The organism is Kitasatospora sp. NPDC040550, assembly GCF_055594965.1.
Genome location: NZ_JBVIWC010000008.1, coordinates 208,214 through 302,988 on the forward strand (window position 1 = coordinate 208,214; position 94,775 = coordinate 302,988).

Annotated in this window: 73 protein-coding genes, 3 tRNA genes, 2 pseudogenes and 1 riboswitch; of the genes and pseudogenes, 57 read left to right on the forward strand and 21 right to left on the reverse strand. The window is 73.5% G+C overall.

What is annotated here, in order from left to right; all coding sequences use genetic code 11:
• Nucleotides 1-194: 194 nt before the first annotated feature.
• Nucleotides 195-494, forward strand: a complete 300-nt coding sequence (locus ACZ58X_RS14855; RefSeq protein ID WP_470334044.1) for a hypothetical protein — start codon at nt 195-197, stop codon at nt 492-494.
• Nucleotides 495-502: 8 nt separating this feature from the next.
• Here the strand turns inward: ACZ58X_RS14855 and mscL are convergent, their stop codons facing one another.
• From mscL to ACZ58X_RS14875, 4 genes are all read right to left on the reverse strand, one after another.
• Nucleotides 503-919 (reverse strand): large conductance mechanosensitive channel protein MscL, encoded by a 417-nt coding sequence (gene mscL / locus ACZ58X_RS14860; protein WP_470334045.1) that lies wholly within the window; start codon nt 917-919, stop codon nt 503-505.
• Nucleotides 920-1,491: 572 nt separating this feature from the next.
• Nucleotides 1,492-1,815 (reverse strand): FmdB family zinc ribbon protein, encoded by a 324-nt coding sequence (locus ACZ58X_RS14865; protein ID WP_470334046.1) that lies wholly within the window; start codon nt 1,813-1,815, stop codon nt 1,492-1,494.
• Between the two features lie 126 nt (nt 1,816-1,941).
• Nucleotides 1,942-3,318, reverse strand: coding sequence for an MFS transporter (locus ACZ58X_RS14870; protein ID WP_470334047.1), 1,377 nt, complete (start codon nt 3,316-3,318; stop codon nt 1,942-1,944).
• Nucleotides 3,319-3,679: 361 nt separating this feature from the next.
• Nucleotides 3,680-5,164, reverse strand: a complete 1,485-nt coding sequence (locus ACZ58X_RS14875) for a potassium/proton antiporter (RefSeq protein ID WP_470334048.1) — start codon at nt 5,162-5,164, stop codon at nt 3,680-3,682.
• 358 nt (nt 5,165-5,522) lie between these two features.
• Between ACZ58X_RS14875 and ACZ58X_RS14880 the strand changes: the two genes are divergently transcribed.
• Nucleotides 5,523-8,243, forward strand: coding sequence for a penicillin acylase family protein (locus ACZ58X_RS14880; protein ID WP_470334049.1), 2,721 nt, complete (start codon nt 5,523-5,525; stop codon nt 8,241-8,243).
• A gap of 105 nt (nt 8,244-8,348) precedes the next feature.
• Here the strand turns inward: ACZ58X_RS14880 and ACZ58X_RS14885 are convergent, their stop codons facing one another.
• Nucleotides 8,349-8,936 carry a 5-formyltetrahydrofolate cyclo-ligase gene (locus tag ACZ58X_RS14885; RefSeq protein ID WP_470334050.1) on the reverse strand — a complete coding sequence of 196 codons (588 nt, stop codon included), beginning with the start codon at nt 8,934-8,936 and terminating at the stop codon, nt 8,349-8,351.
• 61 nt (nt 8,937-8,997) lie between these two features.
• Here ACZ58X_RS14885 and ACZ58X_RS14890 point away from each other — a divergent pair, with 61 nt between their 5' ends.
• The 10 genes from ACZ58X_RS14890 to ACZ58X_RS14935 all read left to right on the forward strand — a co-directional run bounded on the left by ACZ58X_RS14890 (nt 8,998) and on the right by ACZ58X_RS14935 (nt 18,539).
• Nucleotides 8,998-9,903 carry a GGDEF domain-containing protein gene (locus tag ACZ58X_RS14890; protein ID WP_470334051.1) on the forward strand — a complete coding sequence of 302 codons (906 nt, stop codon included), beginning with the start codon at nt 8,998-9,000 and terminating at the stop codon, nt 9,901-9,903.
• A 51-nt stretch (nt 9,904-9,954) separates the two neighbouring features.
• Complete coding sequence (galU, locus tag ACZ58X_RS14895) at nt 9,955-10,875, forward strand: UTP--glucose-1-phosphate uridylyltransferase GalU (protein ID WP_270144670.1); 921 nt, start codon at nt 9,955-9,957, stop codon at nt 10,873-10,875.
• A 27-nt stretch (nt 10,876-10,902) separates the two neighbouring features.
• Nucleotides 10,903-12,237 carry a molybdotransferase-like divisome protein Glp gene (gene glp / locus ACZ58X_RS14900; RefSeq protein WP_470334052.1) on the forward strand — a complete coding sequence of 445 codons (1,335 nt, stop codon included), beginning with the start codon at nt 10,903-10,905 and terminating at the stop codon, nt 12,235-12,237.
• Nucleotides 12,238-12,338: 101 nt separating this feature from the next.
• Nucleotides 12,339-12,839, forward strand: a complete 501-nt coding sequence (gene moaC, locus ACZ58X_RS14905; RefSeq protein ID WP_470334053.1) for a cyclic pyranopterin monophosphate synthase MoaC — start codon at nt 12,339-12,341, stop codon at nt 12,837-12,839.
• Nucleotides 12,836-13,354 carry a MogA/MoaB family molybdenum cofactor biosynthesis protein gene (locus ACZ58X_RS14910; RefSeq protein ID WP_470334054.1) on the forward strand — a complete coding sequence of 173 codons (519 nt, stop codon included), beginning with the start codon at nt 12,836-12,838 and terminating at the stop codon, nt 13,352-13,354. Before moaC ends, ACZ58X_RS14910 begins: the two co-directional genes overlap by 4 nt.
• A gap of 38 nt (nt 13,355-13,392) precedes the next feature.
• On the forward strand, nt 13,393-13,977 hold the full coding sequence (locus tag ACZ58X_RS14915; RefSeq protein ID WP_470334055.1) for a GNAT family N-acetyltransferase: 585 nt from the start codon (nt 13,393-13,395) through the stop codon (nt 13,975-13,977).
• 150 nt (nt 13,978-14,127) lie between these two features.
• Nucleotides 14,128-15,132, forward strand: a complete 1,005-nt coding sequence (gene sepX / locus ACZ58X_RS14920) for a divisome protein SepX/GlpR (protein WP_470334056.1) — start codon at nt 14,128-14,130, stop codon at nt 15,130-15,132.
• Between the two features lie 71 nt (nt 15,133-15,203).
• Nucleotides 15,204-15,277 (forward strand) — tRNA-Ala (locus ACZ58X_RS14925).
• Between the two features lie 354 nt (nt 15,278-15,631).
• A complete protein-coding gene (locus ACZ58X_RS14930; RefSeq protein ID WP_470334057.1) occupies nt 15,632-16,876 on the forward strand; it encodes a glycosyltransferase 87 family protein in 1,245 nt (414 codons plus the stop codon).
• A gap of 40 nt (nt 16,877-16,916) precedes the next feature.
• Nucleotides 16,917-18,539 carry a DUF2079 domain-containing protein gene (locus ACZ58X_RS14935; protein ID WP_470334058.1) on the forward strand — a complete coding sequence of 541 codons (1,623 nt, stop codon included), beginning with the start codon at nt 16,917-16,919 and terminating at the stop codon, nt 18,537-18,539.
• Here ACZ58X_RS14935 and ACZ58X_RS14940 read toward each other — a convergent pair.
• The 3 genes from ACZ58X_RS14940 to ACZ58X_RS14950 all read right to left on the reverse strand — a co-directional run bounded on the left by ACZ58X_RS14940 (nt 18,529) and on the right by ACZ58X_RS14950 (nt 21,253).
• Entirely contained in the window at nt 18,529-18,993 is a 465-nt protein-coding gene (locus tag ACZ58X_RS14940; RefSeq protein ID WP_470334059.1) for a universal stress protein, read from the reverse strand. The two genes, ACZ58X_RS14935 and ACZ58X_RS14940, sit on opposite strands and share 11 nt — an antisense overlap.
• A 65-nt stretch (nt 18,994-19,058) precedes the next feature.
• Nucleotides 19,059-19,928 carry a peptidase gene (locus ACZ58X_RS14945; RefSeq protein WP_470334060.1) on the reverse strand — a complete coding sequence of 290 codons (870 nt, stop codon included), beginning with the start codon at nt 19,926-19,928 and terminating at the stop codon, nt 19,059-19,061.
• A gap of 2 nt (nt 19,929-19,930) precedes the next feature.
• Complete coding sequence (locus tag ACZ58X_RS14950) at nt 19,931-21,253, reverse strand: VWA domain-containing protein (protein ID WP_470334061.1); 1,323 nt, start codon at nt 21,251-21,253, stop codon at nt 19,931-19,933.
• 174 nt (nt 21,254-21,427) lie between these two features.
• Between ACZ58X_RS14950 and ACZ58X_RS14955 the strand changes: the two genes are divergently transcribed.
• From ACZ58X_RS14955 to ACZ58X_RS14980, 6 genes are all read left to right on the forward strand, one after another.
• Nucleotides 21,428-22,270, forward strand: coding sequence for an ATP-binding cassette domain-containing protein (locus ACZ58X_RS14955; RefSeq protein ID WP_470334062.1), 843 nt, complete (start codon nt 21,428-21,430; stop codon nt 22,268-22,270).
• Nucleotides 22,270-22,953: an ABC transporter gene (locus tag ACZ58X_RS14960; RefSeq protein ID WP_470334063.1), complete on the forward strand. Its 684-nt coding sequence runs from the start codon at nt 22,270-22,272 to the stop codon at nt 22,951-22,953. Before ACZ58X_RS14955 ends, ACZ58X_RS14960 begins: the two co-directional genes overlap by 1 nt.
• A gap of 165 nt (nt 22,954-23,118) precedes the next feature.
• Nucleotides 23,119-24,498, forward strand: coding sequence for an FtsW/RodA/SpoVE family cell cycle protein (locus tag ACZ58X_RS14965; RefSeq protein WP_470334064.1), 1,380 nt, complete (start codon nt 23,119-23,121; stop codon nt 24,496-24,498).
• Nucleotides 24,498-26,006, forward strand: coding sequence for a penicillin-binding transpeptidase domain-containing protein (locus tag ACZ58X_RS14970; RefSeq protein WP_470334065.1), 1,509 nt, complete (start codon nt 24,498-24,500; stop codon nt 26,004-26,006). Before ACZ58X_RS14965 ends, ACZ58X_RS14970 begins: the two co-directional genes overlap by 1 nt.
• Nucleotides 26,007-26,254: 248 nt before the next feature.
• Nucleotides 26,255-27,742: an amino acid permease gene (locus tag ACZ58X_RS14975; protein ID WP_470334066.1), complete on the forward strand. Its 1,488-nt coding sequence runs from the start codon at nt 26,255-26,257 to the stop codon at nt 27,740-27,742.
• 143 nt (nt 27,743-27,885) lie between these two features.
• A complete protein-coding gene (locus tag ACZ58X_RS14980; protein ID WP_470334067.1) occupies nt 27,886-29,310 on the forward strand; it encodes a glycosyltransferase 87 family protein in 1,425 nt (474 codons plus the stop codon).
• A 77-nt stretch (nt 29,311-29,387) separates the two neighbouring features.
• Here the strand turns inward: ACZ58X_RS14980 and ACZ58X_RS14985 are convergent, their stop codons facing one another.
• Both ACZ58X_RS14985 and ACZ58X_RS14990 read right to left on the reverse strand, forming a co-directional pair.
• Nucleotides 29,388-31,148 carry a penicillin-binding transpeptidase domain-containing protein gene (locus tag ACZ58X_RS14985; protein WP_470334068.1) on the reverse strand — a complete coding sequence of 587 codons (1,761 nt, stop codon included), beginning with the start codon at nt 31,146-31,148 and terminating at the stop codon, nt 29,388-29,390.
• 213 nt (nt 31,149-31,361) lie between these two features.
• Nucleotides 31,362-33,149 (reverse strand): dolichyl-phosphate-mannose--protein mannosyltransferase, encoded by a 1,788-nt coding sequence (locus tag ACZ58X_RS14990; protein ID WP_470334069.1) that lies wholly within the window; start codon nt 33,147-33,149, stop codon nt 31,362-31,364.
• Between the two features lie 105 nt (nt 33,150-33,254).
• Between ACZ58X_RS14990 and rsmI the strand changes: the two genes are divergently transcribed.
• The 7 genes from rsmI (at nt 33,255) to ACZ58X_RS15025 (ending at nt 41,464) form a co-directional block, all read left to right on the forward strand.
• Nucleotides 33,255-34,124: a 16S rRNA (cytidine(1402)-2'-O)-methyltransferase gene (rsmI, locus tag ACZ58X_RS14995; RefSeq protein WP_470334070.1), complete on the forward strand. Its 870-nt coding sequence runs from the start codon at nt 33,255-33,257 to the stop codon at nt 34,122-34,124.
• A gap of 235 nt (nt 34,125-34,359) precedes the next feature.
• Nucleotides 34,360-34,785: a hypothetical protein gene (locus ACZ58X_RS15000; RefSeq protein ID WP_470334071.1), complete on the forward strand. Its 426-nt coding sequence runs from the start codon at nt 34,360-34,362 to the stop codon at nt 34,783-34,785.
• Between the two features lie 162 nt (nt 34,786-34,947).
• Nucleotides 34,948-36,567: a methionine--tRNA ligase gene (metG, locus tag ACZ58X_RS15005; protein ID WP_470334072.1), complete on the forward strand. Its 1,620-nt coding sequence runs from the start codon at nt 34,948-34,950 to the stop codon at nt 36,565-36,567.
• The gene (locus tag ACZ58X_RS15010) at nt 36,567-37,445 is read left to right on the forward strand and encodes a TatD family hydrolase (protein WP_470334073.1); all 879 of its coding nucleotides are present in this window, start codon (nt 36,567-36,569) and stop codon (nt 37,443-37,445) included. Before metG ends, ACZ58X_RS15010 begins: the two co-directional genes overlap by 1 nt.
• Before the next feature lie 82 nt (nt 37,446-37,527).
• Nucleotides 37,528-38,514 (forward strand): 16S rRNA (adenine(1518)-N(6)/adenine(1519)-N(6))-dimethyltransferase RsmA, encoded by a 987-nt coding sequence (gene rsmA / locus ACZ58X_RS15015; RefSeq protein WP_470334074.1) that lies wholly within the window; start codon nt 37,528-37,530, stop codon nt 38,512-38,514.
• On the forward strand, nt 38,511-39,425 hold the full coding sequence (locus ACZ58X_RS15020) for a 4-(cytidine 5'-diphospho)-2-C-methyl-D-erythritol kinase (RefSeq protein WP_470334075.1): 915 nt from the start codon (nt 38,511-38,513) through the stop codon (nt 39,423-39,425). Before rsmA ends, ACZ58X_RS15020 begins: the two co-directional genes overlap by 4 nt.
• A 224-nt stretch (nt 39,426-39,649) precedes the next feature.
• Nucleotides 39,650-41,464, forward strand: a complete 1,815-nt coding sequence (locus ACZ58X_RS15025; RefSeq protein WP_470334076.1) for an ABC-F family ATP-binding cassette domain-containing protein — start codon at nt 39,650-39,652, stop codon at nt 41,462-41,464.
• Between the two features lie 101 nt (nt 41,465-41,565).
• Here the strand turns inward: ACZ58X_RS15025 and ACZ58X_RS15030 are convergent, their stop codons facing one another.
• Complete coding sequence (locus ACZ58X_RS15030) at nt 41,566-43,419, reverse strand: FUSC family protein (RefSeq protein WP_470334077.1); 1,854 nt, start codon at nt 43,417-43,419, stop codon at nt 41,566-41,568.
• A gap of 321 nt (nt 43,420-43,740) precedes the next feature.
• Here ACZ58X_RS15030 and ACZ58X_RS15035 point away from each other — a divergent pair, with 321 nt between their 5' ends.
• The 5 genes from ACZ58X_RS15035 to ACZ58X_RS15055 all read left to right on the forward strand — a co-directional run bounded on the left by ACZ58X_RS15035 (nt 43,741) and on the right by ACZ58X_RS15055 (nt 50,152).
• The gene (locus tag ACZ58X_RS15035; RefSeq protein ID WP_470334078.1) at nt 43,741-44,304 is read left to right on the forward strand and encodes a hypothetical protein; all 564 of its coding nucleotides are present in this window, start codon (nt 43,741-43,743) and stop codon (nt 44,302-44,304) included.
• A 94-nt stretch (nt 44,305-44,398) separates the two neighbouring features.
• Entirely contained in the window at nt 44,399-45,973 is a 1,575-nt protein-coding gene (locus ACZ58X_RS15040) for a WXG100 family type VII secretion target (RefSeq protein ID WP_470334079.1), read from the forward strand.
• Between the two features lie 156 nt (nt 45,974-46,129).
• Complete coding sequence (locus ACZ58X_RS15045) at nt 46,130-47,374, forward strand: S8 family serine peptidase (RefSeq protein ID WP_470334080.1); 1,245 nt, start codon at nt 46,130-46,132, stop codon at nt 47,372-47,374.
• Nucleotides 47,375-47,536: 162 nt separating this feature from the next.
• Nucleotides 47,537-48,679: a S8 family serine peptidase gene (locus ACZ58X_RS15050; protein ID WP_470334116.1), complete on the forward strand. Its 1,143-nt coding sequence runs from the start codon at nt 47,537-47,539 to the stop codon at nt 48,677-48,679.
• 138 nt (nt 48,680-48,817) lie between these two features.
• The gene (locus ACZ58X_RS15055; RefSeq protein WP_470334081.1) at nt 48,818-50,152 is read left to right on the forward strand and encodes an MFS transporter; all 1,335 of its coding nucleotides are present in this window, start codon (nt 48,818-48,820) and stop codon (nt 50,150-50,152) included.
• A 19-nt stretch (nt 50,153-50,171) separates the two neighbouring features.
• On the opposite strand, the gene ACZ58X_RS15060 is transcribed toward ACZ58X_RS15055, so the two are convergent.
• Nucleotides 50,172-50,768 (reverse strand): flavodoxin family protein, encoded by a 597-nt coding sequence (locus tag ACZ58X_RS15060; protein ID WP_470334082.1) that lies wholly within the window; start codon nt 50,766-50,768, stop codon nt 50,172-50,174.
• Nucleotides 50,769-50,918: 150 nt separating this feature from the next.
• Between ACZ58X_RS15060 and ACZ58X_RS15065 the strand changes: the two genes are divergently transcribed.
• From ACZ58X_RS15065 to ACZ58X_RS15085, 5 genes are all read left to right on the forward strand, one after another.
• Nucleotides 50,919-51,344, forward strand: a complete 426-nt coding sequence (locus ACZ58X_RS15065; RefSeq protein ID WP_470334083.1) for a winged helix-turn-helix transcriptional regulator — start codon at nt 50,919-50,921, stop codon at nt 51,342-51,344.
• Nucleotides 51,345-51,441: 97 nt separating this feature from the next.
• Nucleotides 51,442-51,517: transfer RNA gene (locus ACZ58X_RS15070), tRNA-Thr, on the forward strand.
• A 188-nt stretch (nt 51,518-51,705) separates the two neighbouring features.
• Nucleotides 51,706-52,374, forward strand: coding sequence for a helix-turn-helix domain-containing protein (locus ACZ58X_RS15075; protein ID WP_470334084.1), 669 nt, complete (start codon nt 51,706-51,708; stop codon nt 52,372-52,374).
• A gap of 209 nt (nt 52,375-52,583) precedes the next feature.
• A complete protein-coding gene (gene galE / locus ACZ58X_RS15080; protein WP_470334085.1) occupies nt 52,584-53,546 on the forward strand; it encodes a UDP-glucose 4-epimerase GalE in 963 nt (320 codons plus the stop codon).
• A gap of 343 nt (nt 53,547-53,889) precedes the next feature.
• Nucleotides 53,890-54,789, forward strand: coding sequence for a LuxR C-terminal-related transcriptional regulator (locus ACZ58X_RS15085; protein WP_470334086.1), 900 nt, complete (start codon nt 53,890-53,892; stop codon nt 54,787-54,789).
• 34 nt (nt 54,790-54,823) lie between these two features.
• On the opposite strand, the gene ACZ58X_RS15090 is transcribed toward ACZ58X_RS15085, so the two are convergent.
• Entirely contained in the window at nt 54,824-55,321 is a 498-nt protein-coding gene (locus tag ACZ58X_RS15090; RefSeq protein ID WP_470334087.1) for a MarR family winged helix-turn-helix transcriptional regulator, read from the reverse strand.
• Nucleotides 55,322-55,431: 110 nt separating this feature from the next.
• Here ACZ58X_RS15090 and ACZ58X_RS15095 point away from each other — a divergent pair, with 110 nt between their 5' ends.
• On the forward strand, nt 55,432-56,223 hold the full coding sequence (locus ACZ58X_RS15095) for a methyltransferase domain-containing protein (RefSeq protein WP_470334088.1): 792 nt from the start codon (nt 55,432-55,434) through the stop codon (nt 56,221-56,223).
• A gap of 49 nt (nt 56,224-56,272) precedes the next feature.
• On the opposite strand, the gene ACZ58X_RS15100 is transcribed toward ACZ58X_RS15095, so the two are convergent.
• Nucleotides 56,273-56,875, reverse strand: a complete 603-nt coding sequence (locus tag ACZ58X_RS15100; RefSeq protein WP_223886267.1) for a TetR/AcrR family transcriptional regulator — start codon at nt 56,873-56,875, stop codon at nt 56,273-56,275.
• A 227-nt stretch (nt 56,876-57,102) separates the two neighbouring features.
• The gene (locus ACZ58X_RS15105; RefSeq protein ID WP_470334089.1) at nt 57,103-58,095 is read right to left on the reverse strand and encodes an acyl-CoA desaturase; all 993 of its coding nucleotides are present in this window, start codon (nt 58,093-58,095) and stop codon (nt 57,103-57,105) included.
• Nucleotides 58,096-58,363: 268 nt separating this feature from the next.
• Between ACZ58X_RS15105 and ACZ58X_RS15110 the strand changes: the two genes are divergently transcribed.
• The 6 genes from ACZ58X_RS15110 to ACZ58X_RS15135 all read left to right on the forward strand — a co-directional run bounded on the left by ACZ58X_RS15110 (nt 58,364) and on the right by ACZ58X_RS15135 (nt 63,295).
• Nucleotides 58,364-58,434, forward strand: a tRNA-Gln gene (locus ACZ58X_RS15110).
• A gap of 153 nt (nt 58,435-58,587) precedes the next feature.
• Nucleotides 58,588-60,042: a bifunctional UDP-N-acetylglucosamine diphosphorylase/glucosamine-1-phosphate N-acetyltransferase GlmU gene (gene glmU / locus ACZ58X_RS15115; RefSeq protein WP_470334090.1), complete on the forward strand. Its 1,455-nt coding sequence runs from the start codon at nt 58,588-58,590 to the stop codon at nt 60,040-60,042.
• Nucleotides 60,043-60,245: 203 nt separating this feature from the next.
• On the forward strand, nt 60,246-61,223 hold the full coding sequence (locus ACZ58X_RS15120; RefSeq protein ID WP_360231153.1) for a ribose-phosphate diphosphokinase: 978 nt from the start codon (nt 60,246-60,248) through the stop codon (nt 61,221-61,223).
• Nucleotides 61,224-61,535: 312 nt separating this feature from the next.
• Entirely contained in the window at nt 61,536-62,126 is a 591-nt protein-coding gene (locus ACZ58X_RS15125) for a 50S ribosomal protein L25/general stress protein Ctc (RefSeq protein ID WP_470334091.1), read from the forward strand.
• Between the two features lie 112 nt (nt 62,127-62,238).
• The gene (pth, locus tag ACZ58X_RS15130; protein ID WP_355670028.1) at nt 62,239-62,817 is read left to right on the forward strand and encodes an aminoacyl-tRNA hydrolase; all 579 of its coding nucleotides are present in this window, start codon (nt 62,239-62,241) and stop codon (nt 62,815-62,817) included.
• Between the two features lie 154 nt (nt 62,818-62,971).
• Nucleotides 62,972-63,295 (forward strand): hypothetical protein, encoded by a 324-nt coding sequence (locus ACZ58X_RS15135; protein ID WP_470334092.1) that lies wholly within the window; start codon nt 62,972-62,974, stop codon nt 63,293-63,295.
• Nucleotides 63,296-63,443: 148 nt separating this feature from the next.
• Here the strand turns inward: ACZ58X_RS15135 and ppc are convergent, their stop codons facing one another.
• Nucleotides 63,444-66,179 (reverse strand): phosphoenolpyruvate carboxylase, encoded by a 2,736-nt coding sequence (gene ppc / locus ACZ58X_RS15140; RefSeq protein WP_470334117.1) that lies wholly within the window; start codon nt 66,177-66,179, stop codon nt 63,444-63,446.
• 354 nt (nt 66,180-66,533) lie between these two features.
• On the opposite strand from ppc, the gene ACZ58X_RS15145 reads away from it, so the two are divergent.
• Nucleotides 66,534-67,841, forward strand: coding sequence for a sensor histidine kinase (locus tag ACZ58X_RS15145; protein ID WP_470334093.1), 1,308 nt, complete (start codon nt 66,534-66,536; stop codon nt 67,839-67,841).
• Between the two features lie 82 nt (nt 67,842-67,923).
• Here the strand turns inward: ACZ58X_RS15145 and ACZ58X_RS15150 are convergent, their stop codons facing one another.
• Nucleotides 67,924-68,505, reverse strand: a complete 582-nt coding sequence (locus ACZ58X_RS15150) for an SUKH-3 domain-containing protein (RefSeq protein ID WP_470334118.1) — start codon at nt 68,503-68,505, stop codon at nt 67,924-67,926.
• A gap of 83 nt (nt 68,506-68,588) precedes the next feature.
• Complete coding sequence (locus ACZ58X_RS15155) at nt 68,589-69,050, reverse strand: YwqJ-related putative deaminase (protein WP_470334094.1); 462 nt, start codon at nt 69,048-69,050, stop codon at nt 68,589-68,591.
• A gap of 427 nt (nt 69,051-69,477) precedes the next feature.
• Between ACZ58X_RS15155 and ACZ58X_RS15160 the strand changes: the two genes are divergently transcribed.
• The 7 genes from ACZ58X_RS15160 to ACZ58X_RS15190 all read left to right on the forward strand — a co-directional run bounded on the left by ACZ58X_RS15160 (nt 69,478) and on the right by ACZ58X_RS15190 (nt 82,845).
• Nucleotides 69,478-70,626 carry a Gfo/Idh/MocA family protein gene (locus ACZ58X_RS15160; protein ID WP_470334095.1) on the forward strand — a complete coding sequence of 383 codons (1,149 nt, stop codon included), beginning with the start codon at nt 69,478-69,480 and terminating at the stop codon, nt 70,624-70,626.
• Nucleotides 70,623-71,768 (forward strand): DegT/DnrJ/EryC1/StrS family aminotransferase, encoded by a 1,146-nt coding sequence (locus tag ACZ58X_RS15165; protein ID WP_470334096.1) that lies wholly within the window; start codon nt 70,623-70,625, stop codon nt 71,766-71,768. The genes ACZ58X_RS15160 and ACZ58X_RS15165 overlap by 4 nt, the downstream gene beginning before the upstream one ends.
• Nucleotides 71,769-71,831: 63 nt before the next feature.
• Entirely contained in the window at nt 71,832-72,833 is a 1,002-nt protein-coding gene (locus tag ACZ58X_RS15170) for an HNH endonuclease (RefSeq protein ID WP_470334097.1), read from the forward strand.
• 63 nt (nt 72,834-72,896) lie between these two features.
• Nucleotides 72,897-75,515, forward strand: a complete 2,619-nt coding sequence (locus ACZ58X_RS15175) for an SUKH-4 family immunity protein (RefSeq protein WP_470334098.1) — start codon at nt 72,897-72,899, stop codon at nt 75,513-75,515.
• Nucleotides 75,516-75,780: 265 nt separating this feature from the next.
• Nucleotides 75,781-77,241: a hypothetical protein gene (locus tag ACZ58X_RS15180; RefSeq protein ID WP_470334099.1), complete on the forward strand. Its 1,461-nt coding sequence runs from the start codon at nt 75,781-75,783 to the stop codon at nt 77,239-77,241.
• Between the two features lie 810 nt (nt 77,242-78,051).
• Entirely contained in the window at nt 78,052-81,681 is a 3,630-nt protein-coding gene (gene mfd, locus ACZ58X_RS15185; RefSeq protein WP_470334100.1) for a transcription-repair coupling factor, read from the forward strand.
• Between the two features lie 126 nt (nt 81,682-81,807).
• A complete protein-coding gene (locus ACZ58X_RS15190) occupies nt 81,808-82,845 on the forward strand; it encodes a nucleoside triphosphate pyrophosphohydrolase (protein ID WP_470334101.1) in 1,038 nt (345 codons plus the stop codon).
• A gap of 10 nt (nt 82,846-82,855) precedes the next feature.
• Here ACZ58X_RS15190 and ACZ58X_RS15195 read toward each other — a convergent pair whose 3' ends face one another.
• Nucleotides 82,856-83,281: an SDR family NAD(P)-dependent oxidoreductase gene (locus ACZ58X_RS15195; protein WP_470334102.1), complete on the reverse strand. Its 426-nt coding sequence runs from the start codon at nt 83,279-83,281 to the stop codon at nt 82,856-82,858.
• Between the two features lie 302 nt (nt 83,282-83,583).
• Here ACZ58X_RS15195 and ACZ58X_RS15200 point away from each other — a divergent pair, with 302 nt between their 5' ends.
• From ACZ58X_RS15200 to ACZ58X_RS15230, 7 genes and pseudogenes are all read left to right on the forward strand, one after another.
• On the forward strand, nt 83,584-84,900 hold the full coding sequence (locus tag ACZ58X_RS15200; RefSeq protein WP_470334103.1) for a cytochrome P450 family protein: 1,317 nt from the start codon (nt 83,584-83,586) through the stop codon (nt 84,898-84,900).
• A 210-nt stretch (nt 84,901-85,110) separates the two neighbouring features.
• A riboswitch (cyclic di-AMP (ydaO/yuaA leader) is annotated at nt 85,111-85,281 on the forward strand.
• 1 nt (nt 85,282) lies between these two features.
• Nucleotides 85,283-86,065 (forward strand): transglycosylase family protein, encoded by a 783-nt coding sequence (locus ACZ58X_RS15205; RefSeq protein ID WP_470334104.1) that lies wholly within the window; start codon nt 85,283-85,285, stop codon nt 86,063-86,065.
• 268 nt (nt 86,066-86,333) lie between these two features.
• Complete coding sequence (eno, locus tag ACZ58X_RS15210) at nt 86,334-87,620, forward strand: phosphopyruvate hydratase (protein WP_375884514.1); 1,287 nt, start codon at nt 86,334-86,336, stop codon at nt 87,618-87,620.
• A 163-nt stretch (nt 87,621-87,783) separates the two neighbouring features.
• Complete coding sequence (locus ACZ58X_RS15215) at nt 87,784-88,257, forward strand: FtsB family cell division protein (protein WP_470334105.1); 474 nt, start codon at nt 87,784-87,786, stop codon at nt 88,255-88,257.
• Nucleotides 88,229-88,756 (forward strand): annotated as a pseudogene (locus tag ACZ58X_RS15220) (DUF501 domain-containing protein); the annotation flags it as partial. The gene ACZ58X_RS15215 and the pseudogene ACZ58X_RS15220, both read left to right, overlap by 29 nt.
• A gap of 158 nt (nt 88,757-88,914) precedes the next feature.
• On the forward strand, nt 88,915-89,856 hold the full coding sequence (locus ACZ58X_RS15225; RefSeq protein ID WP_470334106.1) for a Ppx/GppA phosphatase family protein: 942 nt from the start codon (nt 88,915-88,917) through the stop codon (nt 89,854-89,856).
• A gap of 428 nt (nt 89,857-90,284) precedes the next feature.
• Nucleotides 90,285-91,655, forward strand: a complete 1,371-nt coding sequence (locus ACZ58X_RS15230; protein WP_470334107.1) for an NAD(P)/FAD-dependent oxidoreductase — start codon at nt 90,285-90,287, stop codon at nt 91,653-91,655.
• Between the two features lie 250 nt (nt 91,656-91,905).
• On the opposite strand, the gene ACZ58X_RS15235 is transcribed toward ACZ58X_RS15230, so the two are convergent.
• Together ACZ58X_RS15235 and ACZ58X_RS15240 are read right to left on the reverse strand one after the other, a co-directional pair.
• Nucleotides 91,906-94,461, reverse strand: a complete 2,556-nt coding sequence (locus tag ACZ58X_RS15235; RefSeq protein WP_470334108.1) for an ABC transporter permease — start codon at nt 94,459-94,461, stop codon at nt 91,906-91,908.
• A gap of 44 nt (nt 94,462-94,505) precedes the next feature.
• Nucleotides 94,506-94,775, reverse strand: a pseudogene (locus ACZ58X_RS15240) (ABC transporter ATP-binding protein); the annotation flags it as partial.

The following is a 94,775-nucleotide window of genomic DNA, read 5'->3' on the forward strand; positions in this document are numbered from 1 at the left end:
TCTCTTTCCCCCCCCCCCAAACCCCCCCCCCCCCGCCCCCCCCACCCACCCCCCCCCCCCCACCCACCACCCCCCCCCCCCCCCCCCCCGTCCCCCCCCCCCCCCCCCCCCGGCCCCGGCGCATGTCGTCGGGAGCCTCACGAGGCTTCTACGCTGAAAGGACAGGTCGGACCGCGAGCAGGGGAGTGGACAGGATGAGCGAGCAGGAACAAGGGCAGGCGCAGGAACCGGGGCGCGAACCGGGTCAGGGCCGGGCGCGGGGGGCCACCCCCGCCCCTCCCTCCCCCTCCCCCTCCCTCCCACCCACCTCCTCCACCCCGCCCTCCACCACCTCCGCCCCCGCCAAGGCCCGCCTGGTCTTCCGCGACCCGCTGGACCAGCAGTCCCGGGACGACACCGACGCCGGCTGGGGCGATCGCCCCGGGGCGGGTGCCGGCGGTGGGCGGGGGCTGGACTGGTACCTGAGCCAGCGCCCGCCGCACCACGGCGACTGAGGGGCTTCCTAGCGCGCCACGACCAGCGCGTCGCGGATCTCGGTCAGCAGTTGGACCTCCTTGGCCTCGGCCTCGGCCGCCACCTCGGCGACACTCTTGCGCTTGGCCGCCATCCGGTTCATCGGCACGATCAGCACGAAGTAGACGACGGCGGCGGTGATCAGGAACTGCAGGACGGCGCTGAGCACCGACCCCCACAGGATGAGGATCCCGGACGTGACCTCACCGGTGCCGCTCACCTCGCAGGGCCCCTTGAGGCAGGAACTGTAGGACGCCAGGTCCTTCGTCCCGAACACGCCGACGATCGGATTGATCACGCCCTTGACGAAGGCGTTGACGATGTTGGTGAAGGCCGCGCCGATGACCACGGCGACGGCGAGTTCGACGACATTTCCACGCAGCAGGAATTCCTTGAAGCCTTTCATGCCGCCTCGAACGACGAAGTCGTCGCCGGGTTACGGGTGATCTTCCGGAAGCCCGGATTGACAACCCGTACGGCCCACGGCGCCGCCCGGGGGCGGTGGCAGGCCGGCCCGCGCGGGCCCGGAGGCGAGCGCCGCGGCCACCGCGAGCAGCACCAGCGCGGGCACTCCGCCCCGCCGTCGGACGGCCCGGCGCCAGCGGTGCCACCCGCCGCAGCCGCGCCGGATCGGTGGGAAGCTCGGCACCTCCCGCCGGGGCGGTACGGAGGGGGCGGGCAGCGGGAGGGACAGGCTCGTGGTCGTCATCGGGACACCTCCGGACTCGGTCGGGTCTTGCTCGGTGTCCCACACCTTGCGCGCTTTCGCCGAGCCCCGGAAGTCGATTCCCACAGCCTGTGGAAAACCCCGCCCCTGTGGACAACTTCGTACACCCGCACGAGCTATTCCGGTTCCGGAAGTTGACGGCGGGCCGCGAAAGGCCCACCGCAACGCGCGAAAAGGCCCGCTGCGGCGCGCGAAAAGGCCCGCCGTCCCCGCGCGAAGCGGGGCCGACGGGCCTTCCCGGGAAACCGAGGTCAGCCGGCGGCCGGAGCCGGGCTGCTGGACGAGCTCGACGTGCTCGAAGAACCGGACGACGAGCCGGTCGAGCCCGAGCCCGACGACGTGGACGAGCCGGTCGACGAGCCGGAGGACGAACCCGCGCCCACCGAGCTGGTGGAGGACGAACGGCTGTCGGTCCGGTAGAAGCCCGAGCCCTTGAACACGACGCCCACGGCCGAGAAGACCTTGCGGAGCCGTCCCTGGCAGTCGGGGCACGTGGTCAGCGCCTCGTCGGTGAACTTCTGCACCGCCTCCAGGCCGTTGCCGCACTCGGTGCACTGGTACTGGTACGTGGGCACTTGTCTTCCTCCTGGCACTCTCGCCTGATGAGTGCTAACGATGGTCAATGATGCGGTATTCCGTTGGATCAGTCCAGCGAATCCGGTGTGAGATGAGCCGGTACCGAGTCACCGACGACCGCGCGTTCAGCCCTTCGCGGCGCCGACCAGCTGTGCCGCGCCGCCGAGGTCGGCCGAGGAGGCCACCACGCGGCCCGCCCCGCTGGGGGCCGCCAGCAGGTGCCGCAGCGACACCAGCGCGATCAGCCCGAGCCCGGCGCCGACCAGCGGCACCAGGAACCCGGCGGACGGCCCGTGGCCGTCGATCAGCCGCCCGGCCACCATCGAGCCGACCGCCAGGCCCAGGCCGATGGCGCCGGTCAGCCAGGTGAAGGCCTCGGTCTTGGCCCCGTCCTCGACCAGGGTCTCGACGAGGGTGTAGCCGCTGATCAGGGTCGGCGCGATGGCCAGGCCGCAGACCAGCGCGGCGATCGAGAGCGTGACCAGGTTGGGCATCGCCCACAGCGTGGAGCAGCCCGCCACCAGCAGCGCGTAGCTGATCACCATCCGCTGCTGGACGGCCCGCCGCCAGGCGATGACGCCGTAGAGCACGCCCGCGACCATTGAGCCGCCGGCGAAGATCCCGTACACGGTGCCGGCCGCGTCGTGCTGGCCGACCGAGTCGGCGAAGGCGTTGACCGAGACCTGCATGCCGCCGAACACGGCCCCGACCCCGAGGATCACCCCGGCCAGCAGCCGGACGCCGGGGGAGGAGAGCGCGGAGGCGCGCCGGACACCGGGCTCCGGGGTGATCCGGGCGGGTGCGGTGCGGCGCTGGGCGGCGAAGACCAGGCCGCCGACGAAGGTCAGTGCGGCCTCGACGACCAGGGCGGTGGCCGGGTTCACCGAGGTGGCGATGTTGGCGGCCAGGATCGGGCCGATCACGAAGGTGAACTCGTCCGTCACGGACTCGAAGGCGAACGCGGTGCTGACCTTGGCCGACGCGGAGGCGGAGGCGCCCTCGGCGCCGATGGTGGCGATCCAGCGGGCCCGGACCATCGCACCGATCTGCGGAACGCTCGCGCCGGCCGGGACGGCGGCCAGGAACAGGCTCCAGGCGGGCGCGTGGCCGAGCGCCAGCGCGATCAGCAGGCCGACCGAGGCCGCGTGCACCACGACGGTCGGGACGAGGACGGCGGCCTGCCCGTACCGGTCGGCGAGCCGTCCGGTCTGCGGGCCGATCAGGGCCTGGGCGACGGCGGCGATGGCCGTGACGGTGCCCGCGGTGCCGTAGGAGCCGTGGGTGTCCTTGACCAGGAGCAGGATGCCCATGCTGAGCATCGCGTAGGGCAGTCGCGCGATGAAGGCGGGGGCCAGGAAGGTCCAGGCTCCGGGCGTGCGCAGCAGCGCGCCGTAACCGACCTTGGCCGGTGTCCCGGCGTCGGTGGTCGCGCTGTTCGGGGTGCTGTCCGCGGTGTCCGGAGCGCTGTCCGCGGTGGTCTCGACCGTTCGGCGGGCCGTCACGGTCGGTCCTTCCTGCTGCCTGGTAGCGCGGCAGGGCATGGGGTGGCCCCGACGGCGCCGAGAGTCGTCCTCTCGCGCGTCGACCGGGGTAGATACCGGGCCGGCCGGGCCTGGTGGGCCGGGGCCGGACCGCGGCCGCCGAGCGGTCGCGCCAACTCTGCGTCAGGCAGATGCTGGGGGTGGTCTAACGGTAGTCATACGGCGTGGTCGTACCAGCATACAGTTACGCGCGTAGATCCCGCCAGACCACCCAGACCACCCAGACCACCCAGACCGACCAGACCGACCAGGCCACTCGAGTCGCCCAGGCCAGCCAGGCCACTCGAGTCACCTCGGCCACCTCGGCCACCCCACCGGCGCCTCAGCGCCCGTTCAGCCACCCCGCGAGCTTGCCGCCCTTGTCCACGGCCCGCAGCCGCCGCTCGGCCGCCTCGCCGACCTCGTCCGTGGTGACCACCAGCAGTTCGTCCCCGCCGCGCAGCATCGTCGCCTTGTCCGGCACGAAGGAGCTGCCGTCCCGCACGACCAGGGTGACCGCCGCGCCCTTGGGCAGTCGCAGCTCGCTGATCTCCACACCGGACATCCGCGAGGTCGGCGAGAGCGTGACCGAGAGCAGGTGCCCGTGCAGCTTCTCCAGCGGCGCGGACTCGATGTCGAGGTCCTGGCCCATGGCGCCCTCGCCGATCCGCAGCCGCTTGGCCATCCAGGGCAGGGTCGGGCCCTGGAGCAGGGTGAAGACGACGACCAGGATGAAGACGATGTTGAACACGTCGTCGGCCTTGTGCGCCCCGGAGACCACCGGGATGGTGGCGAGGACGATGGGCACCGCCCCGCGCAGTCCGGCCCAGCTCAGCAGCGCCTGCTCGCGGACGGGCACCTTGAACGGGGTGAGCGTGAGCACCACGGACAGGGGCCGGGCGAGGAAGACCAGCACCCCGCCGATCACCAGCGCTGGGACCACCGCGTCGCCCATGGTCTCGGGCGAGGCGAGCAGCCCGAGCAGCACGAACATCCCGATCTGCCCGATCCAGGCGAGCCCGTCGGCGAAGCCGCGGACGGCCGGGCCGTGCGGCAGTTTGGAGTTCCCGAGGATCACCGCGCTGATGTAGACGGCGAGGAAGCCGGAGCCGTGCAGCAGCGCGCCGCCGGCGTAGGCGAGCACGGTCAGGGCGACCACGGCGATCGGGTACAGGCCGGAGGACGGCAGGGCGACGTGCTTGACCGCGAACGCGCCGAGCTTGCCGACGGCCAGGCCGACCGCGGCGCCGATCGCCAGTTCGGCGGCGATCGTGGCGAGCAGCACGTACCAGGAGTCCAGTTCGCCGGTCGAGGCGAAGGCGACGACCAGGATGACCACGGGCGCGTCGTTGAAGCCGGACTCGGCCTCCAGCAGGCCGGTGAGCCGGTGGGGCAGCGGGACCATCCGCAGCACCGAGAAGACGGCGGCGGCGTCGGTGGAGGAGACGATCGCGCCGAGCAGCAGCGAGGTGCGCCAGTCCAGGCCGACCAGCCAGTGCGCGCCGGCCGCGGTGACGAAGACGCTGACGCCGACGCCGACGGTGGCCAGCACGGTGGCCGCCGGCATGGCCGGCCTGACCTCGCGCCAGCTGGTCTTGAGGCCGCCCTCGGCGAGGATCACCACGAGTGCGGCGTAGCCGAGCACCTGGGTCAGTTCGGCGTTGTTGAAGGTGACGCCGATCCCGTTCTGGCCCAGTGCCACGCCGATCCCGAGGTAGATCAGCAGACTGGGCAGTCCTGATCGGGTCGAGAACCGGACGGCGACCACCGCGAAGAGCAGGATCACGGAGGCTTCGAGCAGGAGCTGGTTCAGGTGGGCGACGTTCACGCAGTGGCACCTCGGGCAGGCATGGGCGGGCGGGGTGTCAGGTGGTGCCGGGCCGGGGCAGTGCCGGACCGTCGACCCGTTAAGAAGTCGTCAATGCTCCTCTTGCGGATCGTTACTCAGTCTAACATTTTGCCATATCTTTAGTTTCATTGCCTACTTCCCTCCTCGTCGCGCCCGTCACGACCGCCCGCAGGGCGCCCACCAGCCCCTTCCGGGCCGCTCGTTGACCTCCCCCGATCCCGCCGGGAGCGTCCCCCGTGCACGCCGGTCGTCCGACTCGGCCTAATGTGGTGCCCTGTCACGGCCCCAGGCCCGGGACACGCCCGCCCGCCCCGAAGTCAGGACCGCAAGGACCCAGATGCCCCGCTCGAAGAAGTTCCGGCGCGCCCGTCTGATCGTGATCGTGCTGGTCGTGCTGCTGGTGGCCGGCGTCGGCTACGGCGGCTACCGCGGGGTCACCGCGGTCCGCGCCTCCTTCCCGGAGGTGGACGGCACGGTCAAGGTGGCGGGCCTGAGCGCGCCGGTCGACGTCAAGCGCGACGCCAACGGCATCCCGCAGCTGTACGCGGACACCAGCGAGGACATGTTCCGCGCCCAGGGCTACGTCCAGGCCCAGGACCGCTTCTGGGAGATGGACGTCCGGCGGCACATCACCGCGGGCCGGCTGTCCGAGATGTTCGGCGACAGCCAGGTCGACACCGACTCCTTCATCCGCACCATGGGCTGGCGGCAGGTGGCGCAGAAGGAGTACGACACCAAGCTCTCGCCGGAGACCAAGAAGTACCTCCAGGCCTACGCGGACGGCGTGAACGCCTGGCTCGCCGAGCACCCCGGCGGGGAGAAGGCCTCGCTGGAGTACGCCATGCTCGGCGCGGTCAACAGCGGCTACAAGCCGGAGCAGTGGAGCCCGGTCGACTCGGTGGCCTGGCTCAAGGCGATGGCCTGGAACCTCTCCGGGAACCTCCAGGAGGAGATCGACCGCTCGCTGCTGGCCCAGGACTTCGGCCCGGACAAGATCGCCGAGCTGTACCCGGACTACCCGTACGCCCGCAACGGCACGATCGTGAAGACCGGCACCGTCAACGGCGACACCTACCGTCCGGCCGACGGCTCGACCCCGCCCGGTGCCGCCCCCGGCGCCGGCACCGCCCAGGGCGCGGCCACCACCAAGGCGCTGCTGCAGGGCCTCACCGACCGGATCGACGCGATGCCGCAGCTGCTCGGCCGCCCCGGCCAGGGCATCGGTTCCAACTCCTGGGTGGTCGCCGGCTCGCACACCACCACCGGAAAGCCGCTGCTGGCCAACGACCCGCACCTCGGCCCCGGCCTGCCCTCGGTCTGGTACCAGATGGGCCTGCACTGCCGGACCGCCTCGCCGGCCTGCCAGTTCGACGTCTCCGGCTTCACCTTCGCCGGCATGCCCGGCGTGGTGATCGGCCACAACAAGGACGTCGCCTGGGGCTTCACCAACCTCGGCGCCGACGTGACCGACCTCTACCTGGAGAAGGTCACCGGCCCGGACACCTACCAGGTGGACGGCAAGGACGAGAAGTTCGACCTCCGCAAGGAGACCATCAAGGTCGCCGGCGGCGAGGACCGCACCATCACCGTCCGGACCACCCGCACCGGCGCCCCGCTCATCTCCGACGTGAGCACCGAGCAGCAGAACGTCGGCAAGTACGCCCCCAACGGCAGCTCCGCCCCCGACCGCGGCACCGGCGGCTACGGCGTCGCCCTGCAGTGGACGGCGCTCAGCCCCGGCAAGACCATGGACGCCGTCTTCGAGCTCGACAGGGCGAAGAACTGGGACGAGTTCCGCGCCGCCGCCAAGGACTTCGCCGTCCCCGCGCAGAACCTGATCTACGCCGACAGTAAGAACATCGGCTACCAGGCCCCCGGAGTCATCCCGGTGCGCGGCAAGGGCGACGGCTCGATGCCCGCCCCGGGCTGGGACTCCTCGTACCAGTGGAAGCCGGACCCGGTCCCCTTCACCGCCCTGCCGTACAGCCTCAACCCGGCGTCCGGCTACATCGTCACCGCCAACCAGGCCGTGGTGGACCCGAGCTACAAGTACAACCTCACCAAGGACTGGGAGTACGGCAGCCGGGCCAAGGAGATCACCGACCAGATCGAGGGCCTGCTCAAGAACAACGGCAAGATCTCGCCGGACGACATGCAGACCCTCCAGCTGGACAACACCAGCATCATGGCCAAGACGCTGGTCCCGCTGCTGCTCAAGCAGCAGATCGACGACCCCTACGTGCGCGAGGCCCAGGACCTGCTCAAGGACTGGAACTTCCACCAGGACGCCGACTCGGCCGCCGCCGCCTACTACAACGGCGTCTGGCGCAACCTGCTCAGCCTGGCCTTCGGGCAGAAGTTCCCGGCCGACATCCGGGCCAAGGACAACTGCCTGCTGGTGCGCCAGCAGGACGACCCGACCAAGCCGGACAGCTCCAGCAAGATCGTCACCCAGTGCGGCACCCGCGACCCGGGCAAGGCCCAGCCGGACGGCGGCGACCGCTGGACCGAGGTCGTGCGCACCCAGCTCGACAAGCCGGACAGCTCCTGGTGGACGTACATCGACTCCGACCACAAGGAGCAGAAGGGCCTGGACAACCTGCTCAAGGAGGCGATGAAGAACGCCCGGCAGGACCTGACCTCGCTGCTCGGCAAGGACATCTCCACCTGGAGCTGGGGCCGGCTGCACAAGCTGGAGCTGCGCGAGCAGACCCTCGGCACCGACAACTCCTCGATCGCCTCCGGCCTCGTCCACAAGCTGCTCAACCGCGGCCCGTACCGCCTCTCCGGCGGCTCGGCGGCGGTCGACGCGGCCGGCTGGAACGCGGCGGCGGGCTACCAGGTGGACTGGATCCCGTCGATGCGGATGGTGGTGGACCTGAACGACCTGGACTCCTCGCGCTGGGTCAACGTCGGCGGCGCCTCCGGCCACGCCTTCCACCAGAACTACAACGACCAGACCGACCTCTGGCTCAAGGGCAAGCTGCTGACCTGGGCCTACACCCCGGACGCGGTCGAGAAGGCCACCAAGCACAAGCTGGTGCTCACCACGGGCTGAGGCCCGTCCCGAGCCCGAGCGGCCCCGCCCTCCTCCCGGGAGCGCGGGGCCGCCGCCGTCTCATCCGTGGCCGTCCCGGCCGCCGCGGTCCCGGCCGCCGCCGTCTCAGCCGCCGTCCCGGCCGAGCGCCCGCACCCCCGAGGGCGTGACCGCCAGGTCCACCGGCAGGTCGTGCGGCTCGGCCGGCACCCGCTCCAGCAGCTCGTGCTCGTACAGCAGCACCGCCAGGACCGGCCGCGCCCCGGCCCGCTCCAGCCGGGCCAGCACCCGGTCGTAGCTGCCCCCGCCGCGGCCCAGCCGCAGCCCGGCCGCGTCCGCCGCCAGGCCCGGCAGCAGCACCACCGACGCCCCCGTGACGGCCTCCGGCCCCAGCCGCGGTCCGACCGGCTCCAGCAGCCCGCGCCCGGCCGCGGCCAGCGCCGCCGGCCCCGCGTACTCGGCCCAGTCCAGGTCGTTGTCGGGCAGCAGCACCGGCAGCAGCACCCGGACGCCGCTCTCCCGCAGCGCGTCCAGCAGCGGCCGCGTCCCGGGCTCCGCGCCCACCGACACGTACGCGGCCACCGTGCTGCCCGGAGCGGCCAGTTCCCACGCGTGGCCGGCCAGCGCGAGCGCCGCCTCCGCGCGCCCCTCGGCGGTGAGTGCGCGGCGCCGCGTCAACAGCCGTGTCCTCAGGTCGCTCTTCTCGTTGTGCACCGGATCCTCCACGTCCGAAAACCGTGACGCGCAGAGCCTGACACGCGAAAGGGCGCCCCGATTGTCCACCCCGTTGCTGGTCCAGGCCCTGGCCGCGCTGAGCGCCCCCGCGCTGGCCGGCGCCACCGTGCTCGGTGTGCGCGCGCGCCGGGAGCGGGCCGGGGCCGCCGCCGAACGGGAGCGGCTGACCGGCCGGATCGCCGAACTGGAGGAGCGCTGCGCCGAGCTGGAGCGGACCGCCTCCTGCGACCCGCTCACCGGCGTCTGGAACTACCGCCACCTGCAGCTCACCCTGGACCGGGAGATCGAACGGGCCCGCCGCGCCGAGCACACCGACCAGGCCGAGGGCCCGCGCCCGCTGGCCGTCCTGCTGCTGGAGATCGCCGGCTTCGACGCGGTGCTCGCCGAGCACGGCCGGGCCCGCGGCAACGCGATACTGCGCGACCTCGCCCAGCGGCTCGCGATGGAGATCCGCCGCGCCGACACCCTGGGCCGCTACAGCGGCGAGGAGTTCCTGGTGGTGCTCCCGGACACCGGCGCCGAGGGCGCCGCGCAGGTCGCCGAGCGGCTGGTCTGGTCGGTCCGCCGGCACCTGCTGCTCGACTGGTCCTCCGGCACCAGGGCGCCCCGCCCGGCCGGGGGCAACGGCCTGACCGCCGCCGTCGGCGTCGCCGTGCTCCCCGAGGACGGCACCCACGCGGCCGTCCTGCTGCGCTCCGCCGACGGCGCCCTGGCCGCCGCCCGGGCGTCCGGCGGCGACTGCTGGCGGCTCGCACCGGGCCCGGGCCGCCCCGCAGGGGCACGTGAGCAGCCCCCTCGCGCACCGGAGCGGGCGCCGACTCCCGAACGTGACCGTTCGGAAAAGCCGGGTAGTCTGTCCGCCTGTACCGGAGGGGACCCCCTGGCCCAGCCGGTCGCTTCCCATACGCCTGCCACCGTGGCCGTGCCCCGGGACGTGCTGTCCTAGCCGCCCGACCGCGCTCGGCCGGGCGAAAACGTGCCTGAGTAAGGTAAACGCATGACGACGACCACCTCCCGAATTCCGGTAACCAAGGCCGTGGTACCCGCGGCCGGACTGGGCACCCGCTTCCTCCCGGCGACCAAGGCCACCCCGAAGGAGATGCTGCCCGTCGTCGACAAGCCGGCCATCCAGTACGTCGTCGAGGAGGCCTCCGCCGCCGGCCTCTCCGACATACTGATGGTCACCGGCCGCAACAAGCGCGCGCTGGAGGACCACTTCGACCGCGCCTACGAGCTGGAGGAGCTGCTCGTCCGCAAGGGCGACGAGGACCGCCTGCGCCGGGTCCGCGAGTCCGTCGAGCTGGCCAACATGCACTACGTCCGCCAGGGCGACCCGAAGGGCCTCGGCCACGCCGTCTCCGTCGCGGAGCAGCACGTCGCCGGCCAGCCCTTCGCCGTCCTGCTCGGCGACGACCTGATCGACCCGCGCGACCCGCTGCTCGCCCGCATGATCGAGGTGCAGCAGGAGCTCGGCGGCTCGGTTGTCGCCCTCATGGAGGTCGACCCCTCCCAGATCCACCTGTACGGCTGCGCGGCCGTCAAGGCCAACGGCTTCGGCGAGGACGTCTTCCAGGTGACCGACCTGGTCGAGAAGCCCGAGCCGGGCGAGGCGCCGTCCAACTACGCCGTCATCGGCCGCTACGTCCTCGACCCGCTGGTCTTCGACGTGCTGCGCGAGACCCCGCCCGGCCGCGGCGGCGAGATCCAGCTCACCGACGCCCTGCGCGAGCTGACCACCCGCGACGCGGAGGCCGGCGGCCAGGTGCACGGCGTGCTCTTCAAGGGCCGCCGCTACGACACCGGCGACCGCGCCGACTACCTGCGCGCTATCGTCCGACTGGCCGCCGAACGCGAGGACCTGGGCCCGGAGTTCCGCTCCTGGCTGCGGGAGTTCGTCGGTTCCGAGCTGCAGGACTGACCGCACGACACAGAGAGCGAGCCGCCGATGACCGGGTCCACGGAGCACACCACCACCCCCGCAGCCTTCTGCGACGGGTCCGCGGACCGGGCACCGGCGGCTCCTCGCTTCTGGACGGTGGACGAGCACCGCGCCGACGTGCTGGCCGCGGTCGGCCCGCTGCCCGCGATCGAGCTCCAGCTGCTCGACGCCCAGGGCTGCCGGCTGGAGGAGGACGTGGTCGCCGAGGGCGACCTGCCGCCCTTCGACAACAGCTCGATGGACGGCTACGCCGTCCGCACCGCCGACACCCAGGGCGCCACCGAGGACTACCCCTCGGTGCTCGCCGTGGTCGGCGACATCGCCGCCGGCGCGGGTGAACTGCCCAGGGTCGGCCCCGGCCGGGCCGCCCGGATCATGACCGGCGCCCCGGTGCCGCCCGGCGCCCAGGCGGTCGCCCCGGTCGAGTGGACCGACGGCGGCACCGGCACCGGGACCGCCGCCGTGGCGATGACCGCGCCGGTGCCGGACGAGGAGGTCCGGGTGCTGCGCCCGGTCGCCGAGGGCGCCCACATCCGCCGCCGCGGCAGCGACGTCGCCGCCGGCACCACCGTCCTGGAGGCCGGCACCCGGCTCGGCCCCACCCAGCTCGGCCTGCTCGCCGCGATCGGCCGGGCCACCGTGAAGGTCCGCCCGCGCCCCCGGGTCGTGGTGCTCTCCACCGGCAGCGAGCTGGTCCAGCCCGGCGAGCCGGTCGGGCCCGGGCAGATCTCCGACTCCAACAGCTTCACCCTCACCGCGGCCGCCCAGGAGGCCGGCGCCATCGCCTACCGGGTCGGCGCCGTCCCCGACGACGCCGACCGGCTGCGCGCCGTGCTGGAGGAGCAGCTCGGCCGGGCCGACCTGATCGTCACCAGCGGCGGGGTCAGCGTCGGCGCGTACGACGTGGTCAAGGAGGTCTTCGAGTCCTACGGGGGCGTCGACTTCCGCAAGCTGCGGATGCAGCCCGGCAAGCCGCAGGGCTTCGGCCGGATCGGCGGCGCGGCCGGGGTGCCGCTGCTCGCCCTGCCGGGCAACCCGGTGAGCGCCTACATCTCCTTCGAACTCTTCGTCCGCCCGGTGATCCGCACCATGCTGGGTGCGGGCGACGTTCACCGCCCGGTGGTGCGCGCGCTCTGCCCGTCCGCGCTGCGCTCCCCGGCCGGGCGCCGGCAGTTCCTGCGCGGCCGCTACACGGCGGACGGCACCGTACGGCCGGTGGGCGCCGCCGACTCGCACCTGGTCGGGGCGCTGGCCCGGGCGAACTGCCTGATCACCGTTCCCGAGGAGGTCACCGAGCTGCCCGCCGGCAGCGAGGTCGACGTGGTGCTGCTGGAGTCCTGAGCGGCGCGGAGGCGGCGGGTCAACAGCGCCCGGAGGCGAGCGGGGAGCGGCAGAGCGGTACGGTAGCGCGGTATTCGACCTGCGCGCCCCTGGAGTTACCCGTGACGACACCGAACCCCGGCGACCGCCTCACCCACGTCGACGACCGGGGCGCCGCCCGGATGGTCGACGTCTCGGCGAAGGCCACCACCGCGCGCACCGCCGTCGCGGCCGGGCGGGTCAGGGTCTCCCCGCGGGTGGTGGCGCTGCTGCGCGGCGAGGGCGTGCCCAAGGGCGACGCCCTCGCGGTGGCCCGGATCGCCGGGATCATGGGCGCCAAGCGGACCCCGGACCTGATCCCGCTCTGCCATCCGATCGCGGTCTCCGGCGTCGAGGTCGACCTCACCGTCGGGGACGACGCGGTCGAGATCACCGCCACCGTGCGGACCGCCGACCGCACCGGTGTCGAGATGGAGGCGCTGACCTCGGTGACGGTCGCCGCGCTGACCGTGATCGACATGGTCAAGGCGGTCGACAAGGGCGCGAGCATCGAGTCCGTCCGGGTGCTGAGCAAGACCGGCGGCAAGAGCGGCGACTGGTTCGCGCCGGAGGCCGGCGCATGAGGACGCGGAGCACGAGGGCGCTCGCCGTGACGGTCTCCAACCGGGCCTCGGCCGGGGTGTACGAGGACAAGGGCGGCCCGCTGCTGGTGGCGGGCCTGACCGCGATGGGCTTCACCGTCGACGGCCCGCGGGTCGTCCCGGACGGCGAGCCGGTCGAGGCCGTCCTGCGCGAGGCCGTCGCCGCCGGCTACGACGTGGTGCTGACCACTGGCGGCACCGGCATCTCGCCGATGGACCTCACCCCCGAGATGACCGCCCGGGTGATCGACCGGCAGGTCCCCGGCATCGCCGAGGCCGTCCGCGCGTACGGCCGCGACAAGGTGCCGACCGCGGCGCTCTCCCGCGGGCTGGCCGGGCTCGCCGGACGTACCCTGATCGTCAACCTGCCGGGCTCGACCGGCGGCGTCAAGGACGGTCTGGCCGTCCTGGAGCCGCTGCTCGCGCACGCCGTCGACCAGCTCGGCGGCGGGGACCACCCCCGGCCCGACGCACCAGCTTCCGGGAGAGCGCACTGAACGCCGGCTGGCCGGTAGAACTCCACGAGGGGGAGGTCGTGCTGCGCCCGATCCGGGCCCGCGACCAGCGCGAGTGGCAGGAGGTGAGCCGCCGCAACCGGGACTGGCTGCGGCGCTGGGAGGCCACCGTGCCGCCCGGTCCGGCGGGCCAGGCCGCCGGACCCCGCCCGACCTACCGGCAGATGGTCCGCTTCCTGCGCGGCGAGGCCTCGGCGGGCCGGATGCTGCCCTTCGTGGTGCTCCACAAGGGCCAGCTGGTCGGCCAGTTGACCGTCGGCGGGATCACCTGGGGCTCGATGTGCTCGGCCAACGTCGGCTACTGGATCGACGAGGCGGTGGCCGGCCGGGGCATCATGCCGACGGCCGTGGCGCTTTCGGTGGACCACTGCTTCCACACCCTCGGACTGCACCGGATCGAGGTCTGCATCCGCCCGGAGAACGGCCCGAGCCGGCGGGTGGTGGAAAAGCTCGGCTTCCGTCCGGAGGGAATGCGTCCGCGCTATCTCCACATCGACGGGGACTGGCGGGACCACCTGGTCTACGCCCTGACCGCCGAGGAGGTTCCGGAAGGGATGCTGGAGCGCTGGCGGGCGCTCAGTTCCGGCCGCGAACCACGTAATTGAATATTTGTTCGAAAGAAATATCGATATGGCATCGGCGCGGTGGCGGACCGTCACAAACACCGGCAAAATAGTCGGAGAATCAGCTTGATCACACGACACGCCGCGCCAAATTGCTGCCGGGCCTTCCCCGTCGCCCGTACGGTGTGAATCGTGAGCAGTAGCGGCCTTATCTACGCCGTCATCGTAGGGGCCTGGGCCGCCTATCTGGTGCCGATGTGGCTCCGCAGGCAGGACGAACTCAACGAGGCGCGCCCGACGGAACGCTTCAGCACCGCCATCCGCCTGCTGGCCGGGCGTTCGGCGCTGGAGCGACGGGCAGCCCGGGCCCTGGGTGACGAACCGCGTGACGACGAGCACAGCAGCGACGGCCCCCCCGAACGGGACGCGGCCGACTCCGGCGACCCCGCCGTGCGGGAGCCCGAACCACCGGTGGAGCGACCGGCCGAACGGCCGGCCCCGGCGCGGCAGGTCGGATCCGAGCGCCGGGCGCTGCTGTTGGCCCGTCGGCGCCGGATGGTCACCGCCCTCTTCCTGGCCTTCGCGCTCGGCGCGGTGGTCGCCGCGGTGGCGGGCCTGGCCTTCCTCTGGGTCCCGGCCGTGCCGGCGGTCCTCCTCACCCTCTACATCGGCCACCTGCGCAAGCTGGAGCGCCAGCGGTACGAGGTGAAGCTGGACCGCAACCGGGCCGCCCAGGCGGCCGAGCGGCTGCGCCAGCGCGAACGCCGGCGCGCCGAGGTCCCGGCGGACGACCGGCCGACGGTCGAGGCGCCCGCCCCGGACGACGCCGCCCCGGCCGCGCCCGCCGAGCACCGCTCCGGCCGCCGGCCGCACCTGCGGCTGGCCGCCGATCCGGAGCAGGCCACCGTCGCGGTGCCCTCCGCCTCCGCGGTGGCCGAGGCGACCGAGCACGAGGAGTGGGTCGACGGCATGCGCGAGCGCGGTGCGGCCGGCCCCGACTCCTGGGAGCCGGTGCCCGTCCCGCTGCCGACCTACGTCACCGCACCGGTCGCCCCCCGGGTCTCCCGCGGCCTGGACCTCTCGGCCCCCGGCACCTGGACCGCCGGGCGGCCCACCGAGTCCCGCAGCACCCCGCTGTTCGACCAGTACGCCGAGGCCCCGGCCCCGGAGTCCCGCCCCCGCGCGGCCAACGAATGACCGCCGTGACCACCCCCGACCAGGGGGTGGTCACGGACCCCCTCCGAAAGGTGCTAAAGTTTCTTCTCGTTGGGGCTGTGGCGCAGTCCGGTAGCGCACCTCGTTCGCATCGAGGGGGTCAGGGGTTCGAATCCCCTCAGCTCCACCCAACGGACCGGTTCCGACCGGCCCAGCAGATCCCGCCGGGAGTTCGACTCCCGGCGGGATTTCGCGTTTTGACGCCCCGGAAGTTCCGGGCCGCCCGCTCCGTGACCGAGCTCACAGCGCCCTCGCCGGGCGGAATCCGTTGTGCTCCGAGGCCCGGGGGACTCTCAGAGGGGTCGGTTATGGTGGGTGGGCCCAGACGGTGACGAGGGAACGATCTGGTCTATCTCAACGGGGTGCCATCGCGGTGCGCGAGTTCGGTCTGACACGGTGGACGCGACAGGCGGACCCGGAGGGGCCCGACGGCGGCCCGGCGAGCGGAAGACCGAATTCCTGGACCATCGCGGCGGCCTGCGTGGCCGTGGTGTCGGTGGCGGCCTTCGTCCTCCAGCGGCACCTGCACGGGGCGAACATGGTCGACATGCTCGTCTACCGGGCCGAGGGCCAGGCCGTGGTCAACGGCGACGACCTGTACGCGATGCGGCTGCCCGGCTGGGACCTCCCGGCCACCTACCCGCCGTTCGCCGCGATGCTGTTCGTGCCGAGCACCTGGTTCGACGTGAGCCCGCTGCGGATCCTGGTGACGCTCGGCAACTACGCGCTGCTCGGCCTGGCCGTGCACCTGTCGCTCAAGCTGGCCGGCTGGCCCGCCCGGCGGTACCGGACGGCGGCCACGGTCCTCGCCGCCGGCCTCGCGGTCTGGCTGGAGCCGGTCTACACCACCTTCCAGTACGGCCAGGTCAACCTGGGCATCCTCTGCCTGGTGCTGTGGGACCTCACCCGCCCGGACCGCAGCCGGTCCAAGGGCGTGGGCATCGGCCTCGCCACCGCGATCAAGATCACCCCCGGGCTGTTCACCGTCTACCTGTTCCTGACCGGCCGGACCAGGGCCGCCCTGGTCTCCATCGCCACCTTCCTGGCGGCCGGCCTGGTCGGCTGGGCGGTGCTGCCGGACGCCTCGTACGGGTTCTGGACCAGGTACCTGTGGGACCCGAGCCGGGTCGGCGTCACCGTGCTGGTCGACAACCAGTCGCTGCGCGGGGCCGTCTGCCGGCTGCTCGACGTCAACGACCCCGGCACGGTCGGGCTGATCGCCTCCGGGCTGGTCGCCACGCTCGGGCTCGGGGTGGCCGTGCTCGCCGGGCGCTCCGCCCGGGTGCTGCGCCGGGCCGACGCCTGGGGCGGTGTCTGCGCCGCCCTCACCGCGCTGCTGGTCTCGCCGATCAGCTGGACCCACCACTGGGTCTGGTGCCTGCCGCTGATCGCCCTGCTGGCCGCGGAGGCCCGGAGCACCGGCCGCCGGGTGCTGCTCGGCGTGACGCTGGCGGTGTTCCTCTCCCACGTGATGTGGGCCGTGCCGCACCGCTGGGGCCGCGGCGTCGCCTGGTACTGGCAGCTGCCCGGCTCGATCTACCCGCCGCTGGCGGTCGCCGTCCTGGTCGCGATCGGCCTGCGGCTGTACCGGGCCCGGCGGCAGGCCGTGGACGCCTCGGCCGGTGCCTGGGCGCTGCTCGGCGCCAGGCTCGACCACGACCACGGCCACGACCGAAGCCACGACCACGACGACGACCGCGACCCCGCCCTGAGCAACCGGACCTGACGGACCGGACCTCACGGACCAGAGACGGACCAGAGCCGACGTGACCACGCAGACCGCGACCCCGCCGACGACCCGGGCCGCCGTACCCGCCGCCGCCCGCCGGGCCGCGGCGGTCCTGGGCCCGCCCGCCCGCCGCACCGTGCTGCTCAGCCTGCTGTGCTTCGCGGTGATGTGCGCCATCGGGATGCAGGGCTGGCTCTCCGTCTCGCTCGGCGGCTTCGACCTCGGCATCTTCGACCAGGGCGTGCGCGGCTACGCCCACTTCGGGCTGCCGGTCTCGACGTTGAAGTACTACCACCACGAGTTCCCGCCCGGGTTCTCGCTGCTCGGCGACCACTTCTCCCCGGTCCTGGCGCTGCTCGCGCCGCTGTACTGGATCTGGGACGACCCGCGCTCGCTGATCATCGGGCAGGCGCTGCTGTTCGCGCTCGGGGTGCCGCTGATCCGCCGGATCGCCGCGCACTCCTTCGCCGCCGCCGAGCCGCGCACCGCCCGTCGGGCCGCCGACCTGGCCGGGCTGGCCTACGCGCTCGGCTGGCCGCTGCTGGTCGCCTCCCGGGTCGGCTTCCACGAGGTGGCCTTCGCCGTCCCGCTGATCCTGCTGATGCTGGAGCGGGGCCTGGCCCGCCGCTACGGCACGGTGGTGCTCGCCGCGGTGCTGCTGTGCTGCACCAAGGAGGACCTGGGCCTGCTGGTCGGCGCGTACGGGCTGGTGCTGCTGCTGCGCACCCGCCGCACCGGGGACCGCGCGGGGCGCCTCACCGGGCTGGGACTGCTGCTCGGCGGGCCCATCGCCTCGGCGGTGGCGATCAAGTGGCTGATCCCGGCGATGGGCGGCGAGCCGGGCTACTACTGGAACTACAAGGCGCTCGGCGACGACGGCGGCCAGGCGGTCACCCACCTGCTGCACAACCCCTTCCTGCTGGTGCAGACCGCCTTCGACGAGCCGTTGAAGCCGCTGCTGCTGCTCTGGCTGTTCGGCACGATGTTCCTGCTGCCGCTGCGCTCGGCCACCGTGCTGTGCATGCTGCCGCTGCTGGCCGAACGGATCCTCTCCAGCAACCCCAACCACTGGTCGATCGCCCGGCACTACGACTCGATGCTCTGGCCGGTCCTGCTGACCGCGAGCATCGAGGTGCTGGGCCGGCTGAGCGGCGCCGAGCGGCCCGAGCGGACCCGGCGCCGGGCCCGGCTGCTGGGTCTCGGCACGGTCGGGGTGGCGCTGGTGGCGGCGGTGCCGATCGGGCTGCTGCAACTGGCGGTGCCGTCCTCCTGGGAGCCCAGGGCGAGCGAGGCCGCGCTGGTCCGGGCGGCCGCGCTGATCCCGGACGGCGCCTCGGTGGAGGCCGACAACCAGATCGCGCCGCGGCTGACCGCCCGGACGGACGTGGTGCTGGTGGACGGGACGCCGCGCGGGCGCGAGTACGTGCTGACCCGCGCCGACAAGCGGTCCTTCCCCTTCAAGACCGACAAGGAGCAGGCCGACCGGATCCAGCTGCTGCTGGCGCACGGGTACCGGCAGCTCTGGGCCGAGGACGGGGTGGTGCTGCTGCACCGCGAGGGCGACCAGCCGATCCCGGGCGAGCACGTGCCGGGGCCGGGCAGCAAGCCGGTCCAGGACGAGGTGCCGTCCGACGTGGGGCACAACCTGTTCAAGGGCTGATCCGGGCACCGGCCGCCCGGGTGGCGCGTTCGCCGTCCGCCCGGACGACGGCCACCGGGCAGGGCGCGTGGTGCAGGCAGTACTGGGCGACGGTGCCCAGCGGGGCGTCCGGCGGGGTGGAGTGGCCGCGGTTGCCGAGGACGAGCAGGGCGGCGCCGGCCGCGGCGGCGACCAGGGCGGGGCCGGGCGGCCCGGCCTTGAGCCGGCGGCTCAGCCGGAGCCCGCAGTCGGCGGCCGCCTCGTCGAGGATCTCCGCGGCGCGGCGCTCCGGTTCGAAGCCGTCCAGGGCGGGCGGCACCAGGCCGTGCTCGCCGAACAGGCAGGGGAAGTCCCAGACCGCCACCGCCTCCAGCGGGCCGCCGGTGCGCCGGGCCAGGCGGGCGGCCCAGCGGATCGCGGCGCGGGCGGGGGCGGAGCCGTCCACGCCGACCACGATCCGGCCGCGCGGCTGCACGCTTCGATCGTAGACGCGTTCGAGGGCCGGCCGGAAGGTGTCCGGCCGGCCCTCGACAGGGGGCGTTACGGGCGCTCGGCGTAGGTGCCGTGCTGGTGGTGCGAGCCCTGGTGCGGGACGGGGCCGTGGTGGCCGGGGCGGTGGCCGCGCGGGTGCCGGGTCAGGTGGTAGCCGAGGACGCCGGCCAGGGCGGCCAGGAAGCCGCCGCCGATGGTCCAGTACCAGCGGCTGTTCCAGCCGGAGAACCAGCCGGTGTACCAGTGCTCCTGCTCCGCGACCGGGGCCGCGGCCCGGGCCGTGCTCGCGCCGCCGCCGACCGGCGGGACCAGCGGGGCCTTGAGCTCGCCGCCCTCGGGCTGGGCGTTGTCGGCGTTGCCCTTGGCGGCGACGTGCAGCTGGGTCGTGGCGGCCAGGCCGAGGTCGGGCTGCGGGGCGTCGGTGACCGAGAGCCGGACGTAGTAGGTGCCGGGCAGCGGGTCGCCGGACCACGGCTCGGCCCAGGTGCGGACCTCGCGCAGGGTGCAGTTCAACGCCAGCGAGGCGGTGTTCTGGTCGCCGGTGGCGTTCTGGGTGCCGGCGGTGCAGGCCTGGCGGCGGCGCAGCCCGTCGAAGACCTCGACGCTCCAGGTCTGCGGGCCGTGCCGGTCGGCGGCCGGGGCCAGGTTGACGGTCAGGCTGACCGTCGGGGTCTGGCCCTCGGAGGCGCCGAACGCCCAGTAGAGGTAGTCACCGGTGGAGACGGCGACGTCGGCGTCCTGGCCGGGGGAGAGGTTGACCGCGGTCAGGAAGGAGGTGCCGGCCTTGGTGGCCGGGGCCGGGGTGCCGCTCGCGCTCGCCGTCGGGGACGGCGAGGCGGCGGAGGCGGCCGGGGCGCCCAGCGCGAGGGCGGGCAGCAGGGCGAGGGCGGCGAGGGCGCCGCGGATCGTCGTACGCATGATCAGTTCTCCCGCCAGACGGCGATCCGCCAGCGGGCGATCCAGCCGGCGACCACGCCGAAGAGGAGGCCGGCCAGGGTGAGGGTGAGCAGCAGGATCCAGCCGCGGCCGAGGCCCATCGCGGCGCCCTCGGGGGCGGGCGAGGCGGACGCGAGGTCCACGGTCAGTTCCAGCGGCATGCCGGGGTCGGCCTGGACGCCGCCCTGCGGGGCCAGCGAGTTGCTGACCACCAGGCAGACGGTGGTGTCCGGCTTGTCCTTGGCGGAGGTGGTCGGGCTCGCGGTGACGTAGCCCTTGGAGTCGTCGGTGGACCAGCGCAGGCCGGTGGAGATCACGTCGGCGCGGGCGCTGCCGGCGTCGGTGCCGCGGACCAGTTCCTGGCCGGTGGCGCTGGTGGCCTGGAGCAGGACGCCGTAGTCCCGGGCCACCGCGCGGTCGAGGCCCACGCTGACCGAGGCGCGCAGTTCCTGGCCGGACTTGACCGGGACCTTGTAGACGCGGTGCTCGGAGAACTTCTCCCGGTCGCTGTAGACGCCGGGGGTGAGCACCGGGGCGCTCTCGCACTTGTCGGTGCCGGCGGTCTTGGACGGGGTCACCGTGTAGGTGTCGTTGGAGCGGTCGACCAGCTGCTTCACCTTGTCGGTGAGCTGCTGCGGGGTGCGGACGTCGGTGTAGGTGCCGCCGGTGGCGTTGGCGATGCAGAGCAGCTGCTGGCGGGTCTTGTCGTCGTGCGCCAGGCCGAGGGTGTCGACCACCAGGTGGATGCCCTGGGAGGCGAGTTCGCGGGCGACGTCGCACGGGTCGGGCGGGGTGCAGGTGTCCTCGCCGTCGGTGATCAGGACGATCCGGCGGGTGGCGTCGCCCTTGCCGAGGTCCTGGGCCGCGCCGCGCAGGGCGAGGCCCATCGGGGTCCAGCCGGTGGGGCGCAGGGTGGCGACCGCGGTCTTGGCCTCGACCTTGTTGGTCTTCCCGACCGGGAAGAGCTGCTTGGTGTCCTGGCAGCCGATGTTCTTGTCGTTGCCGGGGTAGGTGGCGCCGAGGGTGCGGATGCCGAACTCGGTCTCCGCGGGCAGGGCGTCGATCACCTCGTTCAGCGAGTTCTGGGCCACCGAGATGCGGCTCTTGCCCTGGATGTCGGCGGTGTTCATGGAGCCGCTGACGTCCAGGATCAGGTCGACCTTGGGGGCCTCCTTCGGGGCGGGGGAGGCGCCGGCTGATGGTTCGTCGGCGTGGGCGGGCAGGCCGAGGAGCAGCGAGGCGCCCGTTATCGCCAGGGCGGCCAGCAGGCTGCCGAGCCTGGTCTTCGGTCGTCGTCCGGTATTCACCCGGCCGATCCTAGGGATCATCAGTTCGTCAAGGCCAAACGGGACCGGACGGTGCACCCGCCCGCCCCGGCGTGAACTCCGGCGTGCGGGGAGGGGTTTGCCGGACGCGGTGTTCACGGCGGCCTTATCCGCGCCGGATAGCCTTCGAAGGGACCGGATGGGGGCGGGGTGCGGATGGAGCTGACCGCGGTCGGCAAGCGGTACGGGCGGGGCGGGCGGTGGATCCTGCGGGACGTCGGACTGGCCGTCGGTCCGGGGGAGTTGGTGCGGATCGCCGGGGCGAACGGGAGCGGCAAGTCGACCCTGCTGCGGCTGGTGGCCGGGATCGAGCGGCCGAGCACCGGCCGGGTGGTGCGGCCCGGGGCGGCGGCGTACGTGCCGGAGCGCTTCCCGCCGGCGTTGCCGTTCGACGCCGCCTCGTACCTGCTGCGGGTGGGCCGGGTGCACGGGCTGTCGGCGGGGGAGGCGCGGCGGCGGTCGGGGGAGTGGCTGGACCGGTTCGGGATCGCGGACCGGGCGGGCACCCCGTTGAGCCGGCTGTCCAAGGGCACCTGTCAGAAGGTGGCGGTGGCGCAGGCGCTGATCGCCGAGGCCCGGGTGCTGCTGCTGGACGAGGCGTGGACCGGGCTGGACCCGCGGGCGCGGGCGGTGCTGGACGACGCGGCCGCCGAGCGGGCGGCGGCGGGCGGCACGGTGCTGTTCGTGGACCACGACCCGGCCCGGCTGGCCGGGCGGACCAGCGCCGCCTACCGGGTGGGCGCGGACGGTGGGCTGCGGCCGGCCGAGGAGGCGGCGCCGGTGGTGGACGGCGGGCCGGTGGTGGAGGTCGAGGTGGACCTCCCGGACGGCGCCCCGCTGCCGGAGCGGCTGCCGGGCGCGCCGGTGGTGACCGCGCTGGGCGGCACGGCGGTGCGGCTGGAGGTGTCGGCCGGGCACTCGGACGCCCTGCTGCGCGGGCTGCTGCTGGGCCGCCCGGCGCTGCGGGTGCTGGCGGTGCGCCGGCGGGAGGAGGGGTGATGCGGCAGGTCGGGGCGCTGACCCGGTACCACCTGGAGCTGCTGGTGCGCTCGCACGCCTGGCTGCCGCCGTTCCTGGCGTTCGCGCTGGTGCTGGTGGTCGGGGTGACGCCGGGCGATCCGCTGCTGGGCGGGCTCGGGTTCGGGGCGGGGCTGCTGGTGCCGGTGAGCGCCTGGTACGTGCGGGCGGTGCTGGCCGTCGAGCCGCCGGCCTCGCGGGCCTGCCTGGTCGCGGTGGCGGGGCCGGTGCGGGTGCACCTGGGGGCGCTGCTGGCGGCGGTGACGGCGGGGCTGGTGCTGGCGGTGGGCGAGGTGGCGGCGCTGTGGTGGGCGGGTGGCGCGGTGGCGGACCCGGGGGCGGGGCGGGAGCCGGGCGTGGGCGGGGCGCTGCTGGCCGGGTCGGCGACCTCGGTGGTCTGCGTGGTGTCGGGGGCGCTGGCCGGGGTGCTGGGCAACCGTCCGGTGCTGGTCCGCTCGCCGTACGGGATCCTGGCGGCGCTGGGGCTGGCCGCGGCGGCGCTGGTGCTGCCGGGTTCGCCGGCCAACGCGGCGGTGCGCGGGGTGGTGACGGCGGCCCGGACCGGGCAGGTGGCCGTGCCGTGGGGTGAACTGCTGCTCGCCGTGCTGCTGTTGGCCGTGGTCGGGGCCGGGGTGGCGGTGCTGGCCGGGCGGCGGCCGGAGTGAGGTGCGGCGGGCGTGATCGCCGCAAAGGCGGACACACCGGGGCGAAGAGCTGATAGATATGGATAGTGCTCGTTAGGGTGACGAACCGGGGCACCGGTGTCCGGACCCGGTCGGCCCCTTCGACTCCCGCCTCCCCCAGGACGGTCCGTGGCGACACCCTCCGCCGTGACGAGATCCGCGGCCCGGCCGGTTCGGCCGGTGCGGCCCCGGCGCACCACCGAGCTGGTGCTGGTGCTGGCCGCGGTCCTGATCGCCGTGTTCGGCTACGTCGAGGTCGGGGTGGACCTCGACGGCGAGGCGCCCGCGGACGCCGCCCAGTACGGGGCGGCGCTCGGCGTGCTCGCCCTGGCGGCGCACGGCGTGGTCCGCCTGCGGGCCCGGTACGCGGACCCGCTGCTGCTGCCGATCGCGGTGCTGCTGAACGGGATCGGCCTGGTGGTGATCTACCGCCTGGACCGGGCCACCCCCGGCCGGGAGGCCGCCTCCACCCAGCTGCTCTGGTCGGCCCTGGGGACGGGGCTGTTCACCGCCGTGCTGCTGCTGGTGCGCGACCACCGGCGGCTGCGCCGCTACGCCCACGTCGGGGCGCTGCTGGCGCTGGTCCTGCTGGTGCTGCCGATCCTCTTCCCGCCGGTGTACGGCTCCCGGATCTGGATCGTGATCGGGCCGCTCTCCTTCCAACCGGGGGAGTTCGCCAAGATCCTGCTGGCGGTCTTCTTCGCCGCCTACCTCGCGGTGCACCGGGACGCGCTGGCGCTCACCGGCCGCCGGGTCTGGCGCTGGCAGCTGCCGCGCGGGCGGGTGCTCGGGCCGGTGCTGCTGATCTGGGCGGCCTTCGTCGGGGTGCTGGTGCTGGAGACCGACCTCGGGACGGCCCTGCTGTACTTCGGGCTGTTCGTGGTGATGCTGTACGTGGCCACCGCGCGCACCGGCTGGATCGCGATCGGGCTGGGCCTGGCGGCGGTCGGTGCGGTGACGGTGGGCTGGCTCTCGCCGCACGTGCACAGCCGGGTGGTGGACTGGCTGGACCCGCTGGGGTCGATCGCGGCCGGCCGGGGCGCCAACCAGATCGCCCAGTCGCTGTTCGCCTTCGCCTGGGGCGGGGAGCTGGGCGCCGGGCTGGGCAACGGGCACTCCGTGCTGATCGGCTTCGCCGCCAAGTCGGACTTCATCCTCGCCACCATCGGCGAGGAGCTGGGGCTGACCGGGCTGATCGCGGTGCTCCTGCTGTACGCGGTGCTGGTCTCGCGCGGCTTCCGGACCGGCATCGCGCTGCGCGACCCGTTCGGGCGGCTGCTGGCGATCGGGCTGGCCGCGATCGTCGGCCTCCAGGTGTTCGTGGTGGCGGGCGGGGTGCTGGCGCTGATCCCGCTGACCGGGATGACGATGCCGTTCATCGCCCAGGGGGGTTCCTCGGTGGTGACCAACTGGATCATCGTGGCGTTGCTGGTGCGGATGAGCGACGACGCCCGGCGGCCGGTGCCCGGGCCCGCGTCAGGGCCCGGGCCGGAGCCCGCGTCCGGGCCCGGACCGGAGGTGCGGTGATGGTCGGCCTCGGGCCGCGGGGCAACGGACCGCAGGGGCTGCCCGGGATCTCGGTCACCGGTCGCCGGGCCGCCACCTTCTGCCTGCTGCTGGTCGGGGCGCTGTGCGTGCAGGCCACCCGGGTGCAGGTCTTCGAGGCCCGGGACCTCGACCGCAACAGCGCCAACCAGCGGTTGGTCATCGAGGGCTACGCCCAGCCGCGCGGGGACGTCCTGGTCGGCGGGCAGCCGGTGACCGGCTCCCGGGCCACCGGCGGCCGGTACGCCTACAAGCGCACCTACACCGACGGAACGACGTACGCCGCCGTCACCGGTTTCGCCTCCCAGGCGTACGGCAACAGCCAGCTGGAGGGCACCGAGGACGCCCTGCTGAACGGCACCGACGGCCGGCTGACCGGCTGGTCGCTCCGGGACGCGCTCACCCGTCGGCGCAGCCCCGGCGGGAACGTGCTCACCACGATCGACCGGGCCGCCCAGCAGGCCGCGGTGCGCGGGCTCGGCGACCAGAAGGGCGCGGTCGTCGCGATCGAGCCGGCCACCGGGCGGATCCTGGCGCTGGCCAGCACCCCCTCCTACGACCCGGGCGACTTCGCCGGCTCGGCGGCGGCCGACCAGACGGCCTGGAACCGCCTGCAGACCGACCCCGGCCGGCCGATGCTCAACCGGGCGCTGCGCCAGACGTACCCGCCGGGCTCGACCTTCAAGGTGGTCACCGCCGCCGCGGCGCTGGCGGCCGGGGTGGTGACCGACCTGGACGCGCCGACCGACGCGCCCTTCCCGTACGTGCTGCCGGGGACGGCCACGCCGCTGGTGAACGACAGCGCGGCCTGCGACCGGCCCGGGCTGTCGCTGGACGCGGCGATGACGGCCAGCTGCAACAGCGTGCTGGGCCACCTGGGGGTGCGGACCGGGCTGGAGAAGCTGGTGGCGACGGCCGAGGGCTTCGGCTTCAACGACCCGAGGCTGGACGTGCCGGTGCGCCCGGCCCGGTCCAACGTCGACACCGCGATGGACCCGGCGCAGCTGGCGCTCTCCTCGATCGGGCAGTTCGACACCGCGGCCACCCCGCTGGTGATGGCGATGGTCGCGGCCGGGGTCGCCAACGACGGCACGGTGATGCGGCCGCGGCTGGTGGAGCGGCTGACCAGGAGCGACGGCACCGAGGTCGAGGTGCGCGGGCCGGCCGTGTACCGGCAGGCGCTGACCCCGGCGGTGGCCGGGCAGGTGCGGAAGCTGATGACGGACGTGGTGGAGAACGGCACCGGCGGCAACGCCCGGATCCCCGGGGCGGTGGTCGGCGGCAAGACCGGTACCGCCCAGCACGGGGTGGACAACAGCGGGACGCCGTACGCCTGGTTCATTTCCTGGGCCAAGCCGGCCGGTTCGGCCGCCGTGCCGCCGGTCGCGGTCGCGGTGGTGGTCGCGGACAGTGACGCCACGGACGTCACGGGTGGCGCGCTGGCCGCCCCGATCGCCCGTTCGGTGATGCGGGCGGTGCTCGGCAGCTGACCCGGACAGGGGCGTTGACCTGGTCTTCTATCGGATGCCCGGAAGATCCGCCGCGTGCGAAGTGTCCGGTTTGTGAGCTCTGCTGCGCCGATTCGTACAATGCGCGGATCGGTCTTGGTTGTTTGCGACACTGGTGCCTTTGCCGGGTACTGTCCCATGTTTGTTCGGTTGGTCCCCGAAGGCACCCCCCCAGTGCTCAGGGTGACCGGCCACTAGGACACCCTCCCCCGCCTAGAAGGACAGCAGTTTTGGCCAGCAACACCCTCGGTGCGCGTCTGCTGCGCCGCAAGCCCGTCTCGACCCTGATCGCCGAGAGCGAGGGCCGCGACCTGCCGGCCGGCGCGCCCGAGGAGGGCGGCCGCTCCGGTATCCACCTGCGCCGCTCGATCGGGCTCTGGCAGCTGTCCGCGATCGGCATCGGCGCCACCATCGGCACCGGCATCTTCTTCGTGCTCAACACGGCGGTGCCGTCGGCCGGTCCGGCGGTCATCCTGTCCTTCGTGATCGCCGCGGTCACCGCCGGGCTCACCGCGCTCTGCTACGCCGAGATGGCCTCCGCGATCCCGGTCTCCGGCTCCTCGTACTCCTACGCCTACGCCACCCTCGGCGAGGGCGTCGCCTTCGGCGTCGGCATCTGCCTGCTGATGGAGTACGGCGTCTCCGCCTCGGCGATCGCGGTGACCTGGGCCGAGTACCTGAACAAGTTCCTCGACCTGGCCTTCGGGGTCAAGATCCCCGAGCAGCTGTCCGGGGCGCCGGACAGCACCCACTGGTTCAACCTGCCGGCGCTGCTGCTGGTCGCCATGGTCTGCGTCCTGCTGATCCGCGGGGTCAGCGAATCGGTGAAGGTCAACGCCGCCATGGTCGCGATCAAGATCGCCATCCTGCTGCTGTTCATCGGCGTCGCGCTCACCGGCTTCCACTCCGGCAACCTGACCCCGTTCATGCCGCTCGGCATCGGCGGCGTGCAGGTCGCCGCGTCCAGCATCTTCTTCTCCTTCATCGGCCTGGACGCGGTGTCCACCGCCGGTGAGGAGGTCAAGAACCCGCGCCGGACCATGCCGATGGCGATCATCATCTCGCTGGTCGTGGTGACCCTGCTCTACATCCTGGTCGCGCTGGCCGGCATCGGCGCCCAGCCGTGGCAGAAGTTCGACGGCCAGGAGGCCGGGCTCGCCCAGATCCTCCAGGACATCACCGGCCAGAGCTGGCCCGCGATGATCTTCGCGGTCGGCGCGATCGTCTCGATCTTCAGCATCACCCTCGTGGTGATCTACGGGCAGACCCGCATCCTCTACTCGATGGGTCGCGACGGCCTGCTGCCCAAGCGCTTCGCCGAGCTCTCCCCGCGCACCGGCACCCCGGTCTGGAACACCCTGGTGGTCGGGCTCGGTGTGGGCGCGCTGGCCGCGTTCATCCCGCTGAACGTGCTGGCCGACATCACCAGCCTCGGCACCCTGATCGCCTTCTCGGTGGTCTCGATCGGCGTGATCGTGCTGCGCCGCACCCAGCCCGACCTGCCGCGCGGCTTCAAGGTCCCCGGCTACCCGGTCGTCCCGCTGCTCAGCGTCGGCTTCTGCGGCTACCTGATCACGGGCCTGCACGCCGACACCTTCCGGGCCGGGGCGATCGCCCTCGCCGTCGCCGTGGTCGTCTACTTCGGCTACAGCGTCAAGCACTCCCGACTGGAGCGCGCCGAGCGGCCGGCCGTCCCGACCGGGACCGGCACCGGCTGACCAGGGCGTCGGCCGCCGGGCCGTTATCCAATCGTGAAGGGCCGCCGCGTGGTACGACACCCGGCGGCCCTACGCGCGTAGCGTCCCGATCGGCGCCCGAGACGGTGGCGACAGGGCCCGGTTCGCCGCCATAACCTTCCACCATGGTGAGCACCCGCACGCCCGGCTTCTCCCGCCCGCGCGGCCGCTTCACCGGCCGCTCCAGAACGCCGGCCCCGACCATCGACGCCGAACCGCCGGCCAGACCCGGACGGCCGCCCGCGGGCTCCACGAGCCGCCCGTTCCCCCGTCAGCGTGGTGAGAGCACCTTCCCGCCCACGCCCGTTCGGTGGAATCCCGCCCGGCTCGCCTCGCTGCGCTGGGTGCAGCTGCTCGGCTGTCTGATCGCGGCCGGCTGGGCCGCGGCCTTCCCGCTCGTCTCCGACCTGGCCAACCAGCGGCTGTGGGGCCTGGTCGCGGCCCCGGCCTACGTGGTGGCCGGACTGCTCTGCCTGACCCTGCCGCGCCGCTTCGCGGCCGAGGCCGCCGCCGTGGTCGCCCTGCTCGGGGCCGTGCTGGCCCCGCTCGGGCTGCTCGCGGTGACCGGCCGCCACCAGTCCGAGGTGATGGTGGTCGAACGCTCGGCCCACCTGATGCTCACCACCGGCGACGTCTACCTCCCGCACCCGGTGGTCGTCACCGACTACAACCCCTACCTCCCGGCGATGTCCCTGTTCGGGCTGCCGCGCCAGCTGCTCGGCAGCTCCACCGCCTTCACCCGGGTCGCCGGGGACGCCCGGATCTGGTTCGCCCTCACCTTCGTGGTCTGCCTGCTGGCCGCCTGGCGGCTGCTTCGGCCCACCCGGTCCGGCACCGACGGCCAGCGCGCGCCGCTGCTGCCGCTGGCCGTCCTCACCGCCTCGCCGCTGATAGCGCTGGCCCTGGCGGTCGGCGGCGTCGACCTGCCGCTGATCGGGGTCTGCTGCCTGGCCATGGCGCTCGCCGAGCGGGACCGCACCGTCGCCGCCGGGCTGGTGCTCGCCCTCGCCTGCAGCCTCAAGTGGACCGCCTGGCCCGCCCTGCCGGTGGCCGTCCTGCTGCTGTGGCGGCTGTACGGCCGGCGGCCCGCCGCCCGGACCGCGCTGATCGGGGCCGGGGTGAGCGCGGCGGTGCTGCTGCCGTCCGTCCTGACCCAGCCGCAGGCGCTGCGCGACCAGGTGGTGCGCTTCCCGCTCGGGATGACCGCGATCCGCACCCCCGCGGGCAGCCCGTTGCCCGGCAAGGTGCTGGCCGGCTTCGGGCCCACCGGGCACAGCGTGTCGCTGGCGCTGATGACCCTCGCCCTGGTCGGGGTGGCGATCTGGCTGGTGGCCCGGCCGCCGGTCTCCGCGATCGCCGCCGCCGACCTGCTGGCCGCCGGGCTGGCGATCGCCTTCACGCTCGCCCCGGCCGGGCGGTTCGGGTACCTGGCGCTGCCCGCCGTCCTGGTGATCTGGCCCCGGCTGGCGGCCCGGCGCTGGAGCAGCCGGCGCCCGGTGCCGCCCAGGCCCGCGCCGGAGGCACCGGCACCCGCCCTGCCGAGGAGCTGAGCGGGGCCCGGACGCACGGGAGCCCGCCACGGTGACGTGGCGGGCTCCTCGCGTACCCGCGTACCTGCCTCAGACGGTCACTTGTTGCCGGACTTGAGCAGCGAGGCCACGGCCGGGCCGGCCGCGTCCACGCCGTGGCCGCCGCCCTGGACCTCGGCGGCGACCGCGAGGTTGCCGCGGAAGGCGGTGAACCAGCTGTTGGTGGTGGAGGCGCCCTGGACCTCGGCGGAGCCGGTCTTGGCCCCCGCGTTGTCGGTGATCCCGGCCATCACCTGGCTGGCCGTGCCGCCGACGGCGGTGGCGTTCATCATCGCGCGCAGCTTGGCGGCGACGTCCGGCGAGATCTGCCGGGCCGCCTGCTGCTGGGGCAGGCCGGCGACCAGGACCGGCTGCTTGAACCCGCCGCTCTGGACGGTCGCCGTGATCGAGGCGATGGCCAGCGGGTTCATCTGGACCTTGCCCTGGCCGATGTAGTTCATCGCCTGCTCGTCCTTGCTGCCCGGGGTCGCCGGGATCTTGCCGTCGGCGTTCGGCAGGCCGGTCTTCCACTCCAGGCCGATGCCGTAGACGTCCTTGGCGGTGCCGGCGAGCGTCTCGGGCTTGAGGCTGGTCAGGCCCTGGTTGATGAAGGCGGTGTTGCAGGACACCATGAAGTCCTTCTGGAGCGTGTAGTCCGGGAAGGCGCCGGGGAAGTCGTTCGGGATCGCCACCGGGTTGCTGCTCTTCTCCGGGCAGGCCACGTTGCTGTCCGGGGTGAGCCCGGCCTCCAGCAGGGCCGTCGAGGTGACGATCTTCATCGTCGAACCGGGGGCGAGCAGGCCGGTGAAGGCCCGGTTCTGGCCGGTGGCCGGGGCGTTGGCGAAGGCCAGCACCTGGCCGGTGCTGGGCTCGATGGCCACGATGGAGCCCTGCTTGCCGCCCAGGTCGGTCATCGCCTTCTCGGCGGCGGCCTGGAGGGTGTTGTCGATGGTCACCTTGAACGGCTTGCCGGGCTTGGGCTCGACGATGGTGAACAGCTTGTCCGCGGCGGTCTTGCCGGCCGGGTCGGTGATCACCACCGCGCTGCCCGCGTCCTGGTCCTTGTTCGGGTCCGGGGGCAGCAGCTTGCGGGCGTTGTCCTGGAGGGTGGCCATCAGCGCCGGGGTGAGCGAGGCGCCCTGCAGCGCCTTGCCGTTGCGGTCCACCACGGTGGACGGCGGGGCGAAGACCTGCTGGGTGGCGATGGTCTCGTTGCCGGACAGGTGCGGGTGGATCACCGAGGGCGCCCAGTGCACGGCCGGGGTGTTGTCGCTCATCTTCACGACGCCGAGGAAGCCGTTGTAGTCCCAGACCCGGCTGGTGCCGGCGAACTCGGCGCGGGCCTTGAAGCCCATCAGCACGCCGGTCGGCCCGGAGGCGGCGGCGGACGGCGACTCGGTGGCGCCGGCGGTGGCGCCCGCGGACGGGGTCGCCGAGGCCGCGCCGGTCGGCTTGGCCGGGGTCGGGGTGCCGGTCGCCGAGGCGAAGGCCTGCGGGGTGGCCGGGCCGGCCGGGGTCAGGGTCAGCGCGCTGGGCTTCACCTGGTCCTTGAAGGCGGTCAGCGCCGTGGTGGCCGCGGCCGGGTCGTCGGTCAGCGAGGCCGCCTTGGCGATGTCGCCGGAGGTCCAGGCCGCCAGGAAGTCCTTCGCACCGTTCGCCGCCTGGTCGGCCGTGGGCGGCTCGGCGACCACCGTGCGGGGCTTCTTGTCGCCGGACGAGGAGTCCGAGCCGCCCATCAGGCTGTAGGCCCCGTAGCCACCGCCCGCGAGGACGGCGATGGACACGCCGGTGATGATGCCGATCTTCGCGCCACTGCGCATGGTGCAAATCCCCCAGGGGTCTCGCGGCCGGGCGCAACCGGCGGGGCCGGAAACGCGGTACTCCCCCCACCCTAGGCAGGCCGGATCGGCGGGCCGACGAAACGCCGGGGACTTGTGACGGATCTGGTACGTGTCGTGGACCGGGTACGGACGGTTCGGGGGGAGGGTGTGCGCGCGCTCCCCGGACGCTTCCCCCGCTGGTCGCGGGGGGTCTCAGATCCAGCTGTTGAACCACATCCGGGCGCGCCAGTCGCTCAGCGGGATGGTCTGCCCGGTGAACAGCGGATAGAAGTACAGGAAGTTCCAGATGATCAGCAGCACCAGCAGCCCGGCCGCGGCCGAGCCGATGATCCGGCGGTCCCGGGAGGCGCCGGCCGGCCCGATCAGCGTGCCGATCAGCATCGTCACGGCGAGCACCAGGAACGGGACGAAGACCACCGCGTAGAAGAGGAAGATCGTCCGCTGCTGGTAGAGGAACCACGGCAGGTAGCCGGCGGCCAGGCCGCACAGCAGCGCGCCGGCCCGCCAGTCCCGGCGGAAGGCCCAGAGCCACAGGCAGTAGACCAGCGCCAGCAGGGCCGTCCACCAGAGCAGCGGGGTGCCGATGCCCAGCACCTCGCGGGCGCAGTCGGCGACGGTGCAGCCGTTCTGGCCGAGCTTGGGGGACTCGTAGTAGAAGGACACCGGGCGGCCCAGCACCAGCCAGGACCACGGGTTCGACTGGTAGGTGTGCGGGTCGGTCAGGTGGGTGTGGAACTCGTAGACCGTCGAGTGGTAGTGCCACAGGGCCCGCAGGCCCTCGGGTATCCACGGGTAATCGGTGGAGCGGCCGACCGCCCAGTCCCGGCCCCAGCCGCCCTGACCGGGCGCGTTGCTGCTGGCGAACCAGCCCCACCAGGACGCCACGTAGACCGCCACCGAGACCACGACGACCGACACGAAGGCCGGCACCACGTCCCGGGCCAGCACCGCCAGGTACGGGCGCGGGGCGCCGGCCAGCCGGCGGGCGCCGACGTCCCACAGCACGGTCATCAGACCGAACGCGGCCGCGACGTACAGGCCGCTCCACTTGGTGGCGCAGGTCAGGCCGACGCAGACGCCGGCCGCGATCCGGTACGGGCGCAGGCCCAGGTGGAGCCGCTGGGCGAGCAGCGCGTCCTCGACCCCGCCGAGCCTCGCCGCGAGCCGGGCCCGGGTGCGGTCCCGGTCCAGGATCAGGAAGCCGAAGGCGGCGAGGATCCAGAACATCACCACCAGGTCGAGCAGGGCGGTCCGGCTGAGCACCAGGTGCAGGCCGTCCACCGAGAGCAGCAGGCCGGCCACGCAGCCCAGCAGGGTGGAGCGGAACATCCGCCGGGCGATCCGGGCCAGCATCAGCACCGACAGGGTGCCGAGCAGGGCCACCGCGAACCGCCAGCCGAAGGGGTTCATGCCGAACAGCTGCTCACCCGCGCCGATGATCCACTTGCCCACCGGCGGGTGCACCACGTACGACGGCGTCGGGCGGTACGGCACGGCCGCGCCCGGCGTCATGATCGTCGTGTTGGCGTCCTCCGGCCAGTTGATCTCGTAGCCGCCGTGCCAGAGCGCGTAGGCGTCCTTGGCGTAGTACGTCTCGTCGAAGATGATCGCGTGCGGCTGGCCGAGGTCGGTGAACCGCAGCAGCCCGGCGAACACCGCGACCGCGACCGGGCCCAGCCAGCCGGACCAGCGGCACAGGAAGTACCAGAGGCCCTGCGGCAGCCGCAGGCCCAGCCGCAGCAGCAGCGGGGACTGCGCGACGTCGGGCCGCGTCACCCCGGGGCCGTCCGGCATCGGCGGGACGAGGCGCTCGGTGAGCGTGCCGGTCGGACGGGCCCGGTAGCCGAACCCGGCCAGGCGCTCCCGCCAGCCGGCGGGGGCCCAGGGTGACTCCGGTGAGCGCGGGGACGGCAGGCCGACACCGCCCCGCGCGGAGTGGTCCTTCACCGTGGGCGTCTGCGCCGCCGTGTCGCCGTTCATCCGCCACATCGTAGGGGCGGTCCTCGTACGTGTGACCGGTCCCTCGGAAGCTGACCGAATCGTCACCAAACGCCCCGGCGGCCCGGAGCTGCGAGGATGGGGCCCGTGACAGGAGTACTCGTTCTCGCAGGCACACCCATCGGCGACGTCTCGGACGCCCCGCCCCGGCTGCTCACCGAGCTGGCCACGGCGGACGTCATCGCGGCGGAGGACACCCGGCGGCTGCGCCGGCTCACCCAGGCGCTCGGGGTGACCCCGGCCGGGCGGGTCGTCTCCTACTTCGAGGGCAACGAGGTCGGCCGCACCCCCGAGCTGGTCGAGGCGCTGCTCGGCGGCGCCCGGGTGCTGCTGGTCACCGACGCCGGGATGCCCTCCGTCTCCGACCCCGGCTACCGGCTGGTGGCCGCCGCCGTCGAGGCCGAGGTGAAGGTCACCGCCGTCCCCGGGCCGTCCGCGGTGCTCACCGCGCTCGCGCTGTCCGGCCTGCCGGTCGACCGGTTCACCTTCGAGGGCTTCCTGCCGCGCAAGACCGGCGACCGGGCCCGGCAGCTGGCCACCGTCGCCGCCGAACCGCGCACCATGGTCTTCTTCGAGGCGCCGCACCGGATCGCCGAGGCGCTGGCCGCGATGGCGGAGGCCTTCGGGCCCCAGCGCCCGGCCGCCGTGTGCCGCGAGCTCACCAAGACCTACGAGGAGGTCAAGCGCGGGCCGATCGGCGAGCTGGCGGCCTGGGCCGCGGACGGCGTCAGGGGCGAGATCACCGTCGTGGTCGCGGGCGCCCCGCCGGCTGCGCCGCAGGAGCTGACCCCGGCCGAGCTGGCCCGGCTGGTGGCCGTCCGGGAGGAGGCCGGGGAACGGCGCAAGGAGGCCATCGCGGCGGTCGCGGTCGAACTGTCCGTACCCAAGCGGGAGGTCTTCGACGCGGTCGTCGCGGCGAAGAAGGAAGGCTCGGACGGGGCTTTGAAAAAGGGGTGAATTCCGGGGGTTGCGTGGCGGGCGGGGAGTCGTACCTTGGAGGGAAGGCCCGGCTAAACGCCCGCTGCGATGAAGGTTCGACCCCGGATTCCGGTTCCCGACGCGCCCTTTGTATAGGGCTCGCCAACCCGCATCCAAGTCTTCACAAGAAGGGCGTCAGCCAGGGCGGTACGGGCATTTCCTTGAACGGAAAGACCCAGCCGGGCGAGCGCCCGACGGGCACTGGGAGTTGGCTATGAGCGACACGATCGGTAGCCCCCGCAGTGGCAACGCGCTGAACGTCCCCGGCCTGGCGGGGCGGGCGCACACTCCCGTCGAGACCGTGCGGGAGGCCTACTCCTTCGCCTGCCTGCGCTGCGGGTACGGCTGGGAGCAGGCGTACGACATCGAGCACCACGTGGCCCGGGACGGGCACATCGTGTTCGAGTACCACGCCAACGGTGTCCGGGTGCCGTCCCCGCTGCTCAAGCCGACCTGCCCGGGCTGCGGTGGACACACCGTCCGGATCATGCGCGAGGGCCGGGTGGCCGGCGCCGACCAGCCCCTGCGGCACGCCCCCGGCTACCCGGCGCACGCCGAGCCGGCCCGGCCGACCCCGGCCTCCGGGCCCGCCGAGCCGCAGGGGCGCTGGGCCCGGTTCTGGTCGCGGCTGCTGGGCTGACCGGGCCGACGGGTCCTGGGCAGACCGGAGCGACCGGGCCGACGGGTCCGGGGGAGCGCGGCCGGGGCCGCCCGCCGCGAGCAGTGCGGCGGGCGGCCCCGCGGTACGCCGGGGCGATATCCGGTCGAGGGGTGCGTTCGGGCCCGACTAAGCTTTCCGACCATGGCGGCCACTGCAGACCACAGCACCACCGGGACGAGCGCCCCGGCGTACTACGTTTCCACTCCGATCTACTACGTCAACGACCGTCCCCACCTGGGCCACGCGTACACCACCGTGGCGGGCGACGTCCTCACCCGCTGGCACCGCCAGCGCGGCGAGAAGGTGTGGTACCTGACCGGCACCGACGAGCACGGTCAGAAGATCATGCGGACCGCCGAGGCCAACGGCGTCAGCCCGCAGGAGTGGTGCGACAAGCTGGTCGAGGAGGCCTGGAAGCCGCTCTGGCAGCACCTGGAGATCGCCAACGACGACTTCATCCGCACCACCGAGGAGCGGCACACCGCCCGGGTGCAGGAGTTCGTCCAGGACCTGTTCGACAAGGGCGAGATCTACAAGGGCGGCTACTCCGGCCCGTACTGCGTCGGCTGCGAGGAGTTCAAGCTCCCCGCCGAGCTGCTCGACGGCGCCACGGAGGACGAGAAGCTCTGCTCCGTCCACAAGAAGCCGGTCGAGTGGCTGGAGGAGGAGAACTACTTCTTCCGCCTCTCCGCCTACGCCGAGCGGCTGCTGGAGTTCTACGCCGCCAACCCCGGCTTCATCCAGCCGGCCTCGGCCCGCAACGAGGTGCTGCGCTTCGTCGAGCAGGACCTCAAGGACCTCTCGATCTCCCGCTCCACCTTCAACTGGGGCGTGCCGCTGCCCTGGGACGAGAAGCACGTCCTCTACGTCTGGGTCGACGCGCTGCAGAACTACATCACCGCGGCCGGCTACGGCAGCGACCCGGAGCGCTTCGCCGAGCTCTGGCCGGCCTCCGTCCACCTGGTCGGCAAGGACATCCTGCGCTTCCACGCGGTGATCTGGCCGGCCATGCTGATGGCCGCGGGCCTGCCGCTGCCCAAGCGGGTCGTCGCCAACGGCTGGCTGATGGTCGGCGGCGAGAAGATGTCGAAGTCCAACCTGACCGGCATCGCGCCCACCGACCTCACCTCGCACTTCGGCGTCGACGCGTACCGCTACTACTTCCTGCGGGCGATCCCGTTCGGCACGGACGGCTCGTTCTCCTGGGAGGACTTCACCGCCCGCTACACCTCCGAGCTCGCCAACGACTTCGGCAACCTGGCCTCCCGGGTCGCCGCGATGGTCGGCAAGTACTTCGGCGGGACGCTGCCGGCCGCCACCGCCGCGGGCGAGGCCGAGCAGGCCGTCGCGGACGGGCTGGCCGCGGCCGTCGCCGCCGCCGACGCCAAGATCGGTGAGGAGCTGGACTTCGCCGGCGGCCTCGCGGCGATCTTCGAGTTCGTCAAGCAGGTCAACGGCTACCTCACCACCCAGGAGCCGTGGAAGGTCGCCAAGGACGAGTCCGAGGAGGGGCAGGCCCGCCTCGCCACCATCCTCTACACCGCCGCCGAGGCGCTGCGCGGCACCGCCGTGCTGCTCAACCCGGTGATGCCGTCCACCGCCGAGAAGCTGTGGGCCTCGCTGGGCGCCGCCGAGGGCCTCGGCGCGCTCGCCGACCAGCGCGTCGCCACCACCGGCGACTGGGGCCGGCTGCCCGTCGGCGCCACCGTCACCAAGGGCGAGATCCTCTTCCCGCGCCTCGAAGAGAAGCCCGCCTCCTGATGGCCGGCAAGGACGACGACCGGTCGACCCCGCCGCCGCTGCCGGAGCCCCTGGCCGTGGCGGTGGCCGACTCGCACACCCACCTCGACATGCAGGCCGGCACTCCGGCCGAGGGGCTCGCCCGGGCCGCCTCGGTCGGCGTTACCACGGTCGTCCAGGTGGGCTGCGACGTGCCCGGCTCGCGCTGGGCCGCCGAACTGGCGGCGCAGTACGAGCAGGTGCACGCGGCCGTCGCCCTGCACCCCAACGAGGCGCCGCGGATCTTCCTCGGCGACGCCGACGGGTGGTCCGGGCAGCAGCGGCACGCGGGCGGGCAGGCGGCGCTGGACGAGGCGCTCGCCGAGATCGACGCGCTGGCCGCGCTGCCGCAGGTCCGCGCCGTCGGCGAGACCGGGCTGGACTACTTCCGCACCGGGCCGGAGGGCGTGGAGATCCAGAAGGAGTCGTTCCGCCGCCACATCGTGATGGCCAAGCGGCACGGCAAGGCACTGGTCATCCACGACCGCGACGCCCACGAGGACGTCATCGCCGTCCTGCTGGCCGAGGGCGCCCCGGAGCGGACCGTCTTCCACTGCTACTCCGGCGACGCCGAGATGGCGAAGGTCTGTGCCGAGCACGGCTGGTACCTCTCCTTCGCCGGACCGGTCACCTTCAAGGCCAACCAGCCGCTGCGCGACGCGCTGCTCGCCACCCCGCTCGACCGGATCCTGGTCGAGACCGACGCCCCCTTCCTCACCCCGCACCCGTACCGGGGGCGGCCGAACGCGCCGTACCTCATCCCGGTCACGGTGCGGTCGATGGCGGCGACCCTGGGGCTGCACGAGGACGAGCTGTCGGCGGCGATCGCGGCGAACACGGCGCGGGCCTTCGGGTACTGAGCGGGTCGCGGGGGCCGTCCGGAGACGGGCGTTCCGGTTCGGCGCGTCCGGGGGGCGGCGCCCGCGCCCGTATCCTTGGCGCGTGAGCACCACCGACCCCACCCCTGACAGCCACCTGCTGGGCGCCGCCGACATCCGCGAACTGGCGGCCGCGTTCGGCGTGAAGCCGACCAAGCAGCGCGGGCAGAACTTCGTCATCGACGGCAACACCGTGCGGCGGATCGTCCGCGCCGCCGAGGTGACGGAGCAGGACGCGGTGGTGGAGGTCGGGCCCGGGCTCGGCTCGCTCACGCTGGCGCTGCTGGAGGTCGCGCGGCACGTCACCGCGGTCGAGATCGACCCGGTGCTCGCCCGGCACCTGCCGGACACCGTCGCGGCCCGGATGCCCCGCAAGGCGGACGCCTTCGCGCTGGTCCTCAGCGACGCCATGGAGGTCGCCGAGCTGCCCGGCCCGGCGCCCACCGCGCTGGTCGCCAACCTGCCGTACAACGTGGCCGTGCCCGTCCTGCTGCACATGCTGGCGACCTTCCCCAGCATCGAGCGGACCCTGGTGATGGTGCAGAGCGAGGTCGCCGACCGGCTCGCCGCCAAGCCCGGCAACAAGGTCTACGGCGTTCCCTCGGTCAAGGCCAACTGGTACGCCGAGGTGAAGCGGGCGGGTGCGATCGGGCGGAACGTGTTCTGGCCCGCCCCCAACGTCGACTCCGGGCTGGTCTCGCTGATCCGCCGCGAGCCGCCGACGACCACCGCCAGCCGCGAGGAGGTGTTCGCGGTGGTCGACGCCGCGTTCGCCCAGCGCCGCAAGACCCTGCGCGCCGCGCTGGCCGGCTGGGCCGGCTCCGCCGCCGGGGCCGAGCAGGCACTCGCGGCCGCCGGGATCGACCACAAGCTGCGCGGCGAGATGCTGACGGTGGAGCAGTTCGCCGCGATCGCCGAGCACAAGCCGGTCGAGCACAAGCCGGTCGAGCACAAGCCGGTCGAGCACGAGCCGGTCGAGCACGAGCCGGTCGAGCGGAAGGCCGCCGAACACGAGCCCGCCGAACACGAGCCCGCTGGGGACGACGAGTGATCACCGTACGGGTACCGGCCAAGGTCAACGTCCAGCTCGGGGTCGGCGGACTGCGCGCCGACGGCTTCCACGACCTGGCCAACGTCTTCTTCGCGGTCGCGCTCGGTGACGAGGTCACGGCCACCCCGGCGGACGGCGTGACGCTGTCCTGCTCGGGCCCCGACGCCGACGCCGTCCCGCTCGACGACAGCAACCTCGCCGCCCGCGCCGCCCGGCTGCTCGCCGCCCACCACGGGATCGCCGACCCGGGCGTCCACCTGCACATCGCCAAGGCCATCCCGGTCGCCGGCGGCATGGCCGGCGGCAGCGCCGACGGCGCCGCCGCGCTGGTCGCCTGCGACGCGCTGTGGAAGCTCGACACCCCGCTCCCGGTGCTGCTGGACCTGGCCGCCGAACTGGGCTCCGACGTGCCCTTCGCCCTGCTCGGCGGCGTCGCGCTGGGCCGCGGCCGGGGCGAGATCCTCGAACCGCTGCCGGTCGAGGGCGCCTTCCACTGGGTCTTCGCGGTCGCCGACGGCGGCCTGTCCACCCCCGCCGTCTTCCGCGAGTGCGACCGGCTCCGCGAGGAGGCCGGCACCGGCTCCAGCGACCGCCAGGTGCCCACCCCCGACGCCGACCCGGCCCTGCTCGCCGCCCTCGCCGACGGCGACGCCGTCGCGCTGGCCGACGCGCTCACCAACGACCTCCAGGCCGCCGCGCTCTCCCTGCGGCCCGCGCTGGCCGCCACCCTGCGGGCCGGCACCGAGGCCGGTGCGCTCGGCGCCCTGGTCTCCGGCTCCGGACCGACCTGCGCCTTCCTGGCCAAGGACGCCGAGGCGGCGGCCGCCGTCGCGCGGGCACTGCTGGCCTCCGGCACCTGCCGGGCCGCGCACGCCACGTACGGGCCGGTGCCGGGGGCGTCGGTCGTCTGACCCGGCGGGGGTGCTCGAGGTGGTGGGGCTCCGGTCGTTCGACGCGGTGGGCGCGCCTGGCGTGGTGGGGGCGTTCGACGCGGTGGGCGCGCCTGGCGTGGTGGCGGCGCTCGACGCGGTGAGGGCGTTGCGGCCCGCCCATTAGGCTGGGGTGATCGGGTCGTCCCCGAGAGAGGGGCGGGCTGGGCCCGCCCCCGACCGCCGAACCCAGGAGCGCAGCACACGTGGCCGTCAACCTCGCCACCATCGAGTCCGTCACGAAGGTCTACGGCACCCGCACCCTGCTGGACGCGGTCAGCCTGGGCGTGAGCGACGGCGACCGGATCGGCGTCGTCGGCCGCAACGGCGACGGAAAGACCACCCTGATCCGGATGCTCGCCAAGCTGGAGGAGCCCGACGGCGGCCGGATCACCTGGAACGGCGGCCTCGAACCGGCCGTCCTCACCCAGCACGACTCGCTCGACCCGAAGGCCACCATCCGGCACGAGGTCATCGCCGACCGCGCCGACCACGAGTGGCTCGGCGACGCCCGGATCCGCGACATCATCGAAGGCCTCTTCGGCGGCCTCGACCTGCCCGGCTTCGCCGACGGCCTCGACACCGTCATCGGCCCGCTCTCCGGCGGCGAGCGCCGCCGGATCGCCCTCGCCAAGCTGCTGCTCGGCTCCCCCGAGCTGATCATCCTCGACGAGCCCACCAACCACCTCGACGTCGAGGGCATCAACTGGCTCGCCCAGCACCTGCAGAAGCGCCGCTCCGCACTGGTCTGCGTCACCCACGACCGCTGGTTCCTCGACCAGGTCTGCACCCGGATGTGGGACGTCCAGCACGGCGAGGTGCACGAGTACGAGGGCGGCTACTCCGACTACGTCTTCGCCCGCGCCGAGCGCTCCCGGATCGAGGCCGTCGAGGAGCAGAAGCGCCAGAACCTCGCCCGCAAGGAGCTCGCCTGGCTGCGCCGCGGCGCCCCCGCCCGCACCTCCAAGCCGCGCTACCGGATCGAAGCCGCCAACGCCCTGATCGCCGACGTGCCGGACCCCCGGGACAAGAGCGAGCTGATGAAGTTCGCCAACGCCCGGCTCGGCCGCACCGTCTTCGACCTGGAAGGCGTCACCGTCAAGGCCGGCCCCAAGCTGCTGCTGGAGAACCTCACCTGGCAGCTCGGCCCCGGCGACCGGATCGGCCTGCTCGGCGTCAACGGCGCCGGCAAGACCTCGCTGCTGCGCGCCATGCGCGACGCCTACACCAGCGAGGGCGACGTCCAGCCCACCTCCGGCGTGATCAAGGTCGGCAAGACCGTGCGCCTGGCCTACCTGTCCCAGGAGGTCGCCGAGCTGGAGCCGACGACCCGGGTGCTGCAGGCCGTCGAGCAGGTCCGCTCCCGGGTCGACCTCGGCAAGGGCCGGGAGATGAGCGCCGGCCAGCTGTGCGAGCAGTTCGGCTTCGGCAAGGACAAGCAGTGGACGCCGGTCGGCGACCTCTCCGGCGGCGAGCGGCGCCGGCTCCAGCTGCTGCGGCTGCTGATGGACGAGCCCAACGTGCTGTTCCTCGACGAGCCGACCAACGACCTGGACATCGAGACCCTCAACCAGCTGGAGGACCTGCTCGACGGCTGGCCCGGCTCGATGGTCGTCATCAGCCACGACCGGTTCTTCATCGAGCGGACCACCGACGTCGTCCACGCGCTGCTCGGCGACAAGAAGATGCGGATGCTGCCGGGCGGCGTGGACGAGTACCTGGAGCGGCGGGCCCGGATGGCCGCCGCCGCGGCGCAGGCCGCCCCCGTCGCCGCGGCCCCGGCCGTCGACCCCGCCGCCGGGCTCTCCGGCGGGGACCTCCGGGCGGCCAAGAAGGAGATGCAGAAGATCGAGCGCCAGATCGCCAAGCTGGACGACAAGGAGTCCAAGCTGCACGCCCAACTCGCCGAGCACGCCGCTGACTTCTCCAAGGTCGCCGAACTGGACGGGCAGCTGCGCACCGTCCGGGAGGAGAAGGAGGAGCTGGAGATGACCTGGCTGGAGCTGGCCGAGCAGGTCTGAGCGGCTGCCTCCCTGAAACGGCAGCCTCCTCGCTGAGTCGGCTGCTACCTCCCTGCTGCTACCTCCCTGCTGCTTCCTCGCTGAGTTGGCTGCTTCCTGAACTACCGCTGCTTGAGCAGGAGTTCCAACTCGTCCGCCGCACGGCCCAGCGCACTGAGCGCCGGGTCGTGCGGTGCGTCCGGCCGGGCCGCCCGACCGACCGGCGGCCGGTGCTCCCGGGCGGCGGCCGTCAGCTCGTCCAGGGCCCGCCGGACCCGCTCGGTCTCCACCGGATCCGGCACCCGGCCCCCGTACCGGATCTGCGCGGCGAACGCCGCCACCGCCCCGCCCAGCCGCTCCAGCGCCGCCGTGGCCGGCAGCCACTGCTCGGCCAGCCGGCCCGTGGGCGGCGGCTCGGCCAGCCCCTGCCGCACCTCCTGCCGGGCGTCCGCCAACGACCGGTAGGCCGTACGGCGCAGCCACACCTCGCCGGTCCGGTGCTCCGTCACCGCGTCCAGGTAGGCGCGCAGGGCGGTCGTCGCGGTCACCAGCCGCGGCTCGATCCGGTGCCGCGGGCGCTCCGGCCACAGCAGGTAGCCGAAGAGCAGCACGATCGCGCTCGCCAGGACCGTGTCCAGCACCCGCGGCCAAAACTCGGCCGCGCTGCTCTGGCCGCCGAGTTGGAGCAGCACCAGCGCCATCGGCGTCATCGCCACCGTGGTCAGCCCGTAGTGCGCCGCCGTCGCGTACGGCAGCAGCGCCACGCACAGCGCCGCCACCGCCGTCAGCACCCACTCCTCGGTGGTCGACGCCAGCAGCGCCGCCGTCACCACCACACCCAGCACCGTGCCGACCGCCCGGCTCACCGCCCGCAGGAACACCGAACCCAGGTCCGGCTTCACCACGAACGCGATCGTCATCGGCACCCAGTAGCTCTTGCTCAGCGGGTAGTTGGCCGTCACCGCCGAACCCACCGCGATGCACAGCGCCACCCGCAGCCCGTACCGCGCCGACGCGGCGGACCACAAGCGCCCCCGGAGCCGCCACGGGTCGGGCGGCGGCGCGGGAGCCGCGTCGATCCGGGCCGGCCGACCCGCGACCGCGTCCGCGGCGGCCCGCAGCGCCACGTCCAAGGCCTGCCGCGCCGGAGTGTCCGGCCGCCACCGCGGCAGCACCACCTCGCCACCGCCCCGCCGCACCGCGGCCGCCAGCCGCCCCGGCACCGCCGCCACCTCCGCCGGCACCGGCCGCCACGCCCACAACAGGCCCGTCGCCGCCTCGGTCGCCGCCAGCGCCGCCTCGTACACCGGGCGCAGGGCCGTCCGGCCGCGCCCCGGGAGCAGGTCCTGCACCTGGTTCAGGCGGGCCGTCAACACCCGGCGGGACTCCGCGCCCCGCGCCGTCCCCAGATCGCCGAGCGTCCGGCCGAGCGCCTCGTACGCCGCCGCCAACGCCCGGACGCGCGGGTCGGCCGCACGCCCGGGCAGACCCAGCAGCACCACGAACGCCGCACCCACCAGCATCATCGGCGCCGCCGCCCACCACGGCCCCGGCAACGGCATCCCACTGCCCAACGCCGCCGACACCAGCAGCAGCATCCCCGCCGCCGACCCGCGCGGACCCGTCGCACTCAACGCACCCGACACGAACGCCGTCAACGTCAGCCCGGCACCGAGCACCACCACGCCCGCGTGGACGTGCTGCAAGGCCGTACCGACCAGCATCCCCGCCGCCGAAGCCGCCACCGCCGACCCGATCCGGACCACCCGCAGCCCCGCGGGCTCGACCCGGTCGTTCATCGTCGCGTGCATCGCCCCCAGGCCGGCGAACACCCCCAGGTCCAACCGGTGCGCCCACAACCCCAGCACCAGCGGCACCGCCATCCCCACCGCGGCCCGCACCATCAACACCACCGGCACCGGCGGCCGCTCCGGCCGCACCGCCCGGGCCCACCAGGGCGTCCTCTGCTCAGGCATGTCGTCACACGTCCGTTCTGCGGCCACGGCTCGCTGCTGAGCGACATTGCACGGCAGATGGGGCGTACCGGGGCAGTCTACCCAGCGGCCCGACCCCGGGCTGTACGTGTCAAGTTCGTACCGATCGCGCCCGCCCAGACCAAGGGCCCTGCCGGGCCGACAGGGGCGGTGGCTACCATGACAGAGGCGGGGGCCGCCCCCAGGGCGGGCGGCCGAACCGACCAGGACGGTAAGCCTTAGAAGTTGACGGTGCGTTGCGGCGCGACGGGGCCCGGGACACGCCCGGAACGCGCGGGCCGTACGGGGGAGAGGTGGATTGCTGTGGGAGAGCCGACGACCACGCCGAGCGCGGGATCGACGCCGGCACCGGGGACACCGGACGCGACGCCGTTCATGCTGGACGGCCCGACGATCCCGCTGCCCTGGGGGCACGGGGTCAAGATCGCCCCCATGGTCAGTACCGTGCAGACCAACGTCAGCGCCGGGGACCTGGTGGCGGCCTTCGGCAAGCAGGACGTCCAGATCGAGCTGCAGACGCTCACGAACTTCGCCAACAAGGTCGATGCGCTGCTCCAGGCCATGGAGGGATCGGCGGCCGCGCCGTACAAGCTCCAGGAGCAGAAGGTCTCCCAGGGCAGCTTCGTCAACGCGTCGGATGCCGGGAAGTTCCCGGAGGCCGTGGCCCTGCACGGCGCCTACGACAAGGTCCACGACCAGCTCGTCAAGCTGCACAAGGACTTCGCGGCGCAGATCGAGGCGATGAAGGCCGCGGTCACGGACACGCACAGCCAGTACACGACCAACGAGGGCCACACGACCGACGCCCAGAAGGCGATCGCGGCGGGGGCGAGCGGAACGGCGTCGGCGTCCAGTGTGACGGCCTGACAGCCGCGCCGGGAGAGATCTACGGGGAGACGGGGAACAGACCATGTCAGGACCGACGGAGTTCAGCAACATCGACCACGCCGTACTCAAGGGGATGGTCGACGGCGGGAAGCCGGCCGATGTACTGAAACGAGCCAACCAGCTCCAGGACGCGGGCCGCGTCCTGACGGACCTCAGCCAGGCGCTGCAGGGGCACCTCGGCAATGTCAGTTGGGAGGGGCCGGCGGCCGAGGGCTTCAAGACCTGGGTCGGGAACCTCTACAAGTCCGCGGCGATCATCGCCCAGCATTCCACGACCGCAGGCAACGCCATGGTCCAGGCCGGAGAGGCGCTCAGTACGGCCCAGTCCGCTGTGCCCAAGCCTCCGCAGACGGAGATCGACCTGCTGGCCAAGGCCAAGGCGCAGACGCTCTACATGCCGTCGAACGTGGACCTGAACGGTAAGTCGGTCGACGACTTCATGTTCTCCCTCAACCCGAACTGGGTGAGTAAGGACCGGGCCGCTCAGGCTGCTGCCACCATTGAGAAGGAGAAGCAGGAAGCCATTCTCCAGATGGAGAAGCTGGCGCAGGCGTACACCGCGGCGACGACCACGTTGAACGGGATCGACGACAACGTGGTGCTGCCGGGAACTCCTGCGGGAAGTAACCAGAATGAATCGTCCGCTGAATCCACGGGCGGTGGGAGAGGCGGGAACTACGGAGGGGCTCTTCGGAGCCCTCGCGCCAGTGGTGGCAGCGTCGGGGGGAGCCACGGTCCGTCCGGTGCCGACTACGGCGGTGCGACCATGAGGCCCCGCGATCCGGCGACGAGCTGGCAGGACCCGTCGCACCCAACCCACCCCGGCCCGACTCCGCCCTACGGCGGCGGTCAGCTGCCGCCCCCGCCGCAGGACCCGGGCACCCCGACCCCGCCGTCCCACCCGTCGGACCCGGTCACCCGCCCCGGCACCGGCCTCGACAGCATCCCGACCCTGCCGGACCAGACCACCCCGGTCGGGCCCGGGGGCGGTCCAGTGCTGCCGAACGGTCCGGGCGGAACTCCCGGCTACCCAGGCGGTCCCGACGGTCGAGGCGGCCTGCCGGGCGTGCCGGGCGGTGGCCCGATCTCCGGTTTCCCGGTGGGCACCGGTGGCGGTTCCGTTCCGACCAAGGGCATCGGCAGCATCCCCGTCAAGGGCGGCGGCTCGGTTCCCCTCCGTACCGGCCCGTTCAGCGGCGGCTCGGTCCCCGGCAAGACCGGCACCCCGGGACTCCCGAGCGGGACGGTCTTCGGTCGTGATGGCGCGCCGGGCGGCGGCCGGGTCGGCGGTTCGCCCATGGGTGGCATGCACCCGGGTATGGGCGGCGGTCACGGCGTTGTCGGCGGCGGCGGTGGCTCGCGCGGCCGGGGCCTGACCTCGACCTCCGGCGGCACGGTCGGTGGCCGCAAGGGCCCTGCTGCCGGGGGGGAGTTCACCCCTGGTGGCACCGGCCTACGCAACCGTGCGGCGGCGGGAGCCGCCGAGGGCGGGGCCCGGTCCGGGCAGAACGGCATGATGGCCCCGGGTGCGGGCGGCCACGGCGGCAAGAAGGAACGCGACCGCCGCGACCGCGCGGACTACCTCCACGAGGACGAGGAGACGTGGACCAGTGGTACGCCGCACAGCAACCCGGACGTGATTGAGTAGGACGCCAATGTCTGCCCGGTCACTGGGCTCGCCCAGTGACCGGGCAGACGTGTTCGGGGCATGTTTTCGGCTCTGCAGATGGATCGATGAGGAGTTGTGATGGGGCGGACGAACGCGCGAGTGCGTTGGCGGGTTGCGACTGCGGCGCTCCTGGCGATGGGAGTCTCCGTCGGCCCCGTCGCAGGTTCTGCGATCGCGGACGACACGATCCGCGAGAAGCAGTGGCACCTGGAAACCATGCACGCGACTGAGATGTGGAAGGTCTCAACGGGCAAGGGCGTTACCGTTGCAGTGATCGACGGGGGATTCAAGCTCGATCACCCTGATCTGGTGGGCCAATTGTTGCCCGGCAGGGACTTCAGTGGCAGCCCGGGCGGGGTCGGGTCATTCGGGGACGGTCACGGTACTGAGATGTCCAGCCTGATTGCCGGAACGGGCAAGGGCGTTGGGGGGACGGGGGCAGTCGGGCTGGCTCCGGGAGCCAAGATTCTTCCACTCAAGATCAATAATGGATCTGTCGGGGCACTCGATCCGGGTGACTTCCTGAGGCAGGTCGGAGATGCCGTGAATTATGCGGTCGATCAGGGTGCGAAGGTCATCAATGTTTCCCAGGGCGTGACGGCGATTCGAACCTCGCCCGACGATGTGGCGAAGTTGGACGGCATTCTCTCGACTGCACGGGCCAAGGGTGTTCTGGTCGTGGCTAGCGTGGGGAACGAGGCACAGTCGGGCAACCTGCTCTCCTACCCGGGTGGATTGCCCAATGTGGTGGGTGTCGGAGCCTTTGATCACAATGGAAGCGTCACGGCAGAGTCGGAAACGGGGCCGCATGTCGCTCTGGTCGCGCCCGGGGTGGACATCGTCGCTGCCTGTACGTCATCGACCGACTATTGCAAGAGCCACGGAACATCGGACTCGGCAGCTCTGGTTTCGGCCTCGGTGGCACTGGTCTGGTCGGTCCATCCGGACTGGTCGGCGAATCAGATTCTGCGGGTGCTCATCAATACTGCGGGCAGGCCGAATGGCGGGAACGTCCGTACGAATGATGCCGGTTGGGGTGCGGTGCGGCCCCGGATCGCGTTGACGGATCCGGGGGACCCCGGGCCGGCGGATGTGTCGCCGCTTCCGGCTGATGCGGCTACGCCGTCGGCTGCCCCTTCGGCCTCGGCGGGTGCGTCGGTGTCCGTGTCTTCGTCGCCGAGTCCGGCCGGAGCTGGGGCTGGTGCGCCGACGGTGCAGCCGAAGGCTGTGGCGTCGTCCGGGTCGGGCAGTGCGCTCCCGATCGTGGGCGGAGTGGTGGCCGGGTTGGTGGTGGTCGCCGGGGTGGTGTTCGCCGCGGTGCGGCGGCGGCGGGCGGTCGCGTCGCCGGTTCGGCCGGGGGCCGACCCGTACGCGGAGTAGTTCGGACCGTTCGTGTCAGTGGGGGATCGGGTGGGGAGTCGCTATATGTGGACCCGGCGGCTGGTGGCCGTTGGGGTTGCGGCTGTGTGTGGGGTGGGGGGTGCGGTCGGGCTGGCGGTTGCTGATGGTCCGATTCGGCCCGATCAGTGGCATTTGGACGCCATGCACGCCCCGGAGATGTGGAAGACCTCGAAGGGAGACGGAATCACCGTTGCGGTGATCGATGGTGGTTTCAAACTGGATCATCCGGATCTGGTGGGCCAGTTCCTCCCCGGGCAGGACTACAGCGGTGGTTCCGGCGGTGCCGGTTCATACGCTGACGGGCATGGTACGCAGATGGCCAGTCTGATCGCCGGGACCGGTAAGGCCAACGGCGGTACGGGTGCTTATGGGCTCGCGCCAGCCGCCAAGATCCTTCCACTGAAGATCAACAATGGGACTGTCGGGCCGGTGGTTTCGACCGACTTCCTCGGCCAGATCGGGCAGGCCGTCACCTATGCGGTCGACAAAGGTGCGAAGGTCATCAACATCTCGCAAGGAATTCCTGCCGTGTCCACCTCGCCTGACGATGTGGACAAGCTGAACAGGACCTTGGCGTGGGCCCGCGGGAAGGGGGTGCTGGTCGTATCCAGTGTCGGCAACTCGGCCCAGTCGGGAAATCTTGCCGAGTACCCCAGTGCACTGCCCAATGTTGTCGGAGTGGGCGCCGTTGGTCGTGATGTCGTTGCGACTACGGAATCCCAGCAGGGGCCGCAGGTGACACTCGTTGCGCCTGGTATGGACATGATTGAGGCTTGTACGGGAAACACCGGGTATTGCAAGAGTCATGGCACGTCGGATGCGGCCGCCCTGGTGTCGGCGTCGGCGGCGCTGGTCTGGGCCGTCCACAAGGACTGGACAGCGAATCAAGTCCTTCGGGTGCTCATCAATACAGCAGGGAAGCCCACTGACGGCTCTGCCCGCAATGACGGTGTCGGTTATGGGGTTGTGCGGCCGAGGGTCGCGTTGACGGATCCGGGGGATCCGGGGCCGGCGGATGTGTCGCCGCTTCCGGCTGATGCGGCTACGCCGTCGGCTGCCCCTTCGGCCTCGGCGGGTGCGTCGGTGTCCGCGTCTTCGTCGCCGAGTCCGGCCGGAGCTGCGGCTGGTGCGCCGACGGTGCAGCCGAAGGCCGTGGCGTCGTCCGGGTCGGGCAGTGTGCTGCCGGTTGTGGGCGGGGTGGTGGCCGGGTTGGCTGTGGTGGCCGGGGTGATGGTCGTCGTGGCGCGGAGGCGGAGGGTGGGGGTGCCGCCGGCCGGGCGGTAGCGGCAGGGGGAGGGGTGGGCCCGGGTGTCGTGGTGGCGGCGCTCGGGCTTTTTGGTGGGCGCTGGGGCCTGGGGTGTGCGCCGGGGTCACTCGGGTGGGGGCTGGTGGGGGTGGGGCGGGGGTGGGGAGGGTGGTGGTATGGATGCGGAGAGTGCCCGGCGGGCTGGGCAGTTGAGGCGGGCCGCGGCTGCGGCGTTGATCGGGACGGCGATCGAGTTCTACGACTTCTTCCTGTACGGGACGGCGGCGGCCCTGGTGTTCGGGCCGGTGTTCTTTCCCGGGATGGGTGGGACCGGGGCGTTGTTGGCGGCGTTCTCGGTGTACGCGGTGGCGTTCCTGGCCCGGCCGTTGGGGGCGGTGGTGTTCGGGCACTTCGGGGACCGGGTGGGGCGGAAGGCGACGTTGGTGGTGTCGCTGTTGCTGATGGGGTTGGCGACGGCGGCGGTGGGGTTGTTGCCGGGGTTCGCGGCGTGGGGGTGGTGGTCGCCGGCGCTGCTGGTGGTGCTGCGGGTGTGCCAGGGTGTCGGGTTGGGCGGGGAGTGGGGCGGGGCGGCGCTGCTGATCGCGGAGAACGCGCCGGCCGGGCGGCGCGGGCGGTACGGCGGGTTCCTGCAGTTGGGGCCGTCGGGCGGGTTCGTGCTGGCGAACGGGGCGTTCCTAGTGCTCCAACTCACCCTGGACGAGGGGTCGTTCCGGGCGTGGGGCTGGCGGGTGCCGTTCCTGGCCTCGTTGGCGCTGGTGGCGGTGGGGTTGTTCGTGCGGCTGCGGTTGGCGGAGACGCCGTTGTTCCGGGCGGACGAGCGGCGGGACCGTCCGCCGGTGGTGGAGGTGCTGCGGGAACACTGGCGGCCGGTGCTGGCGGGGGGTGGGGCGATCACGCTCGGGTACGCGTTGTTCTACCTGACCACCACGTACGCGCTGGCGTACGCGACGTCCGGCCTGGGGGTGGCGAGCACGGTGGTGCTGGCGATGCTGCTGGTCGGTGCGGTGGGCGGGGCCGTGACGGTGTGGCTGAGCGCGGCGCACAGTGACCGGTGGGGGCGGCGGCGGACGCTGCGCTGGGCCGCGGGCCTGGCGGCGGGCTGGTCACTGGCGCTGTTCCCGCTGTTGGAGACGGTGCGCCGGCCGTTGATGTTCATGGCGCTGGCCGGGGCGATGGTGGTGCTGGGGTGCCTGATGGGCCCGGTGGCGGCGTTCCTGCCGGAGCTGTTCCCGACCCGGGTGCGCTACACGGGTGCCGCGTTGACGTACAACCTGGGCGGGGTGGTCGGCGGGGGGCTGACGCCGTTGGTGGCGACGCGGCTGACCGGCGTGTACGGGACGGCGCAGCCGGTCGGCTGGTACCTGGGGGTGCTGGGGCTGTTGGCGCTGGGCTGCCTGTGGCTGCTGCCGGACACCACGGGTGCGGAGTTGGCGGCGGTGGACGGCGGACGCCGCCGGGCGCCCGTGCTGGGGGCGGATCCGGCGGCGTAGCCGTGCGGCGGGGGCGGTCTCAGCCGGCCAGGGCGGCGCGGCCGGCCAGTACGACGGCGGTGTGCCGGGCGACGCGCTCGCCCAGGTGCTCGGCGGTGGCGATGTCGGCCTTGTGGACGGCCTCGGGGCCGGCGTCGGCGGGGGAGGAGGCGGCGGCGCCGGTGAAGAAGCCGAGGCGGTTGAGGTCGTCCTCGGAGGCGGTGGTGGCGTTCCAGCCGGGCTTGAGGCCGAGGTTGACCCAGTTCATGCCGTGCTGGGCGGCGAGGGTCTGGAAGAAGCCGAGGGTGCCGGCCTTGTCGCCGCTCTTGGAGGCGGAGTTGGTGAAGCCGGCCGCGAGCTTGTCCTTCCAGGCGTCGGTGAACCAGCGCTTGCTGCTGGCCTCGGCGAAGACGTGGAAGGCGCCGGAGGCGGTGCCCATGTAGGTGGGGGAGCCGAAGACGATCGCGTCGGCGGCATCCAGCTGGGCCCACTGCTCGTCGGTGATGGTGTCGACGGCGATCGTGACGACCTCGGCGCCCGCTGCGGCGGCGCCGCGGGCGACGGCCTCGGCGATCACGGCGGTGTGGCCGTAGCCGGAGTGGTAGGCGAGGGCGACGGTCGGGCGGATGGCGGTCATGCGGGCACTCCTGGGGACGGGATGGCGGGACAGGGGAGGGCAGGGGGGATGGAGCGGGGCGGGCCCGCTCCATCGACCGGTCTCTAATATAGACCAGGTCTCCATCGGAGACCAGGTGCGGATCGGAGACCGCAGGTCTACCCTGGGCGTATGACGACGGAGGAAGCGGCCCGGGTCGGGGTCGAGCGACGGGCGGAGGGTGCGGGGCGGGAGCTGGACGTCTTCGCCCAGCTCTGCCCCAGTCGCGAGCTGTTCGCCGAGCTTGCCGACAAGTGGTCGATGCTGATCCTGATGAGCCTGTCCGCCTGCGGGCCGCAGCGCTTCTCCGAGCTCCAGCGCGCGGTCGGCGGAGTCAGCCGCAAGATGCTCACCCAGTCGCTGCGGAGCCTGGAGCGCAGCGGGCTGGTGCTGCGCACGGTCTTCCCGGAGACGCCGCCGCGGGTGGTCTACGACCTGCTGCCGCTCGGCCGCGAGCTGGCCGGGCTGGTCGCCCCGCTCGGGCGCTGGACGGAGCGGCGGGCCGGGCAGATGCTGGCGGCCCGAGAGGAGTTCGACGCGGCGCACGCCGACGGCTGACGGCCCGCGGAGCCCGGGCGGAGCCGATTTCCCTTCCGGGCCGACGGCCGTGTAGTGTCTTCCTTGTTCGACCGGCCAGGCGGAAACGCAAGGCCAAGCCCCTATAGCTCAGTCGGTAGAGCGTCTCCATGGTAAGGAGAAGGTCTGCGGTTCGATTCCGCATGGGGGCTCCACTGAAAGACCCTCGCCTCGCGGCGGGGGTCTTTCGCGTTCTGTGCACCCGGGTCCGCCCCGTTCCGCCGCTGGTCGCGCGATCCTCGGTGGCCTGGCGGGTCGGGTACGGAATGCGCTGTGATGGTGCGTCATCGGCCGCCCGCCCACCGGGTGCGGGCGCGAGCCGGACCCCGACCGGGAGGGCGTCATGGGTGTTCGACTCGTGGTGGTCGACGACCACCGGCTGTTGGCCGAGGCGCTGGCCACCGCGCTGCAACTGCGTGGCCACCGGGTGCTCGCGGTCGGCTCGCCGGCCGGTGTGGCGGCCGATCTGGTGGCCGGGCGGCGGCCCGAGGTGTGTCTGCTGGGGGTGTCCGCGCCGGGCGAGCCGGGGGCCTTCGACGGGCTGCGCCGGATCCGCCGGGAGCGGCCCGAGGTGGCCGTGATTGTGCTCGGGCCGGTCGGTGAACTCCGGGGCGTGGCCTGCGCGTTCGCGGCCGGGGCGGCGGGGTACGTGCCCAGCGACGAGCGGATCGAGGTGGTCGAGCGGGCGATCGGGCGGGCCCGGGCGGGCGAGGCCGCGGTGGCGGTGGACGTCCTGCGCGGGGCCTTCGACCAGTTGCTGCGCCCGGTGGCCGAGCCGGACGACGAGGCGGTCCGGCTGCTGCGGCTGCTGACCCGCCGTGAGGTGCAGGTGCTGGCCCGGATCGCGGACGGCGAGGACACCGCGGCGATCGCGGCCGGGATGCGGATCGCCGCGAGCACCGCCCGTACCCATGTGCAGCGGGTGCTGATGAAGCTGGGCGCGCGCACCCGGCTGGAGGCGGCCGCGGTGGCCGCGCGCACCGGCCTGCTGGAGCGGATGGCCGAGGGCTGAGCGGCTCCCCGGGGTGTCGGCGGGGGCGCGGGGCGCCACCGCCGTGGAGGTCGGCCGAGGGAAAGCCGGGGAGTGGGTGAGAAAGCCGGGGAGCGAGCGCCCCGGTGGTCGGGAGCACCCCGGCGGGCAGGGACAATTGAGCGCAGTCGTACGCATTCCGTCGATGGCGCCGCCGACCGCGCGGACCATCGCCCGCTGGAGGTCTCATCATGAGTAAGTACCTGGTCACGGGTGGCGCCGGCTACGTCGGCAGCGTGGTGGCCGCCCACCTGCTGGAGGCGGGTCACCAGGTGACCGTCCTGGACGACCTCTCCACCGGCTTCCGCGAGGGCGTCCCGGCCGGTGCCGAGTTCGTCGAGGGCCGGATCCAGGAGGCCGGCCGGGTGCTGGACGGCTCCTTCGACGGCGTGCTGCACTTCGCCGCCTCCTCGCAGGTCGGCGAGTCGGTCGTGGACCCGGAGAAGTACTGGCGCAACAACGTGGCGGGCTCGCTGGAGCTGATCACCGCGATGCGCGCCGCGGGCGTGCGCAAGCTGGTGTTCTCCTCGACCGCCGCCGTGTACGGCGAGCCGGAGGTCGTGCCGATCGCCGAGACCGCCCGGACCTCGCCGACCAACACCTACGGCGCCAGCAAGCTCGCCATGGACCACATGATCACCAGCGAGGCCGTCGCGCACGGCCTGGCCGCCGTCTCGCTGCGCTACTTCAACGTGGCCGGCGCGTACGGCGCCTACGGCGAGCGGCACGACCCCGAGTCGCACCTGATCCCGCTGGTCTTCCAGGCCGCGCTCGGCCGCCGCCCGCACATCGCGGTGTTCGGCGACGACTACCCCACCCCGGACGGCACCTGCATCCGCGACTACATCCACGTCGCGGACCTGGCCGACGCGCACCTGCTGGCGCTGGACGCCGCCAAGCCGGGCGAGCACCTGATCTGCAACCTGGGCAACGGCAGCGGCTTCTCGGTGCGCGAGGTGATCGAGTCGGTCAAGCGCGTCACCGGGCGGGAGATCCCGGTGCAGGTCGTCGGCCGACGCGCGGGCGACCCGGCCGTGCTGGTGGCCTCCGCCGAGCGGGCCCACCAGGAGCTGGGCTGGACGCCGCGCCGGCCCAACCTGGACGACATCGTGGCCGACGCCTGGAAGTTCGCCCTGGAGCGGACCGCCGAGTAGGCCGGTGAGTGGACCGGCGAGTAGGCCGGTGAGTGGGCCGGTGACGGTCCCGCCGGCCGCCCACCGGAACGGGACGGCCCCCGGGAGGCGCTCCACCGCGAGCGCGCTCCCGGGGGCCGTCCGCCCGGTCAAGTCCGGCCCCTCACGCACCATCTGACGAAACTTCACCGAACCGCCACGGGAGCGTTTCCCGGCCCGTACGCTGAGTGCGGTACCGGTGGGGGCCGGCGTCCTTTCGGCTTCACCGGCCACCGGTGGGCGGGCGGAACGGCGGGTCCGGAACGCGGACGCCGGACCGGCCCCCGTCCCCGGGCTCGGGCGCTCTGAGCAGGGGGTAGTGACGATGGGGCGGATCCGGGTCCTGGTGGTCGACGACCACCGGATCTTCGCCGAGGCACTGGCCGCGGCGCTCGCCGCCGAGCCCGACGTGGAGGTGGGCGCGGCCGGCAGCGCGGCCGCCGCCGAGCGGGCGCTGGAGCGGGCCGCGGCCGAGGGGCGGGCCTACGACGTGGCGCTGATCGACGCCGACCTGGGGGCCGAGACGGGTGGTCCGGCGGCCCGGGCCCGGCCCGGTCCGGAGGCGGCCGAGGAGGCCCGGCGCCGCCCGGCCCCGGGGGTGCCCGCCGCGCGCAGGCCGGGCGCCGCCCCGCTCGCCCCGCCCACCCCGGCGACCGCCGCCGCCCGCCCCGCGGAACAGCTCCGCGCCGAGCAGCTGCGGCCCACGGCCCCGCCGCCGGACGGCATCACCCTGCTGGGCCGGCTCCGCCGGGCCCATCCGGGGCTGCGCGGGGTGGTGCTGGCCACCGCGGACGACCCGCACCGCGCCGCCCGGGCGCTGCACGCGGGCGCCACCGGCTGGGTGGCGAAGGAGAGTTCGCTGGCCCGGCTGCTCGCGGTGGTCCGGGGGGTGCTGCGGGACGAGACCCATCTGCCGCCGGCGCTGCTCACCGGGGTGATCCGCGAGCTCACCACGGCCCGGCGGGACCGCACCGAGAGCGAGCGGCTGGTGGACACCCTGACGCCGCGGGAGAAGCAGATCCTGCGCTGCATGGTGGCGGGCCTGGGCCGGCAGGCGGTGGCGGAGCGGCTGTACCTGTCGCCGCACACCGTCCGGACCCACATGCAGAACGTGCTGGGGAAGCTGGGGGTGCACTCCACGCTGGCCGCCGTCGCGGTGGCCCGCCGGGCCGGGGTCAGTCCGGCGGAGCCGGCCGCGCCGCCGTCGATCGCCGCCACGCCGTAGCGCCGCCGTCCGGGCCGAGCCCCGTTCAGCCCGTTCAGCCCGGGATGTTGTCGAACGGGGCGACCAGCAGCCGCAGCAGGCCGGCGAGTTCGCCCTGCTGGCCGGAGCTGAGCTGGGCCAGCAGGTCGCGCTCGTGGGCGAGCAGGCCGGCCAGGGCCTGGTCGGCGCGGTCGCGGCCGTCGTCGGTGAGCCGGACGAGCACGCCGCGCCGGTCGTCCGGGTCGGGCAGGCGCTTGACCAGGCCCTTGCCGGTGAGGCGGTCGATCCGGTTGGTCATGGTGCCGGAGGTGACCAGGGTCTGGGTGAGCAGCTGGCCGGGGGAGAGCTGGTACGGGGAGCCGGCCCGCCGCAGGGCGGTCAGGACGTCGAACTCCCAGGGCTCCAGCCCGTGCTCGGCGAAGGCGGTGCGGCGGGCGCGGTCGAGGTGGCGGGCGAGCCGGCTGACCCGGCTGAGCACCTCCAGCGGCTCCACGTCGAGGTCGGGGCGCTCCCGGCGCCACGCTGCGACCAGCCTGTCGACCTCGTCCTCCATGACGATCAGTGTATCGGTGGATGTGTCGATGTGAAGTCTCTTGACATCGAGAAATGTGCCAGCGAGGCTTTCGGAGATATCTTGATATCGAGATACCTGCGAGGTGAACCATGACCAGCCCCGTCTGGGACCCGGCGCAGTACCTGCGCTTCGCCGACGAACGCACCCGCCCGCTGCGCGAGCTGCTCGCCCGCGTCCCCGCCCTGCCGAACGAGCCCGCCCCGACCGTCCTCGACATCGGCTGCGGCCCCGGCAACTCCACCGCCGTCCTGCGCGAACGCTGGCCGAAGGCCCGGCTCACCGGCCTCGACAACTCCGCCCCGATGCTGGAGGCCGCCCGCACCGACGGCGAGCCCACCGCCGACTACCTGCTCGCCGACGCCCGCGACTACGACCCGGCCCCGGCCGCGCCCGACCTGATCGCCTCGAACGCGACCCTCCAGTGGGTGGACGGCCACCTGGCGGTGCTGGCGCGCTGGGCGGACACCCTGGGGCCCGGCGGGGTGGTCGCCGTCCAGGTGCCCGGCAACTTCGAGGCACCCAGCCACACCCTGCTCGCCGAACTGCGCCGCAGCGCCCGCTGGCGCGACGCCCTCGGCACCGACGCCGTCCGGGGCGGCGTCCACCCGCCCGAGCGGTACCTGGACGTCCTCGCCGGGGCCGGCTGCGCCGCCGACGTCTGGGAGACCACCTACCGCACCCTGCTGCCCGGGACGGACCCGGTGCTGGAGTGGGTCAAGGGCACCGCGCTGCGGCCCGTCCTCGGCCGGCTCGCCGACCCGGCCGACCGGGCCGCCTTCCTCGCCGAGTACGGGCGGCTGCTGCGCGAGGCCTACCCGGCCGGGCCGTACGGGACGGTCTTCCCGTTCCGGCGGATCTTCGCGGTCGGGGTCAGGCGGTAACCGGTGGCCGGTGGCCCGGGGTGCGGCGTTCGGACGGACGGACGGACGGTCAGGCCCGGCGGTCGCCGACCAGCCTCGGGTGCCGCTCCAGGCCCTCCAGCCCGTGCCAGGCCAGGTTCACCAGGTGCGCCGCCACCGTGGCCTTGTCCGGCTTGCGGACCTCCAGCCACCACTGGCCGGTCAGCGCCACCATCCCGACCAGCATCTGCGAGTACATCGGGGCCAGCCGGGCGTCGAAGCCCCGGGACTTGAACTCCAGGCCCAGGATGTCCTCGACCTGGGTGGCGATGTCGCTGATCAGCGAGGCGAAGGTGCCGGTCGACTGGGCCACCGGGGAGTCCCGGACCAGGATCCGGAAGCCGTCCGTCGAGGTGTCGATGTAGTCCATCAGCGCGAAGGCCGCCTGCTCCAGCAGCTCGCGCGAGTGCCCGCCGGTCAGCGCCCCGGTCACCATGTCCAGCAGCAGCTGCATCTCGCGGTCCACCACCACCGCGTAGAGCCCCTCCTTGCCCCCGAAGTGCTCGTACACCACGGGCTTCGACACCCCGGCGCGCTCGGCGATCTCCTCCACCGAGGTGCCGTCGTAGCCGCGCTCCGCGAAGACCGTCCGGCCGATCTCCAGCAGCTGCTCCCGGCGCTGCTTGCCGGTCATCCGAACCCGGCCGCCCCGGCGGCGCGGGGCCGGGGCGGCCGGGGACCGGTCGGCGGCGCCGTCCGGGGTCCGTTCGGCGCCGCCGTCGGAGGCCGCGCCCGGCGCCGCAGCGGCACGCGGACGGGCGGGCGCCGTTCCGGGCGCCGCGTCCGTCCGCGTGCTGTGGTGACCGCCTGTGCTGTCTGCGCTGCTCCCGTTCACCCCTACATCATGCTGGAAGCGCCGCCTCATGCGGCGCGGCGGGCGGCGATCCGCTCCGCGTCCGGCCAGCGGACGTCCCGGACCCAGCCGGCCAGCTCGAACCAGCGGATCAGCCGGGCCGAGGAGTCGATCTGTCCGCGCAGGACGCCGTGCCGGGCCGAGGTCGGGTCGGCGTGGTGCAGGTTGTGCCAGGACTCGCCGCAGGAGAGCACCGCGAGCCACCAGACGTTGCCGGAGCGGTCCCGGGAGCGGAACGGGCGCCGGCCGACGGCGTGGCAGATCGAGTTGATCGACCAGGTGACGTGGTGCAGCAGGGCGACCCGGACCAGCGACCCCCAGAAGAAGGCGGACAGCGCGCCCTCCCAGGACCGGCTCACCAGACCGCCGACCAGCGCGGGCAGCAGCAGCGAGATGGTGGTCCAGAGCCAGAACAGCCGGGAGATCCGCCGCAGCGCCGGGTCGCGGACGAGGTCCGGGGCGTACTTGAGCTGCGGGGTCTGCTCCTCGTCGAACATCCAGCCCATGTGGGCCCACCACAGACCCTTGATCAGGGCGGGGACGCTCTCCCCGTAGCGCCACGGCGAGTGCGGGTCGCCGTCCTTGTCGCTGAACCGGTGGTGCTTGCGGTGGTCGGCCACCCAGCGCACCAGCGGGCCCTCGACGGCGAGGCTGCCGACGACGGCGAGGGCCAGCCGCATCGGGCGGGGTGCCTTGAAGGCGCCGTGGGTGAAGTAGCGGTGGTAGCCGACGGTGATGCCGTGACAGGTGAGGAAGTACATGGCGACGGTGACCGCCACGTCGGTCCAGCCGAGCCCCCGGCCCCAGGCCACCGGTACGGCGGCGACCAGCGCGGCGAACGGCACGAGGATGAAGAGCGCGAGCGCGATCCGCTCGGCGGCCCCCTGCTTCTCGCCGCCGCGGGTGGCGGACAGCCGGGTCGCGGCGTCGGCGGAGGGATCGGGGGAGGGGTCGGGGAGCGCGGTGGCCCCCGCGCGCGCCTCGTCGGCCTGGATGGTCATGGGCGTCCCTTCGCGGCGTCCCGGAAGCGGGACAGAGCGGACCTACGTTGGCGTAACCTACGGCATCGTAGGTTGCGCTCCGTGTCCAGGGGAACACACCGCCGCGCGGCGCCCGAGTGAATTCACCCGACTGGATGGATGAACCCCGAGCCCCTCCCGTGCCCGGATCGGACGGGCCAGGAGGGTCGGCATTGGTGGTAGATGTGAAGCGCGCTACCCCGTAGTCTTGGCCCAGCGCGTCGCCGGGCCTCCGGCGGCGGAGCTCCGGTCCCGGATCGTCTAAGGGCAGGACAGCTGGTTTTGGTCCAGCTTATGGGGGTTCGAATCCTCCTCCGGGAGCACTGAGTACGGCCGCGGGCGGGCATGCGCGGGCCGGGCGTCTGGCGTTTCGGCTCCCCGCCCCGCACTATCCTCGAACTGCCAGAGCACATGTGCGGACCGCGTTCTGGCCTGCTCTGCCCTCTCTTTGAACCTAATGAGGAGCCTCCCCGCATGGGTGCCAATTCGCTTGCCGCCGTTGTCGTGCTCGCCGCCGGTGGTGGGACCCGGATGAAGTCGAACAAGGTGCCCAAGGTGCTGCACGAGGTGTGCGGGCGCTCGCTGGTCGGTCACGCGGTCTCGGCGGCCGGGGAACTGACGCCGGGGCAGCTCGTCGTGGTGGTCGGCCACCAGCGCGAGCAGGTCGAGGAGCACCTGGCGGCGCACTACCCGGCCGTGCGCCCGGTCGTGCAGGAGGAGCAGAACGGCACCGGCCACGCGGTCCGCACCGCGCTGGAGTCGCTGGCCGCCGACGGCGTGACGCTGGACGGCACCGTGATCGTCACCGCCGGGGACTCGCCGCTGCTCACCGGGGACACCCTGCGCCGGCTGGCCCGCTCGCACGAGGCCCAGCAGAACGGCGTCACCGTGCTGACCGCCGTCGTCCCCGAGCCCTTCGGCTACGGCCGGATCCTGCGCGACGAGGACGGCACCGTCGCCGCGATTGTCGAGGAGCGGGACGCCACCGACACCCAGCGCGCCATCGCCGAGATCAACTCGGGCGTGTTCGCCTTCGACGCCAAGCTGCTCACCGAGGCGCTGGCCGAGCTGACCACGGACAACTCGCAGGGCGAGGAGTACCTGACCGACACCCTGGAGATCCTGCGCGAGGCCGGGCACCGGGTCGGCGCCGTGGTCGCCGAGGACCACCGGGACATCCTGGGCATCAACGACCGGGTCCAGCTGGCGCAGGCCCGCCGGCTGCTGAACGACCGCCTGCTGGAGCGGGCGATGCGCGCGGGCGTCACCGTGGTCGACCCGGCCAGCACCTGGATGGACGTCCAGGTGACGTACGAGCCGGACGCCGTGGTGCTGCCGAACACCCAGCTGCAGGGCGCGACCCACCTGGGCGAGGACTGCGAGGTGGGCCCGAACTCCACCCTCCGGGACACCCTGGTCGGCGCCGGCGCCCGTGTGAGCAACACCACGGCCGACCGTGCCGAGATCGGCGAGCTGGCCTCCACCGGCCCGTACGCCTACCTGCGGCCGGGGGCGAAGCTGGCCCGCAAGGCGAAGGTCGGCACCTACGTCGAGGTCAAGAACTCCGAGCTGGGCGAGGGTGCCAAGGTGCCGCACCTCTCCTACATCGGCGACGCCACGATCGGCGAGGGCAGCAACGTCGGCGCGGCCTCGGTCACCGTGAACTACGACGGGGTCAAGAAGCACCGCACCGTCATCGGGGCGCATTGCCGCACCGGCTCGGACAACATGTTCATCGCCCCGGTGACCGTCGGTGACGGCGCTTACACCGGCGCGGGCTCGGTGATCACCACCGACGTTCCGCCCGGCGCACTCGGCGTGAACCGCGCGCAGCAGCGCAACATCGAGGGCTGGGTGGAGCGCAAGCGCCCGGGCACGGCGTCCGCGCAGGCCGCGCAGGCCGCGACCGACGGCGCGGCCGAGGCCTGACGCGCCCACCGGGGACCGGTCGGCCGGTCCCCGGGGCGGACGGTTTCTGCGCGGGCGCGTAACCTGGGGGACATACGTGCGCCACTGGGCTTACCGCCTGTGTCCAGGCGTACCGACAATTCCCCGATCCCCTCGTGAGTGCGGGCTGCGCCTGCCCTCCTCGGGAGCGGGGTTCAGCGTCCGCAACGCGAGGAGACGGTGCAGTGAGCGGGATCACGACGTCGGGTGAGAAGAAGCTCAAGCTCTTCTCCGGCCGTGCCCACCCGGAGCTGGCGAAGGAGGTTGCCGAGGCGCTGGGGACCGAGCTGGTCCCGACCAAGGCCTTCGACTTCGCCAACGGCGAGATCTACGTCCGCTTCCTGGAGTCGGCGCGTGGCGCGGACTGCTTCGTGATGCAGAGCCACGCGGCTCCCATCAACCAGTGGATCATGGAACAGCTGATCATGATCGATGCTCTCAAGCGGGCCTCCGCCAAGAGCATCACCGCGATCCTGCCGTTCTACGGGTACGCCCGCCAGGACAAGAAGCACCTCGGCCGCGAGCCCATCTCGGCCCGCCTGATCGCCGACCTGCTGCGCCAGGCCGGCGCCGACCGCCTGATGGCCGTGGACCTGCACACCGCGCAGATCCAGGGCTTCTTCGACGGCCCGGTGGACCACCTGTTCGCGCTGCCGCTGCTGGTCGACTACATCGGCGAGAAGGTGGACCGCTCCAAGCTGACCGTCGTCTCGCCGGACGCCGGCCGGGTCAAGGTGGCCGACCAGTGGTGCGACCGACTGGACGCCCCGCTGGCGATCATCCACAAGCGCCGCGACACCACCCAGGCCAACACCATCCTGTCGGCCGACGTCGTCGGTGACGTCAAGGGCCGGGTCTGCGTCCTGGTCGACGACATGATCGACACCGCCGGCACGATCTGCGCCGCCGCCGACGCGCTGTTCGAGAACGGCGCCGCGGACGTCGTGGTGGCCGCCACCCACGGCGTGCTCTCCGGCCCGGCCGCGGACCGGCTCAAGAACTCGCGGGTCAGCGAGTTCGTGTTCACCAACACGCTGCCCACCCCGGCCGAGCTCCAGCTGGACAAGATCACCACGCTGTCCATCGCCCCGTCGATCGCCGCCGCGATCCGCGAGGTCTTCGAGGAGGGCTCGGTCACCAGCCTCTTCGAGGGCGTGCACTGACGAAGTCCCGCGCGGGCGGCCCCGGACCACCCCGGTCCGGGGCCGCCGCCGGTTCGGGCGGGGGTGCCGGCCGAGGGCCCGATTTCGCCGGAGCGGGCCGGTGCGGTTAGACTCGTGAAACTGCTCGGCGAGGGATGTCGTGTGCCCGCTCGACGGACACCGACTCCGTGATCGACGCGCTGCCGGTAGCGGATTCCGTCCGCCGGCAGAAGTCGTTGCCGCCGAGTGACCCCCGAACGTACTGAGGGTGTGGTCCCGGCGGTTTTTCGCGTTGCCTGCACCCCCGCGCCATTCTTCACGAGGAGTGCAGTCGTGTCCGAGATCCGCCTTGCCGCTGAGACCCGTACCGAGTTCGGCAAGGGTGCCGCCCGTCGCGCCCGCCGCGCCGGCTTCGTCCCCGGTGTCGTCTACGGCCACGGCCACACCCCGGTTCACCTGAACCTGCCCAGCCACGACCTGATGATGGCCCTCAAGACCCCGAACGCCCTGCTGGTCGTTCCGATCGAGGGCAAGGACGAGTACGTCCTGCCGAAGGCCGTCCAGCGCGAGGCCATCAAGCGCACCATCGAGCACGTCGACCTGCTGCTGGTCAAGCGTGGCGAGAAGGTCACCGTCGAGATCCCGGTCCACACCGAGGGCGAGCTGGCCCCCGGCGGCAACCTGCTGGAGCACGTCCTGCAGGCCCTGCCGATCGAGGCCGAGGCCACCCACCTGCCCGAGGCCGTCACCGTCTCGGTCGAGGGCCTGGAGGCCGGTGCCTCGATCACCGCCGGCGACATCGAGCTGCCCAAGGGCACCACGCTGGCCGTCACGGCCGACACCGTCGTGCTGCAGGTCATCGGCGCCCAGGCCTCGCAGGCCGACGCCGACGCCGAGGCCGCCGAGGCCGGCGCCGAGGCCTGAGCCTCGCACCGCCAGTTGAGACCGCTGCCCCGGTCGCTCCCGCAGGAGCGCCCGGGGCAGCGGTGTGTCCGGGATGATGGCGACGAGCGCGCAGACGAGGAGTGAGAGCGGCATGGCGGAGGAGTACGACGGGCCCTGGCTCGTGGTGGGGCTGGGCAACCCGGGCGAGCAGTACGCCCGGAACCGGCACAACATCGGTTTCATGGTGGTCGACCTGCTGGCGCAGCGGATGGGCGCCAAGTTCAAGGCGCACAAGAGCCGGGCCCAGGTGGCCGAGGGGCGGTTGGCGGGCAAGCGGGTGGTGCTCGCCAAGCCGATGTCCTTCATGAACCTCTCCGGCGGGCCGGTGACGGCGCTGCGGGACTTCTACAAGGTGCCCGCCTCGGCGCTGATCGCCGTCCACGACGAGCTGGACGTCGACTACGCGGCGCTGCGGCTCAAGCTGGGCGGCGGGGACAACGGCCACAACGGGTTGAAGTCGATCACCAAGTCGCTGGGCCCGGACTACCACCGGGTGCGCTGCGGGATCGGCCGGCCGCCGGGTCGGATGGAGGTCGCCGACTTCGTGTTGAAGGACTTCTCCTCGACCGAGCGCAAGGAGCTGGAGTGGTTCGTGGACCGCTCGGCCGACGCGGTGGAGGCGCTGCTGTCCGAGGGGCTGGAGCGGGCGCAGGGCACGTACAACTCCTGAACCGGGCGGTGATTGACGTGACGTCATGTGCACGGTGTGCCGGGTACACAACAGTCGTACAACGCTTGCCCGGCAAACCTGAATCCATGTGAGAACCCTGTGCGGGATCGGATAGCGTCGGCCTGGTACGCGAACGGGTCCTGGGGAGTTCTCGATGCGGAGATTGCGTCCGGTCCGCCGACTTCGGCGGCTCCGGGTGGTCCGGCTCAAGCAGTTCGGACGACGGGTCGGCACCGCCGGTGCCCTGGGGGCGGCCGGGATGCTGCTGTCCAGCGGCGCGGTGGCGCACGCCGATCCGGTGGCCGAGCCCGATCCGGCGATCACGCCGGAGCCCGCAGCGGCCCAGTTCGGTCCGGTGCTCGGCGAGTCGGTCGGCCCCGACGCGGGGCTGCTGGCGGTCGGCGGCGGCCTGGTGGTCGCGGCCGGCGGGGCGGCCCTGTGGCTCAAGCGCCGGCGCGCGGGCGAGCCCGCGGAGTAGCAACGCGCGGTGAGGGGCCGGTGTCCACGCAAGTGGGCGCCGGCCCCTCCTGCGTCCTCCCGCCGTGGCCGCCACCACCGGGACGGCACGGGGCCCTTGCCCGTCCGGGGGACGGGCAAGGGCCCCTTTCGTCGCGTTCGGCCGGCCGTCAGCCGGTGTTGCGCAGGCCGGCCGCGATGCCGTTCACGGTGAGCAGCAGCGCGCGGGCGCGCAGCGGGTCCTCCGGGCGGCCGGTCGCGACCTCCTCGCGCTGGCGGCGCAGCAGCGCGACCTGGAGGTAGGAGATCGGGTCGAGGTAGGCGTCCCGGACGGTGAAGGTCTGCTTCAACACCGGGTTGTGCTCCAGCAGTTCGTTCTCGCCGGTGAGCCGCAGCACCTCGCGCAGGGTGAGGTCGTGCTCGGCGACGATCTGGTCGAAGATGTGCCGCAGCTCGCCGGGCACCAGCTGCTCGACGTAGTGCCGGGCGATCCGCAGGTCGGTCTTGGCCAGCGTCATGGCGACGTTGGACAGGAAGTTGCGGAAGAAGTGCCACTGGCCGTACATCTCGTCCAGCACGTCGCCGAGGCCGGCCGCGCGGGCGGCGGCGAGGCCGGAGCCGACGCCGTACCAGCCGGGGACGATCTGGCGGGACTGGGTCCAGCCGAACACCCACGGGATGGCCCGCAGGCCGTCCAGGCCGGCGCCGGAGTCGGGGCGGCGGGACGGGCGGGAGCCCAGGTGCAGCGAGGCGAGCTGGTCGACCGGGGTGGAGGCGAAGAAGTACTTCGGCAGGTCCTCCTGGTCGACCAGGGCGCGGTAGGAGGTGTGGGCGGCCTCGGAGACCCGGTCCATCGCGGCGTCCCAGCGGGCCAGTTCCTCGGGGGCCTGGCGCGGGGCCGTGTGCAGCGCGGAGGCGGCGAGGGTGGCGGAGATGGTCAGCTCCAGGTTCTCCCGGGCGAGGGAGGGGAGCAGGTACTTGTCGGAGATGACCTCGCCCTGCTCGGTGACCTTGATCTCGCCCTCCAGGGTGCCCCAGGGCTGGGCCAGGATGGCCTCGTGGGAGGGGCCGCCGCCGCGGCCGACGGTGCCGCCGCGGCCGTGGAAGAGGCGCAGCCGGATGCCGTAGCGGTGGGCGACGTCGCGCAGTCGGCGCTGGGCGCGGTGGATCTCCCACTGGGAGGTGGTGATGCCGCCGAACTTGGAGGAGTCGGAGTAGCCGAGCATGACCTCCTGGATGTCGCCGCGCAGCGAGACGAGCAGCCGGTAGGAGGGGTCGGAGAGCATCTCGTCGAGGATGCGGTCGGCCTGCTGGAGTTCGTCGGTGGTCTCCAGCAGCGGCACGATGCCGATCGTGGCGATCCCGGCGTGCAGGTCGATCAGGCCGGCCTCGCGGGCCAGCACGGTGGCGGCGAAGACGTCGTCGGCGCCCTGGCACATCGAGATGATGTAGCTCTCGACGATCTCGTCGCCGAAGCGCTCGAAGCCCTGGCGGATGGTGTTGAAGACGCCGAGGGTCTTGGTGCCGGCCTCGTCCAGCGGGGCCGGGGTGGGGGCCAGCGGGCGGCGCGAGCGGAGCTCCTTGGCGAGCAGCTTCTGCCGGTACTCGCGGGGCATGTCGGCGTAGCGCCAGGCCTCCTCGCCGAGCCGGTCGAAGAGCTGGCCGAGGGCGTGGTGGTGGGCCTCGGCGTGCTCGCGGACGTCCATGGTGGCCAGCTGGAGGCCGAAGGCCTCGATGGTGCGGATGGCGCGGGCCAGTCGGCCGTCGGCGATCAGCTCGCCGCGGTGGGCGCGCAGGGACTCCTGGATCAGCCGCAGGTCGGCGACGAGTTCGCGGGTGCCGACGTAGTCGCGGCCCTCGACGTGCGGGGTGCCGCCGGCCAGGCGCTCGCGGGTGTTCTCCAGCTTGAGCCGGATGCAGGTGGCCTTGAGGCGGTAGGGCTCCTCGGCGTTCATCCGCTTGTAGCGGGGGCTGAGTTCGGGGAGCCGGTGCAGGTCGGTGTTGAGCGAGGCGAGCAGTTCGACCGAGGCGCCGGCCAGCCGCTCGGAGGTGGAGAGGGTGTTGCGCAGGTCGTCGATCGCGGCGAGGGCGTCCTGGATGCCGTACTCGTGCTGGAGGTTGAGGACGTCCCAGGTGACCTGCGGGGTGACGTTGGGGTTGCCGTCGCGGTCGCCGCCGATCCAGGTGCCGAAGGTGAGCGGGCGCACGCCGTCGGGCAGGGCGAGGCCGACCCGGGCGAGCTCCTCGTGCAGCTCCTCCAGCACCTCGGGGACGGCCTCGCGGTAGAGCTCGTCCAGGTAGTAGACGGCGTTGCGGGCCTCGTCGGTGGGCTCGGGGCGGGCGATGCGCAGTTCGTCGGTCTGCCAGAGCAGGTCGATGACCTCGGCGAGGCGGCGGTCGGCGGAGCGCTTGGCGCTGCTGGTGCGGGCCGGGTCGGCGGCGGCCAGGCCGTTGCTGAGCTCCTCGCGGTGGATCCGGTCGAGGAGTTCGCCGATCCGGCGCAGCTTGTTGAGCACGCTGCGGCGGGCGGCCTCGGTGGGGTGGGCGGTGAAGACCGGGCGGACCGCGAGGTGGGCCAGGGTGTCCTGGAGGTGCTTGGGGTCGGCCTCGGCGAGCTGGTCGGCGGTCTGGGCCAGCAGCGAGCCCTCGCGGGCGCGGCGGGTGGCGAACTCCCGGCCGCGGTGCACCTGCTCGGTGACGTTGGCGAGGTGGAAGTAGGTGGAGAAGGCGCGGACCAGCTTGGCGGCCGTGTCCAGGTCGATGTCGGAGAGGAGTTCGGCGGTGGCCTCGCCGTCGGTGCGGCTGAGCAGGCGGACCTGTTCGACCAGGCCCAGCAGCTGGGGGCCCTCCTGGCGGACCAGCGTCTCGCCGAGCAGGTCGCCGAGGCGGCGGATGTCCGCGCGCAGGGCAGAGTTGTCTGCGGCTGCGCCGGCGGCGAGAACGGTGGGGCTGTCCGCCGGGGTGGGGACCGGAGCGGTCACGGCTGGCTCCCTCTGGTGGTGGGGTTCGGCAACGGCTCATCGTCACAGGTCCACGCGCAGTGTGGCGGGTGTGACGCGTGCGGACCGCGCTGTCCGACGCGACCAGCATAGGTGTCGGGGCGGTCGGTGTCCGCGAGGTGGCCGGATGGCGGACAGGGCTGCCGAAAACCACCTGTGGTCTGGACCACTTGAGGGGGGCCGGGGGTGTACCGGGCGCTCCGGGTGGGGAAGGGGAGGGGTTGCCGCGCGAGCCGTCGGACACGGCTTAACCTGTCACGCATGAGCAAGTCGCCTGGGGAGCGCGTGCCGGTCCGGTCGTTCTGGTGGTGGAAGCGGCGGCGCAGCGCCCTCCTCGACATCGGGTTGGCGCTGCTCGCCGCGGTCGAGTGCTCGGCCAGCACGATCGCCTTCCTCTCCGCCCGGATGCACGTGAGCGTCCTCGGAGCGGTCGGGATCGCCCTGCTCGGCACGCTGGCCGGCGGTTCGCTGGTGGTGCGCCGGCGGTGGCCGGCCGTGCCGGTGGTGGCGACCCTGCTGGTGCTGCCCGGGATGCTGGGCGTGCTGCTGCTGGTGGTGTCGCTGTACACGCTGGCGGAGACCTGGGAGTGGCCCTCGCGGCGCCGCCGGGTGGTGGCGCTGTCCGGGCTGGCCTTCGCCGAGGCGAGCGCCGTGATGGCGCTCCAGCTGATGACCCCGGACGACTCGGTGGCGGCGGAGCGGACGCCGCTGTGGGGCCTGGTCGTGCTGTCGCTGCTGGTCGCGGTCGGACTGACCGTCGCCCCGGTGGTGACCGGACTGTACGTGGGGGCGCGGCGGCGGCTGATCGAGTCGCTCAAGGACCGCGCGCACGGCCTGGAGACCGAGCTGGACCTGCTGGCCGAGCAGGCCCAGGAGCGCGCCCGCCGGGCCCGGTTGGAGGAGCGCACCCGGATCGCCCGGGAGATGCACGACGTGGTCGCCCACCGGGTCTCGCTGATGGTGGTGCACTCCGGGGCGCTGGAGCGAATAGCCGTCAAGGACCCGGAGAAGGCCGCGCAGAGCGCCAGGCTGATGGGCGAGGTGGGGCGGCAGGCGCTGAACGAGCTGCGCGAGATCCTCGGCGTGCTGCGGATGGACGACGAGCGACCCCAGGAGCCGGACTCGCTGGCCGGGCTGCCCCGGCTGGTCGACCAGTCCCGGGCGGCCGGGATGGCGGTGACGCTGACCGTCAGCGGCAGCCGGCAGGAGTTCACCGGCGAGGCCGAGCAGACCGCCTACCGGGTCGTCCAGGAGGGGCTGACCAACGCCCACAAGCACGCGGGCGGGGCGCAGGTGTCGGTGCTGCTGGCGTACGCGCCGAACGGGGTGCGGGTCAGCGTGGTGAACGCCTGCCCGGGCGGGGAGCGGGGGGCGGCCCAGCTGCCCAGCGGGGGCAACGGGCTGGTCGGGATGCGGGAGCGGGTGATCGCGCTGGGCGGCACCTTCTCCTCCGGGCCGGAGGCGGACGGCGGCTTCCGGGTCGAGGCGGTGCTGCCCTCCCGGCTGGCCGTCCGCGGGGACCGGCTCGGCCGGCCGGGCGCCGCGCGGCCCGGCGCGGACGGACCCTAGGGCCGTGTCTGACAATCCCTAGCCCGGCGAGGACGGACCCCGGCCCCGCGAGGACGGACCCCGGCCCCGCGAGCGGCTGCTCCTAGCCGTACGCGCGGTCGTACTCCTCGGCGGTGCGCAGCCGTTCGGGGGCGGTGCCCAGGACCAGGGTGCTGATCGCCTGGTCGATGCCGTGGCCGAGGAACCACTCGCCGGTGTGGTCCAGGCTGTAGACCCGGGCCTCCTCGTCGACGGCCAGCAGCGCCTGCCCGTACGCCTCCTCGCCGAGCGGGGCGAGCCGGCTGCCCAGGGCCCGGCCGAGGTCGAACAGGGTGCGCGGCTGGTGCAGCCCGCACATCGGGTCGATCAGGAACGGGGTGCGGGCCAACTGGCGGCCGGGGCCGGCGAGGTCGAAGGCGAGGCCGCCGAACTCGGCCCAGGCCTCCACGGCCGCCGGGAACACCGCGTGCGGGACGCCGCCAAGGCCGCCGTGCCCGACCAGGGCGTCGGCCCACTCCTCGGCCTGCCGGATCTGCCAGCGGCCGGGGTGCCAGCCGGCCGCCTTGAGTTCGGCGGCGACGTCGGCGGGGAAGCGCGGACGGGTCCGCCCGGTGGGGCCGGCCGGGGGCGGGGTGCCCGGGGCGAGGGTGGCCGGCGGGGGCGGGGGCGGGCTGGGCGGATTCAGGGCGTGCTCCGGGGCTCGGGGACAGGGGGCGTACGAGGGGCGTACGGGAGGCGGGCGGGCGTGGGCGTCCGGCGTGCGGACGCTCAGCGCGCCGGCGGCCCGACGGCGACGCTCAACACCGTGAAGTGCTCCAGCATCGGTGCGCAGGAGCGGCACGGCGGGGCGTGGGTGCCGTGCGCCGGGTCGTCCTCCTCGCGGATCCGGAGGGTCGTCATCCGGGAGCCCTTGAGCGCCTTGCGGGCTTCGTGCAGGCTCATCGGCTTGCGGGCGGCGCGCTTGGAGCGCTTCCCGTCGACCGTGGTCAGGTACTGGGAGAGCAGGACGGCCTCCGGGCAGCGGCCGGTGAACCGTTCGCGGGCCTCGACCGGCAGGGTGTCCAGGAACTCGCCGACCAGCGGGTGCAGGACCGGGCGCCGGTCGTCCTTGTCGCCCGCCAGGGTGTGCACCTCGCCGCCCTTGAGCGACAGCGCGGCGGCGACGGCGGGCAGCAGGCTGTCGCGGTGGTGGCGCAGCACGGGCGGGCCCGCCGGCTCACCGGTGGTCATGCGGTGTCCTCCTCCTCGTTCCTGGCGGTCCGGTTCCCGTTGGCTCCGGTCGGTCCCGGGGCAAGCCTGTCATTCGGCACCGACAACCGCACAACCGGGGTGCGGGGCGGACCGAACACCCGTGCGGCCACCGGCCGGTCGGGCGCCCGTCCCACCCGCATCCTGGCCGCCCACCGGCCGGAACCGCACACCGTCGTCATGACTTGTCCGCCGATCTACCGAAACCGCCCCCCGGCCCGGGCCCCGCCCGGTACGGTTCCGGCAGCGAGCCCGGGACGGCCCGGGCCCGGCCGTGCGGACACGGACGGGCCGGGCCGACTCCGGTGCCCGCGCCGGACGTTGAGGCCGCCGGGGCGGGCGCCGTCGCGCCCCGGCGCCGGAGCCAGGGAGGGTCCCCGCCGGACCCTCCATTGAGGGGGCCCGAGCGATGACGTCGAAGCAGTGGAGCGACGGGACGGCCAACCAGGCGCCCGGCGGCCACGTGCCCACCCCGGGCGAGCCGCCCCGGCCGGCGCCGGAACAGCCGGTCGGCCTCGCGGTGGTCGGGGCCGGCTACTGGGGGCCGAAGCTGGTCCGCAACGCCCAGCACACCCCGGCGCTGCGGCTGCACTGGCTGTGCGACCTGGACGAGGCCAAGGCCCGCGCCGTACTGGGGGAGTACAGCACCGTCGGGGCGACCGGCCGGTACGAGCGGGTGCTGGCGGACGAACGGGTCGACGCCGTCGCGGTGGCCACCCCGGCGGGCGCCCACTACCCGCTGGTGCGGGCCGCGCTGGAGGCGGGCAAGCACGTGCTGGTGGAGAAGCCGATCACCACCTCCTCCGCCGAGGCCGCCGAACTGGTCGAACTGGCCGAGGCCGCCGGGCTGGTGCTGATGTGCGACCACACCTTCTGCTACACCCCGGTGGTCCGCCGGATCCGCGAGCTGGTGCACGGCGGGGAGATCGGGGACGTCCAGTTCTTCGACTCGGTGCGGATCAACCTCGGCCTGGTCCAGCCGGACGTCGACGTGCTGTGGGACCTCGCCCCGCACGACCTGTCCGTCCTGGACTTCGTCCTGCCGCCCGGGGTCGTGCCGGTCGGCGTCTCCGCCCAGGGCGCCGACCCGATCGGCGCCGGCCGGGCCTGCGTCGCCTACCTGACGGTGCGGCTCAGCAACGGCGCGCTGGCGCACTGCCACGTCAACTGGCTCTCCCCGACGAAGGTCCGCACCACCCTGATCGGCGGCTCCCGGCGTACCCTGGTCTGGGACGACCTCAACCCCCAGGCCCGGCTGGCCGTGCACGACCGCGGGGTCGACCTCACCCCGCCCGACCAGCTCACCGACGCCATCCGGCACCGGGCGCTGATCTCCTACCGGGTCGGCGAGATGGTCGCGCCCGCGCTGGTCGAACAGGAGGCGCTGCGCAACGTGATGGCCGAGTTCGCGGCCGCCGTCGTCGAGGGCCGGGCCCCGCTCACCGACGGGCGGGCCGGGGTGCGGGTGCTGGAACTGCTGGAGGCGGCCTCGCTCAGCCTCGAACTCGGCGGCGTCACCGTACCGGTGGGGGCCGGGGACCGGGCGGCGGTGCGGTGACCGGCGCGACGGGCGGCGCTCCGGTGCCGGGGACGGTCCCGCTGGTCGACCTGGCCGCCGCGCACGCCGAGGTCGAGGCCGAGGTACGGGCCGGCTTCGACCGGGTGCTGGCGAGCGGCGCCTTCGTCAAGGGCCCCGAAGTGGCCGCCTTCGAGCGGGAGTACGCCGCCTTCGCGGGCGTCCGGCACTGCGTGGGCGCCGCCAACGGCACCGACGCCCTGGAACTGGCCCTGCGCGCCCTGGACCTGCGGCCCGGCGGCGGAGTGGTGCTGCCCGCCAACACCTTCGTCGCCACCGCCGAGGCGGTGCGGCGGGCCGGACTGCGCCCGGTGCCGGTCGACGTCGACCCGGAGCACCTGCTGATCGACCCGGAGCGGGTCGCCGCCGCGCTGCCCGGGGCGGTGGCGCTGCTGCCCGTCCACCTGTTCGGCCAGTGCGCGCCGGTGGAGGTGCTGCTGGAACTCGCCGACGGCCGCCCGGTGGTGGTGGACGCGGCCCAGTCCCAGGGCGCCCGGCGGCACGGGCGCGGCGCCCACGGGCGGATCGCGGCGACCAGCTTCTACCCGGGCAAGAACCTCGGCGGCTACGGCGACGCCGGTGCGGTGCTCACCGACGACGACGAACTCGCCGCCGCCGTACGGCTGATCGGCGACCACGGCGCCCGCGACAAGTACGTGCACGAGCGGTTCGGCTTCAACTCCCGGATGGACGCCCTGCAGGCCGTCGTGCTGCGGGCCAAGCTGCGCCGGCTGCCCGACTGGAACGCCGCCCGCCGCGCCGCCGCCGCCCGCTACGACCGGCTGCTCGACGGGCTGCCCGGCGTCACCCCGCCGGCCACCGCGCCGGGCAACGTCCACGCCCGCCACCTCTACCCGGTGCGGATCGCCCGCGGCCGCGACGCGGTGCTCGCCGCACTGCACGGGGCCGGCATCGGCGCCGGGGTGCACTACCCCGTCCCGGTGCACCTGCAGCCCGCGTTCCGCCCGCTCGGGTACCGCGCGGGCGCCTTCCCGGTCGCCGAACGGGCGGCCGGCGAACTGCTCAGCCTGCCGCTGCACCCGCACCTCACGCAGGCCCAGCAGGTACGGGTCGTGGAGGTGTTGGGGCGGGCCCTGGGTGCGGGGGGTCGGCCGGGCGGGTGACCCAATAGGCTGGTGCCGAGCAAGCGCACCGAAGAATTTGCAGCAGCCAGTGGGGGCTCCCAGATGACGACAGGTCGGCCCGGCGTCGCCGCCGCACCGAACGCGGCGTACGCAGGTCAGGTGGTGCAGTTCCCGGACCCGGTCCGTGCCGAGCGGCACCCGGCCGGGGTCCGGGTGGACGAGGCGGGCTACCCGGACTTCGGTCCGTACGCCGCCGCGGCGGCCGAGGTCGCCGACCCGCCGGAGGGCTTCGGCGTGGACGAACTGCGGCTGACCGACTACGTCTCGGCCAACGCCGCGCTGTTCACCCAGGGCCACCCGCTCTGGGCCGACCTGGAGACCGCGGTGGCCACCCCGCCCGGCTGGACCTGGCACCACGCGGTCGGCCGGGCCGCCCCCGGCTGGCGCCGGATGGAGCTCGTCCCGGTCGAGGTCAAGGCCCTGCTGCGGCACCACGGCGGCCTGGCCGCCTCGCCCGCCGACCACTCCCGCCGGGGCACCCGCCCGCTGCAGGAGCGCCGGCCCGTCCACTTCTCGCTGGCCAAGGACGGCGGCGACCCGATCGGCGTCCCCGAGGACCTGGTGCAGCGCGCCGAGGAGCGCCTCGGCTACCAGCTGCCCGGCGCCTACCGCACCTTCCTCAAGCTCGGCGGCGGCCGCGGCCCGGTCGGCGTCGCGCTGGACACCGAGCTCGGCATGCTGCTCGACCAGCCGTTCCTCACCCTCACCGAGGAGTACGGCACCGAGGACGTCGTCTACGCCAACAAGTGCCTGCGCGACCACCTCACCAAGGACTACCTGGGCATCGCCTACGCCCAGGGCGGCCTCATCGCGCTCAAGGTGCGCGGCGACCGGATCGGCTCGGTCTGGTTCCACCTGTACGACGACGCCCGGGACTCCGGCGGGCCGGAGGCCCCCGAGGAGCGCTGCGCCCGGCTGCTGCTGCCCTGCGGGGACGACTTCGACGCCTTCCTGCTCCGGCTGGCCGGCAGCCCGCCGGAGCTGGAGACGGTCGCGGAGCTGATGGTGGACGGCGGGTTCGCCCGGGCCGTCCCGGTGGACTGACGTGATCGCGGGAACGGCGTTGAGGGAACGAGTGGGGACGACGGGGACAGGGGTGAACCGGGCGTGGTGACGTACGCGCAGGCGCAGGAGCTCGCCGAGGAGTGGGTCAACGGCGGGGTGCCGCACGGGCAGCAGCGCGAGGTGCGGGTCCGGGAGTTCGACCTCGGCTTCGTCTGCTGGGCGGTGTCGCCCGCGGACACGGCGGGCGGGCCCGCCGCCGGTGCCGACGGCGGGGCCGGCGCGGGCGGGGCGCGGCTGGTGATCGCCCGTGACTCGGGCGCCAGCACGCTGTGGCCCGCGCTGCCCGTCAACGAGGTGGTCCGGCAGTTCGAGGAGGTGTACGGGCGGCCGGTCGCGGCCAACCCGGCCGGGGCGGCGAAGCCCGCGCCGGGGCCGGTGGAGGCGACCTCCTTCCTGCTCAGCCCGCCGCAGTGGCTGCAGGAGGCGGGGGCGGCGGCGATCGCGGCGGAGGCCGAGAAGCTGGGGGGTGCCGCGGCTCCGGCTCCGTCTGCCGCGTCGGCGCCCGCGCCGGTCGCCGCGCCCGCGCCCGTGCCTGCCGACGTGCCGCCCGCACCGCTGCCGCCCGCGCCCGCCGTGCTGACCGAACCGCCGGTCTCCGAGCGGCCCGCCGGGGACGCGCCGACCATGCTCGCGCCGCCGCCCGGCGAGGACCCGTTCGCCGCCCCGCTGCCGCCGGCCGCGCCGGTGCCGCCGAGCGCCCCGACGCCGCCGCCCGCGCCGGTCGCGGCCGAGGCGGCGACCGTGCTGATGCCGGAGGGCCTGCGCACCTCCGGTTCGGACCTGCCCGAGGCGCCCGCCCCGGCCGGGGCCGAGGCCGCGACCGTGCTGATGCCCCCGGGCGGCGGCCCGGGCCTGCCGCCGTTCCCCCAGGCCGGCGCCCCGGACCCGGGTGCCCACGCCCCGGTGCCGACCGCGCCGCCCGTCGTCCCGCCGGCCCCGGTGCCCGCCCCGGCCGCCGAGCCGGCGCCGACGCTGCTCGCGCCGCCGGACGCCGTGCCGGGCCTGATGGGCCTGCCCGGTGCCCCGGCGACCCCGCCCGCCGCCCCGGTGGAGCAGGCGCCCACCATGCTGGCCTCGCCCGGCGGGCTGGCCGGCCTGCCCGGCGCCCCCGGCCCGGCCGCCCCGCCCGCCGCTCCGCCGGCCCAGGGCGGCGGTCTCGGCCGCAGCCCGGGCTCGGCCCCGCCGCCGCCCCCACCGGCCGCGCTGCGCGGCGCTCCGGGCGGAGCGTCCGGTGCCGCCGGCTCGGGCGGGCTGGGCCGCAACCCCGGCTCCGCCCCGCCGCCGCCCCCGCCCGCCGGGCTGCGGCAGACCCCGGGGCCGGGCGCGCCCGCCGCCGGTCCGGGCGGCCGTTCGGGCGGTTCGACCCCGCCGCCCCCGCCGCCGGCGGGCCTGCGCTCCGGTGACGCCCCGGCTCCCGCGCCGCAGGGCGGGCCCGGCCCGGCCGCCGCCGGCGTGGCGTACGAGGCGACCCAGCTGGCGAGCGCGATCGACCCCGCGCTGCTCGGCGGCCCGGCGGACCCGGGCACCCCGCCGTCCGGCGGCCCGGCCGTCCCGCCGCCGCCCGGCGGCCCGGCGGCCCCGGCCGCGCCCGCGGCGGGGTACGGCTACCCGAACGCGGGTGCCGCGCCCGGCGTCGTCCCGCCGAGCCCGGTCCCCGGCCCGCCGCCGGGGGCGCCGGTGCCGCCCGGGGTGCCCGCGGTCGGCCCGGGCTACTTCGCCGCGCTCAGCTACCGGGGCCCGGACGGCTCGGAGCAGAAGCTGCTGCACCGCAGCGAGCCGGGCACCCCGCACCCGGAGTGGAAGATCCTCCAGGACCTGCGGCGGCTGAACGTGCCGCCGGAGCAGGTGCTGGAGCTCTACACCGAGCTGGAGTCCTGCGACCTGCCGGGCGGCTACTGCAACCGCATGATCGCGGCCTCCTGGCCGAACGTGCGGCTGACCCACACCGCCCCGTACGGCCGCGACCACGCCTCCCGGCAGGCCGGGATGGCCGAGCTGCTGGACCACCTGGACGAGCTGCACCAGCTGGCCTCCGGTGCCCAGCGGGTCCGCCCGTTCCGGGTTCCGCTGCCCGCGCCGGGGACGGTCCAGGCGCTGCCCCCGCTGCCGCCCCAGCAGCTCGCCCAGGAGCTGGGGTCGGCCTTCGGCCAGAACCTGTTCCGCTACGAGCAGCGCGCGGTCTCCCGCCAGGGCGTGCCGGAGCCGGTGTCGCAGTCGCTGATGTGGGCCGGGCTGCCGCGCGACTTCGGGCCGTTCTTCTGGGCCCAGGCGCAGGAGGGCCGGCCGATCCCGACGCTGGCCGAGCTGGCCGCCGAGCGCGGCCTGCAGCAGGGCCCGGACTTCGGCGGCTACCTGGTGCTCGGCAACGACTACGGCCGTCAGCTGTGCGTCCAGTACGGCACCGCGAACGTGGTCGCCGTCGATGTCGACGGAACCGGCCAGCCGCCGCGCTTCGTCAACACCGGTGTACCGGAGTTCGTCCGCGCGCTGGCCCTGCTGGGCCGGATGTGGCGCCTGCGGTACGGGCTGACGCCGGAGCAGGCCGGTCGCTGGACGACCGACTTCCAGGCCCAGCTCGCCGCGATCGACCCGGCGGCCCTGCAGACCGCGGACACGTGGTGGGCCGTGCTGCTGGAGCAGTTCTGGGACGGTCTGCTGTAGCGGACCGTCGCGGATCCCCGCAGGTGGGAGGGGTCGTTCCGGTGTCCGGAACGACCCCTTCGGCGTGCCCCGGCAGCTGTGCCTCGTTGGGGTTTCGTCCGGATCTGCGCAAAATAGGTCAAGAGGATGGGTCTATTCGTCCCGTCCTCGACGCATTCCGGTCCGCACGACGACCGGATTCGGCCCCGGTGTCCCAACCGGTTCCGGATCCGTCCAGTCCGTCCGATCATGGGCTCCGCAGCCCGCGAAACGAGGGGAAGAGCCCATGAGCGACGCCGTCCCCCAGTACGGCTTCACCCAGGCCCGGCGCGGCTACGCGCCCGAGCAGGTCGACCGGGCGCTGGTCGCCCTGACCGCACAACGTGACGAGGCCTGGGAGCGGCTGAGCGTCCTGGGAGCCGGGATCCGGCAGATGGAGACCAGGCTCGACGACATCCGCCAGGCCGCCGAGGAGGCCCCGGAGCCGGACTACGAGGTGCTCAGCGAGCAGGCCGCCGGACTGGCCGACATGGCCCGGAACGAGGCCCGCGCCGTCAAGGAGAAGGCCGAGCGCTTCGCCGAGGACCTGCGGGACGAGGTCTACGAGGCCGGCCAGGCGGCCGCCAAGGCCGCCGAGGAGTTCGCCACCACCACCCGCTCCGAGGCCGACGCGGCCGCCCGCCGCACCGAGGAGCGCACCCGCGCCGAGGCCGAGGGCATCCGCGCCGAGGCCGACCGGGAGAGCCGCGCCGCCCGGGACGGCGCCACCGCCTACGCCGCCAAGGTCCGGGTGGCCGCCGCCGAGGCCAGCGAGCACGCCGAGGCCGAGCTGGCCGCCAGGCGCCGCAAGGCCGACGAGACCTTCGCCGAGGCCCAGGCCAAGGCCGACGCCGAGGACGCCGAGGTCTCCGCGACGGCCGAGCGCCGGGTCAAGGAGGCCGAGCAGCACCGGGAGACGGTGCTGAACCGGATCAAGCAGCTGGAGACCGACGCCCAGGCGAAGGCCGACCAGCTGGTCGAGCAGGCCCGCCGGGAGGCGGAGAAGATCAACGCGGAGAGCGAGCGCGAGCAGCAGGCCTTCGACGCCCGGCTGGAGACGGTGCAGCAGCACCTGGACCACATCAAGGCGACGCTGGCCTCGCTCACCGGCGCGGCGGTCGGACAGATCGAGCCCGAGCGGCTGGTCGCGGCCGCCGCCGGGGCCGCCGCGGCAGCCGCGGCCGAACCGGTGGACGCGGTGGCGGACACGGTGGCGGACGCGGCACCGGTCGACTCGGAGGCGGACACCGGGGAGATCCCGCTGCCGGACCTGCGCGGCGCCGCGGCCCCGGCCGGCCGGCCGGCCGAGGCTCCCGCCGCCGCCCCGGCGGCCGCTCCCACCGGCGCGCGGCCCGGCGCGACGGCGCTGCTGCGGCAGCCGGTGGTCGGCGGCGCCGTGGCGGCCAGGACCGCCGAAGCCAGGGCCACCGAAGCCAGGACCGCCGATGCCAGGACCGCCGGTGCCGAGCCCGCCGACGCCGAGGCCGGGGGCGCCGCCGACCCGGTGGTGACCGGTCCGGTCGTCCCGGCCGCGGTGCCGCCGAAGCCGGCCGCGCCGCCCGGGCCGGTGGCGGCGCCCGCGGACGGCGCGGAGGCGGCCGAGGGCGCCGAGGGCGCGGACGAGACCCGGATCATCCCGAAGATCATCATCGTGGACGACGGTGCCGGTTACGCGCCCCCCAACACGGTGTCCTACCGCCGCAAGTAGTCCTCGGCTTCCCTCGCTCGCCCGCGATCAGCCGGGTGAGCTCCGCGTCCTGGGCCCTGACCGCCTCCCGCCGGGCGGCCAGGGCCTGCGCGTTGCGGTCGATCAGCTGCCGCCGGTGGTCGGCCGGCCCGGCGGACCGGAGGGGCCGGACCGGGCGTGCGGTCCGCGTCGGCGCGGGCGGCGGCCTCCGCGCCGGGGTGATCGACGACGGCGACCTGTCCCGCTGGTAGGTCCGGCGCCCACCGGCCGACAGAGGGCCGGCGCGCCGCGGGACCGAAGGATGAGGCCGAGACCCGTGGCGCCCTCCAGGAAAGGGCGCCACGGTTCCCGGCGCTTGGGCGGGCGCCCCCACCCAGGGTCGCCCGGCCTCGCACCTCCGACCCCCATCGGCGGTGCGACAGTGCCGCCACAGCCATCCCCCACGGTTGGGTGCGGCGGGCACATTCACCATGGTGCGCGATCTCCATGGACGGCCAGTGACAGGAGTATGTCCAGTTCGTGGCGGATGGCGGAGCCCGGTCCGGACCGGCGTCCGAGCGCTTCGTCCACCGGTCGGCCCGGTGTTCCGTCCAGTGGTTCGCCTGCGGTCGTGTCCCTGACAGGAGGCGCCCGCGGCCGCATTCCGCCCCCGCGCGGCCGGTCGCCCGGGCGGCGCGGCCCCGCCGGGCTCGTACGCCGCGTGCCCGTCCGTGCCGCGGCGTAGGCTGGAGACCCCCCGGCCGCTCGGCGTGCCGGGCCGTTCGCGTTGCCCCGGCGGGCCGTTCGCCGCCCGGAGGCAGCATCAGCCACGGCACGAAGAAGAGACCCCAGATGAGTCTGACCGGACTGCTCGATGTCGTCGCGCGGGACGCGGCGCTCGCCGAGGCGATCGAGGCGGCCACCGCCACCGGAGCCGCGGCCGGCGGCCGCCGGCACCTGGACCTGGTCGGACCGCCCGCGGCCCGGCCGTTCGCCGTCGCCGCACTGGCCCGCGCACTCGCCGGCCGGGCGGCCGGCGAGCGGGGCCGTCCGGTGCTGGCCGTCACCGCGACCGGGCGGGAGGCCGAGGACCTGGCCGCCTCGCTGCGCTCGCTGCTGCCCGCCGACGCGGTCGCCGAGTACCCCGCCTGGGAGACCCTGCCGCACGAGCGGCTGTCGCCCCGCTCGGACACCGTCGGCCGCCGGCTGGCCGTCCTGCGCCGGATCGTGCACCCGCGGGCGGACGACCCGGCGGCCGGGCCGGTGCAGGTGATCGTCGCCCCGGTCCGCTCGGTGCTCCAGCCGCAGGTGAAGGGGCTGGCCGAGCTGGAGCCGGTGGCCGTGCGGCGCGGGGAGACCCACGACCTGGAGGAGGTCGCCCGCGGGCTCGCCGCGGCCGCCTACGCGCGGGTCGAACTGGTCGAGAAGCGCGGCGAGTTCGCCGTTCGCGGCGGCATCCTGGACGTCTTCCCGCCGACCGAGGAGCACCCGCTGCGGGTGGAGTTCTGGGGCGACGAGGTCGAGGAGATCCGCTACTTCAAGGTCGCCGACCAGCGCTCGCTGGAGATCGCCGAGCACGGGCTGTGGGCGCCGCCCTGCCGGGAGCTGCTGCTGACCGACCAGGTGCGCGCCCGGGCCGCCGAACTGTCGGCCCAGCAGCCCGGGTTGGCCGAGATCCTGGACAAGATCGCGGAGGGCATCGCGGTCGAGGGCATGGAGTCGCTGGCACCCGTCCTGGTGGACGACATGGAGCTGCTGCTCGACGTGCTGCCGCTCGGCTCGGTCACGGTGGTCTGCGACCCGGAGCGGGTCCGGACCAGGGCGGCCGACCTGGTGGCCACCAGCCAGGAGTTCCTCCAGGCCTCCTGGGTCGCGGCCGCCGCCGGCGGTGACCGGCCGATCGACCTGGAGACCATCGACGTCTCCGCCGCCTCGCTGCGCTCGCTCGCCGAGGTGCGCGAGCACGCCGACGAGATCGGCCTGCCCTGGTGGTCCGTCAGCCCGTTCGCGACCAGCGAGTCGACGGTCGACGGCATCCTGGAGTTCGACGTCAACACGCTGACCCTCGGCATGCACGCCGTCGAGGCCTACCGGGGCGACACCGCCCGGGCGATCGCCGACGCAAAGGAGCGGCTGGCCGCCGACTGGCGGGTCGTCATGGTCACCGAGGGCCACGGCCCGGCCTCCCGGCTGGCCGAGGTGCTCGGCAACGAGGGCATCCCGGCCCGACTGGTCGCCGACCTCGCCGAGGCGCCCACCCGGGACGTCGTGTACGTCTCCTGCGGCTCCATCGAGCACGGCTTCGTGGACGAGGGGCTCAAGCTCACCGTCATCACCGAGACCGACCTGTCCGGCCAGAAGTCCTCCACCAAGGACATGCGCCGGATGCCGTCCCGGCGCCGCAACGCGATCGACCCGCTGGCCCTGGCCGCCGGCGACTACGTGGTGCACGAGGCGCACGGCGTCGGCCGGTACGTCGAGATGGTGCAGCGCACCGTCCAGGGCGCCACCCGCGAGTACCTGGTGCTGGAGTACGCCCCCGCCAAGCGGGGCCACCCCGGCGACCGGCTGTTCGTGCCGACCGACCAGCTCGACCAGGTCACCAAGTACGTCGGCGGCGAGGCCCCGACGCTGCACCGGCTCGGCGGCGCGGACTGGGCCAAGACCAAGCAGCGGGCCAAGAAGGCGGTCAAGGAGATCGCCGCCGACCTGATCAAGCTGTACTCGGCCCGGATGGCCGCCCCCGGCCACACCTTTGGCCCCGACACCCCGTGGCAGCGCGAGCTGGAGGACGCCTTCCCGTACGCCGAGACGCCGGACCAGCTGACCACCATCGCCGAGGTCAAGTCGGACATGGAGAAATCCGTCCCGATGGACCGGCTGATCTGCGGCGACGTCGGCTACGGCAAGACCGAGATCGCCGTGCGGGCCGCGTTCAAGGCGGTGCAGGACGGCAAGCAGGTCGCCGTGCTGGTGCCGACCACCCTGCTGGTGCAGCAGCACTTCTCCACCTTCGCCGAGCGGTACGCCAACTTCCCGGTCACCGTGAAGGCGCTGTCCCGCTTCCAGACCGACAGCGAGGCCAAGGCCGTGCTGGAGGGGCTGTTCGAGGGCTCGGTGGACGTCGTCATCGGCACCCACCGGCTGTTCTCCGCCGAGACCAGGTTCAAGGACCTCGGCCTGGTCATCGTCGACGAGGAGCAGCGCTTCGGCGTCGAGCACAAGGAGCAGTTGAAGAAGCTGCGCGCCAACGTGGACGTGCTCACGATGTCCGCGACGCCGATCCCGCGCACCCTGGAGATGGCCGTCACCGGCATCCGCGAGATGTCCACCATCACCACCCCGCCGGAGGAGCGGCACCCGGTGCTGACCTTCGTCGGGCCGTACGACGAGAAGCAGATCTCGGCCGCGATCCGGCGCGAACTCCTGCGCGAGGGCCAGGTGTTCTACATCCACAACCGGGTCGAGTCGATCGACAAGGCGGCCGCCCGGCTCAAGGACCTCGTCCCCGAGGCGCGGATCGCCACCGCGCACGGGCAGATGGGGGAGACCCAGCTGGAGAAGGTCGTCGTCGACTTCTGGGAGAAGGAGTTCGACGTCCTGGTGTCGACCACGATCGTGGAGTCCGGCATCGACATCTCCAACGCCAACACCCTGATCGTCGAGCGCGGCGACACCTTCGGCCTCTCCCAGCTGCACCAGCTGCGCGGCCGGGTCGGTCGCGGGCGCGAGCGCGGCTACGCGTACATGCTGTACCCGCCGGAGAAGCCGCTCACCGAGACCGCCCACGAGCGGCTGGCCACCATCGCCCAGCACACCGAGATGGGCGCCGGCATGTACGTCGCCATGAAGGACCTGGAGATCCGCGGCGCCGGCAACCTGCTCGGCGGCGAGCAGTCCGGGCACATCGCGGGCGTCGGCTTCGACCTCTACATGCGGATGGTCGGCGAGGCGGTGGCCGAGTTCCGCGAGTCGCTGGCGAACGGCGGCGAGCCGGAGGAGGAGCCGCTGGAGGTGAAGATCGAGCTGCCGGTCGACGCCCACGTGCCGCACGACTACGCCCCCGGCGAACGGCTGCGGCTGCAGGCCTACCGCTCGATCGCGGCGGTCAACTCGGAGGCGGACATCCAGCAGGTCCGGGACGAGCTGGCGGACCGCTACGGGAAGCTGCCCGAGCCGGTCGAGAACCTGCTGATGGTCGCCGGCCTGCGGCTGTACGCCCGCCGCTGCGGGATCTCGGACATCACCCTCCAGGGCTCCAACGTCCGCTTCGGCCCGGTGGAGCTGCGGGAGTCCCAGCAGCTGCGGCTGAACCGGCTCTACCCGCGCAGCCAGGTCAAGGCGGCGGCCCAGCAGCTCCTGGTGCCCCGGCCGAGCACCGGCCGGATCGGCGGCAAGCCGCTGGTCGGGCGCGAACTGCTCGGCTGGTGCACCGAGTTCCTGTCGGCGATGTTCGACGATCTGGCGGGGACGAAGAAGTAGCGCCCAGGCGGCCGTCCACGGCGGTTCACGGCGGTTCACGGCGGTTCCGGGCCCGGCCCGGGACCGCCGTTCGGCTGCCGGGCACCGGCAGGGGCCCGGGGCGCCCGCGGCGGGTAGGTTCGAGGGGTGACGACGAATGGTGTGCCGACGGACGCTCCGGGCGCGAAGTTGATCCTGCTGACCACCACCCACCGGGTGGCCCCCGGCCTGCTGGCGTGGCCGGCCTGGGAGGCGCTGCGGTCGGCCGGGCGGGTGCTGGTGGGGGACGAGGGGCATCCGCAGCTGGCGGCGGTGCGGCAGGCCGGGGTGGCGGTGGAGGTGGTGCCGGCCGGGTCGGCGCCGGCGCTGGCCCGGCTGCTCACCGGGCAGCCCGCCGGGGCGGGGCCGACGGTCTGGCTGGGCGGCCCGGACGGGGACCCGGGGCTGACGGACGCGCTGGCCCGGCTCGCGGTGGAGCACGCCGGGGAGGTGCCGGAGATCGAGGTGCTGCCCGGCTCGTACGACCTGCCGGGTGCGCGGCTGCTGGACCTCGCCTCGGTGATGGACCGGCTGCGCTCGCCGGGCGGCTGCCCGTGGGACGCCGAGCAGACCCACGAGAGCCTGGTGAAGTACCTGGTCGAGGAGGCCTACGAGCTGGTCGAGGCGATCGAGCAGGGGGACCGGGACGCGCTGCGCGAGGAACTGGGCGACGTCCTGCTGCAGGTGTTCTTCCACGCCCGGATCGCCGAGGAGCACCCGACCGGGCCGTTCACCGTCGACGACGTGGCCGGGGACATCGTGGACAAGCTGGTGTACCGGCACCCGCACGTGTTCGGGGACGTCGAGGCCGGCGGCGCCGCCGAGGTGGAGGCGAACTGGGAGCAGTTGAAGGCGGCCGAGAAGGCGGACCGGGAGTCCGTCCTGGACGGCGTGCCGGCCGGGCTGCCGGCGCTGGCGTACGCGGCGAAGCTGGTGTCCCGGGTGCGCCGGGCGGGCTTCGCGGCGGTGCCGGACGAGCCGTACGAGCTGCCGCGCGAGCTGACCGCGGAGTCGGCGGGCCGGCTGCTGCTGGCGGTGGCCCAGCGGGCGCACGACGCCGGGGTGGACGTGGACGCGGCGCTGCGCTCGGCCGCGCGCGGCTACCGGGACGCGGTGCGCGCGGCCGAGGGGCTCGAACCGGAGTAGCGCAGGCGGCTCAGGCCGCCGTGGCGGTGCGCTCCGAGGCGGACCGCTGCGGCGGGACGAGCTCGCCGATCGCCTCGCCGATCAGGACGACCAGTTCGGCGAGGCGCTCCAGGTCGAGGTGGGCGGGCAGGTCGGCGAGGGAGACGATCCGCTCGCCCTTCGGGCCCGCCACGCAGAAGAGGTCGATCGGCCCGAAGTGCTTCTCGGCGGTGTCGACCAGGGCGGCGACGTCGCTGGGCCGGCGGATGTCGCCGGAGACGCCGACCACGGGGCAGCCCGGCCGGTCGAGTTCGGAGGCGAGGTCCTCGGCGATGCCGACATGGGTGTCGGCGATCAGCATCCCGGCGGCGCCGGCCGCGGCGAACCGGCGGGCGAGGTCGGCCCCCGAACCGCCCGCGAGTACCGCGATGACGACGACTGCTCCGCTGACCGTCATTGGTCCAGCTCCTCCCTGCGGGCGACACCGCACCGGCGCCCGCGCGTACTTCGGAGGATCGTAGGCACGTCCTGACCCTCCGCAACAGGGATTACCCCGCAGGTGACCAGGCTCACGCCTGCCGCCCGGCCAAGAGCTGGCCAAGGCCTGTCCGCACACCGTCCACGGGCCGTCCACGGAGTGTCGGCGTGCCGCTCGCGCGCCGGTCACGGGCGGTTCGCGCGCCGGTGACCTCCGGGCGGTCGCGGGGACGCGGGCGCCGGCGGTCCGGACCCGTCCGGTCCAGCGGTTACGGTCGACCCATGCCAGCTCAGCCCGAGGGCGCCCAGCCCGCCGCCCAGCCCGACCCGCAGCTCTTCACCTGGGAGTTCGCCGCCGACCCGTACCCCGCCTACGCCTGGCTGCGCGAGCACGCCCCGGTGCACCGCACCACGCTGCCGAGCGGGGTGGAGGCCTGGCTGGTGACGCGCTACGCGGACGCCCGGCAGGCGCTCGCGGACGGCCGGCTGTCGAAGAACCCGGCGCACCACAGCGAGCAGGCGCACCGCACCGGCCGGGTGGGCATCCCGGGGGAGCGGCAGGCGGACCTGATGACCCACCTGCTGAACATCGACCCGCCGGACCACACCCGGCTGCGCCGCCTGGTGTCGAAGGCGTTCACCCCGCGCCGGGTGGCCGAGTTCGAGCCGCGGGTGCAGCAGCTGACCGACCGGCTGATCGACGGCTTCGCGCAGCGCGGTTCGGCCGACCTCATCCACGAGTTCGCCTTCCCGCTCCCCATCTACGCGATCTGCGACCTGCTCGGCGTGCCGGCCGAGGACCAGGACGACTTCCGCGACTGGGCCGGAATGATGCTGCGGCACACGAAGCCGGGACACGGCGGCAGCCAACGCGGCGGCGTGGGCCGGGCGGTGAAGCGGATGCGGGCGTACCTGCTGGAGCTGATCCACCGCAAGCGGGCGGACCTCGGGGACGACCTGATCTCCGGCCTGATCCGGGCGAGCGACCACGGCGAGCACCTGACCGAGAACGAGGCCGCCGCGATGGCCTTCATCCTCCTCTTCGCCGGGTTCGAGACGACGGTGAACCTGATCGGCAACGGGACGTACGCGCTGCTGCGCAATCCCGGGCAGCGGGCCCTGCTGCAGGAGTCGGTGGCCCGCGGCGAGACCGCGCTGCTGGAGACCGGGATCGAGGAACTCCTGCGCTACGACGGGCCGGTGGAGCTGGCGACCTGGCGGTTCGCGACCCGTCCGCTGACCATCGGCGGGGTGGAGATCCCGGTCGGTGATCCGGTGCTGGTGGTGCTGGCGGCGGCGGACCGCGATCCGGCCAGGTTCTCCGACGAGAACACCCTCGACCTGGCCCGGAGCGACAACCCGCACCTGGGGTTCGGGCACGGCATCCACTACTGCATCGGCGCCCCGCTGGCCCGGTTGGAGGGGCGGTCCGCGCTGGCCACGCTGCTTTCCCGGCTGCCCGACCTGCGACTGGCCGAAAGCCCGGAGAATCTGCGCTGGCGGGGTGGCCTGATCATGCGTGGATTGCGCGAACTTCCGGTCGAATTCAGTCCGGAGCTCCGGTCGCCGCACGGCGTTCCTGAGCCGGCGACACGCTGACGAGGCATCCGGAACCGGCCACCGGCGGCGGTATGAACGCCCATCAAACCGGACAAAGCCCCGCCGTTGGTAGGCGATCGAACACGGGCCGTAATTCTTGTGTGATGTCGGTGATATGAGCTTGTGATTCGTCTGAGGATCTGTCTAGTCTCCGTGGAGTTCGCAGCTGCGGACCTCGTGCGCGGGACGCCGAATCCTGCCCGCCGCGTCACGGGAAACCGACCAGAACCCTGGGCAGGGGCGGGGGAACCAGGTTTGTTGCCGTTCCTCCACGGCTTGGGGTGAAGCCGCCCGCGCGGATTCGATTCCGCAGACGGCGGCCGGGCCACCTCCCGGTCCGAACCCGACAGCTCACCTCGCAGGCGTGCGGAGAGGGACCTTCATGCTGTTCGTTGGAACTGGCCGTCATCGTCGTCGCACCCAGGCCGAGAAGGCCATCGCCGTCGCCGGTGTGGCCGGCGTCGGACTCGCACTGCCGCTCCTCACCGCCACCGGCGCCTCCGCCGCCCCGGCCTCCGTCTGGGACTCCGTCGCCCAGTGCGAGAGCGGCGGCGACTGGAGCATCAACACCGGCAACGGCTTCTCCGGCGGCCTCCAGTTCACCTCCAGCACCTGGAAGGCGTACGGCGGCACCGCGTACGCGGCGCAGGCCAACCAGGCCAGCAAGGCGCAGCAGATCGCGGTCGCCGAGAAGGTCCTCGCCTCGCAGGGCCCCGGCGCCTGGCCGGTCTGCTCCAAGAAGGCCGGCCTGAGCAAGGGCGGCGCCCCGGCCGAGGTGGACACCTCCTCGGACGCCAAGCCGCAGAAGCAGCAGGCCCAGAAGCAGGCGCCCAAGCAGCAGGCCCCCAAGGCCGCCGCGAAGCCCGCCCAGCCGAAGCCGGTCCAGCAGTACGCGCCGAAGCACGCCGCGCCGAAGCAGGCCGAGAAGCCCGCCGACCCGTCGGCGCAGCAGTACGCCCCCAAGCACGCCGCCCCGCGGGCCGCCCAGGCCCCGGCCGCCACGACCGGCCACGACTACACCGTGCGGGACGGCGACACCCTGTCGGGCATCGCCACCGCCCAGGGCGTGTCCGGCGGCTGGCAGGCGCTGTACGACGGCAACCGCGGCACGGTCGGCGGAAACCCGGACCTGATCGTGCCCGGCCAGGTCCTGCACCTGGGCTGAGCCGGACCGTTCCACGGCGGACGACACGCTGGACACGGAGGGGGCCGCGCCCGGCGGCCCCCTCCGTCCGCGTCCGCCCGCCCCGGTGGGACGCACCGGGACGAGCAGGTGAACTACCGGTGGGTAGCCGGGCCACACGGTGAGACGCAGCCCAGGCGGACGTGGCCCCGGGAGCCCGGGCGGTTAGGCTCTGGTCGTAACGACTCCGCAATCGTCCGGCCGGCAGCACCACCCGCGGCCGGACCCTGCTTCCGCAAGGAGATGCTTCGTGCCGTCCATCGATGTCGTCGTAGCCCGTGAAATCCTCGACTCCCGCGGCAACCCCACGGTCGAGGTCGAGGTCGGCCTCGACGACGGCAGCACGGGTCGTGCCGCTGTTCCGTCGGGTGCCTCGACCGGCGCCTTCGAGGCGCTCGAACTGCGCGACGGCGACAAGAACCGCTACTTCGGCAAGGGCGTGGAGAAGGCCGTCCTGGCCGTCATCGAGCAGATCGGCCCCGAGCTGGTCGGCTACGACGCCACCGAGCAGCGCCTGATCGACCAGGCCATGCTCGACCTGGACGCCACCCCGGACAAGTCCTCGCTCGGCGCCAACGCCATCCTGGGCGTCTCGCTGGCCGTCGCGCACGCCGCCTCCGAGGCCAGCGACCTGCCGCTGTTCCGCTACCTGGGCGGCCCGAACGCCCACGTCCTGCCGGTCCCGATGATGAACATCCTCAACGGCGGCTCGCACGCGGACTCCAACGTCGACATCCAGGAGTTCATGATCGCTCCGATCGGCGCGGAGTCCTTCTCCGAGGCCGTCCGCTGGGGCGTCGAGGTCTACCACACCCTCAAGGGCGTGTTGAAGGAGCGCGGCCTGTCCACCGGCCTCGGCGACGAGGGCGGCTTCGCGCCGAACCTGGACAGCAACCGCGAGGCCCTGGACCTCATCACCGAGGCCATCCAGAAGGCCGGCTACGTGCCCGGCCGCGACATCGCGCTGGCCCTGGACGTCGCCGCCTCCGAGTTCTTCCAGGACGGCGCCTACCAGTTCGAGGGCAAGGCCCTGTCGGCCGCCGAGCTCATCGAGTACTACGCCGAGCTGGTCGCCTCCTACCCGCTGGTCTCCATCGAGGACCCGCTGGACGAGTCGGACTGGGACGGCTGGAAGGCCATGACCGTCAAGCTGGGCGACAAGGTCCAGCTGGTCGGCGACGACCTGTTCGTCACCAACCCGGCCCGCCTGGCCAAGGGCATCGAGACCGGCACCGCCAACGCGCTGCTGGTGAAGGTGAACCAGATCGGCTCGCTGACCGAGACCCTGGACGCCGTCGAGCTGGCCCAGCGCAACGGCTACCGCTGCATGATGTCGCACCGCTCCGGCGAGACCGAGGACGTCACCATCGCCGACCTGGCCGTCGCCACCAACTGCGGCCAGATCAAGACCGGTGCCCCGGCCCGCTCCGAGCGCGTCGCCAAGTACAACCAGCTGCTGCGCATCGAGGAGATCCTCGACGACGCCGCCGAGTACGCCGGCCGCGGCGCCTTCCCGCGGTTCAAGCACGAGGGCTGAGCACGCCCGGGCCGGGCGACGTCCGGCCCGGCCGCCGGGGGCCCGAGGCCCCCGGTAGCGCACGCCTGACCGGTGCCCCGCCGCTCACCCCGTAGGGTGGACGGCGGGGCACCGTCGCGACCAGGAGGGGATACGGGAGATGGCTGGCTGGAGGATCCCGGGTTTGGCGGCCCGGCCTCGGTTCACGAGCCGGGCGACCGTCCTGGTCCTGGTGCTCTGCTCGCTGGTGGCGATCCTGGCCTACCCGACGCGGCAGTTCATCTCCCAGCGCGCCGAGATCTCCGCCCAGCGGGCGAAGGCCGACCACGCGCGCCAGCAGGTCGACCAGCTGCGCCGGGACAAGGCGCGCTGGCAGGACCCGGAGTACGTCAAGGCGCAGGCCCGCGCCCGGCTGCACTACGCGGTGCCGGGGGAGACCCCGTACATCGCGGTGGACCCGGCCGGTCCGGCCGCCCAGCCCTCCGCCCCGGCCGCTCCCGCCGCCGACGCGGCCGCCGGCCCGGCGAAGGCCGCCAAACCCTGGTACACCAGCATCTGGGACTCGGTGGACGCCGCCGACGCCGTCGCGCTGGCCCCCGCCGCACCCCGTCCGCTCCCCCCGTCCTCCGTTGGAGACCCCACCCCCCATGACCACTGAGAACCACCCCGCCGTCTCCGACGCCGACGTCGCGGCCATCGCCGCCCAGCTCGGCCGGGTGCCGCGCGGCTTGCGCGGCGTCGCGCACCGCTGCCCCTGCGGCAACCCCGACGTCGTGGAGACGGCCCCCCGGCTGCCGGACGGCACGCCGTTCCCGACGCTGTACTACCTGACCTGCCCCAAGGCCGCCTCGCTGATCGGCACCCTGGAGGCGGAGGGCGTGATGAAGGACCAGACGGCCCGGCTCGCCGAGGACCCGGAGCTGGCCGCCGCCTACCAGAGGGCGCACGAGGACTACATCGCCCGGCGTGACGCGATCGAGGTGCTGGAGGGCTTCCCGAGCGCCGGCGGCATGCCGGACCGGGTGAAGTGCCTGCACGTGCTGGTCGGCCACTCGCTGGCGGCCGGAGAGGGCGTCAACCCGCTCGGCGACGAGGCGATCGGCATGCTGGAGGACTGGTGGGCCAAGGGCCCGTGCGTCTCCCCGGCGGAGGTCGAGGCGGCCGGTGAGCGGGTGCTGCGCAACCGTGCCAAGGACCAGGACCACGAGGCCGTGATCGCGGCCAAGCAGCAGAAGACCGCCGAGCGGGCCGCGAAGAAGCGCGCCACCGAGGAAGGCGCGGCGGCGCAGGACGCGACGGCGGAGCAGGAGTCCGAGTGAGCACGACCCGCGTGGCCGCGATCGACTGCGGCACCAACTCGATCCGGCTGCTGGTCGCCGACCTGGACCCGGAGACGGGCGAGATCACCGACCTCGACCGCCGCATGATCATCAACCGGCTGGGCCAGGGCGTGGACCGCACCGGTCGGCTGCACCCGGACGCGCTGGAGCGCACCTTCGCCGCCTGCCGGGAGTACCGGGAGGTCATCGCGGGCTTCGGCGTCGGCCCGGAGCGCACCCGCTTCGTCGCCACCAGCGCCTCCCGGGACGCCGAGAACAGCGACGAGTACGTCAAGGGCGTGCGCGACATCCTGGGCGTCGAGCCGGAGGTGGTGAGCGGCGAGGAGGAGGCGCACCTGTCCTTCGTCGGTGCCACCAAGGAGCTGGCCGGCGGGCAGTTCCCCGCCCCCTACCTCGTCTTCGACCTGGGCGGTGGCTCCACCGAGTTCGTGCTCGGCGGGGCGGAGGTCCAGGTGGCGCGCTCGGTGGACATCGGCTGCGTGCGGCTGACCGAGCGGCACTTCGGCGGCGCCGAGCTGCCCTCGCCGGAGCAGATCGCGCAGGCCCGGGCGCACGTGCGGGCCGAGCTGGACAAGGCCGAGGAGGTCGTCCCGCTGACCGGTGCGGCCACCCTGGTGGGCCTGGCCGGGACGGTGACCACGGTGTCCGCGATCGCCCAGGACCTGCCCGCGTACCAGTCGGAGCGGATCCACCACTCCCGGATCAGCCGCGAGCGGGTCGCCGAGATCGCCCGCGAGCTGCTGGCCGCCACCCACGCCGAGCGCGCGGCCATCCCGTCGATGCACCCGGGCCGGGTGGACGTGATCGCGGCGGGCGCGCTGGAACTGCTGGAGATCATGGACCGCACCGGCGCCGCCGAGGTGGTCGTGAGCGAGCACGACATCCTGGACGGCATCGCCTGGAGTACGGCCTCCTGACCGTCCGCGGGCCTTACCCCACCGGCCCCGGCGCCCCTTTCGGGGTGCCGGGGCCGGGGCGCGCCCGGGAGCGTGCGAGAACCTTCGTGAATTTCTTCACATGGCGATCCAGCCTTTCGTCGCACCCCGTGGCCCGCTACGCCCGAATTGTGAGACCGAAGGCCCTCCGGTCGTACGGCCCCTTGGATCGCAGGTCAGGCCTCGTCCGTGGTTTGAAAATCGAAATCACGAGCGGGAACCCGGGCGCTGTACGGATCGTTGCTGCTCAGCCGGGTAGTGCTCCGGCGCACGTTCGCGGGGGGCTGCCGGGGGTCGTGAGCCGGTGCGCCGGGCCGGATTTTGCGGGCGCGAAGTGTAGCACGGGGTGTCCATGAGCTTGTGACCGGGCTCACGAAGGCTGCTCCGGACGGTGCTGGATACTTTCGGATATGAGCACCACGGAGCGTCCTCGCATCCTCATTGTCGGCGGTGGTTACGTCGGCCTGTATGCCGCGATGCGCATCCTCAAGAAGATGCGCTACGGCGAAGCGACCGTCACGGTCGTCGACCCGCGGTCGTACATGACGTACCTGCCCTTCCTCCCCGAGGCGGCCGGCGGCAACGTCGCGCCCCGCAACCTCGTCGCGCCGCTGCGCAAGACCCTCAAGCAGGCGGAGGTGCTGACCGGGTCCGTCACCGGCATCGACCACGCCCGCAAGGTCGCGACCATCCAGCCGGCGGCCGGCGACAGCTACGAGCTGCCCTTCGAGTACCTGGTCGTCGCGACCGGCTCGGTCTCCCGCACCTTCCCGATCCCGGGTCTGGCGGAGAACGGCATCGGCATGAAGACGGTCGAGGAGGCCATCGGCCTCCGCAACCACGTCATGGCCCAGCTCGACAAGGCCGAGTCCACCTCGGACGAGGAGGTCCGCCGCAAGGCCCTGACCTTCGTCGTCATCGGCGGCGGCTTCGCCGGCATCGAGACGGTCGCCGAGGTCGAGGACATGGCCCGCGACGCGGCCAAGCTGTACAAGACCGTCAGCCGCGACGACATGCGCTTCGTCGTGGTCGAGGCGGCCAACCGCATCCTCCCCGAGATGGGCCCGGACCTCGGTCTGTGGACCAAGGAGAAGCTCGAGGAGCGCGACATCGAGGTCTACATCGAGACCTCGATGGACTCCTGCGTCGACGGCCACGTCGTGCTCAAGAACGGCATGGAGATGGACGCCGCCACCATCGTGTGGACGGCCGGCGTGAAGCCGAACCCGGTGCTGGCCAACTTCGGCCTGCCGCTGGGCCCGCGCGGCCACGTCGACACGGCGCCGACCCTCCAGGTCCAGGGCTTCGACTACGTCTGGTCCGCCGGCGACAACGCCCAGGTCCCGGACCTCGCCGCCGGCGAGGGCGCTTGGTGCCCGCCGAACGCCCAGCACGCCTGCCGCCAGGCCGTCGTCCTCGGCGACAACGTGATCTCCGGCATGCGGGGCTTCCCGCAGAAGGAGTACAAGCACAAGAACCTGGGTGCGGTCGCCGGTCTCGGCCTGCACAAGGGCGTGGCGATCCTCTTCGGCAAGTACAAGCTCAAGGGCCGTCCGGCCTGGTGGTTCCACCGCCTGTACCACGGCGCGATGGTCCCGACCTTCAACCGCAAGGTCCGCGTCTTCACCGACTGGACCCTCGCGATGTTCCTGAAGCGCGAAGCGGTCGGCCTCTCCCAGATGGAGAAGCCGCAGCTTCCGATCCAGGAGGTCACGCCGCCCACCAAGCCCGCCGTCGAGGCCGCGAAGCCGGCCGCCGACAAGGAGCTCGCCAGCAAGTAAGCGACTGGACCCCGGTGTGGGAGCGCCGGGGTATGAGTCGGAGGCTCTCCGCCCGGCAGTGTCGCCGGACCACGACCTCCGTGGTGCTCAGCCGGCCGTGCGACCGGGCGGAGTACAGCAGTAGAGGAGCCCCTGCCGAGAAACCTCCGGCAGGGGCTCCTGCCGTGCCCCGCCCGCACCCGGTGCCGGTGCGCGTCCGCCCCCGGTCGCGGGGTGCGACCGGGGGCGGACGGAGCGGGCCGACGGGGTGTCAGTCGGTCTTGATGCTCGACAGGATGTCCAGCTTGGCGGCCCGGCGGGCCGGCCAGATCGCGGCCACCAGGCCGACCAGCCCGGCCAGGCCCAGGAACAGCGCCAGCTGGCCGTACGGCAGGACGGTGGTCAGCCCGCTCAGGCTGGACTTGAGCGTCCCGTTGATCGCCCAGGCGATGAAGCAGCCGAGCAGCAGGCCGATCCCGGCGCCGAAGAGCGAGATCACCACCGACTCCAGCCGGACCATCCGCTTGATGCCGCTCCGGTCCAGGCCGATCGCCCGCAGCATCCCGATCTCGCGCTTGCGCTCGAAGACCGACATGGCCAGCGTGTTGATCACGCCCAGGACGGCGATCAGGACCGCCATGCCCAGCAGGCCGTACATCAGGTTCAGCGCGAAGGTGATGACCTGGCTGAACTCGTCCCGGACGTCCTGCTTGGACTTGACCTCGATCACCGGGTTGGCGCCCGTGGCGTCCTTGATCGACTGCTTGAGCCCGGCGGTGGCGCCGTCCTTGCCCTTGACCAGGATCTGGGGGACGTCCGGCTTCGGGTCGTGCTTGGCGACCTCGCTGTCGGCCAGCAGGACCGAGCCGAGCACGCCGCCCGTCTCGTACACGCCGCCGACGGTGAGCCGGCCGGTGGAGTCGTCCGAGTAGGACACCTCCATCGTCGAGCCGGTGGTGACGTTGAACTTGGTCGCGACCTCCCGGTCCACCAGCAGCTGGCCCTTGCCGAGGGCCGCGGCGGAACCGCTGGTCAGCTTGATGTCGGCGATCTGGTCCAGGACCGCCGGGTTCAGCCCGGTGATCTCCTTGTAGGTGCCGTCGAGCTTCCAGTAGGAGGACGTCATCGGCGAGGAGGCCGCCACCCCGGGCGCCTTGGCGATCTGGGCGGGCACCTGCCCGGAGAGGCTCATGTGGTTGGCGGCCGAGACGATGTAGTCGGCCTTCATCGACTTGGTGACGGCCCGGTCGATGGTGTCCCCGACCGAGGTGCCGATCACGGTCAGCCCGGTGACCAGGGTCAGCCCGATGGTGAGCGCGGCGGCGGTGGCCGCGGTGCGGCGCGGGTTGCGCACCGCGTTCTGCTGGGCGAGCTTGCCGGGAGTTCCGCCCAGCCCCCGCAGCAGCGGGCCGACCAGGGCGACCACCGGGCGGGAGAGCAGCGGGAGCAGCACGAACACGCCGATCAGGGCCAGGAAGGCACCCGCGCCGACCGGCATCCGGCCGCTGTCGTTGCCGGTGGAGGCGCCGTAGGCGATCAGCGCCAGGCCGCCGCCGGCGAGCACCGAACCGATGGCGTTGCGCACCACCAGGCTCTTCTGGCTGGCCGGCTGGTCGCCGCTGCTCATCGCGGCCACCGGCGCGATCCGGGCGGCCCGTACGGCCGGCAGCAGGGCGGACAGGACCGTCACCAGCACGCCCACCACGAGGGTCACCACGACGGTCATCGGCTGGATCACCAGCGCGCCGCTCGGCATGTTCTCGTCCAGCGAGCCGATCAGCGACTGCATCCCGGCGCCGATCCCGATCCCGGCCAGCAGGCCGGCCGCCGCCGAGACGGTGCCGATCAGCAGCGCCTCGATCAGCACCGAGCGGGTCACCTGCTTGCGGCTCGCGCCGATCGCCCGCAGCAGCGCGAGCTCCTTGGTGCGCTGGGCGACCAGCATGGTGAAGGTGTTGGCGATGATGAAGATGCCGACGAAGAGCGAGATGAAGGCGAAGACCAGCAGCATGGTGCGCATGCTGTCGGTGCCCCTGGTGATCTGCTCCTGCTCGTCCGCCTGCAGCTTGGCGCCCGTCTCGACGTCGAACTTCTGGGCGGCCGGGACCTTCGACTCGACCTCGGCGAGCAGCGCCTCCTGGGAGGTGCCGGGCTTGGCGGTGAGCACGACGCTGCTGTAGCGGCCCGGCTCCAGCAGCGTCTGCTGGGCGGTGGCCTTGTCGAACAGGGTGAGCGTGCCGCCGGTGTTCACCACCGGGTCGTCGGTGGTGAAGACGCCGGTGAGCTTCGCCTCGATCACCGGACCGTTGGCGGCCACCCGGACGGTGTCGCCGACCTTGTAGCCCGCCTTGTCGGCGGTCCTGCGGTCGAGGGCGACCTCCTTGCCGTTCTTCGGCCCCTGACCCTCGGTCATCGGGTAGCGCGGGTCCCGGCCGTCCTGGCCGGGGGCGAAGTTGGCGCCCTTGGCCGACCAGACCTGGCCGATCAGGTTGCCCTTCTTGTCGGCGACCCCGGTGAAGCCGCCGGCCACGCCGCGCGCGCTCGCCGCGCCGGGCAGCCCGGCCAGCTGCTGGACGACGTCGTCGGTGAGGCCGGCGCCGGCCTCGCCCTTGTGCTTGGTCGAGGCGCCGGGGCCGACCGCGCGGTCCACGACCTGGACGGCGACGTCCGAGTAGCTCTTGGAGTTGCTGTCGCGCAGGGCCTTGCCGAAGGTGTCGGAGAAGACCATGGTGCCGGCGACGAAGGCGGTGCCGAGCATGACGGCCAGCGCCGTCATCAGCAGGCGGCCCTTGTGGGCCAGCACATTGCGCAGTGCGGTGCGATACATGAGGTGTCCTGGGGAGGTTCGAGGGCTTCGGTCGGCTCGCCGGCTCAGCTTGTGCGGCCCTTGGCGTCGAAGCGGCGCATGCGGTCCAGGACGGTGTCGGCGGTGGGGCCGTGGAGTTCGTCGACGATTCGGCCGTCGGCGAGGAAGACGACGCGGTCGGCGTAGGAGGCGGCGACGGGGTCGTGGGTGACCATGACGACGGTCTGGCCGAGTTCGCGTACGGAGTTGCGCAGGAAGGAGAGGATCTCGGCGCCGGAGCGGGAGTCGAGGTTGCCGGTGGGTTCGTCGGCGAAGATGATGTCGGGCTTTCCGGC

Excerpts from the sequence above, each read along its gene's own strand:
- ACZ58X_RS14855 (WP_470334044.1), top strand. The coding sequence starts at position 195 with ATGAGCGAGCAGGAACAAGGGCAGGCGCAGGAACCGGGGCGCGAACCG.
- mscL (WP_470334045.1), bottom strand. The coding sequence starts at position 919 with ATGAAAGGCTTCAAGGAATTCCTGCTGCGTGGAAATGTCGTCGAACTC.
- ACZ58X_RS14880 (WP_470334049.1), top strand. The coding sequence starts at position 5,523 with ATGCCCCGCTCGAAGAAGTTCCGGCGCGCCCGTCTGATCGTGATCGTG.
- galU (WP_270144670.1), top strand. The coding sequence starts at position 9,955 with ATGACGACGACCACCTCCCGAATTCCGGTAACCAAGGCCGTGGTACCC.
- glp (WP_470334052.1), top strand. The coding sequence starts at position 10,903 with ATGACCGGGTCCACGGAGCACACCACCACCCCCGCAGCCTTCTGCGAC.
- ACZ58X_RS14910 (WP_470334054.1), top strand. The coding sequence starts at position 12,836 with ATGAGGACGCGGAGCACGAGGGCGCTCGCCGTGACGGTCTCCAACCGG.
- ACZ58X_RS14945 (WP_470334060.1), bottom strand. The coding sequence starts at position 19,928 with ATGCGTACGACGATCCGCGGCGCCCTCGCCGCCCTCGCCCTGCTGCCC.
- ACZ58X_RS14955 (WP_470334062.1), top strand. The coding sequence starts at position 21,428 with ATGGAGCTGACCGCGGTCGGCAAGCGGTACGGGCGGGGCGGGCGGTGG.
- ACZ58X_RS14960 (WP_470334063.1), top strand. The coding sequence starts at position 22,270 with ATGCGGCAGGTCGGGGCGCTGACCCGGTACCACCTGGAGCTGCTGGTG.
- ACZ58X_RS14970 (WP_470334065.1), top strand. The coding sequence starts at position 24,498 with ATGGTCGGCCTCGGGCCGCGGGGCAACGGACCGCAGGGGCTGCCCGGG.
- ACZ58X_RS14980 (WP_470334067.1), top strand. The coding sequence starts at position 27,886 with ATGGTGAGCACCCGCACGCCCGGCTTCTCCCGCCCGCGCGGCCGCTTC.
- ACZ58X_RS14985 (WP_470334068.1), bottom strand. The coding sequence starts at position 31,148 with ATGCGCAGTGGCGCGAAGATCGGCATCATCACCGGCGTGTCCATCGCC.
- ACZ58X_RS14990 (WP_470334069.1), bottom strand. The coding sequence starts at position 33,149 with ATGAACGGCGACACGGCGGCGCAGACGCCCACGGTGAAGGACCACTCC.
- ACZ58X_RS15000 (WP_470334071.1), top strand. The coding sequence starts at position 34,360 with ATGAGCGACACGATCGGTAGCCCCCGCAGTGGCAACGCGCTGAACGTC.
- metG (WP_470334072.1), top strand. The coding sequence starts at position 34,948 with ATGGCGGCCACTGCAGACCACAGCACCACCGGGACGAGCGCCCCGGCG.
- ACZ58X_RS15010 (WP_470334073.1), top strand. The coding sequence starts at position 36,567 with ATGGCCGGCAAGGACGACGACCGGTCGACCCCGCCGCCGCTGCCGGAG.
- ACZ58X_RS15030 (WP_470334077.1), bottom strand. The coding sequence starts at position 43,419 with ATGCCTGAGCAGAGGACGCCCTGGTGGGCCCGGGCGGTGCGGCCGGAG.
- ACZ58X_RS15040 (WP_470334079.1), top strand. The coding sequence starts at position 44,399 with ATGGTCGACGGCGGGAAGCCGGCCGATGTACTGAAACGAGCCAACCAG.
- ACZ58X_RS15045 (WP_470334080.1), top strand. The coding sequence starts at position 46,130 with ATGGGAGTCTCCGTCGGCCCCGTCGCAGGTTCTGCGATCGCGGACGAC.
- ACZ58X_RS15050 (WP_470334116.1), top strand. The coding sequence starts at position 47,537 with ATGCACGCCCCGGAGATGTGGAAGACCTCGAAGGGAGACGGAATCACC.
- ACZ58X_RS15055 (WP_470334081.1), top strand. The coding sequence starts at position 48,818 with ATGGATGCGGAGAGTGCCCGGCGGGCTGGGCAGTTGAGGCGGGCCGCG.
- ACZ58X_RS15060 (WP_470334082.1), bottom strand. The coding sequence starts at position 50,768 with ATGACCGCCATCCGCCCGACCGTCGCCCTCGCCTACCACTCCGGCTAC.
- ACZ58X_RS15065 (WP_470334083.1), top strand. The coding sequence starts at position 50,919 with ATGACGACGGAGGAAGCGGCCCGGGTCGGGGTCGAGCGACGGGCGGAG.
- ACZ58X_RS15075 (WP_470334084.1), top strand. The coding sequence starts at position 51,706 with ATGGGTGTTCGACTCGTGGTGGTCGACGACCACCGGCTGTTGGCCGAG.
- galE (WP_470334085.1), top strand. The coding sequence starts at position 52,584 with ATGAGTAAGTACCTGGTCACGGGTGGCGCCGGCTACGTCGGCAGCGTG.
- ACZ58X_RS15085 (WP_470334086.1), top strand. The coding sequence starts at position 53,890 with ATGGGGCGGATCCGGGTCCTGGTGGTCGACGACCACCGGATCTTCGCC.
- ACZ58X_RS15090 (WP_470334087.1), bottom strand. The coding sequence starts at position 55,321 with ATGGAGGACGAGGTCGACAGGCTGGTCGCAGCGTGGCGCCGGGAGCGC.
- ACZ58X_RS15095 (WP_470334088.1), top strand. The coding sequence starts at position 55,432 with ATGACCAGCCCCGTCTGGGACCCGGCGCAGTACCTGCGCTTCGCCGAC.
- ACZ58X_RS15100 (WP_223886267.1), bottom strand. The coding sequence starts at position 56,875 with ATGACCGGCAAGCAGCGCCGGGAGCAGCTGCTGGAGATCGGCCGGACG.
- ACZ58X_RS15105 (WP_470334089.1), bottom strand. The coding sequence starts at position 58,095 with ATGACCATCCAGGCCGACGAGGCGCGCGCGGGGGCCACCGCGCTCCCC.
- glmU (WP_470334090.1), top strand. The coding sequence starts at position 58,588 with ATGGGTGCCAATTCGCTTGCCGCCGTTGTCGTGCTCGCCGCCGGTGGT.
- pth (WP_355670028.1), top strand. The coding sequence starts at position 62,239 with ATGGCGGAGGAGTACGACGGGCCCTGGCTCGTGGTGGGGCTGGGCAAC.
- ACZ58X_RS15135 (WP_470334092.1), top strand. The coding sequence starts at position 62,972 with ATGCGGAGATTGCGTCCGGTCCGCCGACTTCGGCGGCTCCGGGTGGTC.
- ACZ58X_RS15145 (WP_470334093.1), top strand. The coding sequence starts at position 66,534 with ATGAGCAAGTCGCCTGGGGAGCGCGTGCCGGTCCGGTCGTTCTGGTGG.
- ACZ58X_RS15155 (WP_470334094.1), bottom strand. The coding sequence starts at position 69,050 with ATGACCACCGGTGAGCCGGCGGGCCCGCCCGTGCTGCGCCACCACCGC.
- ACZ58X_RS15160 (WP_470334095.1), top strand. The coding sequence starts at position 69,478 with ATGACGTCGAAGCAGTGGAGCGACGGGACGGCCAACCAGGCGCCCGGC.
- ACZ58X_RS15170 (WP_470334097.1), top strand. The coding sequence starts at position 71,832 with ATGACGACAGGTCGGCCCGGCGTCGCCGCCGCACCGAACGCGGCGTAC.
- ACZ58X_RS15180 (WP_470334099.1), top strand. The coding sequence starts at position 75,781 with ATGAGCGACGCCGTCCCCCAGTACGGCTTCACCCAGGCCCGGCGCGGC.
- mfd (WP_470334100.1), top strand. The coding sequence starts at position 78,052 with ATGAGTCTGACCGGACTGCTCGATGTCGTCGCGCGGGACGCGGCGCTC.
- ACZ58X_RS15195 (WP_470334102.1), bottom strand. The coding sequence starts at position 83,281 with ATGACGGTCAGCGGAGCAGTCGTCGTCATCGCGGTACTCGCGGGCGGT.
- ACZ58X_RS15200 (WP_470334103.1), top strand. The coding sequence starts at position 83,584 with ATGCCAGCTCAGCCCGAGGGCGCCCAGCCCGCCGCCCAGCCCGACCCG.
- ACZ58X_RS15205 (WP_470334104.1), top strand. The coding sequence starts at position 85,283 with ATGCTGTTCGTTGGAACTGGCCGTCATCGTCGTCGCACCCAGGCCGAG.
- ACZ58X_RS15230 (WP_470334107.1), top strand. The coding sequence starts at position 90,285 with ATGAGCACCACGGAGCGTCCTCGCATCCTCATTGTCGGCGGTGGTTAC.
- ACZ58X_RS15235 (WP_470334108.1), bottom strand. The coding sequence starts at position 94,461 with ATGTATCGCACCGCACTGCGCAATGTGCTGGCCCACAAGGGCCGCCTG.